Origin of the sequence: Streptomyces sp. NPDC001508 (assembly GCF_040298665.1) — a bacterium.
In the GTDB taxonomy this organism is placed as follows: Bacteria; Actinomycetota; Actinomycetes; order Streptomycetales; family Streptomycetaceae; genus Streptomyces.
The window spans coordinates 1-94216 of the sequence record NZ_JBEPAP010000033.1 but is presented as its reverse complement, the minus strand read 5'-3'; the positions used below and the strand labels follow the sequence as shown (position 1 = coordinate 94216).

The 94216-nt window shown below is 70.0% G+C and carries 82 protein-coding genes and 11 pseudogenes; 59 read left to right on the top strand and 34 right to left on the bottom strand.

Annotation, left to right across the window (positions count from 1 at the left end; genetic code table 11):
* Window positions 1–104: 104 nt before the first annotated feature.
* Window positions 105–944, top strand: coding sequence for a LysR family transcriptional regulator (locus ABT245_RS26845; RefSeq protein ID WP_351737814.1), 840 nt, complete (start codon window positions 105–107; stop codon window positions 942–944).
* A 248-nt stretch (window positions 945–1192) separates the two neighbouring features.
* On the opposite strand, the gene ABT245_RS26840 is transcribed toward ABT245_RS26845, so the two are convergent.
* Complete coding sequence (locus tag ABT245_RS26840; protein WP_351737811.1) at window positions 1193–2380, bottom strand: LacI family DNA-binding transcriptional regulator; 1188 nt, start codon at window positions 2378–2380, stop codon at window positions 1193–1195.
* 210 nt (window positions 2381–2590) lie between these two features.
* Between ABT245_RS26840 and ABT245_RS26835 the strand changes: the two genes are divergently transcribed.
* Genes ABT245_RS26835 through ABT245_RS26820 form a run of 4 tightly spaced genes read left to right on the top strand, consistent with a single transcriptional unit; the run spans window position 2591 to window position 6840 of the window.
* Window positions 2591–3889: an ABC transporter substrate-binding protein gene (locus tag ABT245_RS26835; protein WP_351737808.1), complete on the top strand. Its 1299-nt coding sequence runs from the start codon at window positions 2591–2593 to the stop codon at window positions 3887–3889.
* 11 nt (window positions 3890–3900) lie between these two features.
* A complete protein-coding gene (locus ABT245_RS26830) occupies window positions 3901–4923 on the top strand; it encodes a carbohydrate ABC transporter permease (protein ID WP_351737805.1) in 1023 nt (340 codons plus the stop codon).
* Window position 4924: 1 nt separating this feature from the next.
* The gene (locus ABT245_RS26825) at window positions 4925–5758 is read left to right on the top strand and encodes a carbohydrate ABC transporter permease (RefSeq protein WP_351737802.1); all 834 of its coding nucleotides are present in this window, start codon (window positions 4925–4927) and stop codon (window positions 5756–5758) included.
* Between the two features lie 2 nt (window positions 5759–5760).
* Window positions 5761–6840 (top strand): glycoside hydrolase family 130 protein, encoded by a 1080-nt coding sequence (locus ABT245_RS26820; RefSeq protein ID WP_351737800.1) that lies wholly within the window; start codon window positions 5761–5763, stop codon window positions 6838–6840.
* 76 nt (window positions 6841–6916) lie between these two features.
* Here ABT245_RS26820 and ABT245_RS26815 read toward each other — a convergent pair whose 3' ends face one another.
* The 3 genes and pseudogenes from ABT245_RS26815 to ABT245_RS26805 form a co-directional block, all read right to left on the bottom strand.
* Window positions 6917–9106, bottom strand: coding sequence for a polysaccharide lyase family 8 super-sandwich domain-containing protein (locus ABT245_RS26815; protein WP_351737797.1), 2190 nt, complete (start codon window positions 9104–9106; stop codon window positions 6917–6919).
* 280 nt (window positions 9107–9386) lie between these two features.
* Window positions 9387–9593 (bottom strand): annotated as a pseudogene (locus ABT245_RS26810) (TetR family transcriptional regulator); the annotation flags it as partial.
* Between the two features lie 165 nt (window positions 9594–9758).
* A pseudogene (locus tag ABT245_RS26805) lies at window positions 9759–9918 on the bottom strand (IS5-like element IS4811 family transposase); the annotation flags it as partial.
* Window positions 9919–10133: 215 nt separating this feature from the next.
* On the opposite strand from ABT245_RS26805, the pseudogene ABT245_RS26800 reads away from it, so the two are divergent.
* A pseudogene (locus tag ABT245_RS26800) lies at window positions 10134–10366 on the top strand (amidohydrolase); the annotation flags it as partial.
* A 95-nt stretch (window positions 10367–10461) separates the two neighbouring features.
* On the opposite strand, the pseudogene ABT245_RS26795 reads toward ABT245_RS26800, so the two are convergent.
* From ABT245_RS26795 to ABT245_RS26785, 3 genes and pseudogenes are all read right to left on the bottom strand, one after another.
* Window positions 10462–10778: pseudogene (locus ABT245_RS26795) on the bottom strand (RacP protein); the annotation flags it as partial.
* On the bottom strand, window positions 10679–11044 hold the full coding sequence (locus ABT245_RS26790; RefSeq protein ID WP_351737794.1) for a DUF6192 family protein: 366 nt from the start codon (window positions 11042–11044) through the stop codon (window positions 10679–10681). The gene ABT245_RS26790 and the pseudogene ABT245_RS26795, both read right to left, overlap by 100 nt.
* Window positions 10994–11180: pseudogene (locus ABT245_RS26785) on the bottom strand (DUF6192 family protein); the annotation flags it as partial. The gene ABT245_RS26790 and the pseudogene ABT245_RS26785, both read right to left, overlap by 51 nt.
* 680 nt (window positions 11181–11860) lie before the next feature.
* Between ABT245_RS26785 and ABT245_RS26780 the strand changes: the two are divergent.
* The 10 genes from ABT245_RS26780 to ABT245_RS26735 are packed head-to-tail and all read left to right on the top strand — an operon-like array spanning window position 11861 to window position 24771.
* Window positions 11861–12961 (top strand): ABC transporter substrate-binding protein, encoded by a 1101-nt coding sequence (locus ABT245_RS26780; protein ID WP_351737792.1) that lies wholly within the window; start codon window positions 11861–11863, stop codon window positions 12959–12961.
* Window positions 12958–14094 carry an ABC transporter ATP-binding protein gene (locus tag ABT245_RS26775; RefSeq protein WP_351737789.1) on the top strand — a complete coding sequence of 379 codons (1137 nt, stop codon included), beginning with the start codon at window positions 12958–12960 and terminating at the stop codon, window positions 14092–14094. Before ABT245_RS26780 ends, ABT245_RS26775 begins: the two co-directional genes overlap by 4 nt.
* Entirely contained in the window at window positions 14091–15035 is a 945-nt protein-coding gene (locus ABT245_RS26770; protein WP_351737787.1) for an ABC transporter permease, read from the top strand. The genes ABT245_RS26775 and ABT245_RS26770 overlap by 4 nt, the downstream gene beginning before the upstream one ends.
* Window positions 15032–15868 (top strand): ABC transporter permease, encoded by an 837-nt coding sequence (locus ABT245_RS26765; RefSeq protein ID WP_351737784.1) that lies wholly within the window; start codon window positions 15032–15034, stop codon window positions 15866–15868. The genes ABT245_RS26770 and ABT245_RS26765 overlap by 4 nt, the downstream gene beginning before the upstream one ends.
* Entirely contained in the window at window positions 15865–17994 is a 2130-nt protein-coding gene (locus ABT245_RS26760) for a hydantoinase/oxoprolinase family protein (RefSeq protein ID WP_351737782.1), read from the top strand. The genes ABT245_RS26765 and ABT245_RS26760 overlap by 4 nt, the downstream gene beginning before the upstream one ends.
* A complete protein-coding gene (locus tag ABT245_RS26755; protein WP_351737779.1) occupies window positions 17994–20048 on the top strand; it encodes a hydantoinase B/oxoprolinase family protein in 2055 nt (684 codons plus the stop codon). The genes ABT245_RS26760 and ABT245_RS26755 overlap by 1 nt, the downstream gene beginning before the upstream one ends.
* Entirely contained in the window at window positions 20045–20977 is a 933-nt protein-coding gene (locus ABT245_RS26750) for an LLM class flavin-dependent oxidoreductase (protein ID WP_351737777.1), read from the top strand. The genes ABT245_RS26755 and ABT245_RS26750 overlap by 4 nt, the downstream gene beginning before the upstream one ends.
* Window positions 20974–22203, top strand: coding sequence for a M20 metallopeptidase family protein (locus tag ABT245_RS26745; RefSeq protein ID WP_351737774.1), 1230 nt, complete (start codon window positions 20974–20976; stop codon window positions 22201–22203). Before ABT245_RS26750 ends, ABT245_RS26745 begins: the two co-directional genes overlap by 4 nt.
* Before the next feature lie 46 nt (window positions 22204–22249).
* A complete protein-coding gene (locus ABT245_RS26740; RefSeq protein WP_351737772.1) occupies window positions 22250–24037 on the top strand; it encodes a thiamine pyrophosphate-binding protein in 1788 nt (595 codons plus the stop codon).
* Between the two features lie 56 nt (window positions 24038–24093).
* Window positions 24094–24771, top strand: a complete 678-nt coding sequence (locus ABT245_RS26735) for a GntR family transcriptional regulator (RefSeq protein WP_351737770.1) — start codon at window positions 24094–24096, stop codon at window positions 24769–24771.
* Window positions 24772–24776: 5 nt separating this feature from the next.
* Here the strand turns inward: ABT245_RS26735 and ABT245_RS26730 are convergent.
* The 3 genes and pseudogenes from ABT245_RS26730 to ABT245_RS26720 all read right to left on the bottom strand — a co-directional run.
* Window positions 24777–24920: pseudogene (locus tag ABT245_RS26730) on the bottom strand (IS5 family transposase); the annotation flags it as partial.
* A complete protein-coding gene (locus ABT245_RS26725) occupies window positions 24911–25471 on the bottom strand; it encodes a DeoR family transcriptional regulator (RefSeq protein ID WP_351737768.1) in 561 nt (186 codons plus the stop codon). The gene ABT245_RS26725 and the pseudogene ABT245_RS26730, both read right to left, overlap by 10 nt.
* A gap of 389 nt (window positions 25472–25860) precedes the next feature.
* Window positions 25861–27987 carry an outer membrane protein assembly factor BamB family protein gene (locus ABT245_RS26720; protein WP_351737766.1) on the bottom strand — a complete coding sequence of 709 codons (2127 nt, stop codon included), beginning with the start codon at window positions 27985–27987 and terminating at the stop codon, window positions 25861–25863.
* 143 nt (window positions 27988–28130) lie between these two features.
* Here ABT245_RS26720 and ABT245_RS26715 point away from each other — a divergent pair, with 143 nt between their 5' ends.
* The 12 genes and pseudogenes from ABT245_RS26715 to ABT245_RS26660 all read left to right on the top strand — a co-directional run.
* Window positions 28131–28757 (top strand): ABC transporter permease, encoded by a 627-nt coding sequence (locus ABT245_RS26715; RefSeq protein ID WP_351737764.1) that lies wholly within the window; start codon window positions 28131–28133, stop codon window positions 28755–28757.
* Window positions 28754–29614: an ABC transporter permease gene (locus ABT245_RS26710; protein WP_351737762.1), complete on the top strand. Its 861-nt coding sequence runs from the start codon at window positions 28754–28756 to the stop codon at window positions 29612–29614. Before ABT245_RS26715 ends, ABT245_RS26710 begins: the two co-directional genes overlap by 4 nt.
* Entirely contained in the window at window positions 29614–30732 is a 1119-nt protein-coding gene (locus ABT245_RS26705; RefSeq protein ID WP_351737760.1) for an ABC transporter ATP-binding protein, read from the top strand. Before ABT245_RS26710 ends, ABT245_RS26705 begins: the two co-directional genes overlap by 1 nt.
* 84 nt (window positions 30733–30816) lie before the next feature.
* Window positions 30817–31029 carry an NAD-binding protein gene (locus ABT245_RS26700; protein ID WP_351737820.1) on the top strand — a complete coding sequence of 71 codons (213 nt, stop codon included), beginning with the start codon at window positions 30817–30819 and terminating at the stop codon, window positions 31027–31029.
* Window positions 31026–31772, top strand: a complete 747-nt coding sequence (locus tag ABT245_RS26695) for a cysteine hydrolase family protein (protein WP_351737758.1) — start codon at window positions 31026–31028, stop codon at window positions 31770–31772. Before ABT245_RS26700 ends, ABT245_RS26695 begins: the two co-directional genes overlap by 4 nt.
* Window positions 31765–32541: an amidohydrolase family protein gene (locus ABT245_RS26690; RefSeq protein WP_351737756.1), complete on the top strand. Its 777-nt coding sequence runs from the start codon at window positions 31765–31767 to the stop codon at window positions 32539–32541. The genes ABT245_RS26695 and ABT245_RS26690 overlap by 8 nt, the downstream gene beginning before the upstream one ends.
* The gene (locus ABT245_RS26685) at window positions 32532–33539 is read left to right on the top strand and encodes a Gfo/Idh/MocA family protein (RefSeq protein ID WP_351737754.1); all 1008 of its coding nucleotides are present in this window, start codon (window positions 32532–32534) and stop codon (window positions 33537–33539) included. Before ABT245_RS26690 ends, ABT245_RS26685 begins: the two co-directional genes overlap by 10 nt.
* A gap of 17 nt (window positions 33540–33556) precedes the next feature.
* Window positions 33557–35068 carry a hypothetical protein gene (locus ABT245_RS26680; RefSeq protein ID WP_351737752.1) on the top strand — a complete coding sequence of 504 codons (1512 nt, stop codon included), beginning with the start codon at window positions 33557–33559 and terminating at the stop codon, window positions 35066–35068.
* A gap of 489 nt (window positions 35069–35557) precedes the next feature.
* Window positions 35558–35752, top strand: a complete 195-nt coding sequence (locus ABT245_RS26675) for a hypothetical protein (RefSeq protein ID WP_351737750.1) — start codon at window positions 35558–35560, stop codon at window positions 35750–35752.
* 209 nt (window positions 35753–35961) lie between these two features.
* On the top strand, window positions 35962–36225 hold the full coding sequence (locus tag ABT245_RS26670) for a hypothetical protein (protein WP_351737748.1): 264 nt from the start codon (window positions 35962–35964) through the stop codon (window positions 36223–36225).
* Window positions 36222–36608 carry a PIN domain-containing protein gene (locus ABT245_RS26665; protein WP_351737746.1) on the top strand — a complete coding sequence of 129 codons (387 nt, stop codon included), beginning with the start codon at window positions 36222–36224 and terminating at the stop codon, window positions 36606–36608. Before ABT245_RS26670 ends, ABT245_RS26665 begins: the two co-directional genes overlap by 4 nt.
* A gap of 86 nt (window positions 36609–36694) precedes the next feature.
* Window positions 36695–36988 (top strand): annotated as a pseudogene (locus ABT245_RS26660) (ISL3 family transposase); the annotation flags it as partial.
* Here ABT245_RS26660 and ABT245_RS26655 read toward each other — a convergent pair.
* From ABT245_RS26655 to ABT245_RS26630, 6 genes are all read right to left on the bottom strand, one after another.
* Window positions 36907–37290 carry an MFS transporter gene (locus ABT245_RS26655; protein ID WP_351737817.1) on the bottom strand — a complete coding sequence of 128 codons (384 nt, stop codon included), beginning with the start codon at window positions 37288–37290 and terminating at the stop codon, window positions 36907–36909. The pseudogene ABT245_RS26660 and the gene ABT245_RS26655 overlap by 82 nt on opposite strands.
* Window positions 37291–37615: 325 nt before the next feature.
* Complete coding sequence (dhaL, locus tag ABT245_RS26650; protein ID WP_351737744.1) at window positions 37616–38296, bottom strand: dihydroxyacetone kinase subunit DhaL; 681 nt, start codon at window positions 38294–38296, stop codon at window positions 37616–37618.
* Between the two features lie 2 nt (window positions 38297–38298).
* On the bottom strand, window positions 38299–39297 hold the full coding sequence (locus ABT245_RS26645) for a dihydroxyacetone kinase subunit DhaK (protein ID WP_351737742.1): 999 nt from the start codon (window positions 39295–39297) through the stop codon (window positions 38299–38301).
* Window positions 39298–39434: 137 nt separating this feature from the next.
* Window positions 39435–40586, bottom strand: a complete 1152-nt coding sequence (gene solA, locus ABT245_RS26640; RefSeq protein ID WP_351737740.1) for an N-methyl-L-tryptophan oxidase — start codon at window positions 40584–40586, stop codon at window positions 39435–39437.
* 2 nt (window positions 40587–40588) lie between these two features.
* Window positions 40589–41929 carry an MFS transporter gene (locus ABT245_RS26635; RefSeq protein WP_351737738.1) on the bottom strand — a complete coding sequence of 447 codons (1341 nt, stop codon included), beginning with the start codon at window positions 41927–41929 and terminating at the stop codon, window positions 40589–40591.
* Window positions 41930–42076: 147 nt separating this feature from the next.
* The gene (locus ABT245_RS26630) at window positions 42077–42991 is read right to left on the bottom strand and encodes a LysR substrate-binding domain-containing protein (RefSeq protein ID WP_351737736.1); all 915 of its coding nucleotides are present in this window, start codon (window positions 42989–42991) and stop codon (window positions 42077–42079) included.
* A gap of 267 nt (window positions 42992–43258) precedes the next feature.
* Here ABT245_RS26630 and ABT245_RS26625 point away from each other — a divergent pair, with 267 nt between their 5' ends.
* On the top strand, window positions 43259–44164 hold the full coding sequence (locus tag ABT245_RS26625; RefSeq protein WP_502982195.1) for an IS701 family transposase: 906 nt from the start codon (window positions 43259–43261) through the stop codon (window positions 44162–44164).
* Between the two features lie 107 nt (window positions 44165–44271).
* On the top strand, window positions 44272–45012 hold the full coding sequence (locus ABT245_RS26620) for a class I SAM-dependent methyltransferase (RefSeq protein ID WP_351737732.1): 741 nt from the start codon (window positions 44272–44274) through the stop codon (window positions 45010–45012).
* Between the two features lie 315 nt (window positions 45013–45327).
* On the opposite strand, the gene ABT245_RS26615 is transcribed toward ABT245_RS26620, so the two are convergent.
* Window positions 45328–45906: a dihydrofolate reductase family protein gene (locus ABT245_RS26615; RefSeq protein ID WP_351737730.1), complete on the bottom strand. Its 579-nt coding sequence runs from the start codon at window positions 45904–45906 to the stop codon at window positions 45328–45330.
* A gap of 953 nt (window positions 45907–46859) precedes the next feature.
* On the opposite strand from ABT245_RS26615, the gene ABT245_RS26610 reads away from it, so the two are divergent.
* Window positions 46860–48371 (top strand): carotenoid oxygenase family protein, encoded by a 1512-nt coding sequence (locus ABT245_RS26610; protein WP_351737728.1) that lies wholly within the window; start codon window positions 46860–46862, stop codon window positions 48369–48371.
* Window positions 48372–48457: 86 nt separating this feature from the next.
* Here ABT245_RS26610 and ABT245_RS26605 read toward each other — a convergent pair whose 3' ends face one another.
* On the bottom strand, window positions 48458–49225 hold the full coding sequence (locus ABT245_RS26605; RefSeq protein ID WP_351737726.1) for a TetR/AcrR family transcriptional regulator: 768 nt from the start codon (window positions 49223–49225) through the stop codon (window positions 48458–48460).
* A gap of 37 nt (window positions 49226–49262) precedes the next feature.
* Between ABT245_RS26605 and ABT245_RS26600 the strand changes: the two are divergent.
* A pseudogene (locus ABT245_RS26600) lies at window positions 49263–49552 on the top strand (IS5/IS1182 family transposase); the annotation flags it as partial.
* Window positions 49553–49554: 2 nt separating this feature from the next.
* On the opposite strand, the gene ABT245_RS26595 reads toward ABT245_RS26600, so the two are convergent.
* A complete protein-coding gene (locus ABT245_RS26595) occupies window positions 49555–50013 on the bottom strand; it encodes a MarR family winged helix-turn-helix transcriptional regulator (protein ID WP_351737724.1) in 459 nt (152 codons plus the stop codon).
* Window positions 50014–50076: 63 nt separating this feature from the next.
* Here ABT245_RS26595 and ABT245_RS26590 point away from each other — a divergent pair, with 63 nt between their 5' ends.
* A complete protein-coding gene (locus ABT245_RS26590) occupies window positions 50077–50445 on the top strand; it encodes a VOC family protein (RefSeq protein WP_351737722.1) in 369 nt (122 codons plus the stop codon).
* Between the two features lie 769 nt (window positions 50446–51214).
* Here ABT245_RS26590 and ABT245_RS26580 read toward each other — a convergent pair.
* The 8 genes from ABT245_RS26580 to ABT245_RS26545 all read right to left on the bottom strand — a co-directional run bounded on the left by ABT245_RS26580 (window position 51215) and on the right by ABT245_RS26545 (window position 58998).
* Window positions 51215–52075 carry an amidohydrolase family protein gene (locus tag ABT245_RS26580; RefSeq protein ID WP_351737720.1) on the bottom strand — a complete coding sequence of 287 codons (861 nt, stop codon included), beginning with the start codon at window positions 52073–52075 and terminating at the stop codon, window positions 51215–51217.
* The gene (locus ABT245_RS26575) at window positions 52068–53081 is read right to left on the bottom strand and encodes an aldo/keto reductase (protein ID WP_351737718.1); all 1014 of its coding nucleotides are present in this window, start codon (window positions 53079–53081) and stop codon (window positions 52068–52070) included. Before ABT245_RS26575 ends, ABT245_RS26580 begins: the two co-directional genes overlap by 8 nt.
* Window positions 53078–53836 (bottom strand): SDR family NAD(P)-dependent oxidoreductase, encoded by a 759-nt coding sequence (locus ABT245_RS26570; protein ID WP_351737716.1) that lies wholly within the window; start codon window positions 53834–53836, stop codon window positions 53078–53080. Before ABT245_RS26570 ends, ABT245_RS26575 begins: the two co-directional genes overlap by 4 nt.
* Window positions 53833–55170: an enolase C-terminal domain-like protein gene (locus ABT245_RS26565; RefSeq protein WP_351737714.1), complete on the bottom strand. Its 1338-nt coding sequence runs from the start codon at window positions 55168–55170 to the stop codon at window positions 53833–53835. Before ABT245_RS26565 ends, ABT245_RS26570 begins: the two co-directional genes overlap by 4 nt.
* Complete coding sequence (locus ABT245_RS26560; RefSeq protein WP_351737712.1) at window positions 55167–56018, bottom strand: fumarylacetoacetate hydrolase family protein; 852 nt, start codon at window positions 56016–56018, stop codon at window positions 55167–55169. Before ABT245_RS26560 ends, ABT245_RS26565 begins: the two co-directional genes overlap by 4 nt.
* Window positions 56019–56115: 97 nt before the next feature.
* The gene (locus ABT245_RS26555) at window positions 56116–56424 is read right to left on the bottom strand and encodes an L-rhamnose mutarotase (RefSeq protein WP_351737710.1); all 309 of its coding nucleotides are present in this window, start codon (window positions 56422–56424) and stop codon (window positions 56116–56118) included.
* Between the two features lie 75 nt (window positions 56425–56499).
* Window positions 56500–57588: a mandelate racemase/muconate lactonizing enzyme family protein gene (locus ABT245_RS26550; RefSeq protein WP_351737708.1), complete on the bottom strand. Its 1089-nt coding sequence runs from the start codon at window positions 57586–57588 to the stop codon at window positions 56500–56502.
* Between the two features lie 84 nt (window positions 57589–57672).
* Window positions 57673–58998: a glycoside hydrolase family 16 protein gene (locus tag ABT245_RS26545; RefSeq protein ID WP_351737706.1), complete on the bottom strand. Its 1326-nt coding sequence runs from the start codon at window positions 58996–58998 to the stop codon at window positions 57673–57675.
* Window positions 58999–59692: 694 nt separating this feature from the next.
* On the opposite strand from ABT245_RS26545, the gene ABT245_RS26540 reads away from it, so the two are divergent.
* The 7 genes from ABT245_RS26540 to ABT245_RS26510 all read left to right on the top strand — a co-directional run bounded on the left by ABT245_RS26540 (window position 59693) and on the right by ABT245_RS26510 (window position 66332).
* Window positions 59693–60529 carry a carbohydrate ABC transporter permease gene (locus ABT245_RS26540; protein ID WP_351737704.1) on the top strand — a complete coding sequence of 279 codons (837 nt, stop codon included), beginning with the start codon at window positions 59693–59695 and terminating at the stop codon, window positions 60527–60529.
* The gene (locus ABT245_RS26535; protein ID WP_351737702.1) at window positions 60526–61392 is read left to right on the top strand and encodes a carbohydrate ABC transporter permease; all 867 of its coding nucleotides are present in this window, start codon (window positions 60526–60528) and stop codon (window positions 61390–61392) included. Before ABT245_RS26540 ends, ABT245_RS26535 begins: the two co-directional genes overlap by 4 nt.
* 40 nt (window positions 61393–61432) lie before the next feature.
* The gene (locus tag ABT245_RS26530) at window positions 61433–62737 is read left to right on the top strand and encodes an ABC transporter substrate-binding protein (RefSeq protein ID WP_351737700.1); all 1305 of its coding nucleotides are present in this window, start codon (window positions 61433–61435) and stop codon (window positions 62735–62737) included.
* Between the two features lie 106 nt (window positions 62738–62843).
* Window positions 62844–63671: an IclR family transcriptional regulator gene (locus ABT245_RS26525; RefSeq protein ID WP_351737698.1), complete on the top strand. Its 828-nt coding sequence runs from the start codon at window positions 62844–62846 to the stop codon at window positions 63669–63671.
* A gap of 13 nt (window positions 63672–63684) precedes the next feature.
* Entirely contained in the window at window positions 63685–64575 is an 891-nt protein-coding gene (locus ABT245_RS26520; protein WP_351737696.1) for an SMP-30/gluconolactonase/LRE family protein, read from the top strand.
* A gap of 42 nt (window positions 64576–64617) precedes the next feature.
* Window positions 64618–65358, top strand: a complete 741-nt coding sequence (locus ABT245_RS26515; protein WP_351737694.1) for an SDR family NAD(P)-dependent oxidoreductase — start codon at window positions 64618–64620, stop codon at window positions 65356–65358.
* Window positions 65355–66332: a DUF4862 family protein gene (locus tag ABT245_RS26510; RefSeq protein ID WP_351737692.1), complete on the top strand. Its 978-nt coding sequence runs from the start codon at window positions 65355–65357 to the stop codon at window positions 66330–66332. The genes ABT245_RS26515 and ABT245_RS26510 overlap by 4 nt, the downstream gene beginning before the upstream one ends.
* 77 nt (window positions 66333–66409) lie before the next feature.
* Here ABT245_RS26510 and ABT245_RS26505 read toward each other — a convergent pair whose 3' ends face one another.
* The 4 genes from ABT245_RS26505 to ABT245_RS26490 form a co-directional block, all read right to left on the bottom strand.
* Entirely contained in the window at window positions 66410–66997 is a 588-nt protein-coding gene (locus ABT245_RS26505) for a bifunctional 4-hydroxy-2-oxoglutarate aldolase/2-dehydro-3-deoxy-phosphogluconate aldolase (protein ID WP_351737690.1), read from the bottom strand.
* Complete coding sequence (locus ABT245_RS26500; protein WP_351737688.1) at window positions 66994–67875, bottom strand: sugar kinase; 882 nt, start codon at window positions 67873–67875, stop codon at window positions 66994–66996. Before ABT245_RS26500 ends, ABT245_RS26505 begins: the two co-directional genes overlap by 4 nt.
* A gap of 94 nt (window positions 67876–67969) precedes the next feature.
* Window positions 67970–68866, bottom strand: a complete 897-nt coding sequence (locus ABT245_RS26495) for a dihydrodipicolinate synthase family protein (protein WP_351737686.1) — start codon at window positions 68864–68866, stop codon at window positions 67970–67972.
* 4 nt (window positions 68867–68870) lie between these two features.
* On the bottom strand, window positions 68871–70040 hold the full coding sequence (locus tag ABT245_RS26490) for a mandelate racemase/muconate lactonizing enzyme family protein (protein WP_351737684.1): 1170 nt from the start codon (window positions 70038–70040) through the stop codon (window positions 68871–68873).
* 362 nt (window positions 70041–70402) lie between these two features.
* Here ABT245_RS26490 and ABT245_RS26485 point away from each other — a divergent pair, with 362 nt between their 5' ends.
* Complete coding sequence (locus tag ABT245_RS26485; protein WP_351737682.1) at window positions 70403–71167, top strand: IclR family transcriptional regulator; 765 nt, start codon at window positions 70403–70405, stop codon at window positions 71165–71167.
* A 92-nt stretch (window positions 71168–71259) separates the two neighbouring features.
* Here the strand turns inward: ABT245_RS26485 and ABT245_RS26480 are convergent, their stop codons facing one another.
* The gene (locus ABT245_RS26480) at window positions 71260–71985 is read right to left on the bottom strand and encodes an RICIN domain-containing protein (protein WP_351737680.1); all 726 of its coding nucleotides are present in this window, start codon (window positions 71983–71985) and stop codon (window positions 71260–71262) included.
* Between ABT245_RS26480 and ABT245_RS26475 the strand changes: the two are divergent.
* Window positions 71919–72443 (top strand): annotated as a pseudogene (locus ABT245_RS26475) (AraC-like ligand-binding domain-containing protein); the annotation flags it as partial. The gene ABT245_RS26480 and the pseudogene ABT245_RS26475 overlap by 67 nt on opposite strands.
* Before the next feature lie 136 nt (window positions 72444–72579).
* Window positions 72580–72870: a helix-turn-helix transcriptional regulator gene (locus tag ABT245_RS26470; RefSeq protein WP_502982197.1), complete on the top strand. Its 291-nt coding sequence runs from the start codon at window positions 72580–72582 to the stop codon at window positions 72868–72870.
* A gap of 503 nt (window positions 72871–73373) precedes the next feature.
* On the opposite strand, the gene ABT245_RS26465 is transcribed toward ABT245_RS26470, so the two are convergent.
* Window positions 73374–73508: a hypothetical protein gene (locus ABT245_RS26465; RefSeq protein WP_351737676.1), complete on the bottom strand. Its 135-nt coding sequence runs from the start codon at window positions 73506–73508 to the stop codon at window positions 73374–73376.
* A gap of 3 nt (window positions 73509–73511) precedes the next feature.
* Between ABT245_RS26465 and ABT245_RS26460 the strand changes: the two genes are divergently transcribed.
* From ABT245_RS26460 to ABT245_RS26435, 6 genes are all read left to right on the top strand, one after another.
* The gene (locus ABT245_RS26460; RefSeq protein WP_351737674.1) at window positions 73512–73826 is read left to right on the top strand and encodes a hypothetical protein; all 315 of its coding nucleotides are present in this window, start codon (window positions 73512–73514) and stop codon (window positions 73824–73826) included.
* A gap of 270 nt (window positions 73827–74096) precedes the next feature.
* Window positions 74097–76520: a nitric-oxide reductase large subunit gene (locus ABT245_RS26455; RefSeq protein WP_351737672.1), complete on the top strand. Its 2424-nt coding sequence runs from the start codon at window positions 74097–74099 to the stop codon at window positions 76518–76520.
* Window positions 76517–76891: a hypothetical protein gene (locus ABT245_RS26450; RefSeq protein ID WP_351737670.1), complete on the top strand. Its 375-nt coding sequence runs from the start codon at window positions 76517–76519 to the stop codon at window positions 76889–76891. Before ABT245_RS26455 ends, ABT245_RS26450 begins: the two co-directional genes overlap by 4 nt.
* Before the next feature lie 78 nt (window positions 76892–76969).
* Window positions 76970–77719, top strand: a complete 750-nt coding sequence (locus tag ABT245_RS26445; protein ID WP_351737668.1) for a helix-turn-helix transcriptional regulator — start codon at window positions 76970–76972, stop codon at window positions 77717–77719.
* A 584-nt stretch (window positions 77720–78303) separates the two neighbouring features.
* On the top strand, window positions 78304–79593 hold the full coding sequence (locus tag ABT245_RS26440; protein WP_351737666.1) for an FAD-dependent oxidoreductase: 1290 nt from the start codon (window positions 78304–78306) through the stop codon (window positions 79591–79593).
* Window positions 79594–79693: 100 nt separating this feature from the next.
* Entirely contained in the window at window positions 79694–80938 is a 1245-nt protein-coding gene (locus tag ABT245_RS26435; protein WP_351737664.1) for an MFS transporter, read from the top strand.
* On the opposite strand, the gene ABT245_RS26430 is transcribed toward ABT245_RS26435, so the two are convergent.
* Entirely contained in the window at window positions 80900–81556 is a 657-nt protein-coding gene (locus ABT245_RS26430; RefSeq protein ID WP_351737662.1) for a TetR/AcrR family transcriptional regulator, read from the bottom strand. The genes ABT245_RS26435 and ABT245_RS26430 overlap by 39 nt on opposite strands.
* A 125-nt stretch (window positions 81557–81681) precedes the next feature.
* Here ABT245_RS26430 and ABT245_RS26425 point away from each other — a divergent pair, with 125 nt between their 5' ends.
* The 10 genes and pseudogenes from ABT245_RS26425 to ABT245_RS26390 all read left to right on the top strand — a co-directional run bounded on the left by ABT245_RS26425 (window position 81682) and on the right by ABT245_RS26390 (window position 93751).
* Window positions 81682–83178, top strand: coding sequence for an MFS transporter (locus ABT245_RS26425; protein ID WP_351737660.1), 1497 nt, complete (start codon window positions 81682–81684; stop codon window positions 83176–83178).
* A 269-nt stretch (window positions 83179–83447) separates the two neighbouring features.
* Window positions 83448–84848, top strand: a pseudogene (locus ABT245_RS46180) (condensation domain-containing protein); the annotation flags it as partial.
* A gap of 75 nt (window positions 84849–84923) precedes the next feature.
* A pseudogene (locus ABT245_RS46175) lies at window positions 84924–86474 on the top strand (amino acid adenylation domain-containing protein); the annotation flags it as partial.
* A 207-nt stretch (window positions 86475–86681) separates the two neighbouring features.
* Complete coding sequence (locus ABT245_RS46170; protein ID WP_502982196.1) at window positions 86682–88304, top strand: class I SAM-dependent methyltransferase; 1623 nt, start codon at window positions 86682–86684, stop codon at window positions 88302–88304.
* Window positions 88301–89065 carry a thioesterase II family protein gene (locus tag ABT245_RS26415; RefSeq protein WP_351737656.1) on the top strand — a complete coding sequence of 255 codons (765 nt, stop codon included), beginning with the start codon at window positions 88301–88303 and terminating at the stop codon, window positions 89063–89065. The genes ABT245_RS46170 and ABT245_RS26415 overlap by 4 nt, the downstream gene beginning before the upstream one ends.
* Window positions 89066–89130: 65 nt before the next feature.
* Window positions 89131–90183 carry an LLM class flavin-dependent oxidoreductase gene (locus ABT245_RS26410; RefSeq protein ID WP_351737654.1) on the top strand — a complete coding sequence of 351 codons (1053 nt, stop codon included), beginning with the start codon at window positions 89131–89133 and terminating at the stop codon, window positions 90181–90183.
* 2 nt (window positions 90184–90185) lie between these two features.
* The gene (locus tag ABT245_RS26405; RefSeq protein ID WP_351737652.1) at window positions 90186–91844 is read left to right on the top strand and encodes a (2,3-dihydroxybenzoyl)adenylate synthase; all 1659 of its coding nucleotides are present in this window, start codon (window positions 90186–90188) and stop codon (window positions 91842–91844) included.
* Complete coding sequence (locus ABT245_RS26400; RefSeq protein ID WP_351737650.1) at window positions 91844–93130, top strand: DegT/DnrJ/EryC1/StrS family aminotransferase; 1287 nt, start codon at window positions 91844–91846, stop codon at window positions 93128–93130. The genes ABT245_RS26405 and ABT245_RS26400 overlap by 1 nt, the downstream gene beginning before the upstream one ends.
* The gene (locus tag ABT245_RS26395) at window positions 93130–93318 is read left to right on the top strand and encodes a tautomerase family protein (RefSeq protein WP_351737648.1); all 189 of its coding nucleotides are present in this window, start codon (window positions 93130–93132) and stop codon (window positions 93316–93318) included. The genes ABT245_RS26400 and ABT245_RS26395 overlap by 1 nt, the downstream gene beginning before the upstream one ends.
* A gap of 46 nt (window positions 93319–93364) precedes the next feature.
* Complete coding sequence (locus tag ABT245_RS26390; protein WP_351737646.1) at window positions 93365–93751, top strand: hypothetical protein; 387 nt, start codon at window positions 93365–93367, stop codon at window positions 93749–93751.
* Window positions 93752–94216: the final 465 nt, after the last annotated feature.

Sequence of the window (94216 nt, the reverse complement as noted above, 5' to 3'; positions counted from 1 at the left end):
ACCGGCACCTGCGCCACCTGCCACCAGCCCCTGCCCCACACCCGAACCAGACACCGATCAGCCAGAACCACACCGACCTAACGGAGCCCTACTAGCCTGTGCTCATGGACATGCGCGAGCTGCGGTACTTCGTCGCCGTCGCCGAGGAACTGCACTTCGGCAGGGCCGCCCAGCGTCTGGAGATCGCCCAGCCGCCCCTGTCCCGCGCGATCACCCAGCTTGAACGGCGGCTCGGAGTCGCACTGCTGGAACGCACCAGCCGCAAGGTCACGCTCACCCAGGCCGGAGCCGTGCTCCTGGCCGAAGCACGCGCGATCCTGAGCGCGGTGACCGCGGCCGAGCGGCGCACCCGACGGGCTGCGGCAGCACATCCCAGCCTCGTCCTGGCCGTGAAATCCGGTACCGCCGGCGAGCTGCTGACGAAACTGCTCGATGCCTACACCGCGGAACCCGACGCGGCCACAGTCGATCTGCTGCTCTGCGAGGCACACCAGCACCGGCAACTGCTGCAGGACGGGCACGCCGACGTGGCACTGCTGCACCTGCCCTTCGACTCGGCGGCCGGACTCGACACCGAGACCCTGTGCACCGAGGGGCAGGTCGTGATCCTGCCGGCCTCGCACCCGCTCGCCGGCCGCTCCCACGTCAGGACGGCCGACGTCTCGGCACTGCCACAGCTCCCGCTGGCCCGCTGGCCCCGTCCTGACGGCAGCTACCCCGACGGGCCCGGCGCAGAGGTACGGAACCTCACGCAGCTCTTCCAGCTGATCGCGCTCGGCCGTACCACCGCGGTCATTCCCGAGTCGGCCGGCGCCGACCTGCGCCGGGACCTCATCGCCGTACCGATTCTGGACGCTCCGCCCGTGACGACAGTGATCGCCTGGCCACCGCGCAGCCGCCTTCGCACAGTCGCTGACCTGGTACGCGTCGCCACACGCCTTTGACATCGAACCAAGCGGACGGCACACCTGCGACAACCTCGGCCAGGCAACGGGCAGTTCGGCAATTGTCCGCCGGTGAGAGCCGCTCCCGATGCCTCTCGTAGGCGGGCGACCGGCGGCAGACCCTCACCTCGACGGGTCGGCACCGTGCCCCCGGGACATCGGCCGGGCATCGGCCGCGACACCCGTAACAAGTGGCGAGCCGCCGATCCGTCCGCGGGCGACGGCCGCCCCCGCTCGCGGCCCCCGGCTCAGGTCCGCGGAGGCGCGGTGCTCGCCCGCACCACGAATTCCACCGGCGGGAGCGCGGGCGCCTGGAACTTTCCTCCCTCGGTGAGCGGAACCAGTGCCTGCGCGGCGGCGCGCCCCCAGGCCGGCACGTCCTGGCGCACCGTCGTCAGCGGCGGCGCGATGCAGTCGGCCAGCGGGATGTCGTCGAAGCCCACCACCGACAGGTCCTCGGGGACCCGTAGCCCGCGGTTGGTCGCGGCGGTGATTCCGGCGATGGCCATCAGGTCGTTGGCGTACACGATGGCGGTCGGCGGCCGGTCCATGTCCAGCAGCTGGTGTGTGGCCCGGGCGCCGGCCGCACCGGTGAAGTCCGCCGCCACAGGAGGGATCTCGGGCAGGCCGGCATCCGCCAGCGCACTGCGCCAGGCGTCGAGCCGGGCCTGGGTATGCACATATCCCGCGGCGCCGCAGACGTGTCCGATCCACCGGTGCCCGAGCGAGCGCAGATGGCCGACCGCACGGCGTACCCCGCTGCCGTCGTCGACCCCGAGGGCCGGCACCCGGCTGCCGGCCTGCGGCGGTCCGACGATCAGTGCGCCGATGCCCAGCTCCGTCACGAGTGCGGGCCGCGGGTCGTCGGTGCGCAGATCGGTGAGGAACACGCCGTCGACCCGCCCGTCACGGGCCAGCCGCTCGTACGCCTGCCGTTCGGTCTCCTCGTCGGGGACGACCTGCAGTACGAGCGCGTAGCCGAGGGGGGCGAGGCCGGTCTCGATGCCGGCGACGAACTGCAGGAAGAACGGGTCGGTGCTCAGCAGTTCCGGCGGCCGGCGGATCACCAGGCCGAGCGTCTGGGACCGCTTGGTGGACAGTGCCCGGGCGCCGGCGTTGGGCTGCCAGCCCAGCTGGTCGATGGCGTCCAGGACCCGTCGGCGCGCCTGCGGGCTGACCCCGGGGCGGTCGTTGATGACGAAGGAGACCGTCGCCTTGGAGACCTGGGCCAGTGCGGCGACATCCCCGATCGTCGGCCGGCTGCCCCTGCCCCGGCGTACCGGCGCAGGCACCGCCTCGCGGGAACCGCCCGCCGACCCCGCCGCCTCGCGGGAACCGCCCGCCGACCCCGCCGCCTCGCGGGAACCGCCCGCCGACCCCGCCGCCTCGCGGGAACCGCCCGTCGGCCCAGCCGCTTTGCCCTGGCCCCGCACCATACCGCCTCGCCTTCCCACCGGCCCCGGGATGACGGGAGGGCGCCACCCCGGCTACCGAAACATCTCGCATCCATCCTTGACGCTCAGATATTAAACCGGTTTGATGACGCTGGTAACCCCGTGGTGATCATTTCGACGGGGCGGGCCGGCGGCGACGGAGGGGAGTCGCTTCGGACCCTCGACCACCCGCATGGAAGGGAGTTGGGCGCCATGAGGCGTTTTCCGCGCGTTACGGTGCTGGCCGCCGCCGCGGCGGTTGTCCTGCCATTGTCCGCCTGCGGTTCGGGCGACACCGGCGGCGGCAAGCCGACCTCGGGGCCGATCGACATCTGGTACTCGACGAATGAGCAGGAGCAAGCCTGGGCCAAGGCCACGGTGGCCGCCTGGAACGCCGAGCACCCCGAGGAGAAAGTCACCGCCAAGGCGGTGCCGTCGGGCAAGTCCACCGAGGACGTCCTCGGGGCCGCGATCACCGCGGGCAACACCCCCTGCCTCGTCTACAACACCGCTCCGGCGGCGGTCGCGGCATTCCAGAAGCAGGGCGGCCTGGTGAATCTCTCGGACACCTTCGGCGATGCCGAGTCCTTCATCAAGGAACGCTCCGGCGGCGCCGCGGACGGCTTCCGTTCCCCGGACGGCAAGTTGTATCAAGTGCCGTGGAAAACCAACCCGTTCATGCTCTACTACAACAAGGACGTCTTCAAAAAGGCCGGCCTGGACGCCGAGAACCCGAAGCTGAGCACGTACGACGATGTGCTGGCCGCAGCCAAGAAGATCAAGAGCAGCAAGGCGGCGAAATTCGCCCTGTATCCCCCGGCGACCAGCGACTACACCAATGCGCTGTTCGACTTCTACCCGCTGTATCTGGCCAACTCCGGCGGCACACAGCTGGTGAAGGACAAGAAGGCCACCTTCCCCTCCGAGGCCGGACAGCAGACCCTCGCCTTCTGGCAGCAGATGTATGCCGACGGCTACTCGTCCCCGGAGGCGTACAGCGGTGACATGTGGGCGGGCCCGTTCTCCGACGGGGTGGCCGCCATGGGCATCGCCGGGCCGTGGGGCAAGGGGCAGTTCGACGGCAAGGTGAAGTACGGTGTGGTGCCGCTGCCCACGGCCGCCGGAATACCGGCCGGCAAGACCTCGACATTCGCGGACTCCAAGAATGTCGGCCTGTTCACCTCGTGCAAGAACAAGCAGACCGCCTGGAAGTTCACCAAGTTCTCGATGAGCACGAAGAACGACGTGGCACTGCTGGAGAAGACGGGCCAGTTCCCCACCCGCAGTGACGTGGCCGCTGTCGCGAGCGGCTATCTCAAGGACAACCCCTTCTACCAGCCCTTCGCCGACGCGGTCCCGCGGGCGGTGGACGTGCCGAACATCGCCGGCTCGACCGATGTGTGGAAGACGTTCCGCATGGCCTGGGAAGAGGCGGTACTGCCCGGGAAGGGCGATCTGAAGGCGACCTTCGACAAGGCCGCGCAGCAGATCGACGACCAGGCCGCCGGCTGACGAGGCGCACCATGACATCACTCCGCGACAGTCGCGACGGCACCCGGGCCGCGGGTGATCCGCCCCGCGGCCGGCACCCCCGGCCATCGACCCGGCACACACCGCCGGCAGCCGCACACGAGCCCCGGATCCCGGGGCGGCGGCCCCGCGCCCCGCGGCTCGTCGAGCGATGGCTGGGCAGCAGCCCGCTCGGGCTCGTCCTGACCGCGCCGTACACCGGCTACGTCCTGGTCGTGTTCATCATCCCGTTCGGGGTCGGCGTGTGGATGGCCTTCCACGACTACTTCTTCACCGCGCCCGGCGTCTCCGTGCCGCACCCGTTCGTCGGCTTCGACAACTTCACCGAGGTCCTCGGCGAAGAGAACACCCGGCGCGCGTTCGTCAACCTCGGCTTGTTCATGGCGATCAACATCCCGCTGACCGTGGTGCTGGCGCTCGCGCTGGCATCGGCGCTGAATGCCGCGACCCACTGGCGGGGCTTCTTCAGGGTGGCGTACTACGTGCCGTACGTGACGGCCTCGGTCGCCACCCTCGCCGTCTGGCTGTTTCTGTTCAACGGCTCCGGCGCCGTCAACAACGTGCTCGGCTCCTGGGCCCCGGACCCGTCCTGGCTGGCGAACAAGCAGCTGGTGATGCCGCTCATCGCCGTCTACGTCACCTGGAAGCAGCTCGGTTTCTACATCCTGCTCTACCTCGCCGCGCTGCAGAACGTGCCCAAGGAACTGCACGAGGCGGCGCTGACCGACGGCGCGGGGCGCTGGCAGGCGTTCCGGGCCGTCACCCTGCCGGCCGTCCGCCCCGTCACCTCGCTCGTCGTCCTGCTGTCGATCATCACCGCGGGACAGATCTTCACCGAGCCGTTCCTGCTCACCGGCGGCGGCCCGAGCGGCGCCTCGCTCACCCCCGCGCTGCTGGTGTACCAGCGCGGCATCGAGCAGGGCGAGCCGGATGCCGCGGCCGCCATCGGGCTGATCCTCGTCACCGGCGTGCTCATCATCGCGACCGTGGCCCGGCGCGTCACGGAGAGGGACTGACATGGCCCGCACCCTGCGCATCCTGCGCCGTACCGCACTCGGCCTCGGCGCCCTCGCCGCGCTGCTGCCGTTCTACTACATGCTCATCGGGGCGCTGCAGAAGAAGCGCGACACCAGCCTCGGCGGTCTGCTGCCCAAGCCCGGCAACCTCACCCTGGACAACCTGACCGGCATCGACGACTCGTTCAGCCTGCTCACCGCCCTGACCAACTCCCTGATCATGACCGTCGGGGTGGTGGTCTGCACACTGGTCTTCGGCCTGCTGGCCGGCTACGCCCTGGCGATCCTGCGCTTTCGCGGTCGCGGCCTGGTGTTCGCGCTCGTGCTGCTCGTCCAGGCGATCCCGTTCCAGTTGCTGATGATCCCGCTGTACGTGATGGTGGTGCGCTACTTCGGCCTCGCCGACAGCTACGCCGGGATGATCCTGCCCTTCGCCATCAACTCCGTCGCCGTGCTCGTCTTCCGCCAGTACTTCCTGCAGATCCCACGCGAGATCTTCGACGCGGCGCGCGTGGACGGAGCGAGCGAACTGCGCATCCTGCGCTCGGTGGCCGTGCCACTGGTGCGCCCCGCGATCCTCACCGCCACGCTGGTGACCTTCATCGGCCCATGGAACGAATTCCTGTGGCCGTTCCTGGTGACCAAGGACCAGGAGATGCAGCCCCTCGCGGTCAGCCTGGCCAACTTCTCCCAGGCCAACTCCACCTTCCAGGCCAACCCCATGGGCGCCGTGCTCGCCGGTGCCTGCGTACTGGCGGTGCCGGCCGTGGTCCTCTTCCTGCTCTTCCAGCGCCACTTCACCTCTGCCAACCTCGGATCCGCGATCAAAGGCTAGGTATGACCCAGCGCAACACCGAAACCGCGCTCCCGTACGCCCTGAACCGGGTCGGCGTGCTCATGAACGCCGATCCCACCGATCCCCTGGAGGCCGAGGGCGTCCTCAATCCGGGCACCGCCTGGGGACCCGACGGCGAGCTGTACCTCTTCCCCCGCATGGTCGCGGCCGGCAACGTCTCCCGCATCGGCCGCGCCCGTGTCGTGATCGAAGACGGCGTACCGGTCGGCGTCGAGCGCCAGGGTGTGGTGCTGTCCCCGGACGAGGGCTTCGAGCGGGGTGCACACAACGCCGGCGTGGAAGACCCCCGCATCACCTTCGTCCCCGACCTCGGCGTGCACGTCATGACCTACGTCGCCTACGGTCCGCTCGGCCCCCGGCCCGCGTTGGCCGTCTCCACGGACACGATCAGCTGGCGCCGTCTGGGCCCACTGCACTTTGCGTACCAGCCGCATCTGTCCACCGACTTGAACTTCTTCCCCAACAAGGACCTCGTCTTCTTCCCCGAGATCGTTCCCGGTCCCGACGGCCGCCCGAGCTTTGCGATGCTGCACCGGCCGATGTGGGACCTGGACTGGCTGCGCGCGGGCGAGGGCGCCCCGGCCCCGGCCGGCATCGACGACGGCCGTCCGTCGATCTGGATCGCGTACGTCGACGCCGAGGCGGCCCGCCGCGATCTGTCGGCGCTGACCTCGCTTCGGCACTCCGCTCCGGTCGCCGGCCCCAAGATGCCGTTCGAGGTCGCGAAGATCGGCGCGGGCCCGCCGCCGCTGCGGGTGCCCGAGGGCTGGCTGCTCATCCACCACGGGGTGACCGGCCCGGTCGCGAAGGGCTTCGAACTCAGCCATGGCGCCGTCTACCGGGCCGGGGGCATGCTGCTGGACCCGGCCGATCCGGCGCGGGTGCTGGCGCGCTCACAGGAGCCGTGGCTGTCTCCGGAGACCCGTGAGGAGACCACAGGGACGCTCGGCAACGTTGTCTTCCCGACCGCCGTCGAACGCATCGCGGGGACGGTCTATGTGTTCTACGGGATGGCGGACAGCGCGATCGGCGTGGCCGCTCTGGAGCGGACCGCGGACTGACGCCTCTGACTGAACCGGTGTGCGGCCGGCGGCTTCTCGCCGACGGCCGCACACCGGTTCCTGCCTGGGGAGCACGTCACCTGAGAGGCTGCGTCACCGTCTTGCCGAGGTTCGGGCCGGTGCCCAGCGGGAAGCCGGCGCGGCGGGTGCGGCCGGGTGCGGCGAGGACGACGGAGACCGTCAGACCGGGCTGGTCGGGGTTGGCGACGCTCACCACGGCGAAGCGGCCGTGCTCGTTGAGCATGACGAGGGCAGGCTGATCGACACTCAGCGTGCGGCCCGATCCCAGGTCGAGGGAGCCCGCGGCATGGAAGGTCGCCATCGTCAGCCGCAGCCGCGGGTGGCGGACCGCCTGGACCTGCTCGTCGTTGCGCAGGATCCGGACGGCGGGCTTGGCCGCATAGGCGCGCACCTTCGCGGGTGCCGCGCCGGGCAGCACGACGTAGGCGTACTCGGCGCCGTCCGGGGCGGTGCCATGGTCGAAGAAGAGCGTGAAGGCATTCCGCTTCACCGGATCACGGTCGAGCCAGCTCCCGGTCTGCTCCTTGTTCGACACCTTCAGCGGCCCGCCCTCGGGGAAGACATAGCCGATCTCGTCGTTGTACGCCCATGAGGCCCGGGTGGCGGCAGAATCGGTCCCCGGGCGCACGGCCTTGCCGCCGACGGAGGCATTGGACCGGGCCGCGCCCTGGTTGACGGTCGTGTGGACGGCGTACTCGGAGGTGGAACTGATGCCCGCGCCCAGCGCGACCATCTCGTCGTCGAAGTAGAAGTAGCTCTTGCGCCCGGTGGCCGAGGACCGGTCGAGGCTGAAGACGGCGGCGCCGTAGCGCCCGTCGCAGACGCCGCCGGTGAAGCTGCCGGCGTTGCGCTTTCCCGACTGGGACATCACCTTGACGTACGGCGCGGTGACACCCGGGTAATGGAACCAGTCGAAGGCGGGTACCAGGTCGTCGTATTCCCGGTTGGTGACCTGGATCGAGGTGGCTCCCTGTGCGTTCCAGTCGATCTCGTTGCCGACTTCGGGCCGGAAGGTGGAGCGGTACTCGCTGCCGACCATGCGCGGGGAATTGATCCTGGTGAAGATTCCGTACCGGTCGCGCAGATGTGAGGAGAACTCCGAGCGCCAGAAGTACTTGTGCCCGGTGACGCCGTTCTCGCGGGTCTTCCCGCGGATGTTGTCGGCCAGTTTCCTGTACGCCGCCGAGTTGCCCTCGTCGGCCCGCACCATCCGGTCGAGCGGCTCCAGGAAGTCGGCCGCATAACTCGTAATGCCGTCAATGGTGTTGGGGGGACGGTACCCGAGGTACATCATCCCGATCTCGCCGCGGATCAGCCAGCGGGTCCCGTCGAGGATGTAGAAGGCGACGGCGTCGATGTCATCCGGGGAGAAGGCGAAGCCGGTACCGCGCGCCACATCGGCCCAGGCCGCGACGATGGTGAACAGGGCCATGCCGTAGCCCTCGCTGTAGAGCTGCGCCCCATGCGCCCAGAAGGACGAGTCGATCTGTACGGCCTCGGCGACCTTACCGCTGCGGTCGACGGCGATCGTCTGCGACATGGTGGCGTAACCCTGCTCGATGTCGGCGGTCACGCGCTTCGCGACGGCCTCGTACAGGTAGTTCTCGGTCCTCCAGGAGCCGTTCGCCCCGGCCGGGTCCAGGCGGCCGGTGTTGTGCGCGTAGGTCACCTCCCGTGCCCCGGCGCCGAGTTCGTCGCCGACGAAGATCGACACCCGGCCCATGGCCATCGACTTGCCGATCTCGACTTCCCACCAGTTCTTGCTGGTCGGTTTGACACCGTCCCAGTGGAGCAGTGCGCGGTTCAGGGCCTCGATCAGCTCCGGCCTGCCGTAGCCCGCGGCGTCCGGATCGCGGTAGGCGTGGGCCATCGCGATCATGCGGTACAGCGCGTGATACGGCGACCAGACCCGACCGTTGGCGGAACTGGTGGTGTCCTTGTAGTCCACATCGGGCCACGAGCCGTCGGCACGCAGGGACTCGGCATAGGCCAGGGCCTCGGACGTACGGGCGAGGAAGATGCCATTGGCGATCCTCACCTGGTCACCCTGCGCCAGAAACCGCTGCCGCAGGCGTTCGACGATGAGCTGGATGTCATCCGTCACGGCTTGACTCCCACTGGCTTCGGCAGCCCGTGCGAGAGCCGGCACCGACAGCGTCAGTCCGGCGACACCGGCGGCGAGCCCGAAGCCCTGGAGGAGGACTCGACGTCGATCGGGCAGGGGCGCGACTCCGTTATCAGTCATGTGGACTCCTTAGACGCACCCAGGATTCTGACAACGTTGCCGTAGGGCGGGTGCGTCGGTTGGCGAGGTCTTCCGGGGTGCTGCTTCGGTCACGGCTTCGGGCTGGTGCACACCGGCCCTTAAACCGGTTTGAAAGCGACCCGTAAACAGTTACCGGCTACGGCCCGGGTACGTCAACAGTCGTAGCGCAGGCGAGCGGAGGTGCCGTGGGCCCGGGGGAAGCCGGTCGGTGGGCCGAGGGCCAGGGATCGGAGCGGCATGTTCGACGCGCCGCGGCGCCGGCGAACGGGAGGCCGGTGCCGAGGAGGAACATCGCGTCGTAGGGGGCGGGGTTGCGCCCGGCGAAGTCGCTGTAGAGAACGGCCCGGCTGTACTCGATGCGCTCGGCCGGCCGGCGGGTGGTCGCGGCGTCCCGGCCCTGGGACTCGGCGGGTTGGCGTGCGGTCGCGACGATCGGTCGGTGACGCCCCGGCGTAGGAAGCCGCACATGCGGCGCTGATGGCGCTGATGGCGCTCCAGCAGTCCTGGAATCTGCGCACGGAAGATCTGCCGCCGGTGGCTCTGCCGGGCGTTGGTGCGGTACTTGTACATGTTGAGGGCCGCTGCCTGTTGACTGAACCAAGTCCGTAATCTTCGCAGGTCAGTGGCCATAGCGTTCGAGGACCCAGCGCCGGGGCAGAACGACGGACCCGGAGGCGTCCTTGGGGCGGCTGACGGTCTTGATCGTCAGGTTCAGGTAGGCCTTCGCCCAGGTCACGAGCTGTCCGGCACAGGCGGGAGTCGGCCCGGACGATGGTGATCTCGGAGTGCGACCGGAGGAGCGTCTACCTCGACGCGGCGATGTCCCCATGGTGTGGCTGTCCCCACCGCCAAGGGGTGGCTCACCGGATGGGCAATTACATCGGTGCGCGGCGATCGTGTGTCCCAGAAGACGACTTGGGTCAAAGGGGTAGCAGTGAATCGTCCGTTCGAGCACGCGCTCACGCGCCGCACGTTACTGGCCGGCACAGCGGCGGCCGGCGCGGGAATGGTGTGGGGAGGCATGGGGACGGCCGTTGCGGGTGGGTGGAGAGGACCGGTGAAGCAGGCGGCGGTGGCCGCCGAGGCGGCGCATCTGGACCGCGTGCTGATTGAGCTGCGGCGGGACATCCATCGGCACCCTGAGGCCCCGGGCAGGAACAGCGCACGGCCGCTGTGGTGGCCCGGGAGCTGCGTGCGGCGGGGCTGACCGTCACCACGGGAGTGGGCGGCCACGGGGTCGAACGATCGTTCCTTAATCGCCGATCCCCTTCGAGGCCCGGTCTTCCGGCAGTTGCGGGACAGTCCCGAGACTGCTGCGCCGTGGCAAGCCACTTGTTGAGCTGGGCGACGATGTGCTTGACCCACTTGTCGCCAGGGTGGGCAGCGGCGTGCGGTGCGACGGTGCCGGTGATGAGCCGACGGAACTCGGTCGACTTCGCCCTGACCACAGCCCGTTCGTATGCCTCCAGCACCGCCCGCTCCGCGCCGAGTTGGTAGCCCGCCTGCCGGGTCCAGGTCAGCGGGGGGCCAGCCTTTTCCGCGGCCTGTGCTTCAACGCCGCGAGCCCGGAACGGACCTGACTGGGGAACATATCGCTGGCGCGTACCAACTGGCGGAACTCAAGGCCGACGGGTCTGGCCTCGAACAGCAATCTACGTCCACCTTGCCCGTGTCCTCGGCCGTCTCGACCCGGTCGAGCGTCGCCCGGCAGCGGGCGACGTTCTCGTGCACGATCGCGCGCTCGTCGTCGCCGAAGACATGGTTGCGCAAGGAGGGGACGATACGGCCGGCGGCCGCGACGCTGTGGGCTCTCCGGGCTGTCGGCCGTCCACCCCACCCGCCGCTTTGCGTCGTCCGCCGTCCAGCGCTGCCGTCCCTCGGGCGGGGCCTTGAGCGCCGCGAACCGCTCCTCGGCATCCTCGATCCTCGCCGGAATGCGGTGGATCGTGAACGACACACCCGCCTGACGCTGTTCTTTCGGCCGGTGTGATGCGGCCCACCTGGCGTTCTTGACCGTACTGAACGTCAAGCCGATGTCCTCGGCCAGCCGCATCAGGGACTGCTCGATCGTCCATTCGGCGTCCGGGACGCCCCCGCGGGACCTGACCGGCTCGGCCTCCAGGGCGCGGTCACCGATCGTGAACGGGCCCCGGCTCTGCTGTTCGACGACTTCACGCAGTTCGGCGACGATCTGCTCGTAGCGAGTCTGGCTGGCCGACCCGATCGTGCTGGGCATGGCGATCACCACCCCTGCATGCCGGGGGTGGTGAATACGACGGTGACACCGGCATGCGAAGTGGCGTCGGTCTGGACCCACAAATTCCGACTGAACAAGCCTTACCGCAGGGTGGTTGACGGGGTATCAGAAGATGCTCTCCAAGGCGTTCGCGCAGCCGTCACAGGGACGCCTACGCGAACGCCGACCGCCTCCTGCGCCAGGCCCTCGTACGACACCGCGGCGAGCCAGAGCCCGTTGTCCACACCGCCGACGAAGGTGGTCGGACTCGGCCTGACCCCCGTTGGCCATCCAGCGGGTTCCGGGGGAAAGCGCCTGGTCCGGGGAGGGGTTTTTGTTGCGGGACTGTGAAGTCTCACCGCTGGGGGCTTTTGGCATACCGTTTCGCATGCGAAGCTGCATGCGAGATTCTTCCTCGGGTGGCGGGGTCGCTCCGTGGCGTCCCGCCCCCCGGGGGCCGCTTGGCCGCCCAGCCCTTGAACGACAGAGGATTCGCCATGACGTACCTTGATCGTCGCGCACTCCTGCGCTCTGCCGGTGCCGCGGGAGCGGCCCTCCTGGGCGGCGGTCTGCTGGCGGCCTGTGGGTCGCCGGGCCGCACTTCGGCCGGCGGGTCGACCACCCTCACCCTTTTCCACTGGGCAGGGGCGCAGGGGACCGTGCCGCGCAGGGTCGCCCAGGCCTTCGCGAAGAAGCACGACGTGACGATCCGCTACATCGAGGGCACCAACGCGGACACCTTTCCCAAGCTGGTGTCCTCCGTCCAGGTCAACGCCGACAAGCCGCTGCTGAACCTGGGTTTCTTCAACGCGCAGAGCTTCGCCCAGGGCGCCGCCGACGGGCTGTGGGCGCCGGTGAGCGAGAAGTCGGTACCGAACATCGCGAAGGTGCTGCCGGGATACACCACCGGTGACGGTTTCGGCGCCTACATGGTGATGGACGCGATGGGCCTCATCTACAACAAGAAGGTCATCCGTACTCCCCCCACCTCCTGGACGGACCTCTTCGACGCCGCCTACCGGGGGCGGGTGACCACATGGGACGCCCCCGCCTTCAGTGTCAACGCCGTCCCGGTGATCAACCAGATCGAGGGCGGTTCCGACGGCGACCTCTCCAAGGGCATAGCCGCCTTCTCCCGGGCGGCCAAGAAGGGGCAGTTCAGCGGACTGATCGGCTCGATCGACCAGTTGCGCCAGCAGCTCAACAGCGGGCAGGTCGTCATCGCGCCCGGCTTCCAGGGTGTCGCGCAGCCGTGGATCGACGAGGGCGACCCCATCGGCTTCGCCGTGCCCAAGCAAGGGGTGATGGCCTTCCCCGAGGGCTTCCAACTGGTGAAGGGGTCGAGCGAGGACCAACTCGCTCTGGCCGCCGACCTGATGAACGAGATCTTCGCTCCCGACGCGGTCTCCGACTACAGCGCGGCCACCGCCACCATCCCCCTCGTCGAGGGCGCACGGCTGCCCGCCAAGTACCGCGACATCGAGAGTTTCCAGCTGAAGACGGTGCAGAACGCCCTGAAGCTGGACTGGGCCGCCCTGGTGACCGGCCTCGACAAGGCCACGACCGCCTGGAACAACGACGTAAAGGCGCATCTGTGAGCGGCGCTTCGTCCGATACGGCCGTACTCGCGGAGGGAATCACCCGCTCCTTCGGCTCCCGTCGGGTCCTGGACCACGTCCAACTGGAAGTGGGCCAGGGCGAGTTCTTCTCCCTCCTGGGCCCTTCCGGCTGCGGCAAGACGACCGCGCTGCGCATCGTCGCCGGACTGGAACACGCGGACGAGGGCAGCGTGCGGATCAACGGCGTCGACGTCACCCGCACACCCGCCCACCGCCGCCCCACCAATCTGGTCTTCCAACAGGGCGCCCTGTTCCCGCACATGGACGTGGCACGCAACGTCGCCTTCGGGCTCAGCACGGAGCGCACCGACCGCAAGGAGACGGCCCGCAGGGTCGCCGAGGCACTGGACGTGGTCGGGATGTCCGCCTTCGCCGGGCGAGCACCGAGCACCCTGTCGGGAGGCCAGCGCCAGCGCGTCGCCATCGCACGGGCGCTGGTCAAGCGCCCCCGGGTCCTGCTGCTGGACGAGCCCCTGAGCGCCCTCGACCTCGGTCTCCAGCTGCAGATGCGGCGCGAGCTGCGCGCCCTCCAGCGCCGTACCGGCACCACGTTCGTCTGCGTCACCCACAACCAGGCGGAGGCGATGGAGATGTCCGACCGTATCGCCGTCATGGCCCACGGCCGGATCGAGCAGGTCGGCACCGCCCAGGAGCTGTACCGGTCGCCGGCCGGCAGGTTCGTCGCCGAGTTCATCGGCGAGAACAACCTCTTCGAGGTGACCGGCGTCCAGGACGGCCCCGAGGGTGTCCGCCGTGCCGTGACGGCCGCCGGGCTGCGGCTGCCGCTGCCGGAGAAGTCCTCCGCCGCCCCGAAGCCGGTGGTCGCCGTACGCCCGGAGTCGTTCCGCCTCACCTCGCCGGACACCCCCGGCACCGCGGGCCGCGCCACCGTGCAGTCCGCGGGCTTTCTGGGAGCCCGCGTACGCGTCGTCCTGGAAGCGCCCGGCGGCCGGGAGATCCTGGTCGACACGACCGCCACGGGCCCGACCGTGTCGGTCGGCGAGATCGTGGGCCTGACCGTCGACGCCGCGGACGTCGTCGTACTGCCGCCCGCCGCGGACGGCGTAGCGCCGCGCACCGGGCGGCCCGCGGTCCCCGGGAGCACACGGTGACCGGCACACGCGAAGAGACACGCAGCGCCCCCGCGCGGCCGCCCGCCCGGAAGGACCGTCGGACGGCCCTCGACAACCGGCACCGGTCGAAAGACACGCGGCTGGCGTACGCGCTCGTCGCGCCCGGTGTCCTCTACCTCCTGCTGGTCTTCTGCTCGATCGTCCTGCTCCTGCTGTCGTACAGCTTCCGCACCGAACGCACCAGCCGGCTGTTCGCCCCGTTCGACCTGGGCACCTGGACCCGGCTCCTCGACGATCCGTACACGGCGGACGTGCTGTGGACCACCCTGCGCGTGGGCGCCATGGTGGCCGTGCTGGCCGTCCTGATCGCGTATCCCATCGCCTGGTGTCTGCTGCGGGTGCGCCGCTGGTGGCTGTCCGGCCTGCTGATGTTCGCCGTCTTCTCGCCGATCCTGGTCAGTGTCGTGGTGCGCTCCTACGGCTGGATGCTGCTGCTGGCGCCGCACGGGCTGCTGCACGGCCCGCTCGGCGGCTGGCTCTACCACGAACCGGGTGTGGTCCTCGCCCTCGTCCATGTCGAACTGCCCTTCGCGATCGTTCCGTTGCTCGGCTCGCTGCGGTCGCTGCCCGAAGGGGTGCTGGAGGCGGCGGCAGACCTCGGGGCATCCCCGTGGCGGCGGCTGCGGTCGATCCTTCTGCCGCTGACCATGCCCGGCGTCATCGCCTCCTTCCAACTGGTCTTCGCCCTGACCGTCAGTGCCTTCGCCACCCCCTCACTGCTCGGCGGCGGACGTGTCGCGGTGCTGGCGCAGTCCGTCTACCAGAACATCCAGCAGCTTCAGTGGCCGCTGGCCGCGGCGCAGGCGCTGGTCCTGCTCGGCGTGGCGCTGGTGGTGCTGGCCACCTTCAACCGGCTCGGCCGCCTGGCCGACGTGCGCCACCGTGCGCCCGCCGGCGGCCGGCGGGAGGTGGGAGTGTGACGACGTCCCGTCGCCTGCTGCCGGTCGTCCGCGGCCTCTTCCTCACGGCGACCATGGTGTTCGTGCTGCTGCCGCTCGTCGTGGTGGTCTACAGCTCCTTCCGGGGCACCACCGCGTCCGGCGGGCAAGAGGGCTTCACCGTGCGCTGGTTCCGGGAGGCGCTGTCCTACGAGCCCTTCACCGTGGGGCTGTTGTACTCCACCCAGGTCGCGGTGCTGGCCACATGTATCTCCGTGGTCGTGGGCACGGCCGCCGCCCACGCCATCGCCAGGCTGTCCTTCCCCGGCCGTGAGCTGCTGCGCTCCGTGTTCGTGATGCCGCTGAGCCTGCCCCGCGTCGTCACCGGGTTCAGCCTGTTCGTCCTCTACGCCTCGCTCTTCCCCGCGGCTTACGGCACCGTCGGCGGTATCGCCTTCGCCCACTGCCTGCTGCTGATGCCGTTCGTCGTGGCCGTCGTGGGGGCGGCGCTGGCCAGCCTGGACCCGGCGCTGGAGGAAGCCGCCCGCGACCTGGGCGCCTCCCCGCTCGCCGCGTTCGTCCGGATCACGCTGCCGCAGGTGCGGCCCGCGCTGCTGGCCGCAGCCGTGTTCGCGTTCCTCACGTCGTTCGACGAGGTGGACACCTCGGTGTTTCTGATGCCCGCCGACACCACGACGCTGCCGGTGGCCATGTTCCTGCGCCTCGAACAGCGGCAGGACCCCACGGTCACCGCCATGTCGAGCCTGCTGATCGCCGGTTCGCTGCTGCTGGCGGCACTCGCGGCGGTGGCGGCCCGCCGCGTGGCCGGCGCCCTGGTGAACGCCCCCGCACCGCAAGGAGACCTCGCCTCGTGAACACCCCCCGCCCGTCCGCCGAGCCCGCCCCGGCCCGGTCCGCGGCACCGGCGTACCGTATCGGTGTCGATGTCGGCGGCACCTTCACGGACGTGGTGCTGGCCGCCGCGGACGGCTCCGCCCTGCACACCGCCAAGGTCCCCTCCGATGCCGCCCAGCCGGCCGCCGCCGTGGTGCGGGCCGTGACCGGGATCCTTGAGCGGCACCAGGTGGCAGCGGAGCAGGTGGAGTACTTCGCGCACGGGCAGACGTTCGCCCTGAACACCGTTCTGCAACGGTCCGGCGCCCGCACCGGGCTGCTGGTGACGGCCGGTTTCCCGGACCTGCTGGAGATAGGACGGCTCCGCCTGCGCGACCCCATCGACTTCTTCGCCGACCCCCGCCGCCCCCTCGCCGACCGCAGGGACGTACGGGAGATACCCGAGCGGATACGCATCGACGGCAGCGTCGACCGTCCACTGGACGAGACGGCCCTTCTCGCCGCCGCCCGTGATCTGCTCGCCGACGGGGTCGAGGCCCTGGCCGTCGTCTTCCTCCACGCCCACGCGCACCCGGGGCACGAGCAGCGGGCCGTGGCGCTGCTGCGGCAGGCGCACCCCGGTCTGATCGTGGCCGGCTCCGCCGAACTGTGGCCGGAGGAAAAGGAGTACGAACGCGCCACCGTCGCCGTTCTCGCCGCGCATGTCGCGGGACTGTTGCGCGGCTACCTCGGTGACCTCTCGCACCGGCTGCGCGAGCAGGGGCTCAGCTGCCCGCTGCACATCACCAAGTCCAACGGCGGTGTGATGTCCGTGCAGGGAGCCCTGGCCGCCGATGAGGGAAGCGCGGCGCTGCTGCGGGCAGCCGTGGAAACCCTGCTGTCCGGTCCCGCGGCGGGCGTCGCGGGTGCCGTACGGCTGGCCACCGCCGCCGGGGTGGACGACCTCGTCACCATGGACATGGGCGGCACCAGCGTGGACAGCGCCATCGTCGAGGGCGGGCGCATCCCCTACTCCACCGACGCCGAGCTGGGCGACTTCCCGCTGATCACCCCGTCGGTGGAGGTCTCCTCGATCGGCGCGGGCGGCGGTTCGGTGGCCTGGCTGGACGCCTCCGGCGTGCTCAAGGTCGGCCCACGCAGCGCCGGCGCCCACCCGGGCCCCGCCTGCTACGGGCAGGGCGGCACCGAGGCGACCCTCACCGACGCCTACGTGGTCTGCGGCTACCTCGACCCGGACACCTTCGCCGGGGGAACGGTGCGCCTGGACCCGGCCGCCGCCCGGGCGGCCTTCGCGCCGCTGGCCCGGCGGCTGGGCACGGACGTGGAGGGCGCCGCGGAGGCCGTCGTGGACGTGGCCACCGCGATGATGCACGCCCAACTCGTCCCGCTCCTCGCCCGCCGGGGTGTCGACCCCGCCGGATGCCGTCTGGTGCCCTACGGCGGTGCCGGCCCCGTCCAGGCCGTGGCGCTCGCCCGTGCCCTCGGCATCCGGCACCTGCTGGTCCCCTGGTCCCCGGGAACCCTGTGCGCGTTCGGCGCGCTCGTCACCGACCTGCGCCACGACCTGGTCGCCCCCGTCGGGCAGACCACCGGCCACCTGGACGACGAACGGCTGCGGACCGTGTGGAAGGACCTGGAGGAGCGCGCCCGGCTCTGGTACCGCGACCAGTCCGCCGTCCTCCACGACCAGGTCGCGCTGACCCGCTGGGCGGACGTACAACTCGCCGGGCAGTCGTTCACCCTGCCCGTGACCCTGCCCGGGGACGGACAGCCGACCGTCGCCGCCCTCAGTGAGGCGTTCACCGCCCGCTACCGCGCGGCCTACGGTGTGGACGCCTCGGGACGCGAACTCGACGTGCGCAGTCTGCGGATCACCCTGACGGCCCGCTCACGGCCGCTGACCCCCCGCACCGGTTCGGGCACCGAGGTCAGGCCCCGGCCGCACACGGTCACCGAACACGGCCACCGGGTCCCGGCGGGCCGTGTGGAACGGGCCGATCTCGCGCCCGGCGTCCGGTTCAAGGGACCGCTCGTCGTCTCCGCGCCGGACGCCACCGTCTTCCTGCCCACCGGCGCCTGCGTCGAGGCGGACGCCATGGGCAACCTGCTGATCGATGCCGGGCGAGCCCGGGGGAAGGCCGACTGATGCGCAGCTCACCGGTGACCTTGGAGATTGTCGCGCGTCGGCTGACCGCCGTCGTGGAGGAGATGGCCGAGACCATCCGCCGCACCAGCTTCAGCGTCTTCGTCAAGCAGACCGCCGACTTCGGGACCTGCCTGGTCACCCCGGACGGCGAGGTGTTCGCCGCACCCCGGAGCATCTCCGGCAACCTGATGATCGGCGCGCCCGCGCGAGCCGCCATCGAGGCGCTGGCCCCGTACGCGCCCGGCGACATCGGCATCAGCAACGACCCCGACGCCACCGGCGGACTGGTCACGCATCTGCCGGACGTGTGGACCTGGGCCCCGCTGTACGCGCAGGGCCGCATCATCGCCTACGCGTTCAGCTTCGTGCACGCCTCCGACATCGGCGGCTCGGTGCCCGGCTCCATCTCCTGGACCCACACCGACCGTGCCCAGGAGGGCGTTCTCATCCCGCCGGTCAAGTTGCACGAGGCCGGCCGGGAGAACACGGCGCTGCTGCGGACGGTCCTCGCCAACACCCGGGTACCGGAGGAGAACCGCGGCGACATCGACGCCCAGATCACCGGACTGGTGGCGGCGCAGCGCCGTATCGACGAGATCGTCGCCGTGCACGGAGCCGACGCGCTGCAGGACGCCGTCGCCGACCTGCTGGACGAGGCGGAGTCCCGGGCGACCGGGCTGCTGGCCGAACTCCACGACGGCAGCTACCGGTTCGTCGACTATGTGGAAGGGCTCGCCGAGACCGGCCCGGACGGCCGCGCGAGGGTGACCGTCCCGCCGACCCGGCTCGCGCTGGAACTCACGCTCACCCGGGGCCGCCCCCATCTCTCCTTCCAGGGCACCTCGCCCCAGGTCGCCGAGGCCGTCAACCTGCCGACCGGAGGCCGTCCCGGCCACTACATGCTGGTGTTCGCCCTGGTGAACTACCTGGTGTCCAAGGACCCCGGCATTCCCTACAACTCCGGCCTGGTCCGCGCCGTCACCGCCGACCTGCCGCCCGGCTCGGTGGTGAACCCCGGCCCCGGCGCCACCTGCGGGGTCCGAGCGGCCGTGTTCTTCCGCATCATGGACTGCGTGCTCGGCTGCCTGGCCCAGGCGGCGCCCGAGGACGCCCTCGCGACCGGGTCCGGGGCGGTGGCGATCGCCACCGTAGCGCACACCGACCCGGTCACCGGCAAGCGCCATGTGGCCGTCGGCCAGCCGCTGACCGGCGGATCCGGCGGGCGCCCCGGACGCGACGGCCTGCACGGCACCAGCTTCACCGGCGGCTGGCTGCGCAATGTGCCCAACGAACTCCTGGAACAGGACGCCCCCGTCCTCATCGAGGAGTACCGCTACCGCACCGGCTCCGGTGGCGTGGGAGCCCGGCCCGGCGGAGCGGGTATCACCCTGCGGATCCGGGCCCTCGCCGACGGAGTCACCCTCGCCGTGCGCGGCATGGAACGCCTGCTGTTCGAGCCGTGGGGTGTGCGGGGCGGCGGCACCGGCGCGCCCGGTCGCGCCCTGCTCAACCCGGGCACCCCGCGCGAACGGGACCTCGGCCGCGTCAATGTCGTCACCCTGGCCGCCGGGGACGTCCTCCTCGTCGAGACCGCGGGCGGCGGCGGCCTCGGTCACCCCCACGACCGGCCCGCCGACGCGGTCGCCGCCGACGTGGCCCGCGGCCTGCTGGACCCCGACCTGGCCGCCGCGGCGTACGGCGTCGCCCTGCACACGGACGGCACCGTCGACCAGGAGGCCACGGCCGGGCTCCGCGCCCAACAGGACCCGCGGGAAGGGACGTTCACCCTCGGCTCGGCCCGCGCCGCCTACGAGCGGCGCTGGCCACCGCAGGTGCAGGAGGACCTGGTCGAGGCCGTCGGCCGCCTCCCGCGGACCGAGCGCGCCCAGGTCTACCGCACCGCCTACCTCACCGCCGACCACGAGGCCGGACCGGGCACGGTGACCCCCGCCGCCGTGACCCACGCCGTACGCCGGGCCGCCGGCCGGACCGGCACCGGAACCGACGGGCCCCCCACCCCGGACCCGCACAGGACAGGAGCGACTCCCCGATGACCGGCACCCCTCTCAGGTTCGGCCTGATGACGTACGAGGCCGCCCCCTGGGCCCAACTCACCGAACGCTGGCGCCGGTTCGAGGACCAGGGGTGGGACAGCCTGTGGGCCGGAGACCACCTGTGGAGCGCCCTCGATCCCCAGGGGCGCCCGGCGCGCGGCCGGTTCGACGCCTGGATGCTGGCGGGCGGCATCGCCGCCGCCACCTCCCGGGTCACCGTGGGCACACTGGTGAGCGCCGCGCCCCTGCGCAACCCCGCCCTGGTCGCCAAGCAGGCCATGACGCTCGACCACATCTCCGATGGCCGTGCCGTGGCCGGTGTCGGGGCCGGCGGCAACCCGAAGGACCTGGCGTACGCGGGTGTACCGCCCTGGCCGCAGGCCGAGCGGGGAGCGCGCCTGGAGGAGTATCTGACCGTCGTCCGCGGCCTGTTGGAGCGGGACGGCTTCGATCACGACGGACCGTACTACACCGTGGCGGGCGCGGTCCGCGCCCCCGCACCCGCCGCGGCCGAGCGGCCCCCACTGCTCGTCGCCGCGCATGTCGACGCCACCCTCGCGGTGGCCGCCCGCCACGCCGACATCTGGAGCAGCTACGGCAGCCTCTTCTCCCAACTGCGCCGGGGCGTCAAGCTCGACGAGAAGGAGAGCCTGCGCCTGACCAGGGAGCGCGGCGCGCTGCTCGACGCCCACGCCGAACGCGCCGGACGCGACCCGGCGTCGATCCGCAAGTCCTTCATGGCCGGGTTCACCGAGGACGCCCCCTGGCAGTCGGTGGAACGCTTCCGGGACTTCGTCGGCCGCTTCACCGACATCGGCATCACCGAGTTCATGTTTCCCTTCCCGCTCCAAGGCCCGCACCGCGAGGGCGTGTTCGAGGAGGTCGTGGCGGATGTGCTGCCGCGCCTGCGGGCCGGAGAGCGGCCGTGAGCGCCGCGCGGGAAGCCTTCGGCGCACGCGCCCGCGCACTCGCCGGTGACCTGACCGCCCTGCGGCGCCGACTGCACGCCGTGCCGGAGGTCGGGCTGCGCCTGCCGCTCACCCAGGCCGTCGTGCTGGACGCCCTGTCCCCGGCGGTCAAGGAGGCCGGTGGCGCGCTGGAGGTGACAACGGGCGCCGCGCTGGACTCCGTGACCGTGGTCCTGCACGGCGCCCGGCCCGGCCCGGTGGTGCTGCTGCGCGGCGACATGGACGCGCTGCCGCTGAGGGAGGCCACCGGACTGCCGTTCGCCGCCGACGCCGACCGTATGCACGCCTGTGGACACGACCTCCACACCACCGCCCTGGCAGGCGCCGTCCGGCTGCTGGCCGAGCACCGGGAGAACATGGGCGGAAGTGTCGTGTTCATGTTCCAGCCGGGGGAGGAGGGCTACGACGGCGCGGGGGCGATGCTCGCCGAGGGCGTCCTCGACGCGGCGGGCCTGCCGGTGCGGGCGGCCTACGCCCTGCATGTCGTCGCCGACCTGCCCGCCGGGCGCTGCTACACCCGCCCCGGCCCGGTGATGGCCGCCTACGGCGTCCTCGACGCCACGGTCCGCGGCCGAGGCGGCCACGGCGGCAGACCGCACGAGGCACTGGACCCGGTCCCCGTGGCCATGGCCGCGGCCACCGCCGTCCAGACCTACACCGGCCGCCGCTTCGACGCCTTCGACCCCGTCGTGGTGACCGTGGGCGAGTTCCACGCGGGCACGGCCCCCAACGTCATCCCCGCCGACGCCCGCTTCCGGGCCGGGGTCCGTTCCTTCTCCGCGGAGGCGACCACCCGCCTGGCCGCCGAACTCCCCCCGCTGGTCGAGCAGACAGCCCGCGCCCACGGCCTGGACGCCGAGGTGACCTTCACGACCGTCCTGCCCACCACGGTCAACGACCCCGCACACGCGGGCCGGTTCGCCCGCACCGCCGTCGAACTGTTCGGCCCCGACCGCTACGAGGAACTGGCGCGGCCCCGCATCGGCTCCGAGGACTTCTCCCGGGTCCTGCAACGCGTCCCCGGAGCCTACGGTTACCTCGGCGCGGCCCCGCCCGGCCGTGACCGTCCCTCCGGCAACCATGCGCCGACCGCCGTGTTCGACGAGTCGGTCCTGCCCGATGCGGCACTGCTGCTGGCCGCACTCGCCTGGCAGCACGTCGGCCCTGTTCCCTCGTCCTGTCCCTGACCCCTCCCGCCGCACGCCTCGCGGCGCCCACCACCAGGAGTTCTCCGTGTACGACGTCCAGCCCGAGCAGGTGCCCCTCGACCCGGCCGCCGCTAAGCCGGGTCATGCGCCCGGTGAGCGCCGGGGATGCGACGCGCTTGTCGACGCGCTCGTGGCCGCAGGCGTCACAACCCTGTTCGGCGTGCCAGGCGACACCGGTGTGGCCCTGTACGACGCGCTGTACCGGCGTACCGACGACATCCGGCACATCCTGGCGCGTGACGAGCGGCACGCGGCGGCGATGGCCGACGCCTACGCCCGCAGCGGCAACCGGGTGGGCGTGGTGGAGGTCTCCAGCGGCGGCGGAACGACCTATGTCGTCGGCGGCCTCGGTGAGGCCTATGCGGCGGGGGTCCCCGTGCTGCTCATCACCTCCGACATCCACGCCGGCAGCCGGGGCACGGGCGCGCTGACCGAGATCGACCAGGTCGCCCTGTTCTCCGCCGTCACCAAGTGGACCCGGGTGGCCGAGAACGCCGACGAACTACCGGAGTTGGTCGCCCGAGCGCTCGAAGAGGCCGTGTCGGGTCGCCCGGCACCGGTCGCCCTGATCGTCCCCGAGAACGTCCTGGACGAGCCGACCCGGGCCCGCCCCGCCCACGACGCCGGCGCGCCGGTGCTGCCCGCGCGGCGTCCCGCGGCCCCCGCCGAGGCCGTCGCCGAGGCGGCCAGGCTGCTGTCCGAGGCCCGCAGGCCCGCCGTTCTCGCGGGCTCCGGCGTCCATATCTCCCGGGCCTGGGACACCCTCGAACAGCTCGCCGACACGCTGGGCGCCGCGGTGGCCACCTCCATCCACGGGCGTGGCGCGGTCCGCGGCGACTGCCCCTGGTCGATCGGTGTGGTCGGCAACAACGGAGCCCTTCCCGGCGCCAACGCGCTGATGCGCGAGGCCGACACGGTGCTTCTGGTCGGCACCCGGGCCAACGCGACCGACACCAACAGCTGGACCGGACCGGCCCGAGGCGGTGTGCCCGTCATCCAGATCGACATCGATCCCGCACGCGCCGGCCGCAACTTCCCCGGGGCCCTCGCCCTTCCCGGCGACGCGGACACCGTCCTGCGCCAGCTGCTGGACGCCGTCACCCGCCTCGACGACACCGAACGCGCCCACCGGCTGACGGCCGTCCGGGCGGCCGCCGCGGCACCGGAGCCCGCCTCCCCGGCGGTGGCCGCCGAGGCCGTGACCGGCGGACGGCTGCTGCCGGACGAGGTGGTCCGCATCGTGTGCGACGGCCTGCCCGCCGACACGCCAGCCCTCGCCGATCCCGGCACCCCCACGCCCAACGTCGCCGTGCACTGGCGGCAGCGACAGGCCGGACGCACCGTGGTGGTGCCCCGCGGCCACGGCCCCATGGGCTATGCGATACCGGCGGCCGTCGGCGTGGCCATGGCCCGGCCCGGCGTCCCGCTGGTGTCCTTCACCGCCGACGGCAGCTTCGCGATGGCGTGCGGTGAGCTGGAGACGGTGTCCCGTCTCCAACTTCCGGTCCTGTTCGTGCAGTTCACCAACCACAGCCTCGGCTGGATCAAGATGCTCCAGCATCTCTACACCGGCCGTCGCTACTTCGGCGTCGACCCCGGTACGATCGACGCGGTCGCCGTCGCCGGGGCGTGCGGCGTGGAGGCCCACGCGGTCCGCTCGGCCGACGAACTCGCCGCCCGGGTGGCCGACTTCGCCGAGCGGCCGCGGCCGCTGTACCTGGACATCGAGGTACCCCACATGATCGACTACACGCCGCCGGTGCCCGCTTGGGACCGGGGCCTGGCCGGGAACGCGGAACGTCCCGTGTACTGACCGGCACTTCGGTGACGACGGGCCCAGGGCGGCAACGCGGCGGACAGGACGGACCAGTGACGGAACAGCATCCGGACGCTTCATCGGGCAGTGCCGGCAGGGTGTCGGCGCGTCGCCGGTCGGAAGAGGTCTACTGGACCTTGCGCAAGGAGATCGTCGACGGAGTACTGCGGCCCAACGCGCCGCTCGTGGAGGACGAGATAGCGGCCCGGCTCGGCGTCTCGCGAACTCCCGTCCGGGAAAGCATGCAGCGGCTGATGGCCGACGGCCTCATCCGTTCGCAGCGGCGGCGCTGGGTGGTGCACGAGTACACCCAGGAGGAAGTGGCACATCTCTACGAGGTCCGGGCCGGCCTGGAAGCCCAGGCCGCCCGGCTGGCCGCGCTGCGCGCCACACCCGAGGAGCGTGCGGCGATCGCCGGGTGGCGCGAACGCATGACCTCGCCGACGGCGGACTCCCTGTGCGACCGCGTCTCCAGCAACGACGCCTTCCACGACAGCATCACGGCCGCCTCCGGCAATCGCCGTCTGCTGGAGATGATCCGCGCCAACCGCCTCTTCCACTTCAACAAACGCATCGCTGCGCTGTACAGCGCGGAGGAGATCGCGCTCTCCTCGCGACAGCACGGCGATCTCATCACCGCGGTCTGTGAGGGCGACGCGAACCGCGCCGGGCAGACGGCGCGGGAACACACCGAGTACTCCCTCGAAGTAATCCTCCGCAAGCTGTTCTGAGCGGTTCAGATGTCGCGCCGGTCCGGGCTGGATTCGCGGGTGAGCCGTCGGCCCATGAGGTCGATCACCGCGCCATGGATCATGGCTTCGGAGCGGTGGGAGCGGGTCTCGTAGCCGCGTGCGAGACGGCGGTGGTGCATCAGCCAGCCGGTTGGGCCGGCCGCGCCGTGAGGTACCCGCCGGGGCAGATCCGCTTGCGCGCGGCCTCCCGCCGAACCGGACATGACGGTTTCCCCGAGGGTCTGCACGGTGCCGGCGCAGTGCAGAACCGCGCGGAGCCGGGGCAGTCGCGCCAGGGTGTCAGCGGAGAGCCGGGGTGTGCCCCAGCCGGTGAGCAGCACTTCGACCTCGGCGAGGTCGTCCGCGACGTCCGGCTCGTCGGGGGTCGCAACCCACATCGGCTCGCAGGTGTGCGCGAGTTCCCGCAGCCGGACCTCTTGGCGAAATAGGAACTGCGGCCCGGAGCGACCATCACCACTGTTCCGGTGCAGGACGCCGCAGCGAGCTTGTGGGAAGCCGACTGCAGGCGTACCAGGCCATGGCTGCGTACGACACGCTCATCGCGAGCCAGCGCCTCGACGTCGCGTCGCATGGTGACGTGCGAGACCCCGAACTCGTCAGCGAGTTCGGCCACGCGCGCCGAGCCCCTGGTCCGCAACGCGGCAAGGACCTGATCCTGCCGGCTCGACGGCTTGGCCACAGCGGTAGCACCTTTCAATCGGTGGCCCCGTCGGTTTCCGAGGCGCACGCAAGCGTCAAAGTGATCGTTCGCTCATTATGGCCCAGGTGGGCTGGACGGGAGCGAAATGGAGGGGCCCGACGAAGAACGGAATCAGGTGTCAGTCGGGCGATCGGCCAGGCGCCGGCGCGTTCGTGGCCACGGATAGTGCGACGTGCAGCCGGCCGACCTGTACAGCCAGGCCGGCGGCCAACTCGCCGGGCAGATCGCCCGCCCAGGACTACCCAAAGCTTTCCGGACCAGACCAGACCAGACCAGACTCGACGAGTACGACATCCCCCGCCTGCGGTCACGGCGAGCGACCAGCGACTGACGCGGCCGCTCAAGATCCCCGACGACCCCCGGCAGAGTCAAGCCGCGGCCGCGAACAACCGCAGCTTCCCGTCGGCGGTGGCCACCAGGATCTGTAGCCGGCCGTCGCCGTCCACGTCGGCGAGCACCGGGTTGGTGATCGCGGCGGGGAGCCGCTGCTCCCAGACGATGGCTCCGTCGCGCAAGCACAGCAGACGTCCGTCTCGAGTACCTACAAGGAACTCGTCGCGGCCGTCGCCGTCGAGGTCACCTGCCGCCACGGCGCGCTCGGGGATGGTGGGGCCGATATCGAGACGCCAGCGGACCTCACCGCCGGCCGCGTCGAACGCGGCGAACTCGCCGTCGCGGGACACGGCTCCGAGGAGCCAGTGTCCCGGTTCGAGAGCACGTGCCAGGGCCGCGCGGCCCGGGAAGTAGCGCCACAGTTCGGTGCTGACCCGCCAGATCGTCTTACCGTCGAGGCCGATCAGTTCCAGGCCGTGAATTCCGTCTGCGCGCAGTACGGCGGCCGTGCCACCAACACCGTCAGCGGCGGGAACGGCGACCGGTGTGGTGTACGCGGCGGTCCAGTCGTTCTCCGTACGGATATCTCCGGTCGAGTCGTACAGGCGTAGGCGCCCGTGGTCGTCGGCGGCGATCAGCCAGGTGTCGTCGCCGACGGGCATGACTCCGGGCAGGGACGGGTGGCCGCCGTGCAGCGGATCGGACCACAGAAGCGCGCCGGATTCGTCGTAGAGGGCGAGCGCGGCGGTGTGGACACCGGTGTGCAGGTTGGCGAGCAGGTGGAAGGCGCGGCCGAACGGGACGAGAGCGAGTGCCGCGGGTGCGGGCAACGCGATCGTGATCGACGTGGCCTCCGGGGCGCCGGGTTCACGGTGGATGGACACAGCCGGGTGGTCGCCGCCAGGCTCGGAGACCACCAGCCGATGGATGCCATCGGCGTCGCGATGCAGGCTTGGCAGGGTACCCGGCACGCGCCATCCGGATTCGAGTCCTTCAGGACGGACCGAAAGGACGGAACCGACGTTCCCGCCACTCACCCGTCGACCGACGACCCATCCGCCGGCCACGTCGGCGACGATCTCAGGCCCCTGCTCCCGGTTCCAGACCAACGGCTGGCAGAACCGCCCGTGCGCGGGCACCGGCGAGCCGATCGGGCGAAGATCAGGACCGCATCTGCTGACCCGGCCGTCTGCCGTGGACAGCAAAAGCCCTCCTTCGTGCCAATCGGCCCGCGTGTATTCCGGCCCGGCCAGCCGACGCAGCGCCCGACCGCTCCACATATGGATCCCGTCGTCCCGCCGCACCAACAGCCCTGCTCGACCCGCGCCGTCCCGTACCTCGATGGCGCTGCGCCGCTCGGCGTGGAACGCGATGTGTTCCGGCAACGCCGAGTCAGTGGACAACAGCAGTGCCGCGTCGGCCAGTTCGGCCACCGTCTCCCATGTCGTGCCGTCGACGATCTCCAGCACGCCGCGGCGGCCCGGCCGTCGCGCGGTCTCCCGACTCACCACCAGTTCCGGTCGCCCGTCACCGTCGAGATCGTGGCAACCCCAAAAATACCTTCCCGGCAGCACCCCCAGGGCCCCGTCCGCCAGCCCGCCACCAGACGGCGGCCCGGACGGCCCGGACTCCAAGTCCACGACGAGGGTCCGCCACCAGCCGTCCTGCCACAGGCCCACGACCAGGTCCGGACGCCCAATTCCTCGTACGTCGGCGACCGATGTGAGCTGCGGCCGCAGCTCACGGTGATCCTCGGGCCAGTCCTTCTCCACGAAGCAGCCCCAGGCGCGCCGCAACCCCGATTCGGCGTGCGCGGTGACCGCCACATACTCCTCGACTTGGCAGCTGACCAGCACGGCTCCGAGCCGCGGGCCGCCGTCCAGCGACACGGCTTGCAGGAGTCCGTATGGGCGGGCGCAAGGGTAATCGCCGGGATCCGGCCGGTAGTCCGTGGCGAGTTGTACGGCGCCGGTCGCAGCGTCAAGGACCGCTTGACAGAGCCGACCGTCCTCGCGGCCGAGGACCAGCGCCTCGGTGTCGTCGCGGGCGTAGCCGGTACCGCGACGGCTGGACAGCAGCACTTGAGGACGTCCGTTGCCGCTGAGGTCCGCCACCGCGACGACCGGGCCGAACCCGGCGTCGTACGCGTCTGCGCAGTCCACGTCCCACACCACTGAAGGCCGGTCCGGATCGGTGAAGTCGACGCAGCGGCCCCGCGTCGAGTAGGCCGGGAAACACACCCACCGCAGACCGCCGGGGACGCATTCGGATTCCGGCGACACTCCACCTGGCGATCGCCGGGCTGGTGGTGGCGCTGCTGGTGGCCATCCCGGCGGGAGTGGCCGCCGGGATGCGGCCGGGCTCCCGGCTGGACTCGGCGATCACCACGGCGACGCTGTTCGGGCTCGCCATGCCGGCCTTCTTCGAAGGGACCCTGCTGATGCTGCTGTTCGCCCTGAAACTGGACGTGGTTCCGTCCCAGGGATACGTGCCCTTCTCCGACGATCCGGTGCGGAGCCTGCGGCTGACAGTGCTGCCGGCCCTGACACTCGGCCTGGCGATCAGCCCCTACCTGTCCAAGCTGGTCCGGTCCGCGGTGGCCGAGGTGGCGCAGGAGCCGTTCGTCCCGTTCGCCCGGGCCAAGGGCTTGGCGCGGTGGCGGATCTCCGTCGGATATGTGTTTCGCAACGCCCTGCCCACCCTCGTCGCCGCGCTGGGGCTGACGATCGCGTCGCTGATCGCGGGCTCGATCGTGGTCGAGGTGCTGTTCAACTGGCCCGGCACCGGCCGTCTGGTCGTCGGCGCGGTCACCGAGCGGGACTACGCGCTGATCCAGGCGCTGGTACTCGTCTACGGCGTGTTGTTCATCGTCGTCAACCTCGCGAGCGAGCTCGCGCAGGGGCTCCTGGACCCCCGGGTGAGGCTCGCATGACCACCTCCACCGCAGTGACGCGTACCAGGCCGCGGGCGGCGGCGCGGCGGCGGACGCCCTTTCGCACGAAGGCCGGTGTGGCGCTCGGCGTGCTGGTCGTCCTCACCACCGTCGTCGGTCCGTGGCTGGTGGACGCGAGCCCTTACGCCATCGATGTCACCCACCGGTTCGGCGGGCCGAGCGCGGCGCACTGGCTCGGCACCGACGAACTCGGCCGCGATGTCGCCGGCCGTCTCGCCGCCGGCGCCCGGTCGACGGCGCTGGTCGCCTTCGGGGCGGTGGCGATCGCCTCGGCCATCGCGCTGCCGCTCGGCGTGCTGACCGGATTCCTGGGCGGCTGGGTTGACCTCGTGGTGACCCGGGTCGTGGACTTGTTCTTCGCGATCCCCTCGCTGCTGGTGGCGATCGGAGTGGTCGGGCTGTTCGGGGCCTCTTTGACCACGACAGTGCTGGCTCTCGGGCTGTCGTACTGGCCGTTCTACACCCGGTTGGTCCGGGCCACCGTCGTGAGCATCCGCTCCCGGCCCTACGCCGACGCGCTGCGAGTGCTCGGCGCTTCCCGGCTGCGGATGGTCCGGACCGACGTCCTGACCGGACTGACGCCGCTGATGCTGGTGCAGACGACGGTGCTGCTCGGCTTCGCGATCCTGGACGAGGCCGCGTTGGGCTTCCTCGGGCTCGGGGTGCAGCCACCGCAGGCGTCGTGGGGCTCGCACCTGGCCGAGAGCCGGGAGTTCATCACCACCCACCCCGAGCTGGCACTGGTCGCGGGTGTGCCCATCGCCATCACGGTTTTCGCCATCAACCTGCTCTCCGACGCGCTGCGCGATCGGCTCGACGCGAAAAGGATCAGCTGATGACCCCGGTCACCGACACACCTCCCGACACACCTCCCGACACACCTTTCGACCCGCCGTCCGGCGCGGCCGACCCCGTCCTGAGGGTGCGGGACCTCGTCGTGGAGTTCGCGCTGCGCGGCGATGTGGCACGGGCCGTCGACGGAGTGGACCTGGAGGTGCGGGCCGGGGAGATCGTCGGCGTCGTCGGTGAATCCGGCAGTGGGAAGAGCGTCACCATGCTGGCGCTGCTCGGGCTGGTGCCCCGGCCCGGACGGATCGCGGCGGGCTCGGTGCGGCTGCGGAACGTCGAGGTGACCGGGCTCCGGGACCGGGAGCTGGCCAAGCTGCGCGGCCGGCAGATGGCACTGATCCCGTCCGACGCCGGCGCCGCGCTCAATCCGGTTCGTCGGATCGGCACCCAGGTCGGCGAGGGCTTGGCCGCGCACCTGCCCGAACTGCCGCGCGGCGAGCGCCCGGCCCGGATCCTGGACATCCTCACCAGGGTCGGGCTGCCGCGTCCGGCGCGGCAGATACGGCGCTATCCGCACGAGCTGTCCGGCGGGATGCAGCAGCGGGTGGCCGTGGCCATGGGGGTCCAGCTCGGTCCTGATCTGCTCATCGCCGACGAGCCGACCACCGCGCTCGATGTCACGATCCAGGCGCAGATCCTCCAACTGCTGCTCGACGTGCGGGAGAAGTCGGGAACCAGCATCCTGTTCGTCACCCACGACATGACCACCGTCGCCGAGATCTGCGACCGGGTGGTGGTGATGTACGCGGGGCAGGTCGTGGAGTCCGGTCCGGTGGCCGATGTGTGCACCGGCCCGGCGCATCCGTACACCAAAGCTCTTCTCGCGGCCGTGCCGCCGTTGGGCGGTGAACCGCCCGAGGAGCTGACCACGATCCCCGGCTCGCCGCCCGACCCCCGGGCCTGGCCCACCGGTTGCCGCTTCGCCGAACGATGTTGGCTGCGGCGGGAACTCGGCGATCCGAAGGAGTGCACGTTGTCCGCGCCACCGTTGTACGACCTGCTGTCCGCTGCGCCGGACGACGCCGTCTCGAACGAGGCTGTCGAGGCTGAGCGCCGCAGTCGGTGCCACTTCCGGGAAGCCGTCGCCGAGGCGGTGGTCTCGTGACCCGGGAACCGTTGCTGACAGCGCGCTCTTTGGTGAAGGACTTCCAGGGGCGCGGTTTCGGGGCCGCGAGGAACATCCGGCGACCTGGAACCCGGCTTCAAAGTGGCGCACCTGGCCAAGGACCTCGCACTCGCCCTCGACGAGGTCGGCGACGCCCGCCGCCTGGCCGGCACCACCCTGGTCCGCGACCTGTGCGAGGCGGTCGCCGCGGCGCTCGGCGGGGACCGGGGCACCCAGGCCCTCATCACCGAAACCCGGCCGGTAGGACCGGCCGTTCCCAGCGGAGGACCCCGATGACGCTGACCCTTCCCGGCCGCTACTACCGGATGTATCCGTCGTTCGAGAATCCGCTCGGGCACGCCGAGGAACAGCTGGAACTCGACCCGGACCGCACCGGATTCCTCATCGTGGACGCCTACGGCCGGGGCTTCGACGACGAGATCGGGGACACCGGTCTCGCCGGGATCTACGCGGCCGACCCCGTCGTCCGGGAGATCGTCCGGGAGCACATCGTCCCGGCCCGGGAGGCGGCGCGGCGGATCGGGCTCCCGGTCGTCTACCTCACCAACCATCTCTCGCCGGGGCTCGCGGAGAGTACGGAGTGGCGCAACCTCTCCCTACGCACCTGTGACGTGGATGTGTTGGAGGCGTGGCAGGAGCCCAACGACATCCTGGCGTTCTCCAAGGTGATCGCGCCCGGCCCGGGAGAGCCGCTGATCCGCAAGCAGATGTACAGCGGCTTCTACGAGACGACGCTCGATTCGACGCTGCGGGCGCGCGACATCAAGGATCTGGTGGTGGTCGGCTTCGACAGCCGGATCTGCCTCGGCAACACCGTCACCGAGGCGATGTACCGGGGCTACCGGGTCGTGGTGCTGCGTGACTGTGTCCGGACCTTCGAATATCCGGAGACCCGCCAGGGCGAACTCGCCAACCTGCTGGCGATCCGGTACATCGAGTCCAACGTCGGATACACCTCCACGTCGGCGGGGTTCGCGGCGGCGTGCGCGCGGACGGCGGACGCCCGGGTCGGTGACTGACCGCGTGATCGTCGACTGCCATGTACACGTGGGTCCGACCAGGTTCCGGCCTGTCGCCGCATACCTCGAAGCGATGACGCAGCACGGGATCGGGCACGCCGTGCTGGTGCAGCATCTGGGGGAGCCCGACAACGGCCACCTGGAACGCTGTGTCCAAGACCGACCCGGCCTGTTCGCGGGTGTCGGACTGGTCGATCCGGACGATGCGGCGGCGCCGAGCCGGCTCGACGCACTCGGCCGTCGCGGGGTGCTCGCCGGGGTCCGGCTCCCGGCTCGGGCCCGCGGTGACGTCTGGCGGGCGGCGGCGGAGCACCGCCTCGTCGCCAGCATCACCGGGCCGTTCTCCGACGTCGTCGACGACGAGGTCCTGGAGGTCGTCGACAAGCATCCCGATGTGCACTTCCGGTTCGAACACCTCGGTTGGCTGAGGCTGGCCGACGATCCCGTGCCGTATCCCGGGTTCAGTCGGTTCCTCCGGCTGGCCGAGCGGCCGAACACGTCCACGACGTGGTCGGGCTTCTTCCTCAACGCCGGTTCGCCGTACCCGTATCCGGATGCCGAGCCGTACCTGCGGATGGCGTTGGACGCCTTCGGAGCCGAACGCCTCATGTGGAGCGGTGATTGGAATCGGGCGGGCGGCACCGACGCCGACTACGCCCAGGCGGTCGGGCATGTCACCGAGCACGCGTCGTTCCTCACCGCCGAGGAGAGGAACTGGGTGCTGGGGCGCAGCGCGGCCACGATCTTCGGGAGGGACTCATGGGTGTAGACGGCAGCGGTGTGGACGGCAGCGGCCTGGGCGACATCGGCATCGGCATCATCGGGCTGGGCGCGATCGGGGCCTGCCACGCGCGGGCGATCCGCACGGTCGGCGGCCGGGTCGTGGCGGTGGCCGGACCGAAGCCCGCGGAGAACGCCGAGTTCGCCGCCGAACACGGCATTGCGCGCGCCTATGCGGAGACTGCGGCTCTCCTGGACGATGACGCGGTCAGTGCGGTCGTGGTCGCCGCGCCCAGCCCGGTGCACGCGTCGCTCACGATCGCGGCGCTACGGGCCGGGAAACATGTGCTCTGCGAGATCCCGGTCGGCGTGTCGCTGGCCGAGGCGGAGTCGGTGGCGCGGACCGCCGAGGAGACCGGCAGGATCGCCGCGTCGGCCCACACACTGCGCTTCTGGGCGCCGATGCTGGAGGTCCGCAGTCGGGTGGAGCGCGGCGAACTGCGGCTGCGCCATGTCATCGCGCGGTCGCTGCAACTGCGGCAGAGCGACGTCGGCTGGACCGGCAAGGTCCGGGACTGGACCGACAGCGTGCTGTGGCACCACGGCGCGCACCTCGTCGACACGGCACTGTGGCTGCTCGACGCCTCCGAGGCCGACGCGCACGGCCGATGCGGCCCCTCCTGGGCCGGCAACGGACGGCCGATGGACGTCGGTGCGCTGCTCGCGACCCCGGGCGGCGGCCTGGCCACGATCTCGCTGTCGTACCACTCCAGGAAAGCGGTCAGCGACTACGTGCTGATCGCCGAGGACCAAACCCTGCACATCGAAGACGGCCGCCTGTTCGGGTCCGACAAAGTGATCGTCGACTCTCCCGGCACCGCGGCCACCCAGGACGCGGCGATCGAGGCCCAGGACGCTGATTTCCTAGCCGCCGTCGCCGAGGGCCGGGTTCCGCGGTGCACGGCGGCAGACGTGCTGCCGGCCATGCGGGTGCTCGAGGCCTTGGAGATCGCATCACCGAACGAGAAGTGCGATCCACCCACCTGAGCAGAGAAGGAGCGCGTATGCACCGATTCATCTCCCGCCTCACGATGTGCCTCGCATTGATCGCCGTGTTCACCCTGGTCGGCCTCTCGCCCGCCTCCGCTGGCCCGCCTGCTGTCGGGAACACGATCGCCCTGTCCGACGGCACCGTGCTGCCGGTCTACAACGTGACCGGCAGCACGACCGTCAGCGCCGTCGGCTTCCGGATCACGGACGGCACCCTCACCGCGTACGACCAGTCCGGCACCTCACTGTGGAGCGTCGGCACCACCGGCTACGGCCCCTACGGCGGCTTCGACTACGACTCGGACGGCTGGCCCGACGTCTACGTCGTGATCCAGACCCCGAGCGGCACGAACTGCGGCAGCCAGCCGTGGCTCAACACGACGTTGTACTTCTTCAGCGGACGCACCGGGGCTTCACAGACGCCGCTGTCCCCGCTCGCGGACAAGTGCTGGACCTTCGACAGCACCACTTACCCGACACATCAGTGGACCGAGAACGGTGTGCTGTGGGGCGGGTCGTCGAACCAGATCGCGGTGTCCCCGTACTACGCCGACACCTCGTGGTTCCTCGGCTTCAACGGCACATCCTTCACCACGGACGGGGCGCTCTACTACCCGTCCACGTCGGCCTACGACAACACGTACCCCAACGCCCTGCCGAACACCTATGGGACGGGCACCAAGTACATCACCAACTCCCACGTGGCCAACGGTCTGATCACCGACGTGGGCGGCCAGAACCGACTGGTGGCCTGGACCTCGGGCCGAGTCATGCAATACGCGGTCGGCCCGCTGAACTCGGCGCAACTCGTGGCCGACCGGCCCTACCTCACCGGTGGGCGCACCGACATCGCCGGGCGCAACTACGGCGTCGTCGCAGTCGATCCGGGCAACCCCGACAAGGTCGCACTGATCGCCGGGACCAGCAACTACAACCTCTACAAGGACCGGCTCTCCGGCACCAGGAGCTACGACCCATGGGGCGGGATCGAGCGGCACGTCTCGATCTACAGCCTCGGCTCGAACACCGTTGACGACCGGTTCTACTCCTTCGCGCACGACAACGACGACGGCAACAAGTACGTGGACCGGGTGTCCTATCCGGCCAACCCGATCGTGCGCACCGGCGGCACGTCCCGGATCGCGTACAACGTCTTCGCCGGTGACGGGCATTGGTACCTGCACATCTCGGATCCGGGCGCCACCACCGACCGCTACTCCATCAAAGACCTGTTCCTCTGGGACATCGCCGACGTGGACGGCGACGGCACGGACGACTGGCTGGTCTCCCCGACCACCGGCTACTTCCCGAACTGGCAGACCACCATGTACCACTGGAACGAAGGAACCGCCTCGCTGACCAACTTCCGTACCGATGCCGGCCACATCCCCTACTTCAAGGAGACCTTCGGCCGCCGCACCGCCACCTCCAGCGACGGATACCTGACCCCCGCGCTGACCCAGAGGGTGGGCGGCGATCCGAAGCTCATGATGATCGACAGCTCAGGCGCGGTCTCGGCGCGCTGACCCTGCTCGGAGCCCGGACCGCCTTCGCGCGCCGGGCGGCGGCTCACCCCTCCCGCAGAGCCGGCCGCCGCCCGGCCCACTCAGCGCAAGGGCACAGCGTCAGCACATCGTCCAGGCCCGATGCCACCAAGTTGTGAGTGGGCTGCGGCTGTTCGAACGGGCCGTCTTCCCAGTCCGGACGATGTTCCATCGGTCACTCGGCGGAAGGCACCGGCTCACCGTGGCCGGGGCCACCGAGTCACTGACGCCCAGCACGTCCACCATCCGGTTCAGCCTGCCGCGTGCACGTGCCAGATGGGTCCGGGGCAGCCGGATCTCAGCGGTGGCCCGGGAAGCGTCCGCCACCCCGTAGGACAGGGCCGGCACCGGCATGCTGCTCAGCGTGGCGGCGACCCGGCCCGGTGCTCCGCGGCTGTCGCGGAGCGCCACGGTGAGCGTGCACGCCGCATCGTCCGGCTCCGGCCCTCCCGCAGGCGGCGAGGGGCCGCGGTGCCCGCCCACTCCGCGCCGAACGCGCAGGAGCCCGTAAGTGCGGGTTGGTCGTTCGGCGCCGGGTGGGGCAGCCGGGAACAACTGGACGTCACGCTGGTGGAATTCGAGCCGGTGGTGGAAGCCGGCATCGACGTCGCCCGTGACGCCGACGGCTGCACGGTGCGGGACCCCGGCCGACACACAACCGGCTGAGCGGCGCCCCTGTCCCCGGCCGCGGCCGCACCGCCCGTCCCTCCCCGATGACAAGCACCCACCCCCACCACCGACTACGGAAACAGAGCCGAACCTCCGGTCCCCGGTTCTGCACCGGTGCCCAGGTGCAAGCTCCCCGTCCGAGTGCAGATGCGGCGGAATATGAGACTCACTCCACCCACCCGTAAACATGGCCGTATACTCGGGTCATGTCTGATGCAATGATCCGGGTACCTGCCGAGGTGCGGGACCGTCTGGCAGTGATCGCGGAGTCACGAGGGACGTCGATCAGGTCACTCGTCCAGGAGTTCGCGGAGTCGACACTGACCGAGGAGGAGCGGCGGGAGCGAGCGGAGCGGACACGCGGCTATCTGGCAGAGCACTTCGGTGTCGAGGTGTCCGACGAGGAGAGCGCGGCCATGGGCGCACGGCTTCGTGAGGCGTTTACCCGCCGGCAGGGCGCGGCCGCGTGATCCTGCACCACCTCGTCCTTGATACACCGACGCTGGTGGCTCTGTCGGGGAACCGCCAGGTTTCCGCACTGATCCACCAAGCCCACTTCGAGGTGGAGACCCGCCTTTGGGTGCCGACGTTGTCCGTGCTGGAGGCAGATCGCGAGTACGTCGGGATCGCTGAGCACGTCGGGCAGTTGGAAGTCCTTCATACGCTGGACCTGGACTACCCGGCGATGCTGCTGGTCGCTCAGCTGCGCCGCGACGGTGTGCCCTCAGGGATCGCGGCCGCCATCCACGCCGCCCGGCACCTGCCCGGGTGGGGCACGGACGCCCTCGTCGCCTCGGTGGATCCGAAGGCGTACGAAGGGCACGCCGTGTCGGTCTTCGACCTCAATCGCTGAACGCGACCAGAGGCAAACGCGGGAGTGTCTGAACAACGGCTCTGGCCCGTAGCCGGTGGTGATGCCGCGTGGCGTGACCATGATCTCGCCCGCACGCCGACTGCTGGGCCACCCTCAACCCGCTCCGCCCCGGCCAAGTACGCGAGCAGACCACCCACGAACGCTGGAACAAGAACCACAACCTCCTCGGCCAGGGCGTCGGCCTGCTCGACTGCTCCCGCCGCCTCAACCTGGCCCGGAACACCGTCAAACGCTAAGCCCGCATACCCGAGCCTCAGGCCCCGCGCACCGCACCCACCTACCGGCCGCCCCTCATCGCTCCCTGTCGCGCCCATCTGCCCGCTCGTCGCCCGGCCGCCTTCGCCGCGGCGGCGGCACAGACGGCGAGGACGAACGGCCAGAAGCTGTCCGCCAGGACGAAGCAGGCCGTGGCCAGCGCCTGGACCACCAGGGTGGCCGCGTAGACACCCCGTGCTCCATGCCGGTCGGCCAGATGACCGACCGTGACGCCCAGGGCCAGTGCGAGAAGACCGGCGATGCCGAGCCCGAGCCCCACCTGGCCTGCCGGGAGATGAACCGCCTCGGTGAAGTACAGCACTCCGGCGGTGAGGTAGAGGCCGCTGCCGACTGTGTAGATGAAGTTCGAGGCCGCGAGGACGCGCTGCGGTCCGGTGTCCGGCATCAGGCGGGGCATAGACTCCACGTCCTCGACAGGAGGTAAGGGCCCGCCGCTTGTTGCATATTACTTGCAATAGCAAGAGAGTTGCCCCAGTAGCTGCCTTCGCTCGGCCTCCGTGCACCGGGGAGGGCTGAGCGAGCCCCGGGCACGGGGGCTTGGACGCGTTGCCGGCGGAGACCGGGAAGCTGCCGGCGGTGCGGCAGCTCGGAGGAGGCGGCCCGTGTATTTCCGCTCCACCTGATTTTCGTCCGGGCCGGACCCCCGGGCGGCGTCCGCTCCGCGGGTCCCGTCGTCGGCGAACTGCGCGCAGAGCAGCGTGCATGGACCGTCAGTCCGGCTCGGGCTCTGACCGAGCCTTCCCCAGGGCACCGATGACCACAGCGGTGGACACGGCGCCTGGGTCGGGTGTGCCGATCCCGCGTTCCCCCAGGTAGGAGGCGCGGCCTTTGCGTGCGACGCGCTTGCTGGTGGCCCCCGCTGCCTCGTCGGCGGCTGCGGTCGCGGCCACGCATGCTTCGGGGAGGGTGGACCCGGCCTGGTGCTGCTGTTGAAGGGCTCGTGCGGCGGGCAGCAGGGCGTCGAGCATGGTGTTGTCGCCTTCTCGCGCACCACCGATGTCGGAGACGGCTTCAGCGGCAGCGAACAGCGCGTCGGCGATGCTGCCCGCGCCGTGCGAGTGATCGTCCTCAAGGCTCTTGCCTGCCCGGCGCAGTGCCGTCGCCCACAGGGGGCCGGTCGTGCCTCCCATGACCTTGCGGAGTACGCCGGCGGCCTGAAGCAGTGCGGCCGCGGCACTCGATGGCGGACGGGCAGCGAGGTCATCCGCGATGGCTCGGAAACCGCGGTCCATGTTGACGCCGTGATCGGCGTCACCGCGGGCGGCGTCCAGCTCGGTCAGCCGAGGACACGCCTCGTGCAGATCGTCGGCCGCCAACGACAGCCACGTGACGATGAGTCGTGCGTCGATGGTGTCCGCAGCCGAGGTGCGGCCGGTGGTCCGGTCGGGCACTGTCAACTCCATTTCAGGGCAGGGGTGTTCACAGGGGCATCCCAGAGGGCCTTGCTCTCGTCGTCCAACCAGAGAAGCGAGATCGACGCGCCGGCCATGTCGAGGCTGGTGACATAGCTGCCGACGAGGTGGCGCACCGGGTTGAGGCCGTGACCGCGCAGTGCCGCGAGGACATCACCGTGCAGTGGGTACAGCTCGGTGTCGGGGCTGGCCCCCAGACCATTGGTGAACACCAGCACTTCGGATCCGCCCGGTGCGGAGAAGTCCTCTGTCAGCAGTTGTACGGCTTGGCGGGCGAGTTCGGCGGACGAAGGCAAGGGCTGCCGGCGCAGTCCCTTCTCACCGTGGATTCCGACGCCGAACTCGATCTCACCGTCGCCCAGTCGGAAGGTGGGCTTCCCGGCCATGGGTGTCGTGCAGGCAGAGAGGGCGAAGCCGATGCTGCGGGAACGCGCGATGACGTTCTGCGCGATGTCGGTGACCGCGCCGAGTGGCCGGCCCGCTTCCGCAGCCGCACCGGCGATCTTCTCCACGAAGACGGTGGCGGCGGTGCCCCGACGGCCCGGGCCGTCCGTGAAGGCCGGCAGTGCGGCGTCGTCGTCGACGACGACCATGGAGACGGAAATACCCTCATCCTCAAGGACCTCCGCGGCGACACGGAAGTTCAGTACGTCGCCGGTGTAGTTCTTGGCGATGAGCAGGACACCACCCCCGGCGTGAGCTGCGATTGCACCGCGGGCGACCTGGTGGGAGCTGGGGGAAGCGAAGATGTCACCCAGCACCGCCGCTGTCAGCATCCCCTCGCCCACGAAGCCCGAGTGGAGCGGTTCATGGCCCGATCCGCCGCCGGAGACCAGGGCGACGGTTCCCTTCGGAGGGGGAGCGGACCGCAGCACGACGCGGTTCTCGACGTCTGCGCGTATGTACCGGGCGTGAACCTCGGCGAACGCCGCCAGTGTCTCGTCGACCACACTTTGGGGCGAGTTCTGTATTTTCTTCATCGTCGCGGCCTGCCTGTCTGGGCTGCTGTGGTGTGGAGGCGGTGGCACGCGCTCCGTGGAGGCGGAGGTCGCGTGCCACCGGGGCCGTACGCCCACCGACAGTGGTCGGGTGAGCTGGGCGGTCGTGGAGGGAGCCGTCAGCCGGCAGCGGAACCCGCCGGGGAGGCAAGGAACCGCCGGGTCATCGAGGACGCGGTGTCTGTGACGAGTTCGGAGGCCAACTGCCCGATGGCGGGAGCCATCTTGAAGCCATGACCCGAGAAGCCTCCCAGAACCCAACTGCCGGAGGACTCCGGCCACGGTGCGATCACCGGGTCACCGGAGGGCGTGTAGCCGTCCATATACGTCGAGACACGTGTGGGCACGGGGTCCAGCCCGGACAGGTAGGTGGCGAGCGAGCAGCCGAGGGCACGGATGGCCGCGCCGTCGGCCCTGCGCTTGAGCGCGTCGGGGTCGTCGACCCGCTCCGAGGGCGCGAAGTCCGCCATGGTCTCGTGCAGTCCCGTCTTGACGGTGGCGCCGTCGATGCACGGGAAGCCGAAGACGAGACCGGAGGGAGTCTCCCGCAGGAAGACGGGGTGCCTCGACGGCGCATATGCGGCCGGTTCCGCGACGGGGTGCCAGGCGAGGTGCAGCCGGTGGGGAACGATCCGCTCGTACAGCCGGGGCATGAGCTGTGCTGCCCACGGTCCCACGGTCACGATGACCCGCTCGGTGACCCAGGAGCGGTCGTCGGCGTGGATGCGCACGCCGTCTGCGACAGGCTCCAGCCGCGTCACACGTGTCTGTGACACGATGCGCGCGCCACGTGCCCTGGCCGCCCGGGTCGCGGCGAGGATCGCTCGCTCCGGGCGCAGCACGCCCGCGGCCGGGTCGAGGACGGCGATGTCCTCGGGACCCACCAGATGCTGCGGATAGCTGCGGCGCAGCGCGTCGTTGTCGAGCACCTCGTGTGTGAGGTCGTGGTTCTTGCATCCCGCCAGGGCCTGAGACACCGCGTGGCTGTCAGGAGGCCCGATGGTGAGGCCACCGGTGAGGGTGAGGAGGTGTTCGTCGGCTTCCGCCTCCAGTTCCCGCCAGAGTTCCAGGGACCGCTGGAGCAAGGGGATGTAGGACGGTCCCTCGACATAGGCGGTGCGGAAGATCCGGGACTCCCCTCCGGAGGCGGACAGTTCATGTCCCACTTCGAACTGCTCGATACCGAGCACTGGTATGCCCTGCCGAGCGAGCTGCCACAGGGCCATCGAACCCATGGTGCCTACGCCGATGACGGCGGTGTGTGCGTCCATGTTCACCTCTTGGTGTCGAGACTGGGAATGGGGGTGCCGGCGTCCGGCCGCGGGGCGCTGTCCTGGGCATCGCTGGCGTCATGGAGGGCAAGGTCCTTGGTCTCCGGGGCCCACAGGGCCGAGGCCGCGGCGCCGAGCGCGAGTACCACCACGGCCAGCAGCATCGTGGGGCGCGTGCCCAGATGGGCGAGCGACAGAGGCAGAAGAAACGTTCCGGCGGCGGCGCCGACCCGGCTCATCGCGGCGGCGAATCCCACCCCGGTGGCCCGGATATGCGTCGGGAACAGCTCCGCCGGATAGACGTGGCAAAGGTTGCCCGCCGCCGAGATCACGGCCCCGTAGATGCTGAAGCACGCCGCGATGAGCACGGGCCACGGTGAGGCGAAGAGCCCGAGCGGCAGCAGACACAGGGCCATGAGGACAAAGGACCAGGTGGTGAATCCCCGGCGTGGCAGGCGGGCCACCAGGACGACGCCGACCACCCCACCGACCAACTGAAAGACGTTGAGCAGCAGTCCGCCCAGGAAACCGTTCCCCAGCCCGACGGAGGCGAGGACGGTGGGGGAGAAGGTGAAAATCGCGAAGTAAGGCAGGACCTGACAGAACCAGAAGATGGATGCGAAGGCGGTGCGGGTACGAAGCTGCCGGGAGAAAAGAAGCCGGAAACCGCCCTCCGATCGCTCCGCCGAAGGCGCCTCGCCCACATCGACATGAGTCCCGAAGTGCTTGTCGAGAACCTCGCGAGCCTCCCTGTGACGTCCGCACGAGGTGAGCCAACGGGGTGATTCCGGAGCTCCGAGGCGCATCAGCAACACGGCGATCGCCGGGACACCGCTGCTGGCGAGCATCCACCGCCAAGATCCGTCGCCGGCAAGATCGCGGAGTGCGTAACCGGTGACGAAGGCCGCGACAAACCCCACCGTCCATACGGCGTTGAGGGTGGCCAGGATTCCGCCGCGCTGACGGCGAGGCAGGAACTCGGACAACAGCGGCGCGGCAATGGCGTAGTCGATCCCCATGGCGATACCGAGCACGAGACGGATGGCGAACAGTTGCCACGGCTCGGTGGCCACAATGTGCAGCAGCGAGCAGCCGATGAAGAGCAGAAGGTCCGCCAGGAACATCACCTGCCGGCCGATTCTGTCTATGACAGGCCCGAACGCAAGGCTTCCGATGAACAAGCCGATCAGTGCGCTCGCGCCGATCAGACCCGACCAGATGTCATCCAGTCCGACCTGTGGAGCGTAGACGGCGAGCGCGATGCTCACAATACCCAGGATGTATCCGTCGCAGAACATGCCGCCGCTGGTGAACACGGCGATGCGGTAATGGATTCTGCTCATAGGCAGATCGTCCAGCGTTACGCGTTGCTCAGACCGCACGGTTTCTTCCTCCCCTGAGGTTGCCTGAAGTGGCGCCTCGACCATGCACGAAGATGAAACGGGAGGTTAGGAGATGATGTCCAATATCTGTCCTGACCGGTGCCATAGCTAGGGCGAATTGATCCCCGCACGCATCCGAGCGGTGGCGGTGGCCGCCAGGTCGGCGAGCGGGCCGAAGAAGGCCGAGGGGCGGTTCGCGCTCTGAGCGAGGCACAGGGTCGTCGTGGGAGCCGGCGGTTCGAGCGGCAGGTACCGCGTGCCGGGCAGACGCAGCGGGCTGACACATTCGGGCACCAACCCGATGCCAAGACCGCATGCCACCAATCCCAGAAGCACTTGGTCGTCCTCGGGTTGGTGGGTGATGCGCGGGCTGAAGCCGGCCGCCCGGCAGGCCGCGACGAGCGCGTCCACGTAGTTCGGACTGAGACGCCGCGGCAGGATGATCAGTTCCTCATGAGACAGCGCGCCGACGGGGACGCGTTGCAACGTGCTGAGCCGGTGGCCCTCGGGCACAACAGCGATGAACTCCTGCGTCTCGATGGTGATGAGGTCGAGGCCCTGAATGGAACTGCCGTCCGTACGGAGAATACCTATGTCGAGAGTGCCGTCGAGGAGATGCTTGACCTGGTCCGCCGGGTCGCTCGAGGACAGAAAGAGGATGACATTGGGATACAGATCACGGAAGGCTGGAATAATTGCCGGAAGTAGTTCCGAGAACCCTGAGGACACACTGGCAAGGCGTAGTGGTGCTCCCAGTTCCTTTCCGTGTACACCGGTGGCGATCTGCTGGAATTGCTGCACGTTCGCCAGGATTCTGCGCGCTTCGTTGAGCAGGACCTGACCGGCTTGGGTCACGGCGACCCGGCGAGATGTCCGCTCGAAAAGAACGACTCCCAACTCGTTCTCGAGCTGGGAGATCTGCTGACTCAGCGGAGGCTGTGATATGTGCAGTACTTTGGCGGCCGAAGTGAAGTTCAATTCCTCGGCGACAGTGACGAAGTACCGTAGGTGACGCAGTTCCATTGGCATGCCCTCCGGTGGTGAGACGCACGGTCCGCTGTGCGCCGCAGCCGACGCGGCACCGAGGCTACCTCGCACCCGACAAAAAGCGCTGCGGGCTTACGCATACTTCATTTACGGTGCATGGTTCATTACTGTGCGTGGCAGTGGACAAACGATGATCGTGCGGTGCCGCCGGCCATAGCGCGGGCCCCGCCCGCCGGCGGGCGATGTTCGAGCAGGCCATGGCCCGGATCGCGGGACGTTTCGGCCGAGTTGAACCCCGGGCGAGTGAACCGCTCCTGTCTGCTCGGGCTGCTGTCGCGTGCCGAGCGGAAGAACTGCCGGCAACTGGCCGAACAGGCCGGCCCGGCCCGGCCGGGGCCGATGCAGCGCCTGCTGCGCTACGCCCGCTGGGACGCCGACGCTGTCCGCGACGACATCCGTGCCTACGCCGTCGAACACCTCGGCACCGACTCCGGTGTGCTGAGGGTGGACGAGACCGGCTTCGTGAAGAAGGGCCTGACTCCGGCGGGCGTCCAGCGCCAGTACACCGGCACCGCGGGCCGCATCGAGAACTCCCAGGCCGGGGTCCTTCTCGCCTGTGCCAGCGGCCGGGGCCGGACGCTGATCGGCCGCAGGCTCTGCCTGCCCGGGCACTCCGGGTGCGCCGACGCCGAGCGCCGGCCCGCGGCGGGGACACCCGATGAGGCGCGGTTGCGGACCAAACTCCGCCTGACCCGGGAGATGATCGCCGCCGCGCTGGACGCCGGGGCGCAGGCACCGTGGGTGACCGGCGACGAAGCCTACGGACAGGACCCGCAGCTTCGTGCCGCCCTGGAGGCACGCGGGACCGGTTACGTGATGCCCGTCGCCTGCTCGACACGGGCACGGATCGACCACGGCCGTACCACCTTGGCGCCGACCCTGTCGCCGGCCGTCTGCCCGCCACCGCCTGGCAGCGGCACGGCGCAGGCAACCGCGCGAAGGGCCCGCGCCACTACGACCGGGCCCGGATCCACATCGGCACCGGCAGACACCACCACCCGCTCATCCGCCGCAACCACACCACCGGCGAACTCGCCGTCCACCTGCGCCGGTCACCCACCGAAGTGCCCCTGGCCGAACTCGTCCCCGTCGCCGGTGTCCGCAGGAGCCCCGAGGAGTGCTTCCAGGCCGCCAAGAGCCACGCCCTAGGGCTCGTCCGGCGGATCATGGGCCGAGCCAGGGCCGGACCGCGGTGAGGGCCGGGCAGTGCCCTGATCGTGTTGACCGCCCCCGGCAGGCAGTGCTGGAGTCGGCACGTGGACAGCATCCCCGCCAACCGGCGGCTCTGGAACCGGATCAGCAGCGCCTACCAGCACGAGCACGACCCGCAGATCGGCGCCGCACCCCGGCTGTGGGGCATGTACTCCATCCCCGACACGCACCTGCACGCCCTGGGCGACGTCACCGGCAAGCGCGTCCTCGAACTCGGCTGCGGCGCCGGCCAGTGGTCCAGGGCGCTCGCCGCCGAGGGCGCCACCGTGGTCGGGCTCGACCTGTCCGAAGCCCAACTCGCCGCAGCGGCCCGCGCGATGGGAGCGGCCTGCTACCCGCTGGTGCAAGGCGCCGCCGAACAACTCCCCTTCGCCGCCGACAGCTTCGACCTGGTGTTCTGCGACTTCGGTGGGCTCAGCTGGGCGCCCCCGCACCTGGCCGTCCCGCAGGCCGCACGCGTCTTGGGCCGAGGCGGGCGCCTGGTGTTCAACGTCGCCAGCCCATGGTTCGAAGCTTGCTACGACGAAGCCGCCAGCCGCGTGACCACGACGCTGCAGAAGGACTACTTCGGGCTGAACACCATCGCCGAGGACGACGGCGCGACCAGCTATCAGCTCACCTACGGCGACTGGGTCAAGGTCCTGCGCGGCGCGGGTCTCATCATCGACGACCTCATCGAGCCGCGGCCCGAACTCGGAACACCCAACGGCTACAACGAAACCGACCCACCCGACTGGGCACACCGCTGGCCGGCGGAACTGCTGTGGGTAACCCACAAACCGTAAGTTCCGCCGCGCCGAGACGTGAAGGCATCCCCTCGCCGGGCCGGCCTAGGCCACCACCAGGTCCGCACCGGACCTCATGGCACCGGCACATCACCCTCGCCGTGCTCGCCCTGGCCTTCCCGACCGCCCGCGCCGCCGACGAGGCCCCCGATCGGCCCGCGGCACGCACCACCTCGCCCGCAGCCGCGATCCGATCACGTCGACCGTCCCGGAGATCCGCCACCTGCTCGCCGCCGTCTTCCCGGGATCGGGAGGGCTCGTCGGGGTGCGTCGCGAAGGGCGAGTTGTGCATGGTGTGGTGCAAGGAGGAGGTGCTCAGCGGTGCAGGGTGGGTTGGTAGATGAGCTCCTGGGTGCGGCGGTCGAACGTCCGGCTCTCGATCAACTCAAGGTCGAAGTCGGCCGCGCCCGCGAAGATCGGGTAGGTCCCAGTCTGACCGCTGACCACCGGGAAGATCGTCACCTGGACGCGGTCGACCAGCCCGGCGGCCATCAACGCCCGGTTCATCGACAGGCTGCCGTGCGAGCGCAACGGCACCGCGGACTCCTTCTTGAGCCGGGCGACGACGTCGACGGCATCGCCGGCTGCGACGGTCGCGTCCGGCCATGCGCCGGGTCCTGCAAGCGTCGTCGACACCACTGTTGTCGGCATGCTGCGCATCCGAGAGTTCACCGGGTCGAGGTCGGCCACCGGGATCGGGCCCAGCAGCTTTGCGAACTGCCGGAAGGTGTTGGCTCCCAGCACCATCCGCTGCTCTTCGCTGATCACGGCAAGGCGGTTGTCAAGAAACTCAGGTCCTTGTTTGCTCCAGTAGCCGCCCCAGTCGCCGTCGGGGCCGTAGGAGCCGTAGCCGTCGAGGGTGGCAAAGACGTCCCAGGTGTAGATAGCGGTCATGATGCTCTCCTAGCGTGCGGTTGACGGCGCGTTGTGGATCTAGACGAGGCGACATAACGAAACTCATCGCACTCGGGCCCCTGGAATCGGGTCGGCTTCGATGCGGGGCGTGCCTCAGTTCCCGGGTGGGGTGGACCGTGTAGTCGCGACCGCTTGGGGCGCGTAGCGGAACAGGCGCGAGCTTCGTGCTCATTGTGGCGTCCAAACCCGTTGACCGCGAAGGTATCCCGTGCCCTGTGTTCCATCGTCCATGATCCCCGCGATCCTTGCGATGCTGGGTCCGCTCGACTCGACGGCGTCACTGACCTGCGCCCCTACCTGGCGGCGGTGCCCGACCCGCGGTTGCGGCGGGCCGCTGGTACTCACTGGCCTCGATCCTGGCCGTGTGCGTGGCCGCGACCCCTGCGGGCGCCACGACCATCGACGAGATCGCTGAACGGGGCGCACGCACCACCACGGCGCTGCTGGAAACCCTCGGCGTCCGCAGGCACCTGATGTGGTTCTGGATGATGGTCTGCTCCTGCGAACCGGCACGACTCCCGTTCTCAAGCACCGGTCAGACCGAGGTCACTGCCTTACGGACGGTCCGCCACGTCACACCATGCTTGCGCTCGACTCCCGCATCGACATTCCGTCGCGGTGGTCGCGCCGGATCGCCGGTTATAGCTCGGTCTTCGACATCTGCGGCATGATCTGCGCCGACACCGCCGTCGGCTGTGCCGACGCAGCCAGGGGCCGTGAAGGGAAGATCCTCGAACGACGAAGGCAGCCGGCGTGGAAGTGTTTCCTCAAGCGGCTTGAGACGACATTGGAGCCTGGGGGGTGGTGCCAGCGTCACCGCCGATTCGGGGCCTGGGCCGACTGCTTCGCGGGCGAGCGAGGAGGAGGGTTGCTCCCGTCACCTTGAGTCCGGCCGACGGAGCCGGGCACCGATAAGGGGGCGGGAAAGTATGATGGCCAGTCACACACGGCGGAGACTTCTCAAGGGGGCCGCGGTTGCGGCAGCGGGCAGTGTGGTTGGAAGCGGTCTCGGGCCTGGCTTCTTCACGGCTGCGGCGCAGGCGAGTGGTGTGGCCGAAAGGAGCGGCATGACCGGGGCGACTCCGTTCCTGGAAGGGGCGTTCGCGCCGGTCACCGAGGAGTTGACCGCCTTTGATCTCAGGGTGAGCGGGCGTATTCCGCGTGACCTGGACGGCCGTTACCTGCGTAACGGCCCGAATGCGCTGGGCCTTGAGGATGTCCGTGCCCACCACTGGATGCTCGGCGACGGAATGGTGCACGGGGTCCGGCTGCGCGGCGGGCGCGCGGAATGGTATCGCAACCGCTGGGTGCGGTCCTCGCAGGTGACGGCGAAGCTGGGGGACACGTACCCGGGTCAGGCACCACCGGACGACTTCGCGTGCAACACGCATGTGATCCCGTACAAGGGCCGCGTCCTGGCGCTGCAGGAAGGCGGGCCGCTGCCGTACGAACTGGACGGCGAACTCAACACCCTGCGCCCGTACGACTTCCGCTCCACTCTCCAGGGCGCCTTCACCGCGCACACCAAGTACGACGCGGCGGCCGACGAACTGCACGCGATCGCGTACTACCCCGCCTGGGACCATGTGCGGCACATCATGATCGACGGGGCCGGCAGGGTGGCGCGGGCCACACGGATTCCCGTCGCGGACGCGCCGATGATGCACGACTTCGCGCTCACCGGGACGTACGTGGTGATCGTGGACGTGCCGATCACCTTCGACGGTGCCGCCGCGGAGGCGGGCGCGATAGTGCCGTATGTGTGGAACGACGAACACCCCATGCGCATCGGGCTGTTGCCGCGCACCGGTGGCATCACACGCTGGTTCGAGATCGCCCCGGTGTACTACTCGCACACCCTCAACGCCTACGACCAGGGTGACACGGTCGTGCTGGAGTACACCGGGTTCCCCGCGCCGTTCTACGCCGCCGGCCGCGGTATGGGCGGACCCTCCGCGACCGGCGCCCCGACGCTCGACCGCTGGACGATCGATCCGCGCGCGGGCCGGGTCCGCGGCAGCCGGCTGGACGACCGTCCGCAGGAGTTCCCCCGCATCAATGAATCCCTGGTCTCACGCCGGCACCGCTACGCCTACACCGCGAGCGCCGCCGAGATGTGGCGCGCGTACGAGACCGTCGACGGCGTGCCGCCGGACGAGAAGTTCACCAACTGCCTGATGAAGCACGACATGCTGCGCGGCAGCAGGCAGCTGCACCGTTTCCCCGGGGGAGCGGCGGTCAGCGAGCCGGTGTTCGTGCCACGGCGCGGGGCGCGGGACGAGGACGACGGTTACGTTCTGTCGTATGTGAACGATCCCGACCGCGGCGCGACCGACCTGGTGATCCTCTCGGCCCAGGACTTCGGCGGTCACCCGCTGGCCCTGATTCACCTGCCCGGCCGGGTACCGCTGGGATTCCACGGCAGCTGGATCGCGGACGCCTGATGTCCTGCGCCGGTGGGCCCGCCACTGAGTCTGTTGGCGTGATGTCGTGGCTGGCCGGCGGTGGTTGGCGCGGTAGGCCGGTGGTATCAGGTATCCGCGAGGGGCGGGCTGACCGCGGGGCGGCGGGTGTTTCGCGAGAACACTCGGATGCCGGCGGCCGAGTTGTCCGCCTTGGAGCACGACAAAGGCGCGGTAGCCAGCCGCCCGACGGTTCCGCAGCGCGGCGGGCGCAGACTCTCCAGCGGAACGCCCAGGTAGAGGTCCCGGTGTGCACCGCCCCCGGAGCGCACCGCATGTTGCACACCACACAGCAAGCGGCGTACGTCCTCGGCGTCGACATCGTTTCTGATCGCGCCGGTCAGACGGGCGCGGTCCAGCAGGCCGGTGACCGCCTGGTCGAGTTCGGCCCCCATGCCCGAGGCCTGCGACCTGACGTCGCCCGCAGACTCCAGCACGGCCGCGAAGTCCGGGTCGTCGAGCATGCGGTCAAGCGCGAAGCGCAGCAGACGGCGCAGGCCCGCGAGCGGGTCTTCGGCGGCGACCGCCGCCTGCGCCTCTGCGATCAGTTCCCGAAAGCGTTCCTCCGAGAGCGCCTCGACCAGCGCATGACGGTTGGGGAAGTGCCGGTAGACCGTCCCGACCCCCACCCCGGCAAGCCGGGCGATGGCGTTCAGCTGCAGTGATCTGTCACCGGCAGCCAGTTGCTCGCGGGCGATCCGAAGGATCCGGGCGCGATTGCGCACCGCATCCGCCCGCTGCTCTGTCTCCTGCCCCGCCCTCGGTGTCACGGCCCCAGCATAAGCAGCCGACAGGCCGCAGCCGGAGCCGCCGCCGACCGAGGTGCACAGCCGCACACGGGAGTGTCCTCCTGGGGACCCTGCGCGCGACTGTCCGTCTCATTTGCTTCCATGCGACTTCCCGAACCACGGCACCGTCTACGCCCACTGCGCCGCCTGGCGTGACGAAGGAGCCCTCGCCCAACTCGACTACGACCTGACGGGACTGGCTCGCATGAAGGAGGGGCGCAAACTCGAACCGACCGCCTCCGTCATCGACACCCAGAGCGTGAAGACCTCCACCAAGGCCCCCTGATCAGCCAGGGAACGGATGCCGCGAAGAAGATCGCCGGCCGGAAACGAGGCATCCTCACCGACACGATCGGGCTCGTGCGCCGAGCAACGGGCTATGCGCCGCCGTTGCCGTCGCGCAGGGAACGAATCATGCTCTGCAGGATCCGGAACGCGCCTGACTGCTCGGTCTCGGTCATGCCGGCCAGCATTCTGACCTCGACGGACCGGACCGCTACAGACGCCTTCTCCAGGCTCCGTCGGCCGCGAGGCGTGAGCCGTGCGGGAAGAACCTTCCCGACGGGCGCCTCCGCGGGCCTGGTCACATAGCCCTCTCGTTCCAGGGTCTGGAGCAGCACGTTCATCGTCTGCCGTGTCACGAACGCGCCACGCGCGAGCTCGGAGTTCGACAAGCCCGGCCGTTGAGCCAGCAGTTCGAGGCAGGAGTAGTGCGTCACGCTCATCCCGAGTGGCCGCAGCACTTCCTCCATGGCTGCGCGCAGGGCGCTCGAAGCCTCTTTCAGCAGGTAGCCCAGTGATTTGTCCAGGTCGACGCCGGCACCGTTTTGACTCATGTCAGAAGTCTGACATACGTTGGTCCGTGTCAGGAATCTGACACGAAGAGAAGGAGCATCATCATGCCCGCCACCGGCCCCGACTTCATCTCGCTCCAAGTGCGCGACCTCGACGCTTCGCAGGCGTTCTACGAGCAGTACCTCGGCCTCGTCCGCTCGCAGGCCGGACCTCCGCACGCCGTCGTCTTCGAGACGAAGCCGATCGCGTTCGCACTCCGCGACGTGGTTCCCGGCACTGATCTCGCATCCGTTGCCCAGCCCGGCATCGGAGCCGCGATCTGGCTCCACGCCACCGACGTCCAGGCCATCCACGATGCTCTCGTCGCCGACGGTCACACCATCGTCTCCGCACCGTTCGACGGCCCCTTCGGCCGGACATTCACCTTCGCCGACCCCGACGGCTACCAAGCCACCCTCCACGACCGCGCCTGAGAAGCCACACGCCACCGACGATCAACGTTCCCCAGAAGACCGCCGGTTGCGCCCGGGACGCGAGCATCCGGACGACATTCATCGGCTCTTCGCATGTGACCGCGTAGACCGGTCTGGCGCGTCGGTGCCGGGGGTAGAGGTCGAGGTCTTCCGAGGACGAAAGTTCCCACACCGCTCTTCTGGAAGACCTCGCACGACGTGCGTGACGCTACTTTCTGCCCTGCTGATCTGACGACGCTCTGCCGGCTGGATGACCTCGGCTTGGAGATGCCGCCAACGCGTCCAGCAAGACACCTGTGGGCACCGCGGCCGGGTTGGTGATCCGCGCTACGGCCTCCGCGGAGTGCTGCGCGGTGCGGGCTTGCCCGTCTGGTCGTGGACAAGGTGAAGCCGAGGCGGGACGAGGAACAGCGCGGGCGCCGCAGCGGACGCCGAGATCACCAGCATCGTGGCCGGGATGGTCGCGCGTGCGGACAGCATCGACGACCTGGACATCCTGCGGCACATGCGATGCCGGCCCTGCTCGGCCGGATCTGTGCCCCCCTCCACGCTCGGCACGTTTTTGCGCGCGTTCACCCACGGCCACGCACCCCAACTCCACGCCGTACACCGCAGATTTCCGGCCGCGCCATCCTCACCGACGCCGACACAAGCCGGACCGCCGGCGGCGGGAACAACATGACACATGAGGTGGCATTGTTGTCGGCGGCGTCAGGGGCAACAGATCGCGAGGCCCCGGTCGGGGCCCCGCGACCTCACAACGTCGACGTCAGCAGGTGTGCAGGCGGTAGACGCGCTCTGCGTTCCCCCGGAACAGGGCATCCCGCTCGTGCGGACCGAGCCCGGCGGTGAGCTGATCGGTCACGCGTACGACCTCGGCGTAGTCGGCCTCCAGGGTCGACACCGGCCAGTCCGAACCGAAGAGCAGACGCTGAGGGGTGAAGGCCTCGAGCGCCAGGTCGACCCAGGGCCGCAGATCGTCGATCCGCCATGCCCCGGGGACTGCCTCGGTCAGGAGCCCGGACAGCTTGCACACGGTGTTGGGCAGCGCCGAGAGGAGGCGGAGGTCCGAGGCCCAGGGCTCGATCCGGCCGGACGCGATCGGCGGCTTGCCGAGGTGGTCGAGGACGAACGTCACACCGGTGAGCCCGGCGCACACGGCGACCGCTGCGGGCAGCTGGTGCGGTGTGACGACCAGGTCGTAGACGAGCCCGGCGGCGGCGACAGCGGTCAGGCCGCGTCGTACGTCGGCACGCAGCAGCCAGGCGGGGTCGCTCTCCTCTTGGACCTGGTGCCGGATGCCCACCAGGCGGTCGCCGCCGGGGAGTTCCCGCAGCCGGGCGAGCCGGTCGGCGATGTCGGGCGCCGTCAGGTCGACCCAGCCGACGACGCCGGCGACGAGGCTGTGCTCCGCCGCGAGCGACAGCAGCTCACGGGTCTCGTCGGGCACGCACACCGTCTGCACCACCACGGTGGCGTCCACACCGGCGGTCCGCGCCGGTGCCTCCAGGTCGGTGAGCGAGAACGAGCGGTTGAGGGGTTCCAGGGCCGGCCCCGTGATCCAGGGCTGCGGCCGGACAAGGAGGTCCCACAGGTGATGGTGCGCGTCGATGATCCGACGGTCAGTCATGGTTGCGTCCTAGCTGGGATACCGGGACCGGGATGTCTGGTGTGAGCAACCCTGCCTCCCGCAGGTCCTCCCACAGCGCGTCGGGCACGGGGCGGCCGAACATCGCGGCGGCGTCCCGCACCTCGGCGGCGTTGCGGGCACCGACGAGCACGCCCGCCACGGCCGGATGCCCGAAGGGGAACCGCAGCGCAGCGGCACGCAGCGGCACGTCGTGCCGACGGCAGAGCGCCTTGAGATCGAGGGCGCGCGCCAGCACCTCCGTCGGCGCGGCGGCGTAGTCGAAGGTGGCGCCGGGCTTCGGGTCTGCGAGCAGCCCGGAGTTGAAGACGCCGCCGATCACGACGCTGACGCCGCGCTGCTCGGCGAGCGGCAGCAGGTCGTCCAGGCCGCGCTGGTCCAGAAGGGTGTAGCGGCCGGCCAGCAGGACGGCGTCGACGTCGGTGTCGCGGACGAACCGGGCCAGCGCAGCGGACTGGTTCATCCCGACACCGACAGCACCGACCACCCCCTGCGCGCGCAGTTCCTCCAGAGCTGGACAGGCCTGGTCGATCGCTATGTCGAGATGGTCGTCCGGGTCGTGCAGATAGACGATGTCGATGCGATCGATGCCGAGCCGTTCGACACTGGCCTCGACGGACCGGCGCACACCGTCGGCGGTGAAGTCCCACACCCGCCGGTGGGTGGCCGGTACGGCGAAACCGTTGGGGAGGTCCGTTCCGTCCGTCCGGCCCAGTGGTTCAAGGAGTCGGCCCACCTTCGTCGAGAGGGTGTACTCCTGCCTCGGCCGGCCGCGCAGTGCGGCGCCGAGCCGCCGCTCGGACAGTCCGAGGCCGTAGTGGGGCGCGGTGTCGAAGTACCGGATGCCCGACTCCCAGGCGGCGGCCACCGCCCGCTCGGCCTCGGCATCGGACACTGCGGCGAACAGGTTCCCGATCCCGGCCGCGCCGAACGCCAGCTCGCTGATCCGTACCGCACTGCGACCCAGAGAGATATGACGGTGCGTCATATCTGTGCCGCCGGTCGAACGCGGAGGCCGGCCATGCCGCCGTCCACGGCGAGCGCGGTGCCCGTGGTGCCGGCGGCGGAGGGGGAGGCCAGGTAGGCGATCGCGGCGACCTCCTCGGCCAGGACCAGCCGGCCGGTGGGCTGACGTCCGTTCAGGGCAGCGCGTTCGGCGGCCGGGTCCTCGGCGGCGTCGAGGAGTCGGCCGACCCAGGGGGTGTCGACAGTGCCGGGGTTGACGCAGTTGACGCGGATGCCTTCGTGGACGTGGTCGGCGGCCATGGCGAGGGTCAGCGACAGTACGGCGCCTTTACTGGCGGAGTAGAGGGCACGTTGCGGAAGCCCGGCGGTGGCGGCGATGGAGCAGGTGTTGACGATCGAGGCGTTCTGGGACGCGCGCAGGTGGGGGAGGGCGGCCCGGGTGGTGCGGACGATGCCGACGACGTTGACGTCCAGGACGCGGTGCCACTGTTCGTCGGGGTTGTCGGCGACGGTGCCGGCCGCGCCGATGCCGGCGTTGTTGACCAGGATGTCGATCCCGCCGAGCGCATCGGCCGCGTCCGCGACGGCGCGCCGCACCGAGGCGGCGTCACCGACGTCGGCGGTGAACCCGGTGATCGGCGCTTTCACCGTGCTCGGGTCCAGGTCCAGGACGGCGACATGGGCACCTTGCTCGCCGAGCAGCGTGGCGGTGGCCAGACCGATGCCGGAGGCACCGCCCGTCACCAGGGCCTTGAGGTTGTCGAGTTCACGGGTCATGCGTGGCCCTTCAGATGGTTCGCGGACAGGTCGGCCTTCCAGAACTCGCCGTCCGGGTAGCGGTAGATGTCGATGGAGGACTGGCGCATGGTGGCGGAGAACCCTGGGGCGGAAGGCGCGCGGTAATGCCCGCCGTCGATCGTGGCCGGGTCGAGGAAGTGCTGATGGAGATGGTCGACGAACTCGATGACCCGGTCCTCGGCGGTGCCGGAGAGCGCGACGTAGTCGAACATCGACAGGTGCTGGACGAGTTCGCACAGCCCGACGCCACCGGCGTGCGGACACACCGGCACGTCGTGGGCCGCGGCGAGCACCAGGATGGCGAGGTTCTCGTTGACACCGCCGACCCGGGCAGCGTCGATCTGGACGACATCGACGGCATCCGCCTGCAGCAGCTGTTTGAAGACGATGCGGTTCTGCACGTGCTCGCCGGTGGCGACCTTGACCGGGCCAACGCCGCGGCGGATCGCCGCGTGTCCGAGGATGTCGTCCGGGCTGGTGGGCTCCTCGATCCAGTACGGGGCGAACTCGGCCAGCGCGTTGGTCCAGACGATCGCTTCGGCGACATCCCAACGCTGATTGGCGTCGATGGCCATCCGGGTGTCGGGGCCGATCGCGGCCCGGGCGGTGCGGCAGCGGCGGATGTCATCCTGCAGAGAGGCACCGACCTTCAGCTTGATCTGTGTGAAACCGTCGTCGACGGCCTGCTGTGCCAGACGGGTGAGCTTCTCGTCGGAGTAGCCGAGCCAGCCGGGCGAAGTGGTGTAGGCGGGGTACCCACGGCGACGCAGACGAGCTGCCCGCTCGGCGGCCCCTACCTTGCCGCGGCGCAGCAGTTCCAGCGCCCGCTCGGGCGTCAGGGCGTCGGAAATGTACCGAAAGTCGATCTGCGACACCAGCCACTCGGGCTCGGCGTCGGCGAGGAACTGCCACAGCGGCTTGCCTGCGCGCTTGGCGGCGAGGTCCCACACGGCGTTGAGCACCGCACCGATGGCCATGTGCATCACGCCCTTCTCGGGGCCGAGCCAGCGCAGTTGGCTGTCGCCGACCAGGTCGCGGGAGAGCGAGGCGGGGTCGGCGCACAACTCGGTGACGGACCGCCCGACCACGTGCGCGCGCAGAGTGTCCATGGCGGCGACCTGGACGTCGTTGCCGCGGCCGATGGTGAAGGTGAACCCGTGGCCCTCGTGGGAGGTGTCCGAGGTGCGCAGTATCACGTAGGCGGCGGAGTAGTCCGGGTCGGGGTTCATCGCGTCGGAGCCGTCCAGCTCACGCGAGGTGGGGAAGCGGATGTCGTAGGTGTCGAGCGCGGTGATCCGCGCGGTGTCCCTCACGCGTCCGCGAAGGTCTGGCGCTGGCTGCCGAGGCCGTCGATGGACAGCTCGACCGTGTCACCCGCGCGGAGGAACGGCTTGCCGGGCAGCCCGAGGGCGACGCCGGCGGGAGTGCCGGTGTTGATGACGTCGCCGGGGTTGAGCACCAGGTACTGGCTGAGGTACCAGATCAGGTAGGACACCTCGAAGATCATGTCCTTGGTGTCGCCGTCCTGGCGCACCTCGCCGTTGACGGACAGTTGGAGCCGGAGCGCCTGTGGGTCGGCGACCTCCGCGGTCGGGACCAGCCACGGACCCATGGGGTTGAAGGTCTCGCAGGACTTGCCGAGGTCCCACTGGGGCGAGAAGTCGAGCTGGAACTCGCGCTCGGACACGTCATGACTGATCGTGTAGCCCGCGATGCACGCCGCAGCGTCGGCTGGCCCGTCGAGGTAGCGGGCGGTACGGCCGATGACGACGGCCAGCTCAACCTCCCAGTCCGTCCGCGCGGACCGGCGCGGAATCAGCACCTGGTCGTAGGGGCCGACAACGGTCGCCGGGTCCTTCATGAACACCACCGGCCGGTCAGGGATGGCGGCACCGGTCTCCGCGGCGTGATCACGGTAGTTCAGGCCGACGCACACGATCTTGCCGGGCCGCGCGACGGGAGCGCCGATGCGCAGTCCCGTGGCGTCGAACTCGGACAGTCGCCCCTCGGCCAAGGCATCCCGGACGTCATCGAGGCCACCGGCGGCGAGGAACGGACCGTCGATGTCGGCCGTCAGTCCGGCCAGGGAGTAGGTCCGGCCCTCGTCGTCGAGGACGGACGGGGCCTCCTCGCCGGTATGGCCGATGCGCAGGAGCTTCATGAGGTACCTCTCAGGTAGGGGAGACGAGGTCTCCCAGCGCGCCACCGGGTGCGGGCGCCGGTCGGAAGTTCGGGAGGGGCAGCAGACAGACGGCTGCTCACTCCATGAGGAACACGGGCTCCATCTGTGCCCACCACTCGCCCGGGCGCGCTGTGGAAAGCCGGACCTGGCACGGGTCGGTGAGCTTCCACCACGCCTGGGTCACCGGATCGTCGGCCACCGCCGCCATGTCGGCGTCGAAGTCGGCGCCGTGGTACTCGAAATAGGAGAAGAGCAGTCCGGCGTGCTCGAAGATCGAGTAGTTCGCAACGCCGTGTGCCCGCAGCGTCTCCAGGACGCCGGGCCACGGGTCGGCGTGCAGAAGCCGGTACTCCTCCAGCTTCTCCGCCCGGACGTTGATGACCATGCCGTATCTACGCACGGGTGACTCACAGCCTTCCCTCGTGTGATGGGACTTGTGGACCGACGGACCGGGACCGGTTCATGCCTTCCGGCGGTCGTCGATCGCGTCGGTGTTCCAGACGATGCCGAGACCGGGGATCTCGGGGGCCAGCGCGTCGCCGTTCTCGATCTCCAGCCGGCCGTGGGTGACCGCGCGCAGCTGCGGGATGTGTTCGACGTAGCGGCCGTTGGGTACGGCGGCCACCAGGCTGACGTGCAGTTCCATCAGGAAGTGCGGACACACGTCGACGTTGAAGGTCTCCGCGAGGTGCGCGACCTTCAACCACGGGGTGATCCCGCCGACCCGGGCGACGTCGACCTGGACGATGTTCGCCGCGCCGCGGTGCAGATAGTCGCGGAACTGCCCGGCGGAGTAGAGGGATTCGCCGACGGCGACGGGGATCGAGGTCGACCGGGCGAGTTCGACATGGCCGGCCACGTCGTCCGCGGGCAGCGGCTCCTCGAACCAGGCGAGGCCCAGCGGCTCAAAGGCGGCGGCGCGCCGCTTCGCCTCGGCGTACGTCATCGACTGGTTGGCGTCGACCATGATGTCCAGGCCCGGCCCGACCGCTTCACGGACCGCGCGCAGCCGCTCGACGTCCTGGTGCAGCAACTCCTTGCCGACCTTGAGCTTCACCCCGCGCCAGCCGGCGGCCCGGGACGCGAGGGCCCCGCGGACCAACTCGTCCGTCGACAGGTGCAGCCAGCCGCCCTCGGTGTCGTACAGCGGCACCTCGCGCCGGAACCCGCCGGCCAGCCGCCACAGCGGTTCGCCCGCGTGCTTGCACCGCAGGTCCCACAGGGCGGTGTCGGCCGCGGCGAGTGCCAGGGAGGTAACCGCGCCGACGGTGGTGGCGCGCGTGGAGGCGTACAGGTCGTACCAGATCCGCTCGGTCCTGGAGGCGTCGGCGCCGATCAACCGGGGGAGCAGGTGCTCACGGAGCATGGCGAGGACGGACCGCCCGCCGGTGCCGATGGTGTACGAGTAGCCGGTGCCGGTGCCGCCGTCGTCGGTCACCAGGTCGACGAAAACGGTCTCCTGCTTGAGAAAGGACTGGACGGCGTCCGTCCGCAGCGTCTCCACTTCGATGTCGGCCAGGTAGGCGGTGGCTTCAACGATCTTGGCCATGCTGTCGGGTGCTTCCTTGGTCCGGGGCCGTCCGGCCGCCTCGGGCGGCGACCGGACGGTCGAGCGTGTCGTTCCGTGTGCGCCCTAGTTGTGCGAGAAGCTCACGGCATCGGCGCGCAGCCACTGTCCGGCCGAGCCGACCGACGTGATGGCAACGGTCGCCGCGTGGTTGGTGACGTTGACGTTCGGGATCGTGATGTCGGTCCATGTCGAGGTGGCCGGGACGGGGACGCTCAGTTCGGACCCGCCGTGGTTGAGGACCCGGACGACCGCCTGGGACTGGCCGCCGGAACTCTGCACCTTGGCGGTCAGGGTGTACGTGCCGTTGGGGATGTCGGTCAGGTTCTGCTTGGTGCTGACCGTGTAGCTCGACGAGGAGCCCTGACGCAGCGACCTGGTGCCGTTGACCACCTGGTCGCTCGCGATGGAACTCGCGGAGGTGTCGTAGCTCTCCAGCCAGCCTGGGACGATCTGAGAGCCCGGGTTGGAGGTCGGGAGTGCGTCGAAGCTGCCGTTGCCGAGGAGGTTGGCACCGGCGATCGGCTTGTTCCAGTAGCGGAAGTAGTCGAAGTCGCTGGAGCCCGGGACCACGGTGCCGCTGGGGTAGTACGGCAACGCGGTCAGCCACAGGTTCATGGGGTTGAACTGGTAGTTGGTGGCGGCGTTGTCGATGGTCAGCTTCAGCTGGCCGTTGATGTAGAACTTGGTCGTGGCCGGCGTGTACTCGTAGCCGTACACGTTCCAGTCGGCGAAGTCGATGCCGAGCTGGGCGGCGTTCTTCGCACCCATGCGCTGGCGGACGGTGCCCTGTGACTGGACGGCGTTGCCCATGTCCAGCCCGTCCGGTGAGTCGGCCTCGAAGCCGTCGATCTCGAAGAGCTGGTTGTTCTCGGGCGACTTGCCATCGGTGATGTCCTGGTTGATGGCGGGGTCGCCGCCGGCGCCGCCGATGTCGCGGCGCAGGCCCATGCTCCAGAACGACGTGTGCAGCGGAGAGGTGCCGGTGTACAGCTTCGCGCGGGTTTCGTAGTACCCGTAGCCGAAGCGCTGCTTGGAGATGACACCGCCCGAGACGTAGTCGGCGTTCCCGTCGCCCGTCACGTCACGCTGGGCGAAGTTGAGATGCAGGGCGCCGTTCGACTCGGTGACCGAGTCGGCGGTCATGTACCCGCCGGTGTAGGGGCCGGTGATCCGGTGGTACCAGGCGTTCGTGTCCAGGGCCGTGCCGTCGAACTCGTCGGCGTACGCAGGCGTCGAGCCGTAGCCGGCGGCGGCGTCGGCGGGAAGGACGGGGGTAGCCGTCACCGCCGTGGCCGCCTGGGTGGGCGAGAAGGCCACGAGCGACAGCAGGAGAGCGGCGATGGAGAGGGCTGGCCGTACGACGGATTTCTTACCCGGTCGTGTCACCACGGGCGGCTCCTTCATAGATCGAGTAGCCACATGATGGTTATCTGATCCTCAACAAGCAATAGCCTTGCAGGAGAACGCTGTGGGTCGGCCTTGAGGATCGGCGGCTGTCGGGGGTGTGACGCCGTGCGGCGCCCGGCCGGAGAGGGTGTGCCCGGGCTCCTGTGGGGTGCCCTGTGGTGATCGTGGTGACAGAGGCCGGCGGTGATCGGTGACGGGCAGGCCGCAGGTCGCACGCCTTGCCTGGAGCGGTCCGGGATCATACGGTCAAGCCGGCGCCGACCGGAGTGTGCAACTGGGCGTAATGCCCCGGGTGGTCGGTCGGGACACCGCAGTCGGAAGTCCCGTCGATGTCAGCCCGCCCCGCGTCGTCCGTCGGTTCGGCCGACTCTGGGAGTACCTGTGATCGGTGCTCTGCAGTCGCCGACGGTTGCGGGGCTTCGTCTGTCGAGAGCTCTCGCTGGCTGCGGGCGTGATCGCAAGGGGATGTTCCGGGCCGCAGCCCCCTCGTACGTGACAGGTTGCTTCAAAATACTCATGGCGCATCCATTTTCTAGAATTAACTTGTGCGATACGGTCAGGCAACGCACATGCAGGAGGGCTCATGAGCACAGCAACGGTTCGACGGGTCAGGCCCGAGAGGGCCGCCCCCGCGAAGAGAGGCGCACTCGGTGCGCGTGACAGGACCTTCGGTTTCATGCTGGCGCTGCCGGCCGTCACGCTCTTCGCGGTGGTCGCCATCTACCCGCTGGTGGCCAGCGTGTGGACGAGTTTGTTCGACCAGTCGCTGCTGCGGTCCGACCGGTCCTACGTGGGCCTGGACAACTACAGCGCGATCTGGCCCGACTTCCTCAGCCGCCTCGGCACCACACTGGTCTACTCCGTGCTGGCGACCGCCGGTCCCGTCCTGGTGGGCGTCACACTTGCCATGTTGCTCAACGGCCGCGTCCGTGGGCGCAACGTGCTGCGCGGTCTGCTGATGCTGCCGTGGCTGCTGCCGGGAGTGGTCGTCTCCTTCCTGTGGGCGTGGATCTTCAACGACAGCTACGGCGTTCTCGACCATCTCTTCGAGCTCGTGGGTCTGCCGCAGGTCAACTTCCTGGGCCGGCCCGGCACCGCGATGATCGCAGTGGTCGTGGCCAAGACATGGAACGCGTTCCCGTGGGTGATGGTGGTGGCACTCGCGGTTCTCCAGACCCTTCCCGCGGAGCAGTTGGAGGCCGCGTGCCTCGACGGCGCGTCGCGCCTCCAGCGGTTCCGCTACGTCCTGTTCCCCCACATCGTCGGGCCCGTCGCGCTCGTGAGCATGCTGGAGTTCATCTACAACTTCGGCAGTTTCGACACCATCTTCGTCATGACCGGCGGCGGCCCCGGCACCTCCACGATGACCCTCGCCTTGAGCCTCTACCAGTACGCCTTCTCGTCGTTCGAGCTGGGCAAGGCGGCCGCCATGGGCGTTCTGTGGCTGGTGGCCCTCTCGGTGGTCTGCGCCGGCTACTTCCTCCTCAACCGCAAGCTGGAGTCCCGATCATGATCCCTTCCCGCCGTCCCAGGGACGTGGGCGAGAACATCGTGCGGCCGCCCTTGAGCATCGGGGGCAAGCTCGGCCTGGGCGCTCTGTGCCTGTTCGGACTGCTGCCGGTGTACTGGCTGGTGGCCACGGCGTTCATGAAACGTGACGACGTGTTCGCCCAGAACCGCCCGCTGTTTCCCACGCATCCCACACTGGAGCATTTCACCGCGTTCTTCTCCAACGCCGACCTGTTGCACAACCTGGTCAACTCGGCGATCGTCTCGACCGGCACCGCGCTGGTGTCCGTGGCGGCCTCCAGCCTCATGGCCTACTCGCTGTCGAAGTTCCGGTACCGCGGCCGCAACATGATCATGGTCATGTTCCTGGTGGGGCAACTGATCCCCGGCGCGCTCCTGCTCGTGTCGCTCTACCTGATGTTCAGCTCGGCGGGCATCCTCTACACCTACCTCGCGATGATCATTGCTTTCACCACGTTCACTCTGCCGCTCACGGTCTTCCTGCTGAAGGGTGTCATCGACGCCCTGCCGGACGAGATCATCGAGGCGGGGAAGGCGGACGGGCTCTCCAACCTCGCCGTCTTCTTCCGCATCATCCTTCCCCTGATCGGCCCCGGCCTCGTCACCGCGGGCATGTTCGCGTTCATGCGCGGCTGGAGCGACCTGCTGTTCGCCCTGACGCTGGCCGGACCCGCCAAGCAGACGCTGCCCGCCGGACTCGCCTCGGCCTTCATCCATGAGGGCAGCGCCGACTGGCCCGCGCTGATGGCGTCGTCCGTGATCACGTCCGTCCCGCTGGCGGTGATCTTCATCCTGCTTCAGCGCTTCTTCGTCGCCGGCATCGCCGCCGGTGCGGTGAAGGGCTGATCTTTCCCGCACGCTCACACCGTCTCCCAGTGGAGTTGCCATGAACGACAACCTTCGCCCCAACCCCGCGCCGTCGCGGCGGGGCTTCCTCGCCGGCATGGGGGTCCTCGGCGCCCTGGGCGCACTCTCCGCCGCCGGCTGCTCCACCACCTCCCCGTCCTCCGGGAACAGCGGGACCGCAACGGAGGCCGACAAGATCAACCTGTACAGCAGCGTGCTGGGGGAGGAAGCCCAGAAGGGTGCCTGGGAAACGGTCATCAGCGGGTGGGAGGCCAAGTCCGGACACAAGATCAAGCCGGTCGTCTACCCGTACGACCAGGCCGCGACCCAGCTTGTGCTGGCGGCCAAGTCCGGCACCTTCCTCGGCGTCGGCCAAGGGCCGTGGCAGCAGCTGGTCCCCACCGGGATCCTCGCCGACGTCTCCGACGTCACGAGCGGGATGGACCTGCCGCGCGACGTTCTGGATTCTTTCCGGGTGGACGGCAGGCTGTACGTGGTCCCCACGGTATCGGCCGGCATCGGACTCGTTGCGGACGGGCGCCTGGCGTCGCAGTTCAGGCTGCGCCCGGGGATCTCCACCGACGACTTCGCCACCGCCCTCGAAGCGATCAAGAAGAACGACCCGAAGATCATCCCGTATGCCGCCGTCACCAAGAATCCCGACCTCAAGGACGCCGTCCACTGGATGTGGGCCTGGGGCAGCCCGGTGGTCACCACCGACCTGAAGTGCACCATCGGCGACGCCGAGAGTGTCGCCGCCATGAACTGGTACAAGCAGTTGCAGGACCAGGGCCTGATCAAGGCCGGCGTCGCCCGCACCGATGCCCGCATCCTGTTCGCCCGCGGCCAGGCGGCCATCTACGACGACGCCCCGCTCGCCAACACCTTCCTCAACACCAACGGCGGGTCCGCCGAACTCAAGGCCCACATCACGGCCCTGGAGCGGCCGCACGTCGGCGGCAAGCCTTCCTACAACAGATGGTGGGGCAACGGGATGTTCTGTAGCTCCGGCAAGGGCGAGACCACCAGCAAGGACTTCATCCGCTACGTCGCCACCGATGTCAGCGCCGAGACCGCTCTGTACAAGCAGTCGGCGACGGCGCCCGCCGACAAGAAGGTGGCCTCCCGGATCCCTGGGCTGGCCGGCGATGCCTTCCAGACCGCGTTCCGCACCCACATCTCCGAGAAGTCGCGCGCGGCCGCGTGGGACAAGCTGGCGACCGCTGCCCTGATCGACTCGACCATCGGCGAAGGCGTCGCGAGCATCCTCGCCGGACAGGTGGGTGTCCAGCGTGGCCTGAACGACCTCCGGGACAAGGTGCAGCAAAAGCTCGACCAGAAGTAGCCGACCCCGCCCAGAGCAGCGAGCGACCTGGCCGGCCCCCTCCACGGAGCGGGCCGCCCGCCCGTGCGGAAGCGAACCGTTTGCCGCCATACGAAGGAGAGATTACGTGGCCGCCGAATCAGGCACCGGAACCCAGGCCATCGAACGGGCGATGAAGCTGCTGGCCTGCTTCTCCGGTGAGCACAGCGAACTGCGGACCTCCGAACTGTGCGCCGCCACCGGCCTGGGACAGTCGACGGTGTCCCGCATGATGGCCACCCTCGACCGGCAGGGATATGTGGTCCTAAGTCCACGGACCGGCCTCTACCGACTCGGCCCCACCACGGTCGTGCTGGGGGCGGTCGCCCTCAACAGCTCGCTGGTGCACCGGGCTGGTCGTCAGATCGCCCAGAACCTGGCTCAGAGCACCAACCTCGGAGTGAACCTCGCTGAACTCAACGGCACCAAGCTGTTCTACCTGTGCAACTTCGAAGGCGCCGGCTCGCCCAAGTCCTTCACCATGGCCGGCCGTTCCGCCCCGCTGCACGCCACCGGCCTGGGGAAAGCGGTCCTCTCCGGCCGGCCCGTGGACTACGTGCGCGCGTACTTCGAGGATGCCCTCGCGACCCCGTTCACACCGCACACCATCACCCGGCTCGACCACATGGCCGCCGCCCTGACCGAGATTCGCAACCGCAGCTACGCCACCGAGATCGAGGAACTCGCCTTCGGCAGGGCCTGTTTGGCCGCCCCGATCCGCGGTCGTACCGGCGAGGTGGTGGCCGCGCTGTCGGTGAACGGGCCACTGTCCGCGATCGACCTGCCCAACCGGCAGCGGGATCTCAGCCTGCGTGTCATCGAGGCCGCCGACGAGATCTCCGTGGCCCTCGGCTACACCCCGACGCCGACGGGCCGACACCCGCACCCCGCGCACCTCGCCGAGAACAGCGGCTGAAGCAGGACGGACCATGCACACTCCGATCATGATGCAGGCCCCCGAGGCCGCACTGGGCGAGTGCCCGCGCTACGACGCGGCAACCAAAACGCTCAGCTGGGTCGACCTGTCCGCCGGACGACTCTGGTGTGCCGACACGGCACCGGAAGCCCCTTTGGCCGACACTCTTCGGCACCCCCGCCTGCTGACCGAGGTCACCGGAAACCTGGCATGTGCGGTACGCCGTGGTGCACCCGGCGGCCGGGACACCGACTGGCTCCTCTGCAATGAAGGCACCGTGCTCGCCTGGACCGAGGGGCAGGCCCCTCGACCTGTCGTCGAGGTCGAGCCGGACCACACCCGCGTCCGCCTGAGCGATGGCGTGGTGGGTCCCGACGGCGGGTTGTGGGTCGGGTCGATCCCGGTGCCCCGGCCGTTGGAGCCCTGGGGCCGGATGCACCGCATCACCGGTTCACCGGACCCGCAGGTCGAGACCCTGATGGACGGCCTGCTGGCGGCCAACGGCATGGGATGGAGTCCGGACGCGGCCACCCTCTACGTGGTGGACAGCGGCCGCAAGCTGATTCACCGGCTCCGCCGGGACGGAGAGGGACGAACGGCCGAGGCCGACGAGCCGCTGAGCACAGTCGAGATCAGCGGCACCCCCGACGGCATCACCGTGGACGCGGCGGGCTGTGTGTGGGTCGCGATGTGGGACGGCGGCACCGTCGTGCGGCTGTCCCCGGACGGCGCGGAACTCGACCGCGTTCTCCTGCCCTGCTCAAGGCCCACGGCCTGCGCGCTTGTGGACCGACGACTCGTCATCACCACCGCACGAGTCGCGGATGAGCCCTGGTCCGGTCGTCTCTTCGCCGTCGACGTCGACGTGCCCGGCCTCCCCGCTCTGCGGGCCGCGTGGCACTGAACATCACACTCACCCCACAACAACTGCGACAGACGAGGTTCGATGGAAACCGTGGAAACCCTGGACAGCGAAGGCGCCCTGATCATCGGGGCCGGCAGTCCGATCGGCAGGGCGATCGCCCGGGCCCTCGCCCACCGCGGGGCCCGCGTCATCGGAGTCTCCTTGGAGCACGCCGAGGACGAGTGCTTCACCGCTCACCTGGTGGCCGACTGCTCGACTCCCGCGGGCGCGGAGACCGCCGTGACCTCGGCCTTGGCGGCCCTCGGCCGCCTCGACGTGCTCGTTCTCGCTGCGGCCGTCATCCCCACGGCGTCCGCCGTGCACACCCGCGATGATCAGTGGCGCTCTGTTTTCGCCGCCACGCTCGACAGCGCCTTCTTCGTCAGCCGCGCGGCCCTGCCCCACCTGGGCAACGGCTCCTCCATCGTGGCGGTCAGCTCGGTCAACGCGAGCCGCATGGCTCCCGGCCTGCCCGGCTATACGGCTGCCAAGGCCGGGCTGGAAGGACTGGTGAAGCAACTCGCCCTGGAGTACGGGCCGACCGGAGTACGGGTCAACGCCGTGGCGCCCGGCATGATCGGCAACGCGGACCTGCCCCAGGTCACCGAGGGCTACCCGCTGCGCCGTGTCGGGACGCCCGAGGAAGTCGCCTCCGTGGTCGCCTTCCTCGCCTCGCCCGGTGCCGGATTCGTCACCGGCGCGGTCGTGCCCGTCGACGGCGGCCTCGGAATCTCCTCCCCGGCGGCATGGCTCCGGCCCGACCTGCGCGAGCGCTTCCTGTGACCAGGCGCCGCACCACCGGGGACCGGATACCGGGGTACGTCCTCGGGGCGTACCCCGCCGAACCTGAAGGAACCGACGACAAAAGAGAGTTCTACCGACGTCTGGCCGACATCCCCGGCATCGGCGGCCTCGAAGTCCCCTTCACTCCCCTCAGGCACGGCCCCGGCGAACTGCGCATGCCGTCCCGGCTGCCCGAACACTGGCACCTCGTGCTGACGGCACTGCCCGCGACAGTGGCCGCGACCGGCATGGACCCCTGCTTCGGACTTGCCTCCGCCGACGATTGCGGCCGCGCCGCCGCCCTCGCGGTCCACCGGGAGATGCGCGACACCGTGCACCGGCTGGCCCACCAGTACGGCCCGGGCACCGTGCGCGCCGTGCTGGTGCACTCCGCACCCGGCACCGCGGAGCCTGCCGCCCTCGCCCGCTCCCTCGCCGAACTCGCCACCTGGGACTGGGCCGGCGCACGGCTCCTGGTCGAGCACTGCGACGCCCCGCGTCCCGGCCGCCGCCCCGCCAAGGGCTACCTCACCCTGCCGCAGGAACTCCAGGCGATCGAGGCCGCCGGGGACGACAGCATCGGCCTCCTCGTCAACTGGGGCAGGTCGGTCCTTGAGGAACGCAGCGAAGAAGGAGCCGTACGCCACCTCCGGCAAGCCGCCTTTGCCGGCCGACTCGCCGGACTCGTCTTCTCCGGTGTGGCGGCGACAGGCACCGCCTACGGCGAGCCCTGGTCGGACGGCCACCTGCCCGTGGCGACCGAGCCCGGTGCACCCGAGTCGCTGCTCACCCCCGAACTCGCGCACGCCGCCGCCGCCGAGGCGCGGACGGCCTGGCTCTTCGGAGCCAAGTTCGCGGTCCGCCCCAGGACTGTCGGCCTGGACGAACGCATGGCCATCGTACACGCCTCCCTGCGGGCACTTCCTCGTCCGAGTCCACCGCCGTCCCATGCAGCCGGGTACGACCGGGCATGAGAACACCGAACTCCCCACCGCAGAGTCAGCCAGGCAAGGCCCCCGCGTATCTACGCGCGGGCCTTGCCTGCGATCGGCTACTGTCCGTCGCTCCCTTGAGAGCGGAGCAGGTCGGGCAGGCCCGAGCCGAGCGCAACGATCGACGCGCCGGCGGCCAGGTACGGTTCGACGCTGGAGGCCGTCATCCCACCGGTGGCCACGAACCGCATCTGCGGGAACGGACCGCGCATGGCACCGAACCAGCCGGTGCCGAGCACCGACGCCGGGAAGGCCTTGACCCAGCGCAGACCCAGCTGCTCCGCCGTCTGCACCTCGCTCGCCGTGGCGACACCGGGCAGGTGGGGGAGCCCGGCGTCGGAACTCGCCGCGAGCACCAGCGGATCGAGACCGGGAGCCACGGTGAACGCCGCCCCCGCCTCGGCGGCGAGACGCAGGCGCTCCGGCGTGGTGACGGTACCGGCACCCACCGGCCGGCCACCGCTCGCGGCGATGGTGGCGCGCAGCGCGGCGAGGGCCTGCTCGTTCTGGATGGGCACCTCGACACAGCGCACGCCGAGCTGCCAGGCGACCTCGGCGAGCCGCACGGTCTCCTCGGGATCGAAGCCGCGCAGGATGCCCATCAGCGTCTGGCCTGCGAAGGCCTCGTCGAACCACTCGTTCGTCACAACGGGCCTCCCGCCACAAAATCCCCCATACTGCCGAGCGCGCGCCCAGCCACCGCGTGCCCGCGACCCAGTCGTTCCGCGGAACCGGCACCCCGCAACAGCCCCGACAGATAGCCCGCGGCGAACGCGTCCCCGGCACCCACCGGCTCCACGACCTCCACCGGCGGCGCCGGCACGAACACCTCCCGACCACCCTCGAACTCCGTCGCACCGACCGCACCGTCCTTGACCACCAGACGGGGTACGTCGATCAGATCGCGTACCGCGCGCGGCGTCCGAGTGCCCCACAGCGTCTGCGCCTCGTCCAGGCCGACGAAGACGAGGTCGGCGCGACGCGCCAGCCCCAGCAGCACCGGCGCCGCCTTTGCGACCGGCCACAGCCCCGGCCGGTAGTTCACGTCGAACGACACCTGCTCCGCCCGCCTGAGCACCGCCTCGGTCAGGTCGAGGCAGGTGGGTGAGAGCGCGGGCGTGATGCCGGTGAGGTGCAGCAGCGGCACCTCGTCCACGGGCAGCCCCGCGAGGTCGGAGCGGGACAGCCTGGACGCGGCTGAACCGGCGCGGTAGTAGAGAACCCGGGTGGCCTCGGCACCGGGGTCCTTGAAGTAGACGCCGGTCGGTGCCTCGTCGTCGAAGCACACATGGTCGACGTCCACGCCGTGCCGCGTGAGCCATGTGACGATGCGCCGACCGAACGGGTCGTTCCCGACCCGGCTCGCCCAGGCCGACCGATGCCCCAGGTCGGCGAGGTACAGGGCGACGGTCGACTCCGCTCCGCCGACATCCAGCCGTAGGCTCCCGGCGTCCTCCAGGGGCTTCGGCTCCGCCGGGGTGACCATGGCCATGGTCTCGCCGAGGCACAGTACTTCCAAAGTCACGGTCGGAACCTTCCGGTCGAGGGCCCGGCCGATACGACGCCCGCGCAAGACACCCGGCCACAGTCGGCAGCGAACGCCGCCACGACGGCCGCCGTCATCGCGGGCCGCCCTGCCAGGCCGGCAGAGCAAGCTCGTCGAGGATCTCTGCCAGCGCCTTCGCGGTCACCGGCTCCAGAGGACGGGCGGGCAGCCGGATCGCCGCCGAGGCGATGACTCCGCGCCGCACCAGGACCTCTTTGTGCACGGCCCAGGCCTGCCCCGGGCGGACCCCGATATGGATCAGAGGCAGGATCCGGGTGAACGCCGCCCGAGCGTCGGCACGCCGCCCGGCCGCGAGGTCGTCGATGACCGGACGCAGCAGGTCGGTGAACTCGCAGGCGGGCATGGTTCCGACCGAGCCGTTGTCGTACTCCTCGATCAGTGCCTGCGCGTTCTGGCCGCCCAGCACCGCGAGCCCGGTGTCACGCAGCGCCGCGATCTTCGGCGGCGTCGGCGGCGCCTCGACCTTGATCGAGGTGATCCCGGACATGCCGGCCAGCTCCGCGACGGTCGGCACATCGATCGCCGTGCCGGTCACCCCGGGAGCGTCCTGGATCATCACCGGGATACCGCCGCGTTCGGCGACCTCGCCGAAGAACTCGATCAGCTGCCCAGGCGCCGGCTTGACGAGGAACGGGGGCAGCACCATGACCTGGTCCGCACCCTCGGCGGACCGCACCTGTTCGAGGGCGCCGACCGTGCTCGTGCCGTTGACTCCGGCCACGAGCGGCACGTCGGCACCCGCGACCGTTCGGACCTCGCGCAGGATCACGGCACGCTCGGCGGCGGTGAGCGCGAAGCCCTCGCTGGCCATGCCGAACACGGCGAGGCCGTCCGCGCCCGAGGCCAGCTCGAACTCGACCAGAGTGCGCAGGGACGGTACGTCGAGTTCGCCTGCGTCGGTGAACGGCGTGGCGAGGATGGGGATGAGTCCGGTGGGAGCGCCGGGCATGGACTTAGTTCTCCTTCGCGAGGGTGGTGATCCGCTCGACGTCGACATCGACGCCGAGACCGGGGCCGGTCGGCACCGCGAAGCCGGTGGGCCCCGCGACCAGGGGCCGGCGCAGGATGCTCTGCGCCACGGGAATGGTGTTGGGCTGGTACTCGAAGAACGGGACGTCGACGGCGGCGGCCGACACATGGATGCCCGCAGCGAGCGAGATGCCCAGGCCCACCGAGTGGTGGCAGGCGACGGGCACGTGGTGGGCGGAAGCCAGCTCCGCGATGGACACGGCCTCGGTGATGCCCGTCCGAGCGACGTCGGGCTGCGCGAGACGGAGCGCGCGACGGCCGATCCAGTCGGCGAACTCGTAGCGGTTGCGCATCGCTTCGCCGACGGCCACCGGAACGGCGATCCGGGACACCAGCTCCGCGTGCCCCACGACGTCCTCCGGCACCAGCGGCGCCTCGAAGAACAGCGCACGGCGGCGGTCCAGCTCCTGGCCCAGCTCGATGGCCTCGCCGATCGAGTAGACCCAGTGCGCGTCGACCGCGATCCGCAGTGAGGGCGCCGCCGCGGCGACGGCATCGAAGGTAGCGAGGTCCGCCTCGACACCCTTGCCGAGGGCGAGCTTGACGAACGTAGCGCCCTGCTCGGCCAACTCGGCGGCGAACGCGGCCCGTTCGGCATCGCTCGGCCTCAGCAGCCCGGAGACGTACGCGGGGACGACATCCCGCTGCGCACCGCCGAGGAGTTCGGTGACGGACAATCCGGTGAGCTTGCCGTAGAGGTCCCACAGGGCGGTGTCCACGGCGGCCAGCGCGTCGGCCTGGTGTCCGACGAGGTGCCCACGCTCCCGCATCAGGTCGCGCAGGCCGTACCAGAGCGGCCGGACGCCGTTCAGTCCGCGGCCCTTCAGCCGGCCCGCGAGCAGCCGGTCGACCACGGCGGCCGTGATCTCGGGGCCGACGGGGGCGAGTGCCTCGCCCCAGCCTTCCGTGCCGTCGTCGGCGGTGATCCGGACCAGCATCGTCTCGTAGCGCTCGGAGTAGATGCTGCGCCAAGGTTCGTGCACCTTGTAGCCGGGGTCGTCGCCCGCCCCCGAGCCGTCGGACGCCTGGCCGAGGTAGGTGTGTGGGTGGGGCAGCTTCAGTACGTACGTCTGTACATTCGCGATGCGTACCATCAGGCATCCTTTCGGAAACTTGAGCGATCGCGGTTCATCCTTGCATGTATCAGTCATGATGTGCAACGGCCATACATAGAATCCCGCCCGACGGTCCCGTGGCTACGTATGGTGATTGCGCGATTCCTTCACGTGGCCCTCCGTATTGCTGTGCTCCGCAAGTGACTCGGGGCTTCGGGCTCAGGGGGAGTCGCTCACCGGGGGTCTCGGGGTCCCGCGTCAGGGGTGGCTGTCGCCCGGTAGCCTGGGTTTCAGCATCTGAAGGGTGGATTCATAAAGTGGCTGGACGAGTGACGTCACGGAAGGCAGAGAGAGGCAACGTGGTCGGAGAATCAGGCGCTGGGGGGAGTGGTACCCAAGCCGTGGAGCGTGCGCTCGCGCTATTGACTTGCTTCTCCCTGGAGGCGAGCGAGTTGCGGATCTCGGAGCTGTGCGCCCAGACCGGACTGGGGCAGTCGACCGTCTCCCGGATGATCTCCACGCTCGAGCGGCTGGGATTCGTGGTCCAGGACGTGCGTACCGGCCTGTACCGGCTGGGTCCTACGACGACCACCCTCGGCTCGGTTGCCCTCAACAGCTCCGTCGTGTTCCGGGTCGGCCGCCAGACCGTGCAGAACCTGGCCCACTCGACTGCCCTCGGCGCCAACCTGGCCGAACGCAACGGTTCCGCCCTGTTCTACCTGTGCAACTTTGAGGGCGCCGACGCCCCCAAGGCGTTCACCATGGCGGGGCGGTCGGCACCGCTCCACGCCACCGGCATGGGAAAGGTGATCCTCTCCGACCAGCCGGAGGACTTCGTCCGGGAGTACTTCGAGCGCGGCCTCGCCGTCCCCTATACGCCCCGAACCATTACCCGGGTCGAGAAGATGATCGAAGCTCTGGAGGAGGTCCGGAACCGTAGCTATGCCACCGAGGTGGAGGAACTGGCATTCGGTCGTGCGTGTTTGGCCGCCCCCATCCGTGGGCGGACCGGAGAGGTCGTCGCCGCCCTCTCGGTCAGCGGCCCCCTGTCAGCCATCGATCTGCAGCACCGACAGCAGGAGCTGGGACTGCGGGTGATCGAGGCGGCCGATGAGATCTCCGTCGGCCTCGGGTACATGGCGATGGCAGTCGGCGAGCAGTGGTAGACGGCCGACCGATCCGAGGGTGCGTGTGCCAGTCGGTGAACGATGCCGGAAAGCCGTGCGCCAATAGTTGAACGCCGCGCTTCGTTGATTTCTCAAGGTGGTGAAATGAGAGCCACGAGAAATTTTTGATCACGGGCACCCGAACAGCGTCCCTGAACTATTTCGGCGCCGTCATCGACATCTTGGTCACGGAGGGAAAGGCATTGGTCAGTGGCAACGGGGCGAATGCGGAAGTGTGCTGCGGCCGGCGGGCCGATGGGTTCGATTCGGAAGGTTTGTGCAGGGTTGTCTTCCGTGCAGTCCTCGCGAGGCTCGATCAGATCCCTTCCCGGGCCGTCGAGCAAGACGGTCAGGCAGCCAATTTCGTATTTGGGATGATGCCATTGAATTTGGACTAGATTGTCGCCGAGAGGCTCAATGTAAGTGTGGGGCTCGTCGGCATTCTTGCACGGGTACTGCGCTGCCACGGCCGTGGTATAGCGATGCGTCCGGTCCCTTCCTTCTGTAATGCACATCTCCGGCGTACGGGCGGGGTGAATCTGCGCCCAACTGCCCACGGCCAGAATGGGCAGTCCCTGCACCGGTTCCTCCTCCGTCGCCGTGCGGTCGGGTGCGGAGAATCCCGAGAGCAGAGCCTGTACACCCAGCGCGGCCCCGGCCCCGGCGCCGATCGCCGTGGCCGCCATCAAGCCCATCAAGCGGCGCCGGCGTCCGCTCGGGGACTCGCGACGGACTTCCTCCGCACCCAACGGTGTCGCGTTTTCTTCGGTGCCGGGCGGGACGTTACTTGTATGCCGGTCGGACGGCTGATGGCCCATGGCGAGGCGGCGGCGGGTGTGAAGCCACCGCCGCACCTCGGTTTGTGTCCGCGCTGCCCTTCCCGCATCTGGAGACCGCGCGGACAGCGAAGGCGATCCGGCAGTCCGACCCCGAGGTGTACGTGATCAATTACCACCTCGGTGAGGAGGGCTCTTTTTCCCAGGCCGGAAGTGACACGGCGTTTCATGCGGGCGACCTCATGGTGCTGGACAGCAGTCGCCCCTTCGACGCGCACGTCCACACTTTTCAGGGCAGCTGGTCGCAACTGAATGTGCAGCTTCCTCACAAGCTGCTGCCGCTGCCGGAGAGGATGGTGCAGGGCCTGCTCGCCGTCCCGATCAGCGGGCGCCGTGGCATGGGCGGGGTGTTCGCCCGCTGGCTGTCCGACCTCAACACGCGCGCCGGCGAGTTCACCCCAGCCGACACCTCCACTCTCACCTCGGTCACCCTGGACCTCCTGGCCTCCGTCATCGCCCGCCGCCTGGAGGCTGAGGAGGCGCTGACCCCGGAGGCCCGCAGGACCGCCCTGCGGGCCCGGATCAACGCGTTCGTCGAGCAACACCTCGCCGACCCGGCCATGCCCCCCCCAGACGATCGCGGACGCCCACCACATCTCCCTGCGCCACCTCCAGCAATTGCTCACCGAGGACGACACATCGCCGGCGGCCTGGATCCGCCACCGCCGGCTGGAACGCTGCCGCCTCGACCTGAACAACCCCCGCCTGAACGCCCGCCCGATCCACGCCATCGCGGAACGCTGGGGTTTCACCAACCCGACCCACTTCAGCCGCCTGTTCCGGGCCACCTACGGGATCCCCCCGCGGGACTACAGGAACCTGCCGTCCACGGTGTGCGCGAACCGGCAACAACCCTGCGCGGAATGACAAGGCCCGGTGCTGTCTCCCTCAGCATCCTGGATGTGGAACATCCGAACAGAACAGCCCTCCCCCGTCCTCGAACGTATCCAGCCGAGACAGGGCGTGGCGCAGCCCGTCCCGACAGCAGGATCCGGGCTGTCGGCCAGGCGCTCGGGGCTGGGCACGGGTGTGACGTGCACTTCTGTACAGCGGCACTCGAGTACGAGCACTACGAGTCCATCCGTCGAGAGAGAGCGTCGGTGGGGTGTGGTCGTCGAAGTGGCCCCAGATGTCTTCGACGAACCGTCGCAGTGTGCGGTCGGCGCCGTTGAGCAGGGGCACCATCCGCTCGCGTGGGCCCGAGCCGCGGGCGCCCTTGCCGTGGCGCATGTGGAGCTTGCCGGAGCGGCCCAGCTCCCACCCGATGTCCGTCAGGTCGAGCTTGCACGTCTTACTCACCCGCAGGCCGACGTGGGACATCGGCTTTGCCGCGGTGTGGGTCCGCGCGGTCGGGGCGAACTTGCGGCAGGTCACCGGCTCCGCGCCCAGCCGGTGAACAGTGTCCTGATCTCCGGCTCCGTCGACGGGATCCGCGGAGCCGCGTCCTTGGAGCCGCGCGGCCGGTTCCTCTCGTCGATCGGGTACTCGACCACGCGCCCGGTCATCCGGTGGATCTCGACCTTGTGCCGCAGTTCCAGGAACAGGAACTACGCGGTCAGCGCCTGCGCGCGGGCCAGCAGGGTGCCGCTGGGCGAGCCCCGCGACGTCTTCCCGAGGTACGTGTCGGAATCAGCCGGCTCCACCTCCCACAGCGGCCGGCCGAACCTGGCATGTTCGGTCCGTTGTGGGTGCAGTCCGGTCGGCACCGGCCTGACAGCGCGCTGGAGTTGTCGCTCGCCGCGGGTCCAAAGAGCGATCTGCGGGTCGAGAAGGACAACATGCGCTGGTTCCCGCTCCGGGGCGCGTCCGGCCTGACCGGCTGACGGAGCACCCCCGTATCGCGCCGGGGGTGCTCCACCATTTTCCGCACCGAGGCATCCCGTGGCGAGGGAAGCCTTCCAGTCTTTCTGCGTCTCCTCGAAGGCTCTCCTCTCTCCCCGTCACGCCGGTCGTCCGATGGTGTGGCGACGGCCATCTGCCGGGCCAGTTTAGACGAGACCCCCTGTTAAATACTAATTCTCATTGGTACTACTCTCCCTGTAGAACGCGACCACCCGCGTCGACGGGTGCCGGATCTCAAGGAGGCCCAGCAGATGGGAAGATCACGGGCAGGCGACAGCCCGGGGGAAGACAAGCGGCCACGGATGATCGCCCGGGGATGGGTCCAGGCGGCGGTCCTCGTCACGCTCGGCGGGTTCTTCGTTCTCGGGCTGCTGGCGATACGGACCTACCAGGCCCAGCCGCCGATCCCGGAACGGACCGTCACCGCCTCCGGCCAGGTCGTCTTCACCGGTGACGACGTCCGCGACGGCCAGAAGGTGTTCCTGCGCACCGGCCTGATGCAGTACGGCTCGATCTACGGGCACGGCGCCTATCTGGGACCGGACTTCACGGCCGACTACCTGCACCGCAGCGCCTCGATGGTGCGCAAGCAGTACGGCGGTGCCGACTCCGCGAACGCCGCCGAGCGGACCGTCGGAGAGTACCGGACCAACCGCTACGACAAGGCGACCGGCACCCTGGTGTGGAGTGACGCCCAGGCCACTGCCTTCACCGAGCTGACGAAGCACTACGCCGACCTGCTCGGCCGGCCCGACGGAAAGCAGGGCCTCAGGCCGGACGCGATCACCGATCCGGGTGAGATCCATGACGTCACGGCCTACTTCGGCTGGACGGCGTGGACCGCCGCGGCCGAACGCCCCGGCCACGACTACTCGTACACCAACAACTGGCCGTCGGAGCCCCTGGTCGGCAACAAGCCGACCGGTCACACCGTGACCTGGAGCGTGCTGTCGCTGATCTTCCTGCTGGCGGGCAGCGGCGCGCTCTTCGCCGCCTTCGGACGCTGGAACTTCCTCGGCTGGCACCGGCGCGACCACCGGGAACTACGCTTCCACGCGCCGGACAGCGTCCGGCTCACCCCGGCACAGCGCGCCACGGCCTGGTTCTTCTTCGCGATGGCCGGACTGTTCCTGGTCCAGGCGCTGCTGGGCTCGGCCGCCCAGCACTACCGGGCCGACCTCGGCAGTTTCTTCGGCATCCCGCTCGACCGCTGGCTGCCGTACAACCTGGTCCGCACCTGGCACACCCAGCTGGCGATCTTCTGGGTGGTCACCTCGTTCCTGGCCATCGGCATCTTCATCACCCCGTTGATCGCTCGCGGCTGGGAGCCCCGCAAGCAGGCCCTGCTCAGCAGGATCCTGCTCGGCGCGCTGGTCGTCGTGGTCGTCGGCAGCCTGCTCGGCGAACTGGCCGGACAGCGCGGCTGGCTCGGCCCCCTATGGAGCATGCTGGGCAACCAGGGCTGGGAGTATCTCGACCTCGGCCGGCTGTGGCAGGTCCTGCTGACCGTCGGCATGGTGATCTGGGTCGTGATCCTCTTCCGCGGACTGCGCCGCAGACTGCGTCGGGAGAGCGTCGCCAACATGCCGTGGCTGTTCTTCCTGGCCGCGCTCGCGCTGCCCGCGTTCTACGCCGTCGGACTGCTGGCCAGTCCCGAATCGCAGTTCACCGCGGCCGACTTCTGGCGCTTCATCGTGGTGCACCTGTGGGTCGAGGACTTCATGGAGCTCTTCACCACCGCGACCGTCGCCTATCTGTTCGTGCTGCTGGGCGTCGTCCGCGAGCGGGTGGCACTGTCCGTGATCTTCCTCGACATCGTGCTGTACGGCGCGGGCGGCGTGATCGGCACCATGCACCACCTGTACTTCTCGGGTGAACCCGCCGAACACCTGGCGCTGGGCGCGACGTTCTCCGCACTTGAGGTGGTGCCCCTGCTCTTCCTCACCGTCGAGGCGTGGAGCTTCCTGCAGATCGGCGCCCGCCGGCACAGCCCGTCGAGCACACCGTTCCCGCACCGCTGGGCCGTGATGTTCCTGGCTGCGGTCGGCTTCTGGAACTTCCTGGGAGCCGGTGTGTTCGGCTTCCTGGTGAACCTGCCCATCGTGTCGTACTACGAGATGGGCACGGGCCTGACGGCGAACCACGCGCACGCCGCGATGATGGGTGTGTACGGCATGCTGGCGGTCGGCTTCGCGGTGTTCGCGCTGCGCTACCTCATCCCCGAGAACCGGTGGTCGGACCGCTGGCCCCGGATGGCGTTCTGGTCGCTCAACCTCGGCCTGGCGTGGATGTCGTTCGCCACGCTGCTGCCCGGTGGCGCCCTTCAGCTGTACAAGGTGGTCGAGAGCGGCTACGCGGACGCCCGCAGCCTCGGCTATCTGCAAGGGGACACCAATGTCTTCCTGGAGTGGCTGCGCCTGCCCGGAGACGTGGTGTTCCTGGTCGGAGGCGTATTGCCGCTGCTGTGGCTGACCTGGCTGGGCGTACGTCACCGCGCAGGCCGGACCAGGCAGCCGGCGGACCCCGCGCTGAGCCTGCTGTTCACCGCGGTGGGGCCCGCCCCGGCCGGGGCCGACGGCGGCACGGAGGACGACTCCCCGGACGGCGGCGACAGGGGTGACGGGGGCGACGGGCGCTCGCCCGAACCGCCCGCCGCAGAGGCGGTGGCCCCGTGAGCGGGGAGACCCTGCTCACCGCCGGATACCTGGGGGTGCTCCTGCTGGTGGCGGCCGGCCTTGACCTCTACGGCCGTCAGAGCACCGGCGCCTGGGAGTCACGCGTCTTCACCGGCTACCACCGGGCGGCCGGACAGACCCCCGAACCGGTCAGCCGCGACGCGTGGCCGCACTCGGAGGTGCACCGCTTCCACCGGGCCGTGTCGCTGTTCGTGTCCGTGGTCGCAGTCGCCCTGGCGAGCGGGGAGGCGCTCCGTCACCACTCCCCGGCGGAACTCGCGCTCCTCGTGGCGGTGACCCTCCCGCACGGCGCGCTCCTCGTCCTGCTGGGCCGCAGGCTGCGGCGCGCCAAGGTCTCGCCACCGGAGTGACCACCGCACCACCATCCCGCCGTGAGGGTTAGAAATGAGACTTTTTGTTTCTAACCCTCACGGTCGTATCATTTCTCCATGACTCCACGACAACAGCTCATCGACGCGGGTACCGGCGCTCCGGTGCAGCGGGGAAGGCGCGCTGCCGTCCTGCAACTGCTGCGCGAGGAGGACGGCCGCCCGCTGGGCGTGGCCGAGACCGCCGAGCGTGTCGGGGTCCATCTCAACACCGCCCGCTTCCATCTGGACGCGCTGGTCGCCGACGGCCTGGCGGTCCGTGACAGCGCGCCACGCGGGGAGCCGGGGCGACCGAAGATCGTCTACTCGGCCGTCGCGCCGGACGGCCCGGGCGGTTCGCGCAGTTTCCGGCTGCTGTCCGACATCCTGCTCGGTGTCGTGTCCTCCTCGGTGGAGGATCCGGTGGCCGCGGCGACGCTGGCCGGCCGCTCCTGGGGCTCGTACCTGACCGACCCTCCGGCGCCCACCGAGCGCGTCGGTGCGGAGGAGGGGGAGCGTCGGCTGGTGGCGACCCTGGAGGGCATGGGCTTTGTCACGGAAGCAGAGCAGGAGCGGGAGCCCGAGGCGGGCACGGGCGACGCGGACGGCGACGCCCCGGCCCGGGCCACCGACCGGCGGCGGCTGCGGCTGCACCACTGCCCGTTCCGCGAGGTGGCCCAGCGCCGCCCCGACATCGTCTGCGCGATCCATCTCGGCCTGATGCAGGGCACGGTGGAGACGCTGCGGGCCCCGCTGACCGCGGAGGACCTGGAGCCCTTCGTCACCCCACACCTGTGCGTGGCCACCCTGCGGCGCGTCGACGGTACCTGAACTCCTGTCAGGAGTACGGCTCCGAGCCGGTCTCCTCGACGATGCGGGCGATCAGCCCGCGGAGCACCTGCTCGGCCTGTTCCGAGGTGGCCCGGCTTCCCGCGGTGCTCGTCAGGCACGGAGAACGTCTTGCGATACTCGAACGAGCCTGCCGCGAAGTACCCGCTTCTCTCCCCGCCTTGAGCGTCGGCCCGGCGCTCGGTCGAGATCAGCGCATCGTGCGGCAGCGTCACCGGCGTCCACAACGAGCCGTTCGCGTCGCCGAGTTCCTGGAACGGAGTCACGAGGTGACGTCGCGCCGACCGCCGCCATCGAGATCGTATCGACCGGCGATCGGCCAACTGGGATGACAGAGGATTCTTGCGCTCTCCTGCGGTCGACTCCACGAGGTACGGAGAGGTCCCGTGGGCCGCTTCCCAGGGCTGATCGGCCGATGGGCCGGCTCGTACCAGGGGCTCGCACGCGTCGGCCCGGGAGCCCGGGCTGCTTTCCTGGCTTGATCCCGCCATCAGCCCGCTGTGCCGGCACAGGCCCTGGCTACGGTTGCCCGGTGCTCGCAAGCCTTCACGGAGGTGATGGGTGGGATGACGGTGAGTGGTTGGGACGCCGACGTCGCGGTGATCGGCCTGGGAGCCTGGGGCTCCGCCGCGCTGTGGCAGCTCGCGGTGCGCGGCGTGGATGTGGTCGGGGTCGACCGGTTCGTGCCGGGACACGCCTGGGGTGCCTCACACGGCGGATCACGGATGTACCGGATCACCTGCCTGGAGCATCCGGGCCTGGTACCGCTGGCCCGGCGTTCCGGGGAACTGTGGCGTGATCTGGAGGAGGCGTCCGGTGAGGAACTGTTCGTGCGCTCGGGCGGGTTGCTGATCGGGCCGCCGGACGGGCCGATCACCGGGGGGACACTGCGCGCGGCCGAGGCGCACGGGATCGAGGTGGAGACCATGTCCGCCGCCGAGTTGGGGGACCGGTACCCGCTGCATGCGGCGGTACCGGCAGGACACATCGGGGTCCGGGAGGCGAGCGCAGGCATTGTCCGGCCGGAGGCGTCGATCCGGGCCGCTGTGGGATTGGCGCGCTCGGCGGGCGCGCGCGTGCTGACAGGGAGCCAGGTCATCGGTGTGTCGGCGGTGCACGGCGGTGCGGAGGTGGTGACCGCTACGGGCAGGGTGCGGGTCCGACACGCCGTGGTCACTGTGGGAGCGTGGCTGCAGACGCTCGTTCCGGGCCTGCCACTGGAAACCATCCGCATGCCGATCTGCTGGTTCCGCCCCGCCGACGGGAAGGGCGAGAACAGAGGAAACGGCGAGAACAGAGGAAACGGCGAGAACAGAGGAAACGGCGAGGGCAGCGGGAACGGCGAGGGCAGCGGGAACGGCGAGAACAGAGGAAACGGCGAGGGCAGCGGGAACGGCGAGGGCAGCGGAAAGGACTTCGGCCTCGACCGCTTCCCGGTGTTCATGCGGGAGGTCGACGGCGGTCAGGTGCTGTGGGGCAACGGCCGTGAGAACGGACACGACGTCAAGCTCGGGCTGGAGTACGGCGGAGGCGGGTTCCGTCCTGTGGACCCGGAGGACACCGACCGGTCCGTCGGCGCCGAGGACTGGTCGGACCTCGTGCGGCTGCTGGAAGTGTGCGTTCCCGGGCTCGACCCGGTACCCGCACGGGTGGCGGTCGGCATCTTCTCGCGCACGGCGGACGGCCAGTTCGTGATCGGCAGCCCCGGCGGAGATGCCCGCCTGATCGTTGCCGGAGGGTGCAACGCGCACGGCGGCAAGCACGCCCTGGGGATCGGGGAGGCGCTGGCCGATCTGGTGACCGAGGGCGAGACCCGGATACCGCTCGGCTTCGCCCGGGTGGATCGCTTCGGCTGACCAGCCGGCCCGCGCCTGGCGGGACATAGGGTTCCGGCCACCTTAGCGACCACTGTTCCCAAATAGGTTAGGCTAACCTCACCTAGCCTTGGGAGGGTGGATGACCCGGCGTGCGCGGCTGCTGGTCCTGACGGTTCTCTATGCCGGCCAGTACCTGGCGATGAGTCCACTGACTGCGCTTCCGGCGATCCTGCGGGACGACGGAGCCTCGCTCCGCCAGGTCGGTGCGGTCTCCCTGGTGAACTTCATGGTCATCGCGAAGGTGCTGTGGGCTCCGCTCGTCGACCGATACGGCCGTCGTCCCCGTGGTCACTACCGCACCTGGCTGGCCGTCACCCAGCCGTCGATCGTGGTGATGCTGCTGGTACTGGCCGCCGTTGACGTCCGCGCGGACTTCACCCTGCTGATGGTCGGGGCGTGTGTGCTGGGCGCGCTCATCGGCACGCAGGACATAGCCGCCGACGGGCTCGCGGTCCGCCTGATCGCCCCCGCCGACCGCGGTCGGGTGAACGCCGTGCAGGTCGGCGCAGGTTTCGCCGGAGCCGCCATCGGTGGCGTGGGGTTGCTCACCCTCGTCGAGTACGTCGGATGGTCGTGGGCGGTCAGCGCCCTGGCCGGCCTGTGCCTGCTGCCCTTGGCCGTGCTGCGCCACATCGAGGAGCCCGTGGAGCCGTTGCGCGGGACCGATGGGTCCGCCGTTCTTCCAGGGGTGCGGGCCGTGAGGACGCTGGCGTGCCGACCGGGTGTGGCCGCATGGGCAGGTGTCCTGGTTCCGCTGGTGTGGACGGGCATCATGCTGCCGCAGTCGCTCATCGGGCCATTGCTGGTGGACCGGGGCTGGCCGCTCGGACGTATCGGGCTGCTGACCGTCTTCCTCGGCGGAGTGGCGGGGATCGTCGGCGCCTCCGGCACCGGGCGGTTGGTCGGTCGGCACGGGCGCGTCCGGGTGCTGGCCGGGGCCTTCCTGGTGCAACTGGCGGCGACCGGCGCGCTGTTGGCCGTCGCCACCGGGGCCGGAGGCGCGGTCGCCGCGGTCGCGGTCGCTCCGCTGGGCCTTGCCCGAGGAGCACTCAACACCATGATCTTCACGGTGTTCATGGACTTCTGCCGACCGGAGACCGCAGGCACCGACTTCACTCTCATGTCGGCGTGGGGCTTCGCGGTCGCGGTCCTGGCGCAGGCCGTGGGGCCGCCGCTCGCCGGAGCCGTCGGTTACGCGGCGGCCGTCGTGGTCGCGGGGACGCTGACAGCGGCCGCACTGCTATGGGTGCGGGTGTTGTGCGCCCGCGAGTCGCCGGCCGTGCTGTCAGGAGGGCCTGAGCATGCCGTCCAGGACGCGCGGTAGGGCCCAGGCGAAGTCGTCCCGGGAGGTACCGGTGCCTTGGCGGCCGTGGGCTTCCCCGGTGCCCATGTCTTCGGCGGCCCCTTCGGCCCGGGCCGGGGCGGTGTTCCCGGCGTGCGCGTGACCCACCGGGTGGACATTGAGCACATGACCGAGCAGCAGATGCCACAGAACGCGATAGACGCGGGCGAGATCGGTCCCGGGCGCCCCCATGCCGCCCGGGCCGGTGTCCGTCAGTCGCCCGAGCGCGTCCAGCGCACTGCCGGTGAAGGCTGAGGCGCTGTCCGTCACGTGCTCACCCTCGGCGATGATCCGGGCCGCCCAGCGGTGCCGCGAGAGGTAGTCGTATGCGTCCAGCCACTGGCCGAGGACCTGCTCGGTGGGGTCCGGGTGCTCCCGTGGCCCCGGGAGGTTGACCGCGACGTCCTCGGCGAGAAGACGGAGCAGTTCGTCCCGGTCCTGGATGTGGCGGTACAAGGACGCCTGACCGGTGCCGAGCCGCTGTGCGACGCGGCGCACTGTCAGTGCGTCGAGCCCCTCGTCGTCCGCTATGCGCCGCGCGATCGTGACGATGCGGGCGCGGGAGAGAATGCGCGGTCGGCCGGGAGCACGGGCGTTCACACGATCACCCTACCCCGCACGGCGGCGTGGGCGGGCTTGTGGCCCGGGGGCCGGATGTCTATGCTCGACCATTAGCGAACAGTGGTCGCAAATTCCAAGGGCCCATCGACACGCAGAGGTGATCATTGCCCGCCCCCGCCCCCGCCACCCGGTCAGGTACGAAGGCCCTGGCTGCCCTCATCCTGGCCGTCCTGTCCTACTCCCTCGTGCAGACGATGCTGGTGCCCACCCTGGGAGTCCTGCAGACGGCACTGGACACGAGTGCCGTCGGCGCCTCCTGGGCGGTACTCAGCGCCACTCTGCTGGCGAGTGCGGTCTTCACCCCGCTCATCAGCCGTCTCGGCGACAGTCACGGCAAGCGGAAGGTGCTCCTGGTCACGCTGGTCGTGCACCTGGCGGGCAACGTGGGTGCGGCGGCCGCCTGGAACGTCGGCTCGCTCATCGCCTTCCGTGCCGTCCAGGGCGTCAGCCTCGCGCTGCTGCCGCTTTCCCTGGGACTGATCCGGGAGGTGCTGCCTCCGCATCGGGTGGCATTCGGTCTCGGCCTCACGTCGGGTCTGGTGGGCGGCGCGGCCGGCGCCGGACTGCTGGTCGGCGGCCTGATCGTCGATCACACCTCGTGGCGATGGCTCTTCGTCGCGGGCGCCGGCCTGGTCCTGCTGGCCCTGCTCGCGGTGGCGCGATATGTGCCCGAGAGCCGCTCGACCTCGCCGACGCCGCTGGACCTGCCCGGCGCGGTCCTGCTGGGCATGGCCCTGGTGTGCGTACTGCTGGCGCTGACCGAGGGGCCGGCCTGGGGCTGGGCCTCCGGCCGGCTGCTCGGGCTGTTCGCGGGCGGTGTCCTGTTCGCCGCCCTGTTCCTGTGGTGGGAGCACCGGGCGCCGCATCCGCTGATCGACCCGGCCCTGCTGCTCGGCCGCCCGATCGCAGGTGCCCACATCGGGGCCTTCCTGCTGGGCGCCACTCAATTCGTGTTCTACGTCCTGGTGCCCAAGCTGGCCGAGTTGCCGACGGGGCTGCCCCCTCAGGCAGCACACCTCGTCGACTACGGCTTCGGGGCATCGGTCACGGTGGCAGGGCTGATCCTGATCCCCGGGACCCTGCTCGGCCTGCCGGCCAGCTCGGCGGTCGGGCGGGTGGAGAGGCGCTTGGGGCCCCGTGCCCCGCTCGCACTCGGGCTCGCGGTGAGCGCGGTCGGCGGAGCGTCGATGGCCCTCTTCCATGCCCGGGAGTGGCAGGCCGTGACGGCTTACGCAGTGATCGGTACCGGGTTCGGGCTCGCCATGGGGGCGCTGCCGAAACTGATCCACGACGTCACTCAGCCGCAGGCCATCGCCACAGCCAACGGCATCAACACCGTGGCCCGGACCGTGGGCGGAGCCGTCGGCAGCCAACTGGCCGCCGCTCTCCTGGCCTCCCGTGCGATCTCCGGCACATCACTGCCCGACGGTACGGGCTTCACGCTCTCGTTCTGGATCGCCGCCGGCATAGCCATGGTCGGTGCGGTATATGCCCTGGTCGGTAACGGCCCTCGCATCACCGGAACAGAAATGCGTCAGCAAACCATTCATGACCGAAAGAGGGCTGCCGACCTGGGAATGGAGGAAGAGAAAATGGGTTGAACGACGACCCCGCACAGGGTTGGCAGGATTCGCCACCAGGAGTTGATTGTTGACAAATGTACAGGTCAGAAGCCGTACGATTGCCAGGTAAGGGTGCCCTACCCTGTCACGGTGCGGTCGAGGTGTCAACCGCCCCTGATCCAGCCGGCAAAGCGAGAGAAATGTCCAGGGAAAGATGATGCGAACGCCGGTCGCAAATGATCTCTGAGTGTCTCTTGCCAGGCCCAGGACGCGTGTGCTGATACTTGGGTGGCCCGGAAATTCCGCGCGTGCCGCAATCCCGGGACCCTCGAACGCACCGAACGGAAGCCTTCTGGCCTGGAGGAATCTTGCTTGGTTCCGTCCGCAGCACTGCGCTGTCCGATCTGCCCGCGAGCCTGGACGAGTTACGTCGCCGCATCGCACGCAAGCTCCATCTGGACCCCTCGGAGATCGGGGACGACGACGATCTCGTCGGCCTCGGCCTGGACTCCGTGACCACCATGGCGATGGTCGGGGCCTGGCGGGGCGCGGGCCTGGCGGCCACCTACCACGAGTTCACCGAAAGCCCGACCGTGTCCGACTGGTGGGACCTGCTGGCCGACCGCCTGTCCGACGAGTCACCCGCGACCGGCCCCGTCGAGCCGGTCGTCGCGACCGAGGCCGGGGCTCCCTTCCCGCTGACGCCGGTCCAGCACGCGTACTGGATCGGCCGGAACGCGGGCCAGGTGCTGGGCGGTGTCGCGTGCCACGGATACTTCGAGTTCGACGGGCCCGGTGCCGACCCGGCCCGGCTGGAGAAGGCCGTCCACCGGCTGACCGAACGCCACGGCATGCTGAGGGCCGTGATCCGGGACGACGGCCGCCAGCAGATCATGGCCCGCTCCCCCTGGCCCGGGCTGACCTGTCACGACCTGCGCTCACTTGGCGCAGACGCCGCTGAGGAGCGTCTGCGGACCGTCCGGGACGAGCTGTCCCACCGCCTGCTCGACATCCGCGGAGGCGAGGTCTTCGACATCCGGCTGTCCCTGCTGCCCGGCGGCAGCGCGCGACTGCACCTCAACGTGGACCTGATCATCGCCGATGTCATGAGTATCCAGGTGCTGCTGTCGGACCTCGCCGCCCTGTACCGTGGCGCCACTCTCCCGCCGCTGACGCTGAGTTTCTCCGAGTACCTGGCGGACGTCACCGTCCGTCGCGGCGAGGAGCGGGAGCGCGCACGGGCCCACTGGCGAGGGCGAGCAGAGAGTTTGAGGGTCGGCGGCCCGCGGCTGCCACTCGCCACCGACCCGGCGCATATGGCGGGCCCACGCTTCCGGCGCCGCTCCCACCTCGTGGAACAGGGCCTCTTCGACCAGCTCAGGAATCGGGCCCGCGCCCACCGTGTGACGCCCTCGATGGTGCTGGCAACGGCGTTCGCCGAAACCCTCGGCCGGTGGAGCGAGAACCGGCGTTTCCTGCTGAACGTCCCGCTGTTCGACCGGCAGCCCGGCCATCCCGACACCGAGCGGATGATCGCCGACTTCACGAACCTGCTCCTGCTGGAGGTGGAGACCGGTGGCCCCAGCACGTTTGCCGACCATGTGCGCGCGGTCCAGGACCGCTTCCAGCAGGACGTGTCGTACTCCGCCTACTCCGCAGTGGAGGTACTTCGGGACCTTGCTCGACGAGACCGGCCGGAGGAGCCGGTCTCCGCTCCCGTCGTCTTCGCCAGCAGTATCGGCGGACTCTTCGTGGACGACGACTTCCGCACCTGCTTCGGCGACATGAGCTGGATGCTCTCGCAGACCCCGCAGGTCTGGCTGGATCACCAGCTGTACGAGACGCCGGACGGCCTGCTGCTCACGTGGGACACGGTGGACGCCTTGTTCCCCGACGGTGTGGTCGACGCGATGTTCGCGTTCTACATGGACCTGGTCCGGCAGCTGGCGGCCACCGGCCCAGAGGGCGAAGCGGCCTGGGGCAGCTCCGTTCCCCGCACGCTGCCACCCGCCCAGGCCGACCGCCGCGCGCAGGTCAATGCCACCGCCCGGCCGGTACCGAAGGGGCTTCTCCACGACGGTGTGGTCGCCCAGGCCAGGCGTACCCCCGACCGCACCGCCGTCATCGCGGCCGACCGCAGCCTCACCTACGCCGAACTCCTCCGCCGCGCAGCGGCCGTCGCCCGGCTGCTGCGCGAGCGATGTCGATGTACCACCGGCGAGATCGTGGCCGTCGCGATGCCCAAGGGGTGGCAGCAGATCGTCGGTGTGCTCGGCACCCTGCTGGCCGGCTGTGCCTACCTCCCGCTCGACACCGCTCAGCCACCCGCACGCCGCGACCGGATACTCCGTGACGCGGGCGTCCGCCAGGTCCTCGCGTGCGCCGACGGCCGCGGCCCGGACGGCTGGCCCGAGCAGATCCGCGTCGACACGGTGGACAGCCTCGGACCCGACGATGCTCTCGCCCCCGCCCCAGCTCTTCCTGCCGGCACCCGGCCGCGGCCCGAGGACCTGGCATACGTCATCTACACCTCTGGTTCCACCGGCGCGCCCAAGGGCGTGATGATCAGCCACCACAGCGCACTCAACACGGTCGCCGACATCAACACCCGTTACGGCGTGACCGAGGACGACCGGATCCTGGGCCTTGCCGGCCTCGGGTTCGACCTCTCCGTCTACGACATCTTCGGTCCCCTGGCCCGGGGCGGCGCCCTGGTCCTGCCCGACCCCGACCGGCGGGGCGACCCCTCTCACTGGGCGGCGCTGATCCACGAGCACCGTGTCACGCTGTGGAACTCCGTCCCCGCACAGCTGCACATGCTCGACGACTGCCTGGGCCCCGGCTACCGCGCCACCGACGCGGAGTGGGACCTGTCCGCGCTGCGACTGGCCCTGCTCAGCGGCGACTGGATACCGGTCACACTGCCGGACTCGGTGCGGGACAAGCTGCCTGAACTGCGACTGGTCGGTCTGGGCGGTGCCACCGAAGCGGCGATCTGGTCCATCCACCACCCGATCGACAGCGTCGACAAGGAGTGGACCAGCATTCCGTACGGCACCCCGCTGGCCAACCAGACCTTCCATGTCCTGGACCCCGAGGACCCTGGACTGCGCCCCTGCCCTGACTGGGTCACCGGCGAGCTGTACATCGGGGGCGTCGGAGTGGCCATGGGCTATCTGGGGGATCCGGAGCGCACGGCCGAGCGGTTCGTCCGCCACCCGGGCACCGACGAACGTCTCTACCGGACCGGCGACCTGGGGCGCTACCGCCCCGACGGCGTGATCGAGTTCCTCGGCCGGGCGGACTCCCAGGTCAAGGTGCTCGGGCACCGCATCGAGCCGGGTGAAATCGAGTCGGCGCTGGAACGGCACCCCGCGGTCGGGAGCGCCTGTGTACTGGCCGACGGCGAGCGTACGGACCGCCGCCTGGTCGCCTTCGTCACCGGCAACCGCCGTGGCCCGGCCGACGAGTCGGCGCCGGGCCTGGTGGCAGCCTCCGATGCCGCCGGACGCTCCGCCGCGAAGGCACCCCACGCCGCTCGGATGCGCGTCTTCCACGCCGCGCTCGATGAAGCCGTGCTGCTCACTGTCGGCCGCGCGTTACACGCAGCGGGCGCCTTCGCCGTCGAAGGACGCGGATACACCGCGGACGAGGTGCTGCGGTTGACCCGGTCCGTGCCCCGGCACCGGTGGATCGTGCGCCGCTGGCTCGGCCTGCTGCATGACGCCGGCCGGCTGACCCATGACACGGCCGCCGGAACGTACACCGCCGCCGTCCCGTTTCCCGGCAGCCGGGCAGAGGCCGACGCCGCCTGGCGACGGGTGCGTGAACTGCACGTCCTCGGTCACGATCAGTGGTCGCCGGAGGCGGTGGCGCTGTTCGAGCGCAGCGGAGCCCGTCTGCTCGACCTGGTCAGCGGCGCCGAGGACGAGGTTCACCTGCTGTTTCCCGAGGCCCGCGCGGACACCGCGGTGTCGCTGTTCACCGACAGCCTGATCGCCCGCTACACCAACGCCGCCGCAGCCGGAGCCCTGCGGGAGATCGCACGCGGGTACGGTCCGGGCGATGGTCCGCTGCGCGTGCTGGAGGTGGGAGCGGGCGTGGGCGGCACCAGTGCGGGCGCCTTCGAGGCGCTTGCCGACCAGGACGTGGAGTACCTCTTCACGGATGTGTCGCCGTTCTTCCTCAACGGAGCGCGGGAGCGATTCGCCGATGTGCCCTTCGTGGATTTCGGCCTGTTCGACATGAACGCCGATCCGCGCCCCCAGGGCCTGGCACCGAACTCCTTCGACGTGATCCTCGCCGCGAACGTCCTGCACAACGCGCGAGACGCGGCCACGATGCTCGGGCGGCTGCGGGAACTCCTCGCTCCCGGCGGGTGGTTGTTGTTCACGGAGCCGACGCGGGAGAGCCCGGAACTCATGATCTTCATGGCCTTCCTGATGGACGTCGGTGAGACGGGCGTCGACTTCACGGACGTCCGGCGCGGCCAGGACCGTATGCTGCTGGACCGGCGGGAGTGGACGGACCTGCTGGGGCGGGCGGGCGCGACCGAGTTGTGGCACCTGCCCGCGGTCACCGGACCGGACGCCGATCGCCTCCCACCGTCCCTCGGTCAACTGCTGCTCGCAGCCCGCTTCAAGACCGACTGCGCCCGAGTGCGCCCAGACCCCCTGGGCGCCTATCTCGCCGGGCAGCTGCCGGCCTACATGGTGCCCTCCCGCATCCACGTACTGGACACCCTGCCGCTGACCGCCAACGGCAAGGTGGACCGAGGGGCGCTGACCTCCTGGCTGCGTGCGACCCCGGACCCGGAAGCCGCTCACAAGGAGGTGATCCCGCCCCGTGACGCGCTGGAGGCGCGTATCGCCGGCCTGTGGGCTCAAGTGCTTGGCGCCACCGGCGGACAGACCGGCGTCGACCAGGACTTCTTCGCGGTCGGCGGCGACTCCCTCCTCGCCGCTCAATTGGTCGGCAGGGTACGCGAGCGGGTGGCGGGAGCCGACGCGCACGGCTTCGACGTCCTGCTGCGCTGCCTGATCGAACACCGCACGATCGCTGCCCTCGCCACGGCCGTACGACAGTCTCCCGCCCCGCCCGCTCCCGCCGGATCCGCGTCCACTGCGCCCCAACGCACCGCGCCCGGCACGGAGCCGGGCCGATGAGTGCCGTTCCCGCACGCCGCTCCGGACCACTGCGGCGCCACACTTCCGGGCCCCGTTCCCGAGCCCGTCTGGTGTGCCTGCCACACGCCGGAGCCGCCCCTGGCATGTTCGTGCCCTGGACCGACGGTCTGGGCCCCGACATCGACCTCGTCTCGGTGCGGTACCAAACGCCCGACGACGTCCCCCGCAGCGTGGCCGACCTCGCCGATCGTGTCGTCGCCGAGTTGGAGCGCCTGCCCCGGCGTCCGACCACGCTGTTCGGCCACAGCATGGGCGGCATCGTCGCCTACGAGGTGGCCCGTCGCTGTTCGTCCAGGGTCGGGCTGGTCCGCCTGGTCGTGTCGGGGACGGTGACACCCGCCGCGCACCTTCCGGGAGACACCCACCGTCTTGACGACGACGCGTTCGTGACCGCGGTGATCGGTCTCGGCGGTACCGCCCCTGAGCTGTTCGCGGACCCCGCGGCGCGGGCGGTCTGGCTGCCGCCGATCCGTCAGGACTTCCAGCTGATCGACACCTACCGGCATCGCTCAGGACCGCTGCTGTCCTGCCCTGTCACCGCGCTGGCCGGACAGCACGACCACGAGGCGCCGCCGGACCTCATGCGGCCCTGGCGGGACACCACGTCCGGCGACTTCGACCTGCGGGTCTTCCCCGGCGGCCACTTCTACCTGCTGGACGGCCGGCAGGCGGTCGTAGCCGAACTGCGGCGCCGCCTGGAGCAGCCGGGCGCCGCGCCTTCCGCTCTCGCCCTGCCCTGAACCGGCCCACGCCACCAGAGCCAGGGCACCAGGCCACTCAACCCCCACACCGCAAGGAGTTGTCCGTGGACTTCGGCCTGAACTTCTTCCCCGTCATCGACCCGGCGCGTAAGAGCGCCCCGGAGTACTACCAGGAAACGATCAAACTGGCCGTGGCCGCCGAATCCCTCGGATTCGAGCACGTACAGACCGTGGAGCACTACGGCTCCCCGTACGGCGGCTACTGCCCCGACCCGGTCACCCTGCTCAGCGCCATCGCGGCCAGGACCAGCCGTATCCGCCTCACCACGGGCGCTGTCATAGCCGCCTTCAACCATCCCTTGAAGACAGCGGCCAAGTTGTCCATGCTCGACAATCTCTCGCAGGGACGGCTCGACGCCGGCTTCGGACGGGGTTTCCTGCCCGATGAGTTCGGCTTGTTCCAGGTGCCCATGGCCGAGAGCCGGGCCAGGTTCGCCGAGATGGTCGACGTGTGCACGGCCCTGTGGTCCGAGGACAGCGTCACCTGGACCGGGGAGTTCTACCGGTTCGGCCCGGTGTCCCTGCTGCCGCGCCCCGTGCAGCGACCGCATCCGCCGGTGTTCGTGGCCTCCGCCACCAGCGCCGAGTCCTGCGCGGCCGCCGGGAAAGCCGGCCACCATCTCCAAGTCGTGCCGTCCGTCACCTCGCGCGAGCAACTGCGGGAGATGCTCACGGCCTACCGCGAGGCACGGGCGGCGAGCGACCACCCGAGCCGGCCCCGCATCCAGATCAAGTACACCTGCTACCTGTCCGAGAACCGGGCCGAGGCCCTGGAGACGGCCGAGCGGTTCGAGCGCAACTACGTCGATCACATGGCGGGTGCGGTGGCCGGCTGGGCGGGCACACGCAGCGGCCAGTACCCCGGCTACGAGAAGTTCGTCGACAAGGTACGCGGCTACGACTTCGACGCCGCGCTGGCCGCCACGAAGGTGCTGGCCGGCACACCGGCCGAGGTACGCGACCAACTCGCCGCCATCGCCGGATGGTACGGCGACGACCTGACGGTCAGCATCCAGGTCAGCCCCGGCCACATGCCCTACGAACAGAGCGAGCGCACCCTGCGGCTGTTCGCGGACCAGGTGATGGGGGAGATATGACCATGATCGACGGATGTGTCGCCAGGCCGCAGGAGGACATCGACCGCTACCGCGCGGCAGGCCACTGGACCGGTGAACCGCTCGGCAGCGCGCTGCGGCGCTGGGCCGGAGCCCACCGGGACCGCACCGCCCTGGTCGGGGCGGGACGGCGGATCACCTACGCCGAACTCGATGCCTGGACAGACCGGCTGGTCGTGGGACTGCGCCGGCTCGGGATCGGGCCCGGCGAACGCATGGTCGTCCAACTGCCCAACGTCCCCGACTTCGTCGCCGTCTGCTTCGCCCTGTTCCGGATCGGCGCGGTGCCGGTGTTCTCGCTGCCCGCCCACCGGTCGTACGAGATACGCCACCTGTGCGAGCTGTCCGAGGCGGTCGCCCACGTGGTGCCCGGATCGAAGAGGGGCTTCGACCACGTCGAGATGTCCGCGGCCCTGCGCAAGGAGATCCCGTCCGTCCGGCACACACTGGTGGTGGGCGAACCACGGCCCGGGGCACCGTCGGACATCGTCCCGCTGGACGAGTTGGCGGCGGGCGTCGCACCGCAGCCCGCCGCGGACGCATACCTGCCGGACACCACGGATGTGGCGTTCTTCCTGCTCTCCGGCGGTACGACCGCCCTGCCCAAGCTGATCCCCCGGACACACGACGACTACGGCTACCAGACCCGTGCCACCGCCGAGGTGTGCGGCCTCGGACCGGACACGGTCTATCTCGCGGTGCTGCCGGTGGCGTTCAACTTCACCTGGGGTTGCCCCGGCATTCTCGGCACCCTGCACGCCGGAGGCACCGTGGTGTTCGCCCCCGACCCCTCACCCGACACATGTTTCCCCCTGATCGCCGCAGAACGGGTGACCCTGACCTCCGTGGTACCAACCGTCGCCCACCTGTGGATGAGTGGCGCCGAGCGCGACCGCCACGACCTGTCGAGCCTGGAGTGCCTGCAGATCGGCAGCGCCAAGCTACACCGGCATGTCGCCGAACAGGTGCGCCCGGTACTCGGATGCGCGCTCCAGCAGGTCTTCGGAATGGCCGAGGGACTGCTCACCATGACCCGCCGTGACGACCCGGACGACGTCGTGCTCGCCACCCAGGGCCGGCCCGTCTCACCGGACGACGAGATACGTGTCGCCGACCCGGTGACCGGTGTGCCGGTGGCACCGGGCGAGGTGGGCGAACTCGTCACCCGGGGCCCCTACACGCTGTGCGGCTACTACAAGGCGCCGGAGCACAACCGATCCGCATTCACCGACGACGGTTTCTTCCGCTCCGGCGATCTGGTCCGGCTCACCGCACGAGGCGACCTGGTGGTCGAGGGCCGGGTGAAGGACGTGGTGATCCGGGGCGGCGACAAGATCTCCGCGACCGAACTCGAAGGGCACCTGGCCCACCACCCTCGCATCGGGCAGGCAGCGGTCGTGGCCGTTCCTGATCCGTTGCTGGGCGAGGCGATCTGCGCGTGCGTCATGCCCGCCGGAGACCCGCCGGGCCTCGCGGAACTGCGGCGCATGCTGAAAAACCGGGGCGTGGCCGACTTCAAGCTCCCCGACCTGCTGGAGATCTACGACGCCTTCCCCCTCACCGGCCTGGGAAAGGTCGACAAGAAGGCACTCGCGGCCGACGCCGCCGGCCGGCGGACCGCGCGCGATGAGGAGGACCACTGATGCGCGGTGATCGACGCCCACCGGCGCAGGGCGAGCGCGTGTACGACGTGCCTTTCGCACGCCGGGGAAGCGTTCTCGACGACACGGAGTTCCGGGCACTGGCCGAGGTCCTGAACTCCGATGCCTCCCTGTCCATGGGAGCATGGCGGACCGCGTTCGAGGAGAGGTTCCGTACCCTCGTCGGGACCCGGCACGCGCTCTCGGTCACCAGCGGGACCGTCGCCCTGGAGATCGCGATCGGGCTGCTGGACCTACGCCCCGGTGACGAGGTCGTGGTCAGCCCGCAGACCTTCCAGGCGACCATCCAGCCCCTGCTCGATCTCGACGTCCGGGTGCGGTTCTGCGATGTCGACCCGTACTCGCTCAACGTGGACCCGAACCGGCTGGCCGACCTGCTCACCGACCGGACCCGCGCCATACTGCTCGTGCACTACGGCGGCTGGCCCGCCGACATGGAGGCGGTGACAGACCTGGCGCGCGCCCGGGGGATCGTCGTCCTGGAGGACTGCGCGCACGCCCTCGGCTCCGACTACCGAGGGCGACACCCCGGGGCACTGGCCGACATCGCCTGCTTCAGCTTCCACTCATCGAAGAACATCACCACCCTCGGTGAGGGCGGCATGATCACCACCGACCGGGACGAGTGGGCGGAACGCATCGAGCGGCGGCGCTCCAACCAGGTCGATGGCGTGTTCACCCGATCCCTCTCGCCGGCCGGAGAGATTCCCGCGTTGCTGCCGTGGATGCAGTACTCCGCTCACATCTACGGGGAGCGGTGCGAGAGGGTGCGCCGGTCGGGCACCAACGCCACCATGTCCGAGGCGGCGGCCGCTGTCGGCTCGGTCCAACTGGACAAGCTGGGCGACTTCGTCGCCCGCCGCAGAGAGATCGCCGCCCGGCTGGACGAAGCGGCGTCGGCGCATCCCGGAGTCCGCCTCCAGCAGCCCGGACCCGGCATTGGGCACGCCTACCACCTCTACACCTGCTTCGTCCCGGGCGGCCCCGAGACACGTACCCGGCTGGTACGGGCCCTGGACCGGCGCGGCGTGGAGATCCAGCTCCGGTACTTTCCGCTCCACCTCGTCCCGGAGTGGCGGGCCAGGGGCCACGGCCCGGGTGAGTGCCCGGTCGCGGAACGGCTCTGGTTCTCGGAACAGCTGAACCTGCCCTGCCACCCGGGTCTGACAGATCGTCAGGTCGAGCGCATGGTCGAGGCGTTCGCGGACAGCCTGAACGACGTCATGCCTGTCGACGCCGTGTCCGCACCACAAGGAGGTCGTCTCTGATGCCCCTGATCGAGGCCAAGTTGTACGAGAAGCGGCTCACCCCGGAGACCCGCCGACGGCTGATCGAGCGCCTGACCGACGCCGCGGTGGAAGTGCTGGGGGAGGAGGTCCGGGAGCACACGTGGGTCGTCCTGTATCCGGTGCCGGAGACCGAGTGGGGAATCGGCGGCCGTCCTGGCGGCGACTGAGCCCGAACCGAAGACCGAAGACCAAGGGTGAGGAAGGGCGAATCCTGTGGAGACCCGTTTTGGGGACTGGCCCGTCGTGACTCTCATCGCCGACGGGGAGTCCTCGGGCGCCGTCCGCGACGCCATACTGGACATGCTCCGCGCTGCGCTGGAACGGGGCCGGCCGTTCGCGGCCGCCCTCGACCTCACCGCCACGGCCGACACCGAGGAGGACATCGCCGACCGTGCCGACCGCGACCCCCGACTCGGGGAACACGCCAAGGCCGTCAAGGAGATGAGGGCGGCGCTGGCAAGCCAGTGCCGCGGTCTGGCCTTCGTCGGCGGCGAGCGCGCTCCCGCCGCCGACGCGGCGTCCCGCTTCTGGGGATGTCCTGTCATCCAGCTGGAGCGTTTCGAGGACGCCGTGTCCTGGGCGCGGGAGAGCCTGAGGTGAACGTGAGAGCCGAACCTCGCGACGCCCCGGGCATCAGCCGGACCCGGCTGCGCTGAGCGCCGTCGGCGCTGCCCACTCCGGTGCCCGTGGTGACCGTGGTATACGGCGAGGCGCCGTACGGCCTGGTCGCGGGCTCGTTCGTCTCGATCTCCCTCTCCTCGCCACGCCGTTGGCGGGCTTTCTGTGACTGAGCCCGAGCTGCGCTGACGGGCACGGCGTGAACGCCGGTGTAATTGCACCCAGTTGCCTTGTTACCGAATGCGGACAGATCCGGCGGAACGACGCCTGTCATGGCGTCATCTCATGGGGTGCAGTGAAACAGCGATGCGGCCGGTCCCCCTGCCGGAGCAGGGGGAGTGGCCGTGCCTGACCGACCATGGGGGAGTTTTCATCATGACCACGTACCGTGCCCGCCGTACCGCCCGTTCCGCCGCCCTGGCCGCCGTCACCGCCGCGCTGGCGCTG

Excerpts from the sequence above, each read along its gene's own strand:
- ABT245_RS26820 (WP_351737800.1), top strand. The coding sequence starts at position 5,761 with ATGACCCAGCGCAACACCGAAACCGCGCTCCCGTACGCCCTGAACCGG.
- ABT245_RS26465 (WP_351737676.1), bottom strand. The coding sequence starts at position 73,508 with ATGACCGGGCGCGTGGTCGAGTACCCGATCGACGAGAGGAACCGGCCG.
- ABT245_RS26610 (WP_351737728.1), top strand. The coding sequence starts at position 46,860 with ATGGCCAGTCACACACGGCGGAGACTTCTCAAGGGGGCCGCGGTTGCG.
- solA (WP_351737740.1), bottom strand. The coding sequence starts at position 40,586 with ATGGACGCACACACCGCCGTCATCGGCGTAGGCACCATGGGTTCGATG.
- ABT245_RS26570 (WP_351737716.1), bottom strand. The coding sequence starts at position 53,836 with ATGACCCGTGAACTCGACAACCTCAAGGCCCTGGTGACGGGCGGTGCC.
- ABT245_RS26590 (WP_351737722.1), top strand. The coding sequence starts at position 50,077 with ATGCCCGCCACCGGCCCCGACTTCATCTCGCTCCAAGTGCGCGACCTC.
- ABT245_RS26440 (WP_351737666.1), top strand. The coding sequence starts at position 78,304 with ATGACGGTGAGTGGTTGGGACGCCGACGTCGCGGTGATCGGCCTGGGA.
- ABT245_RS26480 (WP_351737680.1), bottom strand. The coding sequence starts at position 71,985 with ATGGGCCATCAGCCGTCCGACCGGCATACAAGTAACGTCCCGCCCGGC.
- ABT245_RS26515 (WP_351737694.1), top strand. The coding sequence starts at position 64,618 with ATGGAAACCGTGGAAACCCTGGACAGCGAAGGCGCCCTGATCATCGGG.
- ABT245_RS26780 (WP_351737792.1), top strand. The coding sequence starts at position 11,861 with ATGACGTACCTTGATCGTCGCGCACTCCTGCGCTCTGCCGGTGCCGCG.
- ABT245_RS26825 (WP_351737802.1), top strand. The coding sequence starts at position 4,925 with ATGGCCCGCACCCTGCGCATCCTGCGCCGTACCGCACTCGGCCTCGGC.
- ABT245_RS26680 (WP_351737752.1), top strand. The coding sequence starts at position 33,557 with ATGCACCGATTCATCTCCCGCCTCACGATGTGCCTCGCATTGATCGCC.
- ABT245_RS26630 (WP_351737736.1), bottom strand. The coding sequence starts at position 42,991 with ATGGAACTGCGTCACCTACGGTACTTCGTCACTGTCGCCGAGGAATTG.
- ABT245_RS26840 (WP_351737811.1), bottom strand. The coding sequence starts at position 2,380 with ATGGTGCGGGGCCAGGGCAAAGCGGCTGGGCCGACGGGCGGTTCCCGC.
- ABT245_RS26615 (WP_351737730.1), bottom strand. The coding sequence starts at position 45,906 with ATGACCGCTATCTACACCTGGGACGTCTTTGCCACCCTCGACGGCTAC.
- ABT245_RS26755 (WP_351737779.1), top strand. The coding sequence starts at position 17,994 with ATGCGCAGCTCACCGGTGACCTTGGAGATTGTCGCGCGTCGGCTGACC.
- ABT245_RS26695 (WP_351737758.1), top strand. The coding sequence starts at position 31,026 with ATGACGCTGACCCTTCCCGGCCGCTACTACCGGATGTATCCGTCGTTC.
- ABT245_RS26490 (WP_351737684.1), bottom strand. The coding sequence starts at position 70,040 with ATGGTACGCATCGCGAATGTACAGACGTACGTACTGAAGCTGCCCCAC.
- ABT245_RS26435 (WP_351737664.1), top strand. The coding sequence starts at position 79,694 with ATGACCCGGCGTGCGCGGCTGCTGGTCCTGACGGTTCTCTATGCCGGC.
- ABT245_RS26555 (WP_351737710.1), bottom strand. The coding sequence starts at position 56,424 with ATGGTCATCAACGTCCGGGCGGAGAAGCTGGAGGAGTACCGGCTTCTG.
- ABT245_RS26415 (WP_351737656.1), top strand. The coding sequence starts at position 88,301 with ATGAGTGCCGTTCCCGCACGCCGCTCCGGACCACTGCGGCGCCACACT.
- ABT245_RS26535 (WP_351737702.1), top strand. The coding sequence starts at position 60,526 with ATGATCCCTTCCCGCCGTCCCAGGGACGTGGGCGAGAACATCGTGCGG.
- ABT245_RS26540 (WP_351737704.1), top strand. The coding sequence starts at position 59,693 with ATGCTGGCGCTGCCGGCCGTCACGCTCTTCGCGGTGGTCGCCATCTAC.
- ABT245_RS26790 (WP_351737794.1), bottom strand. The coding sequence starts at position 11,044 with ATGCCGAGGAGCGGTTCGCGGCGCTCAAGGCCCCGCCCGAGGGACGGC.
- ABT245_RS26835 (WP_351737808.1), top strand. The coding sequence starts at position 2,591 with ATGAGGCGTTTTCCGCGCGTTACGGTGCTGGCCGCCGCCGCGGCGGTT.
- ABT245_RS26845 (WP_351737814.1), top strand. The coding sequence starts at position 105 with ATGGACATGCGCGAGCTGCGGTACTTCGTCGCCGTCGCCGAGGAACTG.
- ABT245_RS26710 (WP_351737762.1), top strand. The coding sequence starts at position 28,754 with ATGACCACCTCCACCGCAGTGACGCGTACCAGGCCGCGGGCGGCGGCG.
- ABT245_RS26645 (WP_351737742.1), bottom strand. The coding sequence starts at position 39,297 with ATGAAGAAAATACAGAACTCGCCCCAAAGTGTGGTCGACGAGACACTG.
- ABT245_RS46170 (WP_502982196.1), top strand. The coding sequence starts at position 86,682 with ATGCGCGTCTTCCACGCCGCGCTCGATGAAGCCGTGCTGCTCACTGTC.
- ABT245_RS26400 (WP_351737650.1), top strand. The coding sequence starts at position 91,844 with ATGCGCGGTGATCGACGCCCACCGGCGCAGGGCGAGCGCGTGTACGAC.
- ABT245_RS26395 (WP_351737648.1), top strand. The coding sequence starts at position 93,130 with ATGCCCCTGATCGAGGCCAAGTTGTACGAGAAGCGGCTCACCCCGGAG.
- ABT245_RS26750 (WP_351737777.1), top strand. The coding sequence starts at position 20,045 with ATGACCGGCACCCCTCTCAGGTTCGGCCTGATGACGTACGAGGCCGCC.
- ABT245_RS26495 (WP_351737686.1), bottom strand. The coding sequence starts at position 68,866 with ATGCCCGGCGCTCCCACCGGACTCATCCCCATCCTCGCCACGCCGTTC.
- ABT245_RS26830 (WP_351737805.1), top strand. The coding sequence starts at position 3,901 with ATGACATCACTCCGCGACAGTCGCGACGGCACCCGGGCCGCGGGTGAT.
- ABT245_RS26685 (WP_351737754.1), top strand. The coding sequence starts at position 32,532 with ATGGGTGTAGACGGCAGCGGTGTGGACGGCAGCGGCCTGGGCGACATC.
- ABT245_RS26560 (WP_351737712.1), bottom strand. The coding sequence starts at position 56,018 with ATGAAGCTCCTGCGCATCGGCCATACCGGCGAGGAGGCCCCGTCCGTC.
- ABT245_RS26455 (WP_351737672.1), top strand. The coding sequence starts at position 74,097 with ATGGGAAGATCACGGGCAGGCGACAGCCCGGGGGAAGACAAGCGGCCA.
- ABT245_RS26670 (WP_351737748.1), top strand. The coding sequence starts at position 35,962 with ATGTCTGATGCAATGATCCGGGTACCTGCCGAGGTGCGGGACCGTCTG.
- ABT245_RS26705 (WP_351737760.1), top strand. The coding sequence starts at position 29,614 with ATGACCCCGGTCACCGACACACCTCCCGACACACCTCCCGACACACCT.
- ABT245_RS26635 (WP_351737738.1), bottom strand. The coding sequence starts at position 41,929 with ATGAGCAGAATCCATTACCGCATCGCCGTGTTCACCAGCGGCGGCATG.
- ABT245_RS26550 (WP_351737708.1), bottom strand. The coding sequence starts at position 57,588 with ATGGCCAAGATCGTTGAAGCCACCGCCTACCTGGCCGACATCGAAGTG.
- ABT245_RS26520 (WP_351737696.1), top strand. The coding sequence starts at position 63,685 with ATGCACACTCCGATCATGATGCAGGCCCCCGAGGCCGCACTGGGCGAG.
- ABT245_RS26580 (WP_351737720.1), bottom strand. The coding sequence starts at position 52,075 with ATGACTGACCGTCGGATCATCGACGCGCACCATCACCTGTGGGACCTC.
- ABT245_RS26530 (WP_351737700.1), top strand. The coding sequence starts at position 61,433 with ATGAACGACAACCTTCGCCCCAACCCCGCGCCGTCGCGGCGGGGCTTC.
- ABT245_RS26595 (WP_351737724.1), bottom strand. The coding sequence starts at position 50,013 with ATGAGTCAAAACGGTGCCGGCGTCGACCTGGACAAATCACTGGGCTAC.
- ABT245_RS26445 (WP_351737668.1), top strand. The coding sequence starts at position 76,970 with ATGACTCCACGACAACAGCTCATCGACGCGGGTACCGGCGCTCCGGTG.
- ABT245_RS26815 (WP_351737797.1), bottom strand. The coding sequence starts at position 9,106 with ATGACTGATAACGGAGTCGCGCCCCTGCCCGATCGACGTCGAGTCCTC.
- ABT245_RS26405 (WP_351737652.1), top strand. The coding sequence starts at position 90,186 with ATGATCGACGGATGTGTCGCCAGGCCGCAGGAGGACATCGACCGCTAC.
- ABT245_RS26575 (WP_351737718.1), bottom strand. The coding sequence starts at position 53,081 with ATGACGCACCGTCATATCTCTCTGGGTCGCAGTGCGGTACGGATCAGC.
- ABT245_RS26655 (WP_351737817.1), bottom strand. The coding sequence starts at position 37,290 with ATGCCGGACACCGGACCGCAGCGCGTCCTCGCGGCCTCGAACTTCATC.